This is a genomic window from Acinetobacter sp. SFD (genome assembly GCF_001647575.1).
Classification (GTDB): Bacteria; Pseudomonadota; Gammaproteobacteria; order Pseudomonadales; family Moraxellaceae; genus Acinetobacter; species Acinetobacter pecorum.
Genome location: NZ_LSZJ01000011.1, coordinates 230,686 through 346,028, shown reverse-complemented (window position 1 = coordinate 346,028; position 115,343 = coordinate 230,686). Strand labels below are relative to the sequence as shown.

The 115,343-nt window shown below is 42.2% G+C and carries 93 protein-coding genes, 2 tRNA genes and 2 pseudogenes (2 of these 97 only partly in view); 57 read left to right on the top strand and 40 right to left on the bottom strand.

Annotated features, from left to right (window positions below):
• From AY605_RS07030 to AY605_RS07010, 5 genes are all read left to right on the top strand, one after another.
• Positions 1–298, top strand: the end of a protein-coding gene (locus AY605_RS07030) for a hypothetical protein (RefSeq protein WP_064095722.1). It extends 677 nt beyond the left edge of the window; the window shows 298 of its 975 coding nt (coding positions 678–975); its start codon lies beyond the left edge, outside the window; its stop codon occupies positions 296–298.
• A 433-nt stretch (positions 299–731) separates the two neighbouring features.
• Positions 732–2,771: a M13 family metallopeptidase gene (locus AY605_RS07025; protein WP_064095721.1), complete on the top strand. Its 2,040-nt coding sequence runs from the start codon at positions 732–734 to the stop codon at positions 2,769–2,771.
• A gap of 190 nt (positions 2,772–2,961) precedes the next feature.
• Positions 2,962–5,013 (top strand): M13 family metallopeptidase, encoded by a 2,052-nt coding sequence (locus AY605_RS07020; protein WP_064095720.1) that lies wholly within the window; start codon positions 2,962–2,964, stop codon positions 5,011–5,013.
• Between the two features lie 164 nt (positions 5,014–5,177).
• Entirely contained in the window at positions 5,178–5,666 is a 489-nt protein-coding gene (locus tag AY605_RS07015; RefSeq protein ID WP_064095719.1) for a hypothetical protein, read from the top strand.
• A gap of 308 nt (positions 5,667–5,974) precedes the next feature.
• Positions 5,975–7,771 (top strand): NACHT domain-containing protein, encoded by a 1,797-nt coding sequence (locus tag AY605_RS07010; RefSeq protein ID WP_064095718.1) that lies wholly within the window; start codon positions 5,975–5,977, stop codon positions 7,769–7,771.
• Positions 7,772–7,817: 46 nt separating this feature from the next.
• Here AY605_RS07010 and gatB read toward each other — a convergent pair whose 3' ends face one another.
• Genes gatB through gatC form a run of 3 tightly spaced genes read right to left on the bottom strand, consistent with a single transcriptional unit; the run spans position 7,818 to position 11,144 of the window.
• Positions 7,818–9,299: an Asp-tRNA(Asn)/Glu-tRNA(Gln) amidotransferase subunit GatB gene (gatB, locus tag AY605_RS07005; RefSeq protein WP_064095717.1), complete on the bottom strand. Its 1,482-nt coding sequence runs from the start codon at positions 9,297–9,299 to the stop codon at positions 7,818–7,820.
• The gene (gene gatA / locus AY605_RS07000) at positions 9,299–10,777 is read right to left on the bottom strand and encodes an Asp-tRNA(Asn)/Glu-tRNA(Gln) amidotransferase subunit GatA (RefSeq protein WP_064095716.1); all 1,479 of its coding nucleotides are present in this window, start codon (positions 10,775–10,777) and stop codon (positions 9,299–9,301) included. Before gatA ends, gatB begins: the two co-directional genes overlap by 1 nt.
• A 52-nt stretch (positions 10,778–10,829) precedes the next feature.
• The gene (gene gatC / locus AY605_RS06995) at positions 10,830–11,144 is read right to left on the bottom strand and encodes an Asp-tRNA(Asn)/Glu-tRNA(Gln) amidotransferase subunit GatC (protein ID WP_064095715.1); all 315 of its coding nucleotides are present in this window, start codon (positions 11,142–11,144) and stop codon (positions 10,830–10,832) included.
• A 132-nt stretch (positions 11,145–11,276) separates the two neighbouring features.
• Between gatC and AY605_RS06990 the strand changes: the two genes are divergently transcribed.
• The 6 genes from AY605_RS06990 (at position 11,277) to AY605_RS15070 (ending at position 16,029) form a co-directional block, all read left to right on the top strand.
• Positions 11,277–12,323, top strand: coding sequence for a rod shape-determining protein (locus AY605_RS06990; protein WP_064095714.1), 1,047 nt, complete (start codon positions 11,277–11,279; stop codon positions 12,321–12,323).
• A gap of 16 nt (positions 12,324–12,339) precedes the next feature.
• A complete protein-coding gene (gene mreC, locus AY605_RS06985) occupies positions 12,340–13,197 on the top strand; it encodes a rod shape-determining protein MreC (protein ID WP_064095713.1) in 858 nt (285 codons plus the stop codon).
• Positions 13,184–13,675, top strand: a complete 492-nt coding sequence (gene mreD / locus AY605_RS06980) for a rod shape-determining protein MreD (RefSeq protein ID WP_064095712.1) — start codon at positions 13,184–13,186, stop codon at positions 13,673–13,675. Before mreC ends, mreD begins: the two co-directional genes overlap by 14 nt.
• Positions 13,663–14,229 carry a Maf-like protein gene (locus AY605_RS06975; RefSeq protein WP_064095711.1) on the top strand — a complete coding sequence of 189 codons (567 nt, stop codon included), beginning with the start codon at positions 13,663–13,665 and terminating at the stop codon, positions 14,227–14,229. The genes mreD and AY605_RS06975 overlap by 13 nt, the downstream gene beginning before the upstream one ends.
• 39 nt (positions 14,230–14,268) lie before the next feature.
• On the top strand, positions 14,269–15,723 hold the full coding sequence (gene rng / locus AY605_RS06970; protein ID WP_064095710.1) for a ribonuclease G: 1,455 nt from the start codon (positions 14,269–14,271) through the stop codon (positions 15,721–15,723).
• Positions 15,724–15,855: 132 nt separating this feature from the next.
• A complete protein-coding gene (locus AY605_RS15070) occupies positions 15,856–16,029 on the top strand; it encodes a PA1571 family protein (RefSeq protein WP_005096185.1) in 174 nt (57 codons plus the stop codon).
• 208 nt (positions 16,030–16,237) lie between these two features.
• Here AY605_RS15070 and AY605_RS06965 read toward each other — a convergent pair whose 3' ends face one another.
• Both AY605_RS06965 and AY605_RS06960 read right to left on the bottom strand, forming a co-directional pair.
• Positions 16,238–17,620 (bottom strand): WS/DGAT/MGAT family O-acyltransferase, encoded by a 1,383-nt coding sequence (locus tag AY605_RS06965; protein WP_064095709.1) that lies wholly within the window; start codon positions 17,618–17,620, stop codon positions 16,238–16,240.
• Between the two features lie 172 nt (positions 17,621–17,792).
• Positions 17,793–18,527, bottom strand: a complete 735-nt coding sequence (locus AY605_RS06960) for a phosphoadenylyl-sulfate reductase (protein WP_064095708.1) — start codon at positions 18,525–18,527, stop codon at positions 17,793–17,795.
• A 203-nt stretch (positions 18,528–18,730) separates the two neighbouring features.
• On the opposite strand from AY605_RS06960, the gene thrH reads away from it, so the two are divergent.
• Entirely contained in the window at positions 18,731–19,348 is a 618-nt protein-coding gene (thrH, locus tag AY605_RS06955) for a bifunctional phosphoserine phosphatase/homoserine phosphotransferase ThrH (RefSeq protein ID WP_004646225.1), read from the top strand.
• Between the two features lie 60 nt (positions 19,349–19,408).
• Here thrH and AY605_RS06950 read toward each other — a convergent pair whose 3' ends face one another.
• Positions 19,409–20,605 (bottom strand): OmpP1/FadL family transporter, encoded by a 1,197-nt coding sequence (locus AY605_RS06950; RefSeq protein WP_064095707.1) that lies wholly within the window; start codon positions 20,603–20,605, stop codon positions 19,409–19,411.
• Positions 20,606–20,919: 314 nt separating this feature from the next.
• Positions 20,920–22,209, bottom strand: coding sequence for an OmpP1/FadL family transporter (locus AY605_RS06945; RefSeq protein WP_064095706.1), 1,290 nt, complete (start codon positions 22,207–22,209; stop codon positions 20,920–20,922).
• A gap of 1,010 nt (positions 22,210–23,219) precedes the next feature.
• Here AY605_RS06945 and AY605_RS06940 point away from each other — a divergent pair.
• From AY605_RS06940 to AY605_RS06925, 4 genes are all read left to right on the top strand, one after another.
• A complete protein-coding gene (locus tag AY605_RS06940; RefSeq protein ID WP_322843206.1) occupies positions 23,220–24,641 on the top strand; it encodes an efflux transporter outer membrane subunit in 1,422 nt (473 codons plus the stop codon).
• 123 nt (positions 24,642–24,764) lie between these two features.
• The gene (locus AY605_RS06935; protein WP_064095705.1) at positions 24,765–25,826 is read left to right on the top strand and encodes an HlyD family secretion protein; all 1,062 of its coding nucleotides are present in this window, start codon (positions 24,765–24,767) and stop codon (positions 25,824–25,826) included.
• Complete coding sequence (gene rbbA / locus AY605_RS06930) at positions 25,823–28,579, top strand: ribosome-associated ATPase/putative transporter RbbA (RefSeq protein WP_064095704.1); 2,757 nt, start codon at positions 25,823–25,825, stop codon at positions 28,577–28,579. Before AY605_RS06935 ends, rbbA begins: the two co-directional genes overlap by 4 nt.
• A 1-nt stretch (position 28,580) precedes the next feature.
• Complete coding sequence (locus AY605_RS06925; RefSeq protein ID WP_064095703.1) at positions 28,581–29,708, top strand: ABC transporter permease; 1,128 nt, start codon at positions 28,581–28,583, stop codon at positions 29,706–29,708.
• Between the two features lie 205 nt (positions 29,709–29,913).
• Here AY605_RS06925 and AY605_RS06920 read toward each other — a convergent pair.
• Both AY605_RS06920 and AY605_RS06915 read right to left on the bottom strand, forming a co-directional pair.
• Positions 29,914–29,989: transfer RNA gene (locus AY605_RS06920), tRNA-Arg, on the bottom strand.
• Between the two features lie 91 nt (positions 29,990–30,080).
• A complete protein-coding gene (locus AY605_RS06915; RefSeq protein ID WP_064095702.1) occupies positions 30,081–31,433 on the bottom strand; it encodes an amino acid permease in 1,353 nt (450 codons plus the stop codon).
• Positions 31,434–31,765: 332 nt separating this feature from the next.
• On the opposite strand from AY605_RS06915, the gene prpF reads away from it, so the two are divergent.
• Both prpF and AY605_RS06905 read left to right on the top strand, forming a co-directional pair.
• Positions 31,766–32,956, top strand: a complete 1,191-nt coding sequence (gene prpF / locus AY605_RS06910; protein ID WP_064095701.1) for a 2-methylaconitate cis-trans isomerase PrpF — start codon at positions 31,766–31,768, stop codon at positions 32,954–32,956.
• A gap of 224 nt (positions 32,957–33,180) precedes the next feature.
• The gene (locus AY605_RS06905) at positions 33,181–34,089 is read left to right on the top strand and encodes a polyprenyl synthetase family protein (protein ID WP_064095700.1); all 909 of its coding nucleotides are present in this window, start codon (positions 33,181–33,183) and stop codon (positions 34,087–34,089) included.
• A gap of 77 nt (positions 34,090–34,166) precedes the next feature.
• Here AY605_RS06905 and putP read toward each other — a convergent pair whose 3' ends face one another.
• The 5 genes from putP to AY605_RS06880 all read right to left on the bottom strand — a co-directional run bounded on the left by putP (position 34,167) and on the right by AY605_RS06880 (position 38,923).
• Positions 34,167–35,657, bottom strand: a complete 1,491-nt coding sequence (gene putP, locus AY605_RS06900) for a sodium/proline symporter PutP (protein ID WP_064095699.1) — start codon at positions 35,655–35,657, stop codon at positions 34,167–34,169.
• 213 nt (positions 35,658–35,870) lie between these two features.
• Positions 35,871–36,725 (bottom strand): SPFH domain-containing protein, encoded by an 855-nt coding sequence (locus AY605_RS06895; RefSeq protein ID WP_004279377.1) that lies wholly within the window; start codon positions 36,723–36,725, stop codon positions 35,871–35,873.
• A 12-nt stretch (positions 36,726–36,737) separates the two neighbouring features.
• The gene (locus tag AY605_RS06890) at positions 36,738–37,211 is read right to left on the bottom strand and encodes an NfeD family protein (protein ID WP_064095698.1); all 474 of its coding nucleotides are present in this window, start codon (positions 37,209–37,211) and stop codon (positions 36,738–36,740) included.
• 102 nt (positions 37,212–37,313) lie between these two features.
• Complete coding sequence (locus AY605_RS06885) at positions 37,314–38,231, bottom strand: patatin-like phospholipase family protein (protein WP_064095697.1); 918 nt, start codon at positions 38,229–38,231, stop codon at positions 37,314–37,316.
• 62 nt (positions 38,232–38,293) lie between these two features.
• Positions 38,294–38,923: a 1-acyl-sn-glycerol-3-phosphate acyltransferase gene (locus tag AY605_RS06880; protein WP_064095696.1), complete on the bottom strand. Its 630-nt coding sequence runs from the start codon at positions 38,921–38,923 to the stop codon at positions 38,294–38,296.
• 137 nt (positions 38,924–39,060) lie between these two features.
• On the opposite strand from AY605_RS06880, the gene AY605_RS06875 reads away from it, so the two are divergent.
• The 3 genes from AY605_RS06875 to AY605_RS06865 all read left to right on the top strand — a co-directional run bounded on the left by AY605_RS06875 (position 39,061) and on the right by AY605_RS06865 (position 42,941).
• Positions 39,061–40,299 (top strand): MFS transporter, encoded by a 1,239-nt coding sequence (locus tag AY605_RS06875; protein WP_064095695.1) that lies wholly within the window; start codon positions 39,061–39,063, stop codon positions 40,297–40,299.
• Positions 40,300–40,658: 359 nt separating this feature from the next.
• The gene (locus tag AY605_RS06870) at positions 40,659–41,963 is read left to right on the top strand and encodes a DcaP family trimeric outer membrane transporter (RefSeq protein ID WP_064095694.1); all 1,305 of its coding nucleotides are present in this window, start codon (positions 40,659–40,661) and stop codon (positions 41,961–41,963) included.
• Between the two features lie 276 nt (positions 41,964–42,239).
• Positions 42,240–42,941: an HAD family hydrolase gene (locus AY605_RS06865; protein ID WP_064095693.1), complete on the top strand. Its 702-nt coding sequence runs from the start codon at positions 42,240–42,242 to the stop codon at positions 42,939–42,941.
• Here the strand turns inward: AY605_RS06865 and AY605_RS06860 are convergent.
• Positions 42,938–43,615, bottom strand: a complete 678-nt coding sequence (locus AY605_RS06860) for a DUF421 domain-containing protein (RefSeq protein ID WP_064095692.1) — start codon at positions 43,613–43,615, stop codon at positions 42,938–42,940. The two genes, AY605_RS06865 and AY605_RS06860, sit on opposite strands and share 4 nt — an antisense overlap.
• Before the next feature lie 482 nt (positions 43,616–44,097).
• Between AY605_RS06860 and AY605_RS06855 the strand changes: the two genes are divergently transcribed.
• From AY605_RS06855 to AY605_RS15220, 5 genes are all read left to right on the top strand, one after another.
• A complete protein-coding gene (locus AY605_RS06855; protein WP_064095691.1) occupies positions 44,098–44,784 on the top strand; it encodes a carbonic anhydrase in 687 nt (228 codons plus the stop codon).
• Positions 44,785–44,927: 143 nt separating this feature from the next.
• A complete protein-coding gene (locus AY605_RS06850) occupies positions 44,928–45,971 on the top strand; it encodes a hypothetical protein (protein ID WP_064095690.1) in 1,044 nt (347 codons plus the stop codon).
• A 229-nt stretch (positions 45,972–46,200) separates the two neighbouring features.
• On the top strand, positions 46,201–46,575 hold the full coding sequence (locus AY605_RS06845) for an endonuclease domain-containing protein (protein WP_064095689.1): 375 nt from the start codon (positions 46,201–46,203) through the stop codon (positions 46,573–46,575).
• Between the two features lie 199 nt (positions 46,576–46,774).
• A complete protein-coding gene (locus AY605_RS15225) occupies positions 46,775–47,362 on the top strand; it encodes a hypothetical protein (protein ID WP_225215795.1) in 588 nt (195 codons plus the stop codon).
• Positions 47,363–47,398: 36 nt separating this feature from the next.
• Complete coding sequence (locus AY605_RS15220) at positions 47,399–47,947, top strand: hypothetical protein (protein ID WP_225215794.1); 549 nt, start codon at positions 47,399–47,401, stop codon at positions 47,945–47,947.
• A 56-nt stretch (positions 47,948–48,003) separates the two neighbouring features.
• Here AY605_RS15220 and AY605_RS06835 read toward each other — a convergent pair whose 3' ends face one another.
• Positions 48,004–50,898, bottom strand: coding sequence for a valine--tRNA ligase (locus AY605_RS06835; RefSeq protein ID WP_064095688.1), 2,895 nt, complete (start codon positions 50,896–50,898; stop codon positions 48,004–48,006).
• A 176-nt stretch (positions 50,899–51,074) separates the two neighbouring features.
• Here AY605_RS06835 and AY605_RS06830 point away from each other — a divergent pair, with 176 nt between their 5' ends.
• From AY605_RS06830 to AY605_RS06820, 3 genes are all read left to right on the top strand, one after another.
• Complete coding sequence (locus AY605_RS06830; protein WP_064095687.1) at positions 51,075–51,746, top strand: hypothetical protein; 672 nt, start codon at positions 51,075–51,077, stop codon at positions 51,744–51,746.
• A gap of 20 nt (positions 51,747–51,766) precedes the next feature.
• Positions 51,767–52,573, top strand: coding sequence for an SDR family oxidoreductase (locus AY605_RS06825; protein WP_064095686.1), 807 nt, complete (start codon positions 51,767–51,769; stop codon positions 52,571–52,573).
• Between the two features lie 224 nt (positions 52,574–52,797).
• Positions 52,798–54,072 carry a glutaminase gene (locus tag AY605_RS06820; protein ID WP_064095685.1) on the top strand — a complete coding sequence of 425 codons (1,275 nt, stop codon included), beginning with the start codon at positions 52,798–52,800 and terminating at the stop codon, positions 54,070–54,072.
• A gap of 126 nt (positions 54,073–54,198) precedes the next feature.
• On the opposite strand, the gene dhaK is transcribed toward AY605_RS06820, so the two are convergent.
• Complete coding sequence (dhaK, locus tag AY605_RS06815) at positions 54,199–55,929, bottom strand: dihydroxyacetone kinase subunit DhaK (RefSeq protein WP_064095684.1); 1,731 nt, start codon at positions 55,927–55,929, stop codon at positions 54,199–54,201.
• 259 nt (positions 55,930–56,188) lie between these two features.
• On the opposite strand from dhaK, the gene AY605_RS06810 reads away from it, so the two are divergent.
• Positions 56,189–56,590: an endonuclease domain-containing protein gene (locus AY605_RS06810; protein ID WP_064095683.1), complete on the top strand. Its 402-nt coding sequence runs from the start codon at positions 56,189–56,191 to the stop codon at positions 56,588–56,590.
• A gap of 56 nt (positions 56,591–56,646) precedes the next feature.
• Here the strand turns inward: AY605_RS06810 and AY605_RS06805 are convergent, their stop codons facing one another.
• Complete coding sequence (locus AY605_RS06805; protein WP_064095812.1) at positions 56,647–58,467, bottom strand: ATP-dependent nuclease; 1,821 nt, start codon at positions 58,465–58,467, stop codon at positions 56,647–56,649.
• Between the two features lie 265 nt (positions 58,468–58,732).
• Positions 58,733–62,419, bottom strand: a complete 3,687-nt coding sequence (gene metH / locus AY605_RS06800; protein WP_064095682.1) for a methionine synthase — start codon at positions 62,417–62,419, stop codon at positions 58,733–58,735.
• Positions 62,420–62,949: 530 nt separating this feature from the next.
• Here metH and AY605_RS06795 point away from each other — a divergent pair.
• Positions 62,950–64,569 carry an inorganic phosphate transporter gene (locus AY605_RS06795; RefSeq protein ID WP_064095681.1) on the top strand — a complete coding sequence of 540 codons (1,620 nt, stop codon included), beginning with the start codon at positions 62,950–62,952 and terminating at the stop codon, positions 64,567–64,569.
• 152 nt (positions 64,570–64,721) lie between these two features.
• On the opposite strand, the gene AY605_RS06790 is transcribed toward AY605_RS06795, so the two are convergent.
• Positions 64,722–66,263, bottom strand: coding sequence for a hypothetical protein (locus AY605_RS06790; protein WP_064095680.1), 1,542 nt, complete (start codon positions 66,261–66,263; stop codon positions 64,722–64,724).
• A 219-nt stretch (positions 66,264–66,482) separates the two neighbouring features.
• Positions 66,483–67,100 carry a rhomboid family intramembrane serine protease gene (locus tag AY605_RS06785; protein WP_064095679.1) on the bottom strand — a complete coding sequence of 206 codons (618 nt, stop codon included), beginning with the start codon at positions 67,098–67,100 and terminating at the stop codon, positions 66,483–66,485.
• Between the two features lie 158 nt (positions 67,101–67,258).
• Between AY605_RS06785 and nfuA the strand changes: the two genes are divergently transcribed.
• Positions 67,259–67,897: a Fe-S biogenesis protein NfuA gene (gene nfuA, locus AY605_RS06780; protein WP_044111637.1), complete on the top strand. Its 639-nt coding sequence runs from the start codon at positions 67,259–67,261 to the stop codon at positions 67,895–67,897.
• A gap of 193 nt (positions 67,898–68,090) precedes the next feature.
• Positions 68,091–70,154, top strand: a complete 2,064-nt coding sequence (locus tag AY605_RS06775) for a TonB-dependent receptor domain-containing protein (RefSeq protein WP_064095678.1) — start codon at positions 68,091–68,093, stop codon at positions 70,152–70,154.
• Between the two features lie 44 nt (positions 70,155–70,198).
• On the opposite strand, the gene AY605_RS06770 is transcribed toward AY605_RS06775, so the two are convergent.
• Positions 70,199–71,200, bottom strand: coding sequence for a hypothetical protein (locus AY605_RS06770; protein ID WP_064095677.1), 1,002 nt, complete (start codon positions 71,198–71,200; stop codon positions 70,199–70,201).
• 14 nt (positions 71,201–71,214) lie between these two features.
• A complete protein-coding gene (locus tag AY605_RS06765) occupies positions 71,215–72,252 on the bottom strand; it encodes an alpha/beta fold hydrolase (RefSeq protein WP_064095676.1) in 1,038 nt (345 codons plus the stop codon).
• Positions 72,253–72,564: 312 nt separating this feature from the next.
• Here AY605_RS06765 and AY605_RS06760 point away from each other — a divergent pair, with 312 nt between their 5' ends.
• The gene (locus AY605_RS06760; RefSeq protein ID WP_064095675.1) at positions 72,565–73,179 is read left to right on the top strand and encodes a carbonic anhydrase; all 615 of its coding nucleotides are present in this window, start codon (positions 72,565–72,567) and stop codon (positions 73,177–73,179) included.
• Positions 73,180–73,214: 35 nt separating this feature from the next.
• On the opposite strand, the gene AY605_RS06755 is transcribed toward AY605_RS06760, so the two are convergent.
• A complete protein-coding gene (locus tag AY605_RS06755) occupies positions 73,215–73,844 on the bottom strand; it encodes an arylesterase (RefSeq protein ID WP_064095811.1) in 630 nt (209 codons plus the stop codon).
• Between the two features lie 11 nt (positions 73,845–73,855).
• Between AY605_RS06755 and AY605_RS06750 the strand changes: the two genes are divergently transcribed.
• Together AY605_RS06750 and AY605_RS06745 are read left to right on the top strand one after the other, a co-directional pair.
• Complete coding sequence (locus AY605_RS06750; protein ID WP_064095674.1) at positions 73,856–74,581, top strand: ABC transporter ATP-binding protein; 726 nt, start codon at positions 73,856–73,858, stop codon at positions 74,579–74,581.
• 1 nt (position 74,582) lies between these two features.
• Entirely contained in the window at positions 74,583–77,072 is a 2,490-nt protein-coding gene (locus tag AY605_RS06745) for an ABC transporter permease (protein ID WP_064095673.1), read from the top strand.
• Between the two features lie 34 nt (positions 77,073–77,106).
• On the opposite strand, the gene AY605_RS06740 is transcribed toward AY605_RS06745, so the two are convergent.
• Entirely contained in the window at positions 77,107–77,925 is an 819-nt protein-coding gene (locus tag AY605_RS06740) for a rhomboid family intramembrane serine protease (RefSeq protein WP_064095672.1), read from the bottom strand.
• Positions 77,926–78,002: 77 nt separating this feature from the next.
• On the opposite strand from AY605_RS06740, the gene mtgA reads away from it, so the two are divergent.
• Positions 78,003–78,677 carry a monofunctional biosynthetic peptidoglycan transglycosylase gene (gene mtgA, locus AY605_RS06735; RefSeq protein ID WP_064095671.1) on the top strand — a complete coding sequence of 225 codons (675 nt, stop codon included), beginning with the start codon at positions 78,003–78,005 and terminating at the stop codon, positions 78,675–78,677.
• A gap of 111 nt (positions 78,678–78,788) precedes the next feature.
• Positions 78,789–80,870, top strand: coding sequence for a polyphosphate kinase 1 (gene ppk1 / locus AY605_RS06730; RefSeq protein ID WP_064095670.1), 2,082 nt, complete (start codon positions 78,789–78,791; stop codon positions 80,868–80,870).
• Positions 80,871–81,129: 259 nt separating this feature from the next.
• On the opposite strand, the gene oxyR is transcribed toward ppk1, so the two are convergent.
• From oxyR to rubA, 4 genes are all read right to left on the bottom strand, one after another.
• On the bottom strand, positions 81,130–82,038 hold the full coding sequence (gene oxyR / locus AY605_RS06725) for a LysR family transcriptional regulator OxyR (RefSeq protein ID WP_064095669.1): 909 nt from the start codon (positions 82,036–82,038) through the stop codon (positions 81,130–81,132).
• Between the two features lie 13 nt (positions 82,039–82,051).
• Positions 82,052–82,990, bottom strand: coding sequence for an esterase EstB (gene estB, locus AY605_RS06720; protein ID WP_064095668.1), 939 nt, complete (start codon positions 82,988–82,990; stop codon positions 82,052–82,054).
• A gap of 57 nt (positions 82,991–83,047) precedes the next feature.
• Positions 83,048–84,226, bottom strand: coding sequence for a rubredoxin reductase RubB (rubB, locus tag AY605_RS06715; RefSeq protein WP_064095667.1), 1,179 nt, complete (start codon positions 84,224–84,226; stop codon positions 83,048–83,050).
• Between the two features lie 91 nt (positions 84,227–84,317).
• Positions 84,318–84,482 carry a rubredoxin RubA gene (rubA, locus tag AY605_RS06710; protein WP_004279415.1) on the bottom strand — a complete coding sequence of 55 codons (165 nt, stop codon included), beginning with the start codon at positions 84,480–84,482 and terminating at the stop codon, positions 84,318–84,320.
• Between the two features lie 487 nt (positions 84,483–84,969).
• On the opposite strand from rubA, the gene AY605_RS06705 reads away from it, so the two are divergent.
• Positions 84,970–85,512: an adenine phosphoribosyltransferase gene (locus AY605_RS06705; protein WP_064095666.1), complete on the top strand. Its 543-nt coding sequence runs from the start codon at positions 84,970–84,972 to the stop codon at positions 85,510–85,512.
• 40 nt (positions 85,513–85,552) lie between these two features.
• Here the strand turns inward: AY605_RS06705 and AY605_RS06700 are convergent, their stop codons facing one another.
• A complete protein-coding gene (locus AY605_RS06700; RefSeq protein ID WP_064095665.1) occupies positions 85,553–86,047 on the bottom strand; it encodes a YqiA/YcfP family alpha/beta fold hydrolase in 495 nt (164 codons plus the stop codon).
• Positions 86,048–86,435: 388 nt separating this feature from the next.
• Between AY605_RS06700 and lysS the strand changes: the two genes are divergently transcribed.
• Together lysS and AY605_RS06690 are read left to right on the top strand one after the other, a co-directional pair.
• Complete coding sequence (gene lysS, locus AY605_RS06695) at positions 86,436–87,965, top strand: lysine--tRNA ligase (RefSeq protein ID WP_064095664.1); 1,530 nt, start codon at positions 86,436–86,438, stop codon at positions 87,963–87,965.
• A 173-nt stretch (positions 87,966–88,138) separates the two neighbouring features.
• Positions 88,139–89,561 (top strand): annotated as a pseudogene (locus AY605_RS06690) (capsule assembly Wzi family protein).
• Between the two features lie 345 nt (positions 89,562–89,906).
• Here the strand turns inward: AY605_RS06690 and trpS are convergent.
• Positions 89,907–90,920: a tryptophan--tRNA ligase gene (trpS, locus tag AY605_RS06685; protein ID WP_064095663.1), complete on the bottom strand. Its 1,014-nt coding sequence runs from the start codon at positions 90,918–90,920 to the stop codon at positions 89,907–89,909.
• A gap of 191 nt (positions 90,921–91,111) precedes the next feature.
• On the opposite strand from trpS, the gene AY605_RS06680 reads away from it, so the two are divergent.
• Together AY605_RS06680 and AY605_RS06675 are read left to right on the top strand one after the other, a co-directional pair.
• The gene (locus tag AY605_RS06680; protein WP_064095662.1) at positions 91,112–92,038 is read left to right on the top strand and encodes a DUF808 domain-containing protein; all 927 of its coding nucleotides are present in this window, start codon (positions 91,112–91,114) and stop codon (positions 92,036–92,038) included.
• Between the two features lie 48 nt (positions 92,039–92,086).
• Complete coding sequence (locus AY605_RS06675; RefSeq protein ID WP_064095661.1) at positions 92,087–92,992, top strand: neutral zinc metallopeptidase; 906 nt, start codon at positions 92,087–92,089, stop codon at positions 92,990–92,992.
• Positions 92,993–93,030: 38 nt separating this feature from the next.
• Here AY605_RS06675 and AY605_RS06670 read toward each other — a convergent pair whose 3' ends face one another.
• The gene (locus AY605_RS06670; RefSeq protein ID WP_064095660.1) at positions 93,031–93,585 is read right to left on the bottom strand and encodes a hypothetical protein; all 555 of its coding nucleotides are present in this window, start codon (positions 93,583–93,585) and stop codon (positions 93,031–93,033) included.
• Between the two features lie 216 nt (positions 93,586–93,801).
• Between AY605_RS06670 and AY605_RS06665 the strand changes: the two genes are divergently transcribed.
• Both AY605_RS06665 and AY605_RS06660 read left to right on the top strand, forming a co-directional pair.
• Entirely contained in the window at positions 93,802–95,301 is a 1,500-nt protein-coding gene (locus tag AY605_RS06665; protein ID WP_064095659.1) for a cation:proton antiporter, read from the top strand.
• A 182-nt stretch (positions 95,302–95,483) separates the two neighbouring features.
• Positions 95,484–95,786, top strand: coding sequence for an MGMT family protein (locus AY605_RS06660; RefSeq protein WP_064095810.1), 303 nt, complete (start codon positions 95,484–95,486; stop codon positions 95,784–95,786).
• 55 nt (positions 95,787–95,841) lie between these two features.
• On the opposite strand, the gene AY605_RS06655 is transcribed toward AY605_RS06660, so the two are convergent.
• Together AY605_RS06655 and AY605_RS06650 are read right to left on the bottom strand one after the other, a co-directional pair.
• Complete coding sequence (locus tag AY605_RS06655; RefSeq protein WP_064095658.1) at positions 95,842–96,282, bottom strand: universal stress protein; 441 nt, start codon at positions 96,280–96,282, stop codon at positions 95,842–95,844.
• 240 nt (positions 96,283–96,522) lie between these two features.
• Complete coding sequence (locus tag AY605_RS06650; RefSeq protein ID WP_064095657.1) at positions 96,523–96,927, bottom strand: hypothetical protein; 405 nt, start codon at positions 96,925–96,927, stop codon at positions 96,523–96,525.
• A 174-nt stretch (positions 96,928–97,101) separates the two neighbouring features.
• Between AY605_RS06650 and AY605_RS06645 the strand changes: the two genes are divergently transcribed.
• Positions 97,102–97,178, top strand: a tRNA-Met gene (locus tag AY605_RS06645).
• A gap of 228 nt (positions 97,179–97,406) precedes the next feature.
• Here AY605_RS06645 and AY605_RS06640 read toward each other — a convergent pair.
• The gene (locus AY605_RS06640) at positions 97,407–99,032 is read right to left on the bottom strand and encodes an NAD+ synthase (RefSeq protein ID WP_064095656.1); all 1,626 of its coding nucleotides are present in this window, start codon (positions 99,030–99,032) and stop codon (positions 97,407–97,409) included.
• 383 nt (positions 99,033–99,415) lie between these two features.
• Positions 99,416–99,640, bottom strand: a pseudogene (locus AY605_RS15215) (hypothetical protein); the annotation flags it as partial.
• A 449-nt stretch (positions 99,641–100,089) separates the two neighbouring features.
• Here AY605_RS15215 and AY605_RS06635 point away from each other — a divergent pair.
• The 9 genes from AY605_RS06635 (at position 100,090) to AY605_RS06595 (ending at position 110,801) form a co-directional block, all read left to right on the top strand.
• Entirely contained in the window at positions 100,090–100,380 is a 291-nt protein-coding gene (locus AY605_RS06635; RefSeq protein WP_064095655.1) for a hypothetical protein, read from the top strand.
• Between the two features lie 46 nt (positions 100,381–100,426).
• Positions 100,427–101,047 carry a restriction endonuclease subunit S gene (locus AY605_RS06630; RefSeq protein WP_064095654.1) on the top strand — a complete coding sequence of 207 codons (621 nt, stop codon included), beginning with the start codon at positions 100,427–100,429 and terminating at the stop codon, positions 101,045–101,047.
• Positions 101,047–102,570 (top strand): type I restriction-modification system subunit M, encoded by a 1,524-nt coding sequence (locus tag AY605_RS06625; protein WP_064095653.1) that lies wholly within the window; start codon positions 101,047–101,049, stop codon positions 102,568–102,570. The genes AY605_RS06630 and AY605_RS06625 overlap by 1 nt, the downstream gene beginning before the upstream one ends.
• The gene (locus AY605_RS06620) at positions 102,560–103,789 is read left to right on the top strand and encodes a restriction endonuclease subunit S (protein WP_064095652.1); all 1,230 of its coding nucleotides are present in this window, start codon (positions 102,560–102,562) and stop codon (positions 103,787–103,789) included. The genes AY605_RS06625 and AY605_RS06620 overlap by 11 nt, the downstream gene beginning before the upstream one ends.
• Complete coding sequence (locus AY605_RS06615; RefSeq protein ID WP_064095651.1) at positions 103,789–104,727, top strand: endonuclease NucS domain-containing protein; 939 nt, start codon at positions 103,789–103,791, stop codon at positions 104,725–104,727. Before AY605_RS06620 ends, AY605_RS06615 begins: the two co-directional genes overlap by 1 nt.
• A 116-nt stretch (positions 104,728–104,843) precedes the next feature.
• Complete coding sequence (locus AY605_RS06610; protein ID WP_064095650.1) at positions 104,844–106,151, top strand: SMODS domain-containing nucleotidyltransferase; 1,308 nt, start codon at positions 104,844–104,846, stop codon at positions 106,149–106,151.
• 2 nt (positions 106,152–106,153) lie between these two features.
• Positions 106,154–106,762 carry an SLATT domain-containing protein gene (locus AY605_RS06605; protein WP_064095649.1) on the top strand — a complete coding sequence of 203 codons (609 nt, stop codon included), beginning with the start codon at positions 106,154–106,156 and terminating at the stop codon, positions 106,760–106,762.
• Positions 106,763–106,777: 15 nt separating this feature from the next.
• Entirely contained in the window at positions 106,778–110,059 is a 3,282-nt protein-coding gene (locus tag AY605_RS06600) for a type I restriction endonuclease subunit R (RefSeq protein ID WP_064095648.1), read from the top strand.
• Position 110,060: 1 nt separating this feature from the next.
• Positions 110,061–110,801, top strand: a complete 741-nt coding sequence (locus AY605_RS06595; protein WP_081406342.1) for a M48 family metallopeptidase — start codon at positions 110,061–110,063, stop codon at positions 110,799–110,801.
• Positions 110,802–110,875: 74 nt separating this feature from the next.
• Here AY605_RS06595 and AY605_RS06590 read toward each other — a convergent pair whose 3' ends face one another.
• Positions 110,876–111,373 (bottom strand): hypothetical protein, encoded by a 498-nt coding sequence (locus AY605_RS06590; RefSeq protein ID WP_064095646.1) that lies wholly within the window; start codon positions 111,371–111,373, stop codon positions 110,876–110,878.
• A 94-nt stretch (positions 111,374–111,467) separates the two neighbouring features.
• On the opposite strand from AY605_RS06590, the gene AY605_RS14860 reads away from it, so the two are divergent.
• Positions 111,468–111,674 carry a helix-turn-helix domain-containing protein gene (locus tag AY605_RS14860; RefSeq protein ID WP_081406341.1) on the top strand — a complete coding sequence of 69 codons (207 nt, stop codon included), beginning with the start codon at positions 111,468–111,470 and terminating at the stop codon, positions 111,672–111,674.
• 57 nt (positions 111,675–111,731) lie between these two features.
• Positions 111,732–112,244: a hypothetical protein gene (locus AY605_RS06585; protein ID WP_064095645.1), complete on the top strand. Its 513-nt coding sequence runs from the start codon at positions 111,732–111,734 to the stop codon at positions 112,242–112,244.
• Here AY605_RS06585 and AY605_RS06580 read toward each other — a convergent pair whose 3' ends face one another.
• The 3 genes in view from AY605_RS06580 to AY605_RS06570 are tightly spaced (at most 1 nt apart) and all read right to left on the bottom strand, a layout consistent with a single transcriptional unit that may run on beyond the window.
• Positions 112,245–112,631 carry a hypothetical protein gene (locus AY605_RS06580; protein ID WP_064095644.1) on the bottom strand — a complete coding sequence of 129 codons (387 nt, stop codon included), beginning with the start codon at positions 112,629–112,631 and terminating at the stop codon, positions 112,245–112,247.
• 1 nt (position 112,632) lies between these two features.
• A complete protein-coding gene (locus AY605_RS06575; protein ID WP_064095643.1) occupies positions 112,633–114,603 on the bottom strand; it encodes a hypothetical protein in 1,971 nt (656 codons plus the stop codon).
• On the bottom strand, positions 114,600–115,343 hold the 3' end of the coding sequence (locus tag AY605_RS06570; RefSeq protein ID WP_064095642.1) for a hypothetical protein. 1,173 nt of this gene lie beyond the right edge of the window; 744 of the gene's 1,917 nt are visible here — the last part of the coding sequence; the start codon falls outside the window, past its right edge — the gene reads right to left on this strand; the stop codon is at positions 114,600–114,602. The genes AY605_RS06575 and AY605_RS06570 overlap by 4 nt, the downstream gene beginning before the upstream one ends.

The window sequence follows — 115,343 nt, the reverse complement described above, 5'->3', positions numbered from 1 at the left end:
TCAGCAACAACAGATGAAAAGTTATGTGTCGGCACGTCGTGATATTAACAGCGGCAAGAATCTTAACAATGCCTGTAACAACGCACAGCGTGCCTATAATTATGGGAAATTGCAGGGCACAGAAGGGACCCGTGTCTATACTGAATCAGGGATGCTGGTCGCGCGCTGCCTGAACAGTATTCCGGTCTATGCCAGCCGTTTCCCGAATGCTAAAGCTCAATCCAAGCGAATTCTGCAAAATTTAGCCAATAACTTTAATCATAGTGGTGCAAAAAATATGTTAAGACAGATCAAGTAACTTTAAGATCTTTTCGTGAAAATTTTAGCGCCTGAAAAAAGAGAGCGTGCATCTTTTTTTTCAGGCGATCGAAATGAAAAATAATTTGATTTATGCTTATAAGCATCGAGATAGAGAATATTTAAAATAGCTCTAAAACTGATAAAAGATTTTGCTTTTATGGAGTTAGAAAAATGAATAATGACTGGTATGGTGATATTAAAAAAATTTAGCAGGTCAGAAGTAAAAAGAAGCTTTCATATCAGGTAGTAGTCATTATCTGGAATTTATTTATTATTTCTGTCGATTAAATTTAAGATTATTCAACCATATATAATAAGTTATATTGGTACATCCTTTGCTTAAAACTATTCAGTTTTGAATATAGAGGACAATGCGTTAAAAAATAAAAAACCAATTGATTTCAACCATATAAAATAATGAGATTTATCGCTTGAGAAAACATATTTTAAGTCACTTGATTTTTATGGGTGCGTTTCTAGCTTCACCAATGAATCATGCAGTGACTACGACTTACTTAAAGTCCGCAATTGATCTTAGCTCTATTGATAGGACAGTAGACCCAAAGCAGGATTTTTATCAGTTCGTGAATGGAAACTGGCTGAAAACTGCAAAAATTCCTGAAGATCAGGCCCTATCAGGTGCATTTGCCGAATTGAGTATGAAGTCAAGTCATCAGTTATTTACCATTTTTAATGAACTGGCTAAAAAGCAGCATCCGCAAGGCAGCAATGAACAAAAAGTCGCAGATTTATACGCCAGTTATATGGATAGCAAACGTCTGGAACACATTGGGTTAGCAGGATTACAACAAGACTTGCAGCGGATTGAAAATATCAGGACTAAAAAAGATCTGGCAGAATTCTTTGCCTATGCAGAAAAAATTGACCTGAACTTGCCATTTTCTACCGATTTTCATCAGGACCGAAAAGCGTCTTCAAAGGCTATGATGTTTGTGGGGCAGGGTGAATTGGGCATGCCTGACCGTGATTTTTATTTGAGCGAGCAACCACGCCATCAGGAACTTCGGAATACTTATCTGCTGTATGTTGCCAATACCTTAAATTTTGCCGGTCAGCCCAAGCCGATTGAAGATGCACGCACCATCCTGGCTTTGGAAAAGGCATTGGCAAAAATTAGCTGGTCAGCCACGGAGTTACGCCATGATGAGGTGAAAGCCTATGTCTTTGCACCTAAAAATGTTATTACCTTCATGCCTTCTTTTGACTGGATGAGTTATTTTTCAGAACTAGGCCTAAAAGGTATGGGAAAAGAGGTTGCTATCTCTCAGGTTGATTATTTACGACAACTGGACGAATTATGGAAGGTCATTCCGATCGAAACCTGGCAAACCTATTTGAAATTTAATTTGATCAACAGTTATTCACCATATTTAACTGAAGTTTTTCAGAAACATTATTTTGATTTTTATGATACTGCTTTGAATGGAATCCAAACGCGTTCTCCACGTGATGAATCTGCTCTTGAACTGACCAACGGCATTTTAGGGAATGTTCTTGGCAAGCTTTATGTAGAAAAGTATTTTGATGAAACACAACGCCCGGCCATGCTGGAAATGGTGGAAAATATCCGTAAAGCATTTCATCTAAAACTTGATCAGGCCAGCTGGATGGGAGCGGATACCAAAAGAGAAGTGCGACATAAACTGGATAGTATTAATGTCAAAGTTGGCTATCCAAAAACATGGCGCGACTATTCAGCCTTGGATATTCGTAAAGATGATCTGATCGGAAACATCCAGCGTACCCTAATGTTAAATTTTCAACGTGAACTGGACAAGGTAGGACAGGCCATTGATCCGGAAACCTGGTACATGTTGCCGCAATCGGTAAATGCCTACTATAACGCCCAACTCAATGAAATCGTGTTACCAGCGGCAATCTGGCAGCCTCCATTTTATTATGATACAAGCCATGATCCTGCGGTCAATTATGGGGCCATAGGCGCTGTGATTGCACATGAGATTAGTCATGGTTTTGATGATAAGGGCAGTCATTTTGATGCAAAAGGTAAGGGTGGAGAAAAGTGGAACGAGCATGACCGTAAAAAATTTAATGAACGTACCAAAGCCTTGGTCGAGCAATATAAACAGTATGAAGCATTACCCGGATACAAGGTAAATGCTGAATTAAATACAAGTGAAAATATTGCAGATAACCTGGGGCTAGGGGTCGCACATATGGCTTATAGATTATCCCTTAAAAGTCAGCCAGCACCTGTCATTGATGGCTTTAGTGGGGATCAGCGCTTTTATATGGGCTGGGCACAGGTATGGCGCAGCAAGAGTAATCCTGAATATCTGTTGAATAGTCTGAATCTTGCCCCCCATGCCCCGGAACCCGTGCGTGGAAATGGCGCTGTACGTAATCAACAGAGTTTCTATGAGGCTTTCGAAATTAAAGAAGGTGACAAGATGTATTTGCCACCAGAAAAACGGATATCCATCTGGTAGCGGTTAAAAAGCGGGGCCGTGAGTCTGAAAACAGCCCTGTTTTTCTGTAAAAGAGTATTATATAGAGCCAAACGTTTTTTTAGAGATTGGCATATATGCTGCTTATCGTATAAGGACTTAAGTGTCTGATCATAAAATCAACATACATATTTAAATTAAACTGCGCAGTGAAGCGCAAGGATAGTCAGCTTTGAAAATTTTTCTAAAAACAACACTAGTTAGTGCTTTATTATTGGTTTCAACTGCAAATTATGCTTCAGATCAAACTGTTGTGGCGCAACAATTAAGCTCAGGTGTAAACCAGCAATACTTTGATAAAAAAATCGCTCCACAACAGGACTTCTATCAACATGTGAACGGGCACTGGTTAGAACACGAAGATATTCCATCTGACATGCCAAACTGGGGTGCATTTACCCAGTTACGTGAAAATTCGACTCAGCAGTTGCATGCCATTGTCGAAGACCTGGCCAAAACAAAATCCGCTTATGGAACCAATGAACAAAAAGTCGGTAGCCTATATGCCAGCTTTATGGACACTAAGACTTTAGATACTAAAGGCTTAATGCCACTTAAAGCAGATTTAGCCAGAATTGCAGCTATGAAAACCTCAAAAGACTTTACGTTGTTGGTCGCGGAATTTGCGAAAACTCGGGTTACCACACCTTTTGATTTTGGTGTGATGCAAGACTTGAAAAAGTCCGATCAAATGGCGGTAATGATGGAACAAAGCGGTTTAGGCTTACCTGATCGTGATTACTATTTAAAAGACGATGAAAAATTAAAAATAGCACGTGAAGCATATGTGAGATATATCGAAAAACTGCTTATGCTTTCTGGTGAAACAGAAGCTGAAGCAAGCACACATGCGCAGACAATTTTGCAGTTAGAAACCGACATTGCCAAAGTGCAATGGGACAGCGTGCAAAATCGCGATATAGAAAAAATGTACAATGTCTATGTACTCAAAGATGTAAAAACTTTAGTGCCGGCATTTGATTGGAAAACCTATTTTAAAGTCACAGGCTTAGATAAAAAAACCAAAACCGTGATTATGGCGCAAAAAAGCTATTTTGAAGATCTCAATCAAATTTTAGAAAAAACACCGATTAATTCATGGCAGACCTATTTTAAATTTCACCTGATTAATGGTAATGCAGCATATTTAAGCCAACCTTATGCCGATGCAAACTTTGACATGTATAGCAAAACCTTACGTGGAGTGACTGAGCAACGTGCGCGTTGGAAACGCGGTGTCGATTTGACCAATGCGATTCTGGGTGAAAGTCTGGCACAAGTGTATGTGGCAAAACATTTCCAGCCTGAACAAAAACAGCGTATGGAGAAATTGGTCGACAATTTATTGCTGGCATTTGAGCAAAATCTCAATAAATTAGACTGGATGAGCGATGCCACCAAAGTTCAGGCACATCGTAAACTGAAAAGTTTCAGTGTGAAAATTGGCTATCCAAACAAATGGCGTGATTACAGCAAGTTAGATATTAAAGATAGCGACTTAATCGGTAATATTCAGCGTACCAACAGTTTTATTTATGACATCGAAATGAACAAGCTGGGCAAGCCAGTTGACCGCGAAGAATGGCATATGCTGCCACAAACCGTAAACGCCTATTACAATCCGTTGTCGAATGAAATTGTTTTCCCTGCTGCCATTTTGCAGCCACCATTCTTTGACATGAAAGCCGATGATGCGGTCAATTATGGTGCGATTGGTGCCGTGATTGGGCATGAAATTAGCCATGGTTTTGATGATAAGGGGAGTCGTTTTGATGCTGAAGGCAATATGAAAAACTGGTGGACGGAAGAAGATAATAAAAAGTTCAAAGCCAAAACCAAAGCCTTGGTGGAACAATACAGCGCCTATGAGGCCTTGCCGGGCTATAAGGTGAACGGTGAATTAACCTTAGGTGAAAATATTGCCGACAATTCCGGTTTAGCGGTGGCATACGAAGCATATAAATTGTCTTTAAATGGACATCCTGCACCTGAGATCGACGGTTTTAGTGGCGATCAGCGTTTCTATTTGGGTTGGGCACAAGCGTGGCGTGCGAAAATGCGTCCTGAAATGGCATTACAGCTGGTTAAAACTGATCCACATTCACCATCAGCTATTCGGGGGCGTGCAACCTTACTGAACCAAGACCCATTCTATGAAGCCTTTGGGGTGAAGCAGGGCGATGGCATGTATTTACCGGAAGAAAAACGCATCAAAATTTGGTAATCATGTTATTGAATCAATAGATTCTGAAAAAATCCTGACTGATGTCGGGATTTTTTTGTTCATGATTTTAGGTTACAGAGTCATAACAGGCTTGCCTGCCTTTTACATGATACAAAGAAGCTGTTTTGTTTAAGCAGCTTGAGCTGATGAAAAGGGAAATGGATATGAATTTGAAAGGTTCATCTTGTCTTCGTGCAGTATTCTTGGCAACGACTTTGCTTGGGGCGACTCAGGTTGCAATAGCTGGCCCAACGGTGGATCAGCTCAGTGACTGTTTGATGAAATCCACCACAGCCACCGATAAAACGACAGTGTTGCAATGGACCTTTGTGGCATTGGGCAATCATCCCGACTTAAAGGCTTTTAGCAATGTGACCGCTACTCAAAAGGAAGCATTAGACAAGAATCTGGCGACAGTATTGCAACGCATTTTAGTGGAGCAATGTTCAGCACAGACCAAAGCGGTGATTCAGGCTGAAGGTTTGCCGGCGGTAGGCGATAGTTTCCAGGCATTAGGTAGAGCTACAGGCGATGAAATTTTAAAGAATCCTGAAATCAATAACCAGCTCAAAGGTGTGCTGCGTTATATCGATTTAAATCGTGTGGTACAGACTTTTTTGACACCGGATTTGCTGAATAAGGTGGGACTATGAACTGGGATTCTTAATCACCTCTCCCTAACCCTTTCCTAAGAGGAGAGGGAACTTTCAATACTAAATTTATAACGGCAAATAATTTGTAATGAAAGCTCCTTCTCCCTGAACGAGCTTAAAGCACTGCTTTAAGCGAAGTGCAAGAGAAGGCGGGGGATGAGGGTACTAGTCACGTATAAAAAACGACTTTGAGGGATTGATACACTTAAGAGTTTTGAAATTAATCTTTAGAAAATTCATGGCTTTAATGTGTTTTATAAATAAGTTATTATTTGGTCAATAATTAATATTTCAAAATGAGTTTTTGTATGGTAGATCCTTCATTGTCAGCTCTATTTAAAGTGATAAATAAGCCACTTAATGATCTTTATGATTTTGTAAAAAAAGAAACCAAATTTCATCTTGAAAAACAAAAGTTGAATGATATTTCTGGGAAGTTAGAAAGTAAAATAGAGAATATAAAGAAGGTAAAAACAATCTATAAAGGAGATGAAGCTATTGATTTAAATTTATTTTATTATCCACCCTATATTAATAGCGATAAGGGGTATATAAAAGCTGAAACTATAGAAGATATTTCATTAAAAAATTTCGTAATTGAGGGTGTTGCAGGTCAAGGCAAGTCAATTTTATTAAGATATTTGACTTATAGGGAATATCAAGGGGAAAAAAGAATCCCAATTTTTATTGAATTAAGAAAATTAAATGAAAAAGCTGAGATTTTAAGTCATATAAAAGAAGCAATTAGTTCATGGGTTTTTTCAGTTAGTGATGAATTATTAAATTGGGTGTTAAAATCTGGAAAAATTGTTTTATTGCTTGATGGTTTTGATGAGTTAAAAGAAAAAGATGTATCAAATGTAATTAAAGATCTTGAGAGTATTAGTCAACAATATCCACAAACTCAAATCGTAATAACTTCACGACCAGATAATGCCATTCAATCGAGTAATTTTTTTAAGGTACTAAGTATAAGACCTTATGATGATGATGAAATAATAGGTTTAATTAGAAAACTTGTAGATGATGATGACTCATTCGACAATCTTGTAAATGCTTTGCAAGAAAGCCCATTAAAAGTTGATGAGTTATTAAAAACTCCTTTAATGGTTACTCTTTTTGTAATGACTTATAGAGCAAAATTAATTATTCCTGACAGTCTTTCCAAATTTTATGAAGAGTTATTTAGTGTTTTAATTTATAAGCATGATCGAACTAAGCCAGGATACCAGAGAGAATTTAAAAGTAATTTAAATGAAAGTGAGCTACAAGAGTGGTTTGAAATTTTGTGCTTTATTTCTAAAAATGAAAATAAATTAATTTTTAATAGTAGACAGGATCTTTTGGAATGTATTAAAAAATCAATAACTAAGAAATTCCCAAAAGAAGATCCTTCAGCTTTATTGGAAGATATTAGTAAAAATTTATGTTTAATTATTCGTGATGGTAATAACTACAGTTTTATTCATCGCTCTATTCAGGAATTTTTTGTGGCTTCTTTTTTTAAGAAAAGGCCTCAAGACTTAGCTGAACAGACTTATAAACTATTAGATGAAAAAGGAAAAAAATATAAATCTGAGATTAGATTTTTATCAGAAATTGATAGTTATAGATATAAAAAGTATTTATTAAAACCATCATTAGAGTGTTTTTTTGAAATTTATCCTAACCTTGAATCTTTTAAAAATAGCTTAAATGTTTCTTTAGAGGAGGGGTATGATGTTTATCATTTGGAAGCAGATTTAGATAATTCACATGAAACTGTGAACTATGTAGAAGCAACAATTTCGATGGTAGATATTACTCAAACCTTAGATGATAAGCATGGTAATTATTTATATCATTTATTGTATGATCACTTAATTTCGTGTCGGGAAGCATCAAGTGCAATTTTTATTAATCTTAATAATTATGGTGTAAATAGATTTATGCAAACTATGCCAATTTTAGATCATGAAATCAAAATAAATAAAGTGTCAAAATTTTTTCGTAATGAAAATAGTAACTTAATTGATAATATTTATAAAAAATTTGAAAAACAGCTGCAAGAATGTAAAGTTGAAATTGATAATCAGGAAGATCAAAGTTTCCTAGATTTAATATGAAAAAAACCCGCTCTAAAGCGGGTTTTCTTTTTAAAGAAAGATCAGATTAACCAATCAATTTCTTCATCAACTCATTCACTTGCGCAGGGTTTGCTTTACCTTTCGCGGCTTTCATCACTTGACCAACAAGACCGTTGAAAGCTTTCTCTTTACCAGATTTAAACTCTTCAACCATCTTCTCGTTGGCAGCAAGTACTTCTTTAATGATTGCTTCGATCGCGCCTGTATCAGTTTCCTGCTTCAAGCCTTTTTCCGCAATAATTTCGTCCGCAGATTTGCCTTCATCCCACATAAAGCCGAATACTTGCTTCGCGATCTTGCCGTTAATGGTGTTATCCACAATACGTGCGATCATGCCACCCAATTTTTCAGCAGATACAGGAGAGTCAGCAAGGTCTAAACCTGCTTTATTGAGCGCACCCGAGAATTCACCCATGACCCAGTTTGCAGAAACTTTGCCTTGCGCAGCGCCACCAGCAGCCTTGACGACTTCCTCGTAGAACTCTGACATTTCACGAGTTAGGGTTAATACGTGAGCATCGTACTCAGTCACACCAAAGTCCGCCACAAAACGCGCACGACGTGCAGCAGGCAACTCAGGCATGGTCGCTTTAATTGCTTCGATTTGCTCATCAGCAATTACCACAGGCAACAAGTCTGGGTCGGGGAAGTAGCGGTAATCGTTGGCTTCTTCTTTAGAACGCATTGAACGGGTTTCCATCTTCACAGGATCGAATAAACGTGTTTCCTGATCAATGGTGCCATCCCAGTCCAGAATTTCCATTTGACGTTCAATTTCAACATTGATCGCCTGTTCAATGAAACGGAATGAGTTGAGGTTTTTCAATTCACAACGTGTACCAAACGGTTGACCCGGACGACGTAAAGACACGTTACAGTCACAGCGGAACGAACCCTCCGCCATGTTACCGTCGGAAATACCTAACCAGCGCACTAGCGTGTGAATCGCTTTAATGTATGCAACCGCTTCTTCAACTGAACGCATATCCGGTTCAGAGACGATTTCAAGCAGCGGCGTACCGGCACGGTTTAAGTCGATACCAGACATACCTTCAAACTGGTCATGGATCGATTTACCAGCATCTTCCTCAAGGTGCGCACGGGTTACACCAATGCGCTTCACTGTGCCATCTTCAAGCTGGATGTCGATATGACCCAAGCCCACAATCGGGTTGTCCATTTGGCTAATTTGGTAGCCTTTAGGCGAGTCAGGGTAGAAATAGTTTTTACGTGCAAATACAGAGGCTTGGTCGATATACGCATCGATGCCCAAACCAAAGCGAATCGCAAGATCAACCACTTCTTTGTTCAATACCGGCAATACGCCCGGCATAGCTAAATCAACCAGGCTAGCTTGGGTATTTGGATCATTACCGAAAACAGTCGATGAACCTGAGAAAATTTTGGTATTGGTGGCAAGCTGAGTGTGAATCTCGATACCAATAACGACTTCCCAACCATCGATCAGGTTGGATTTCGGTTTAGCCGATTTTTGAGCTTGAGCCATTATGCGTTCTCCTCAGCAATTGCAGCGCGTTTTGTATGCCAATCTGTTGCTTGCTGGTACTGGTATACCACAGACAACAATTGAGATTCTGACCAGTAATTCCCAATCAGCTGTAAGCCAACTGGCAAGTTGTTCTGGTCAAAACCGACAGGCGCGTTAATCGCAGGAAGACCTGCCAGGTTTACCGCAAGCGTATAAATATCGCCCAGATACATTTCAACCGGCGTTAAATCCGCACCAATTTTATAGGCAGTCGTTGGCGCAGAAGGTGCAGCGATGACATCAACAGATTCAAATGCTTTGAGGAAATCTTGCTGGATCAGACGGCGTACTTTCTGTGCTTTTACATAGTAAGCATCGTAATAACCTGCAGATAGGGCATAGGTACCAATCAGGATACGGCGTTGCACTTCTGCACCAAAACCTTCTGAACGTGAACGTTTGTACAGGTCCATCAGGTCCACCGGGTTTTCTGCGCGGTAGCCATAACGCACGCCGTCATAACGTGACAGATTCGAAGAAGCTTCAGCAGGCGCGATCAGATAGTAAGTCGGCACATAGCTTTCAGTCATATCGAGATCAATCTCAACCAAAGACGCGCCCATCTCTTCCAGTTTTTTTAAGGATTCTTCAACCCGTGCTTTTACGTCTGCATCCAGACCTTCCACATTGAAGTATTGCTTTGGAATACCGATGCGCAAACCTTTTACCGATGTAGCGTTCAGATTTGCCACATAGTCATCAACGTCTTTGTCCATTGAGGTTGAATCTTTTGTATCATGGCCGGCCATGACATTCATTAGGTAAGCACAGTCTTCAGCCGAACGCGCCATTGGGCCGCCTTGATCCAGTGATGATGCATAGGCAATCATACCGAAACGCGATACACGGCCATAGGTCGGTTTAAGGCCGGTGAGGCCACAGAATGACGCAGGTTGGCGAATAGAACCACCAGTATCAGTACCGGTTGCAAATGGTGCTAAATCCGCTGCCACAGCTGCTGCAGAGCCACCAGAAGAACCGCCAGGGACATGACCCAAGTTCCAGGGGTTAGCCGTTGCGCCGTAATATGAGTTCTCAGAGGTCGAACCCATCGCGAATTCGTCCATGTTCACTTTACCTAAAGTGACCAGGCCCGCAGCTTTGCCTTTCGCTACTACGGTTGCATCGTAAGGAGAGATAAAATTGTCCAGCATTTTAGAACCGGCAGTGGTCTTGATGCCCTGGGTACAGAAAATGTCTTTGTGGGCAACTGGCACACCAGTCAGGGCAGAGGCATTGCCAGCTTTGATTGCAGCATCGGCAGCATCAGCTTCAGCCAACGCCTGTTCAGCAGTTACTGTCACATAAGCCTTGACCTGTGCATCAATTTTTGCAATGCGCTTTAAGTAGTGTTCAGTCAATTCGCGAGATGAAAACTGGGCATTTGCCAGACCTTCACTAAGTTCACGAATGGATAAGCGATGTAAATCTGTCATGAGAAATAATTCTTTACGTTTAATTTAATAAAAAGAATGAACTGGGTAGTAATTACTCAATCACGCGCGGTACGAGGTACAAGCCATCCTGAACAGCTGGTGCAACTGCTTGGTATTGTTCACGATGATTGGTTTCGGTAACCACATCATCACGTAGCGGCTGAGGGTGGTCGAAAGGGCTTTTCAGGGGTTCAACACCATCGGTATTGATGCCTTTCAGGGTTTCCATCATGCCTAAAATTTTATTTAAACTTTGAGCATATTCAGCAGATTGCGTATCATTGAGAGATAACCGTGCAAGGTTGGCAATAGCTGAAACTGTTTCTGCACTTAAATCTGCAGAATGCTGTGCATCCGATGTAGACATAATATTACCTAATCAGTATTAAAAAAATTCAAATTATCATGCGTTATGATAAGCGATTGACTTGTCCAAATCATCACATTTAGTTAAAGTGGCCACCTTGCGTCCATATAAAGTTTAACTGAGAACGTCCCCGTGATTCTAAAACGACTAATAGGCTTGTTTTCGCCCGATCTTGCCATTGATTTAGGTACAGCAAATACACTTATTTATGCGCCAGGACGAGGCATTATATTAAATGAACCGACGGTTGTAGCCATCCGTCATAGTGGTTCACATAAAATTGTTGCGGCAGTCGGTCTTGAAGCGAAGCAAATGCTAGGTCGTACCCCAGCCAATATCTCAGCGATCCGTCCGATGAAAGACGGTGTGATTGCGGATTTTGAAGTCACTGAGACCATGCTGAATCAGTTTATTCGCAAAGTACATGAAAACCGTTTATTTACTCCGGCACCGCGTGTCGTGGTCTGTGTGCCATGTAAATCGACCCTGGTTGAGCGCCGTGCCATTCGTGAAGCCGTGTTTAATGCGGGCGCACGTGATGTGCGTTTAATCGAAGAGCCAATGGCAGCAGCGATTGGTGCAGGGATGCCAGTCGAGCAGGCTTGTGGTTCGATGGTGGTGGATGTGGGCGGTGGTACCACTGAAATTGCGATTATCTCGCTGCAGGGTTGTGTTTATGCCGATTCTTTGCGTATTGGTGGTGATGTATTTGATGAGCAGATCATTAACTATGTGCGTAAAGCGCATGGCTGTGTGATCGGCGAAACCACGGCTGAAGTAATCAAAAAAGAAGTGGGTATGGCGTTGCCAGATGAAGGCGCTAAACCGCTTGAAATTGAAGTTCGTGGCCGTAACCTCGCAGAAGGTGTGCCTCGCGCAATCGTGGTTAATTCTGACGAAGTCACCCAAGCCATTTCTGACCCATTGCAAAACATCGTTGCTGCGGTGAAATCGGCACTAGAACACACACCTCCTGAGCTTTCTTCGGACATCGCTGAACGCGGTATCGTGTTAACCGGTGGTGGCGCATTGCTGCGTAATCTGGACAAGCTGCTGGCCAAAGAAACAGGCCTGCCAGTCGTGGTGGCAGAAGATCCACTGTCTTGTGTGACACGTGGTGGCGGCAAGGTCCTCGAATTTTTCGACAACCCAAATCATGACATGTTATTCGTAGGCTAAGAAAAGGATCCGGCGGGTGCAAGCACATCTGTTTTCTCGACAACCGCCATCTTTTCGCTCTTTTATCATTGCATTGGTGACATGCCTGGTGGTGCTTTTCTTTGATTGGCGCATGCCGCATGTTGTTCAACCTGCAAGGGATGTCCTGTACGCTGCTTATAATCCTATTTATGCGGTGGCCAGTTATCCGGTATTGTCGCGAGAGTGGTTAAATCAACAAACCAAGTCTGAAGCTCAGTTGCGCCGGGAAAATACCGCGATGCAGGCCGAGCTGTTACAGGCACAGGTTCGCTTACAAAAAATCTCTGAACTATCTGCTGAAAATACCCGTTTGCGCGGCCTATTGGACACACCGTTAATCATTGATGGACGTATCGAAATTGCGGAAGTAATTGGCACCGATGCCGATCCATTGCGGCATATTATCGTGATCAACCGGGGTGCTAAAAACCAGCTAAAAGTCGGGCAAACGGTACTGGACGACAAGGGTATCATGGGACAGATTATCAATGTCTATCCGCATAGTAGCCGGGTCATGCTACTGTCTGATAAAGAGCATTCACTGTCAGTGCGTCTGGAGCGTACGGGCATGCGTGCCATTGTCTCGGGCACAGGTGATCTGGGACGTTTGAAAATGGAATATGTACCGACCAGTGCCAATATCAAGGTTGGTGAAAAAGTCTATAGTTCGGGCTTGGGACAACATTTTCCGGCAGGTTATCTGGTGGGGCAGGTGTCTAAAGTACAACGGCATAATTCCGGAGAGTTTGCCCAGATTGATGTCACGCCTGCCGCCCAGCTGGCCGGTGGACATCATGTGGTGGTGTTATTTTCCGATTCATTAGCGATGGAGCAACCGCATGTCAATCGCTAGGATGAAGTCTAGAAAGCATCGTGATCCTTTAATGGCTATTGTCATTTCGGTGATTGTAGCTTCCATTTTAATGGTCTATCCACTTTCCTATACTCTCTCGGGCTGGCGTCCGCTGTTCATGCTGATGATCATGCTATTCTGGGTGCTGTGCCAGCCAACCTGGTGCGGAATCTGGTTTGCCTTCGGCACCGGTATTTTTATGGATTTGCTGCTAGATGCCCCCTTGGGTCTGAATGCAATCAGCTTTATCATTATCGCCTTTTTAGCCCGCTTTCTGACCCGCGAACGTCGTATCCTGACCTTCAATAATCTCTGGGTGATTATGGGGCTGGCGATTGTGGCATATTTGCTGATAATCTTTTTTGCCCAGATTATTGCCGGAATGCAATTTTCTTTTGCACGACACTGGATTCCAATGCTCACCAGTATTCTGGTCTGGCCAGTAATTTATTATATGCTGAAAAAATGGCGCATATAGTTCTAGCTTCCAGCTCACCACGGCGCCGCGAGTTGTTACAGCAACTCGGGCTACAATTTGATATTTATAGTCCAGAAATCGACGAATCTGTACAAGCAGGCGAGACAGTCGCTGCTTATGTCGAGCGTCTGGCACGAGCCAAAGCGGATGCCGTGGCCGAACGCTATCCGGATGCCATCATTATTGCTGCAGATACCAGTTTAGGGGTCGATCAGGAGATTTTGGGCAAACCTGAATCTAAAGAACATGCGATTGAAATATGGACAAAAATCTCTGGTCGATGGCATGATGTGTATAGTGGCGTCTGTGTTCGTACAAAGTGTGAAAAATACAGTATAGTGGTACGTACACAGGTCGAATTTCAAATCCTGAGCGCCGCAGATATGGAAAGTTACTGGGCGACAGGTGAGCCCTTGGGTAAAGCCGGGGCTTATGCAATTCAAGGAATTGCTGCACGTTATATTCCAAAAATACAGGGCAGTTATTCCAATGTGGTGGGCTTGCCCTTATATGAAACAGTACAGTTATTACAGACGGTTAAGGCACTAAATTAACTGCTGAAAAAGAATTCTTATAATGTTTTGAGTGTATTTATGTCTGACGAGTTGTTGATTAACGTCACGCCGATGGAATGTCGGGTCGCGTTAATTGAAAACGGCACGGTCAATGAACTGTTTGTCGAGCGTACCGCCAAGCGTGGTCTGGTAGGAAATGTCTATAAAGGAAAAGTGGTGCGGGTTTTACCCGGCATGCAGGCCGCTTTCGTAGATATAGGACTCTCGCGTACTGCATTTTTGCATATCAATGATATGGTCTGGCCACGCAATCAGCCAACCCCGAATGTTTTTGAGCTACTGCAACCGGGACAGACCCTCACTGTTCAGGTCATGAAGGATATGCTCGGTACCAAGGGTGCGCGACTATCTACTGACCTGTCTATTCCTTCACGCTATTTGGTCTTGATGCCATATGGCAATCATATTGGGGTATCGCAACGGATTGAATCCGAAGAAGAGCGTAATCGTTTGCGTTCTATCATTGAGCGGATTCAGGTGGAACACAAGCTTCCGGGTTCAGTGATTGTGCGTACTGCGGCAGAAGGGATTGAAGAAGAAGCCATCGCACAGGATATGGCTTATCTGGCCAAACTCTGGGAATACATCCAGCGCAAACAAAAGATTATTGCGGTACCTTCTTTGATTTTTGAAGAATTGCCTTTACCGCAACGCGTCATTCGGGATCTGGCTAATGAAGAAACGGCCAAAATTTATGTAGATTCACGGGAGATTCATGCCAAACTGCAGGAATTTGTCGAAGAATTCGTTCCGAACATGAAAGACCGTTTGCTGCATTATCCGGGGGAGCGGCCTATTTTTGACTTGTATAATGTCGAAGAAGATCTGCAGAAGGCATTGCAAACTCGTGTCGCATTGAAGTCTGGCGGTTATCTGATGATTGACCAGACTGAAGCCATGGCTACGATTGATGTCAATACCGGCTCTTATGTTGGTGGCCGTTCGCTGGAAGACACTGTCTTTAAAACTAATATGGAAGCGACGCAGGTTATCGCACGTCAGTTACGTCTGCGTAATCTCGGTGGCATTATCATCATTGATTTTATTGACATGCAGGAAGCGCAGCATCGTGAAGAAGTGATGAAACAGTTTGAACGTATGCTGGAACGTGATCATGCCAAAACCAAGATTACTCAGGTGTCAGAACTGGGCTTGGTGGAAATGACCCGGAAACGGACCCGTGAATCGCTGGAGCATCTGCTGTGTGAGTCTTGTCCGACCTGTCAGGGGCGGGGTTATGTCAAAACAGCCGAGTCAGTATGTTACGAAATATTCAGGGAAATTCTACGCTATGCCCGTGCTTATGAGTCACAGAGTGGCTTTACTGTTGTCGCGCATCCAGCTGTTATTGATCGCTTGTTAACAGTGGAAGCGCCGGCTGTCGCTGATCTGGAGCATTTTATTAATCGCGTGATTAAGTTCCAGGTGGAAAATCTCTATACGCAAGAGCAATACGATATCATTCTCAGCTGAAATTGTAACAGAATATCGTTAAACACTTGTTACATCTGAAATTTTACAACGGGGTCTTTATTTACAATACTAGATGCATGAATTAGCCAAAGCCGTTTCTCCCAGTTTCAGGCTTAGCAAAAGGAGTATGTGATGAATATGAGTAAAGCAGTAATCAATAAAGGCCTAAAACACGTATTAGAACCAAAGACTGTACATGCAGGCTATATCGTAGATGAACGCGGTAATGAAGTTCAGATTACCGCGAGTATGATTCGTAATGCCTGTCATCAATTACTGCAACAGTGCCGTACCATTAAAAGCTGATGACCTTGGTTTCGGGTTTCTAAGCGGGCAAAAATCATTTGAAGAGATTTTCTTCTACCTAGGAAAATCCTCCAAAAATTCTAAAAAAATCAAAAAGATTTAAAAAATAAAGAAAAGGGACCAATCTGGTCCCTTTATTCTTTGGCAAGGACTGGCAAAAATTATCATTCCCTTTGTCAGCCTGGCTATTTTATTTATTCATCTGCGGTTAGCTCACCGCCTGTAACTTTGGGGCGGGTTCGCCCTGTATAATGAATTCAAATCGTTGAATTTCTTCTTCAAGATGCGTCAGCAAATTCTGCATTTTCGGCAAGGCATTCCGACATGCGGTCAAGCCAACTTCCAGTTTGTCTAAATAGCTGGTCATGGTGATATTGAGAGCTTGGCCATCGAGCACAATGGAGGCAGGATACAGCGCTTCAAGGCGTGCACCATTCCAGTAAAGTGGTTCTTGCGGTCCTGGCACATTGGAAATAATCACGTTAAAAGCCTGACGTGTCGGCATTAAACCGGATGCAATATTCAGACCTGCTGCACCATAAACAAAGGCACTATAGTTTAGAATCTGATTGGCATTCATACGTTTAAAGCGCTCTTTGGCACTGAGTACACTGCGACGTACGATCTTGAGCCGTTCCAGCGGGTCTTCTTTATGGGTACCCAGATTGGCCAGAATCATGGTAATACGGTTGGATATATCGGAATCATCACTGCGCAGCGAAGCCGGAACCATAGCAATTAACGGTTTTTTCGGCAGGGCATCTTGTGATAATAAATATTCACGTAATGCCCCAGAGCAAATGGCGAGGACAATGTCATTAATGGTCACGCCTAATGTCTTGGAAATATGGCGTAAACGTGAAAACTCAAAAGACTGGGCGGCAAAACGACGAGAAGCACTGACGCGTTGATTCAGAATACAGCTTGGCGCCTGAAAGCTGGACACATAATCTGGATTACGCCCCATATCTTTCATGACGGTTTGCGACAGCTCATAAGCGACTCGCGGCACGCATTCCAATTGTCCTTTAATGGCTTGCAAGACATTTTTAAAGCCATTCACTTTGGGTGCTTTCAGGCGTTTGGCACGTGGCCCTTCTACACACCACGGCGGTACAATACTCTTGGCATGGGGGTCAAATGAAAGTGATTTTTCTACCAGACGCATGCCGGCAATTCCATCCACCATGGCATGATGGATCTTGAAATACATGGCAAAACGGTTACCTTCAATACCTTCAATGATATGGCAGGTCCATAAAGGTTTGGCGCGATCAATCAGGGCACTATGTTCTTGTGAAATATAGGTGAGCAGTTCACGGATACGGCCCGGTTTTGGCAGCGCAATATGACGAAAATGATGATCTAAATCAAACTCTTGGTCTTCATCCCAAAATAATCCGTTTAAATAGTTGTTAAAAGGTGGAATAGGGGTAGATTTTGAATTTTGAATATCCCTCACCAGATTCTGAATAAAAGAAGTGGGTGCATTATCGGGAATCTGGAATAAAAATAGCCCACCTACATGCATAGGCTGCTGTCGTTTTTCTAAAGTCAAGAAAATAAGATCAATCGGGTGTAATGGACGCATAGCGTAAATTGCCTCACTGCAGTTTCTTCAGCTGCTCTGATCCGAACAACCTTGTTAGAATTATTAATATAGACATTACAAAGTATAGCGGTTTTGTCGTGGAAAGGTACTGATTTTTCTGTAGATGTTTCGTTTACAAAAAAACCACCGATGAGTCGGTGGTTATGCTAGATCACTTTTTCAAGTTGCCGGCATGCAGCCCGCATTCTTTGTGGGTGGCCTCTTCCCACCACCAGCGACCTTCACGTTCATGCTGATTTGGCAGGACAGGGCGGGTACAGGGTTCACAGCCAATTGAAACGAAACCTTTTTCATGCAGGGCATTATAAGGCACTTCCATCATGCGGATATAACTCCAGACATCAGCACTGGACCAGTTTGCCAGAGGATTGTATTTGATTAGCTGCTTTCCGGGACCGGAAAAACCTGGATCTGCCTGAACTACAGGAATTTCATTGCGTGTTCCCGGACTTTGGTCCTTACGCTGACCGGTAATCCATCCATCCAGCATGGCCAGCTTTTTACGTAATGGCTGCACCTTGCGGATTCCACAACATTCCTGGTGGCCATCCCGGTAAAAACTGAACAGGCCTTTTTCAGTAGTCAGTTGCTGGATAGCCTCAGTTTCCGGGAAACAGATCTCAATATCAATATTATAATGCTGACGAACCTTTTCAATAAACTGATAGGTTTCTGCATGTAAACGGCCAGTATCCAGACTGAATACCCGGAACGGTTTACCCAGATGAGAGGCCATATCAATCAATACCACATCTTCGGCACCAGAAAATGAAATCGCGATTTCACCTTGCTGGCTCAGGGCAAGTGCCAAAATTTCATTAGGTGATTTGTCTGCATATTCGGAAGCAAGTGCATCGATACGATCAATAGTAGGAATAATGGTCATGAGAGTCCTGGCGATATAGGCTTGGAAAAGACATGGCCTATATAAATTAATTTCACCTCTATTTTAGTAGAATTGATTAACCAGACTTATCACTAAAAAATAAATAGTTATGAAAAAAATAGATTTAAAAAAGTACGGTGCAAAATCTGTTTCTTCAGCTATCATAATGCAAATTTTTTCAATACAACTCAGAGGGGATGTTCATGGAAGTCGTATGTCTAGATTTAGAAGGCGTGTTGGTTCCAGAAATCTGGATTAACTTTGCAAAAAAAACCGGTATTAAAGAGCTTGAAGCGACGACTCGTGACATTCCTGACTATGATGTACTGATGACTCAACGTCTGAATATTTTAAAACAGCACGGTTTAGGCTTGAACGATATTCAGGAAGTGATTGCAGAAATGGGTCCTTTTCCAGGAGCAAAAGAATTTGTGAAATGGGTGAGCACACATTTTCAATTGATTATTCTTTCAGATACCTTCTATGAATTTGCACATCCACTGATGAAACAACTGGATTGGCCAACTATTTTCTGCCATAAACTGGAAACAGATGAAGCAGGAATGATCTCTGCTTATAAACTTCGTCAGCCGGACCAAAAACGTCAAGCCGTAAAAGCATTACATGGCCTGAACTTCCGTGTGATTGCAGCAGGCGATTCTTATAACGATACCACGATGCTAGGTGAAGCAGATCATGGTTTCTTATTTGATGCACCTGAAAACGTTATTGCCGAATTCCCGCAATTCCCGCCAATTCGTGGTTATGATGCCTTGAAAGAAGCGATTCGTAATGCATCTGTGCGTGATATTCCAGCTTAATGAATCAACTGTTAATAAAAAAGGCATCTAAGAGATGCCTTTTTTATGGGATTCGTTCAATTAGAAACGGTAACCAATTTTCATTGCATAAGCCATAGCAGTGTTATCTTTAAACTCGGCTACAATATTGTTAGCTGTTTGCGCATGTGCATCGCCTAACCACATATAGCGTACACCACCTTGTATAAAGGTTTGTGCGGTTGGGCTATATTGCGCGCCAACACCCAGACCCCAGTAACCTTTAGTTGGTCCAAGAGTCGTGACCGGGTTACCTGCGCCAGTGTCATAGTTCACCATCGCCGTACCTGACCATTTTTCACTAAACTTACGGCCAACACCGACATTTGCCGACCATTGGTCATCGCTATAGCTGATCAAGTCTTGACCTAATTCGCCTAACATTTCTGGACTCACTGTAAATTGATCCCAGTGAACCCAACGGACATTAGCAAATGCTACGGTATTGGCTGCGATACCTGTTTGTAAGTCTAAATTTACAGATTGAGGGGTTGTTGCATTAACCGTGCTTTGTCTAAAGCCTTTAGTTGCATATATTGCTTTACGTGGATCTGTATCAGACATAAATGATGCATATATTGGCAGATTAGATGTTTCAGTCGATTTCGCATCATGTGAAATTTCAGAGCGATAGGTAATCGCTGCTTTTAATGCAATTTCTGGAATTTGATAGGCAAAACCCGCTAACCAGCCATAGGCTTCTTTGGTATCAACGTTAATGTTATAGCCTGTATTTTTATAGGCTGTACCACGCAATTTAATATCCGCTTCTACCGTTTGCCATACTGGGCCTGCGTAGAAATTCCAGTTTTGATTTGGCTGGTAACCAAATAAAGCAGTTAAATTCTCAGTTCTAACTTCAACACTGGTGCCTTCAGTTACTTTAAGCAATGGATGGGTTTCAGAAAAACTTGTGGTTTCTGTATTGTAAGTTGCATCTGCACCAAAAGGTTGGTCATAAATTAGACCTAAAGAAAGATGATCTGTTGCTTGTACTTTTAATGCAGCAGAAGGGAAATAGTAATCATCGCCCATATCGGAAATTTTTTGACCGCCCAATTGTGCGATCGCTTGACCTCGAACAGTTGGATCAATGACAGTAATGCCTGCTTCTGCATAATTACCAGGCTGTAAAAAAGCATGAATTGACTGACCAGAACGGTCTAGGCCAGCTGCTTGAACTGCTGAGAGGGAGAAAGTGCTAAGTAAAATAGCTGAAGAAATTTTAGTGAGCTTCATGGTACGGTCCCTGATGCCATCTGTAACAAAAATGTGCAGGAAAAGTAACATAAATTTAAAAAGAGTAAATACTCAGGTTCGCATGAGAAATGAACTGGAACGGTTAAATATAGGGATTGCTTAGAGTATTTATACTAGAATTTTAAGATTAAATAGATGAAAAATAACAAAATAAAAAAGATAAAAATTTCTATAGAAATGAAAGTGAGTAAAATATTGATTGGCGGTAAAATAAACAAATGCTATGCAAATGTATAAAATTAGGATTCAAACATAAAAAACCACCCGAAAGTGGTTTTTTATTTTATGAGAACTTAGAAGCGGTAACCCATTTTCAAGCCATAAGCAATTGCGTCATTGTCTTTAAAGCTACCTACATTTGGATTTGCTACAGTCAGAGCATCAGCATCGCCCAGCCAGAAATATTTCATTCCGCCTGCAATGAAATAGTTTGGAGCAGGAGAGAACTGAACCCCTACACCCACATTCCAGTAACCTTCTGTTGGACCAAGCGTTGTAACAGGATTACCTGCACCAGAGTCCCAGCCTACAGAGACATTACCTGCCCATTTTGCATTGAATTTACGGCCTACACCCGCTGTAGCAGACCATTGATCTTCATTATATTCAACAAGATTCCCACCCTCTAACGAGGTCAAGAGAGCTTTAGTTGGAGCTAATGCTGGTAAAGCAGGAAGAGCATTTCCCGCAGCAGCAAGTTGATCTAAAGCTTGGCCGAATTGAGTTGGTCGAATTGCGAATCCATCCCAATTTACCCATCGAACATTTAAGAAGGCAACCGTGTCAGCCATGATCCCTGATTGTAGGTCTAGGTTAACAGATTGAGGAGTAGTAACATCAGTTTTGCCAGGAGCATAAGCAAATAATTGAGTAGGTAATACTCCAGGAATGCCGAAGCCTGGTACTACTGTATTAACATTCTCTCTTGAAGCAAGTTGGTGTTCGATTTCTGAACGGTAAGTCAAAGATGCTTTCAAGGCAATTTCAGGAATTTGGTAAGCCAGACCTGCTAACCAGCCTGTACCACCATCTTTTTTCATGGTGGCATCATATCCAGTTAATAATCCATAAGCGGTACCACGTAAAGATACATTACCTTTAGCTTCTTGATAAACTGGGCCTGCATAAATATTCCAGTTTTCAGTTGGCTGGAAACCAAACACGAAACTTAAATTTTCTGTCGTCACTTCAGCCCGGGTGCCATCATTACCTGTAGGATTAAAGGCAACAGAGCGGTCTTTATAGTCTGCTTCAGCACCAAATGGCTGATCAAAAATAAGACCAAAAGAAAAGTTGTCTGTTAACTGGAGCTTCAACGCAGCTGATACAGAATGATAATCACCCGCCATATCACCTGTTGCCTGATTGGTACCTACACCTAGTGTAGGTGAGTTTAGGGATGGTGCGTTAGAAGTGGTACCAGATACAGAAGGATCTAATACAGTAATACCCGCTTCAAAGTAATTACCTGGCTGTAAAAACGCTGCGATAGATTGCCCCGAACGATCCATTGCAGCAGCAAATGCACCTGTCATAGGTACAGTCGCGAGAATCATTGCAGTAGTTAATGTCTTTAATTTCATTTACGTCTTTCCTTGAGGTACAAATTTATATCTAGCGTTGTTGTTTGCACTTAAATTTAATTCTTTGGAGAGTTTGGTTACTAAACCGCAATCATTTGTTACTCCATGTGCCAAAAATACCACAAATAAAATAAGAGTAAATGCTCTAGTTTGAATAGACAGTTTAAAAAAACATCAAAATAGAGTAAAAATACTAATTAGTGGCTTTAATTTAAAATTTAAGTGATTGAAATTATTATTTTTAATTACAGATAAATTGATTCTTAAAAAAATTAAATTTAATGAAAGATTGCACAACTAATTTGTTAATTAATTCGCATATTTCTACCCTTGTGTTCCGCTCAGTTTGAGCGAGAACGACAAAATTCTGTTACATGAGCGTTACATATACCCACCTCCAAAATGTATGAAGAAGAGTGTTTGAGACAGATAAAGTAGCTCATTGGGGGGATATTTTTATAATATATCTATTAGAATCAAAGGAATACTTGGACTAATTAATTGATTTTTTCAGGGGTAACAGTGCGATAGGGTACCTTAAATCTTCTACCATGAAAGCCAGTTTCAATTTGTTACTACATTAGATGCGTGAATACAGAGAGGGATATGTGCAGCTTAGACTGAACCGTGTATTGTGTAGAAATACACGATTGCAATAGGCAAACACACGTTGCAGATTGCAGAAAGTCTTGCCCATATAATGATGGTTAGAAGTTAGATATTTAATCCTTGAAATAAGGAGACGAAATGGCCTGATTCAGAAGTCAGGTTTTAAGCCTGTAATAGGTTAAAAGAATAATATAAAAACTAAATAAAATAAATACTTAGTGTATTATATCGGATAAGTCCTGATATCAGGTCATGATGCTGACTAGAAATTCAAAAGAATTAAAAGCAATGTGACCGGGTAAGCGAACGATATCGCCACCTTTTTCTGATGACTTAAGCAGATATTTATCTCAGACAGTCATGCATATTTTTAGAAAAGGCTCAGCTGACAGGAGGGTCAATTGTTGAAACTGAATATTTTTTGCAGATTTTATCTACATAGCAGTCTGGCGATACTTCCCATTTTAGCTCTATTGACAGGCTGTCAGAATACAGCCCCTTTGATCAAACCAGAGCCTGTCTTGCCAGCACACTATCCATTTCAGCAGGGCGGTACATATCATGCTTTGCCGTGGTCTGATTATGTCGGTGATCCTACTTTAGTGAGAATTGCCCGTCTTGCCCTGACCTATAATTATGACCTGAAAATTGCAGCACTCCGGATTCGTGAAGCCCAGGCTGCCTACGGTATTCAGCGTTCAGAATTGTGGCCGAGTATATTGGGAAGCAGTAGTTATGAACGCAGCAGGGTACCAGCAGATTTATCTCCTGTGGGCCGTGCTGTAACCACAGAACAGTATACGGTAGGTGTGGGAATAAGCCAGTGGGAACTGGATTTGTGGGGACGTATACGCAGCCTGAATGAAGCAGCATTACAGCAGTTTTTTGCTTCTGAATATAATCAGCTGGCGGTACGAAACAGTATTATACAGCAGTCGATTCAGACCTATCTGACCCTGGCTGAACTAGAAAAACGGATTTATTATGCCGAAGGTTCTGTGCAAAATTATGAAAAATCTGTACGTATCTTTAAACGGCGTTACGAGGTTGGGGCTGGTTCAAAAGTAGAATATATGCAGGCACAAACCTTGCTCAGTAATGGCCGGGCGTTACTAACCCAGCTGCAAAATGTCCAGGATATGACAGCCAATTATTTGATCCAGTTGATAGGCCAGCCTGTAGAAGTCCCGAGATTAGGCCTGGATCAGCTGAATTTTAAGCCAGTCGTATTACAGACTGGACTTCCGTCGGAGTTACTGCTGAACCGGCCAGATATTCGGGCTGCTGAAGCTTTACTGTATTCCCAGCATGCCAATATCCAGGCTGCCCGTGCTGCATTTTTTCCGCGTATTGCGCTCACTGGGAGTTTTGGAACAGCCAGTACAGAACTGGAGGGTCTGTTTAAATCCGGTAGTTCAGTATGGTCGATTGCTCCCAGTATCACTTTGCCCATATTTACCGCAGGTCAGTTAAAAAATAATGTCATCTTGGCGGAGGTGAGACAGGATATTGCTGTGGCTGACTATGAAAAAACTGTACAGAATGCCTTCCGGGAAGTGGCTGATGCTTTGGTTGATCAGCGCTATTTAAGCCAGCAACTGCAAATACAGGATCAGGGACTGGCTGCTTTTCGGGAAACCGCACGACTGGCACAGTTACGCTATGATAATGGTGCTGTGGGTTATCTCGATGTGCTAGATGCACAGCGAAGTTTGCTGACGGCAGAACAGCAGTGGATTGAAACCCAAAGTGCCTTAATGCAGTCTTATATTTCCCTGTATTTTGCACTGGGCGGTGATAGCAGACTGGTACAGCCAGGCTAAATTTATTTGTTGAATACACTTATTATAAATTGAACAAAATAAAAGAATTAATGTTTTGATTTTACTAAAAATTATAAAAAGGGTGAGTGATAGCCCGATTGAATATGTTGAGTAATCAGATCCATGAATATAAAAAAAATATCCATTGTGGGAGCAGTCGTTGTCGCCATCTTGGTGGGCTACCTGATCTGGAAAAACATGAATCAGCCTGATACCGATGGGCTGGTCAGTGGGAATGGACGGATTGAGGCGACTGAAGTCAATATTTCCAGTAAGTTCGCTGGCCAGTTAGAAGAAATTCTGGTGCGGGAAGGAGATTTTGTCGAGCCGGGGCAGATTCTGGCGCGAATAAAAGTTTCTACCCTTGAAGCTCAACTGCGCGAAATTCAAGCCCAACAGCGTCAGGCTGAAGATGGTATTGCGACCGCTGAAGCGCAACTGGCAATGCGTAAAAGTGAAAAATCAGCCGCCGAAGCGATGGTGCTGCAACGTGAAACAGAACTTATTGCAGCAAAAAACCGTCTGGTACGGACGGAAATTCTAGCCAAGGAAGGCGCATCTTCTAGGCAGCAGCTGGATGATGAGAGGGCAGATGCCAAGCGTGTAGCAGCAGTACTCAGCGCAGCCCAGGCGCAAGTGGACAGCGCTGAAGGAGCTATCGTGGCCGCACGCAGCCAGGTTTCGAGCGCACAATCTCAGGTCGATGCTATCAAAGCAACCATTGACCGGATCAATTTCGATATTGAGGATGCCCAGCTTAAGGCACCCTTGAAGGCACGGGTGCAGTTCCTGGTCGCACAACCAGGCGAAATGATTGCTGCGGGGGGGCGGGTCATGAACCTGATTGATCTGTCCGATGTCTATATGACGTTTTTCCTGCCGGAAACCGTGGCTGGCCGTATCGCAATCGGTACTGAAGTCCGGATTGTGCTGGATGTGGCTAAAAATCTGGTAATTCCTGCTCGGGTGTCTTTTGTTGCCGACACGGCCCAGTTCACTCCAAAAACCGTGGAGACTGAAAGTGAACGCCAGAAATTAATGTTCCGTGTCAAGGCGAAAATTGATCCTGAATTGCTGAGAAAACATATCCAGCAAGTCAAAACCGGTCTTCCGGGCGTGGCCTATATCAAACTTGATTCCAATCTGCCCTGGCCGGCGTTCTTAAGAAATCAGGTTAAATCATGATGCCGCAATTTGTTGCCGGAGCGGCAGTTGCCGAAATCCAGCAGGTCAGCCTGAAATATGGCAAGACCCAGGCTTTACAGGACATTTCCCTGTCGCTTCCTGCGGGCTGCATGATTGGACTGATCGGACCGGATGGCGTGGGGAAATCCAGTTTGCTGGCCTTACTGGCCGGTGCCAAGGTCGTTCAGGCGGGCCGCCTGATCGTGCTTGGTGGAGATATTGCTGACCCGAAACATCGCAGAAAAGTTTGTCCGCATATTGCCTACATGCCTCAAGGTCTGGGCAGCAACCTGTCCAAAAACCTATCTGTTGAGGAAAACCTGCAGTTTGTTGCCCGATTGTTTGGGCATAGTCGTACAGAAAGCCGTAAACGCATTGATGATCTGACTAAAAGTACAGGACTATTTGAATTTCTCGATCGGCCGGCAGGAAAATTGTCCGGAGGCATGAAACAGAAACTCGGATTGTGCTGCTCCCTGATTCATGATCCGGATTTTCTGATTCTGGATGAGCCCACCACGGGAGTCGATCCCTTGGCACGGGCACAGTTCTGGGAGCTGATTAACCGTATCCGCCAGGTTCGTCCCCAGATGAGTGTGATTGTCGCTACTGCCTACATGGATGAAGCCCAAGGTTTCGACTGGCTGGCGATGATGGATGAAGGCAAAATCCTGAAAACCGGAACTCCGCAAGAACTGTTGACGCAGACGGAGAGTAACAGTCTGGAAGATGCTTATATCAAGCTATTACCGGAAGAAAAGAAACAGGGCTATACCCCTGTAGTGATTCCACCTTTACCAGATTACGATTCGGATGGCTATGCGCTGGAAGCGAAGGATCTGACAGTCAGGTTTGGTGATTTTACCGCAGTAGATCATGTCAATTTCCAGATTCGGCAGGGTGAAATTTTTGGTTTTCTGGGATCGAATGGCTGTGGTAAAACCACCACCATGAAAGTACTGACCGGATTGCTCGAAGCTTCAGAAGGGCAGGCCTGGTTATTTGGCCAGCCAGTGGAAGGCAGTAATATTGAGACCCGCCGCCGTGTTGGCTATATGTCACAGTCTTTCTCTCTCTATAGTGAACTGACCATTACCCAGAACCTGGTACTTCACGCAAAATTGTTTCATGTGCCGGCTGAACAGATTGACACGCGTGTACAGCAGATGCTGCAGCGTTTTGACTTGGCCGAAGTGAAAAACAAGCTGCCTGATGACTTGCCGCTGGGTATCCGTCAGCGTCTGTCTCTTGCTGTGGCACTGGTACATAACCCGGAAATCCTGATTCTGGATGAACCGACTTCGGGGGTAGACCCGATTGCTCGTGACAATTTCTGGCGTTTTTTAATCTCCTTGTCTCGCAAGGACGGGGTCACCATCTTTATTTCAACGCATTTCATGAATGAAGCACAGCGCTGTGACCGGATTTCCCTGATGCATGCCGGCCGGGTTCTGGACAGTGCTGCACCCGCACAGTTGATCAAAAATAGGCAGGCTGCCACTCTGGAAGAAGCATTTATTGGCTACCTAATGGATGCTGGAGCAGCCAGCCAGACGCCACCTGAACAGGAGCTAGAAGGCAGTATTTCCAATGACCAGACAGTGAAAGAAGAAACCAGGATATCCAGCCGATTTAGCCTGCAACGGATGCTTAGCTATGCTTGGCGTGAATCGCTGGAGCTGGCACGTGATCCGATACGTGCCACCATGGCGCTGGTCGGGTCGATTATCCTGCTGTTTGTGATGGGGTATGGAATCACCATGGACGTAGATAATCTGACCTTTGCAGTACTGGATCGTGACCAGAGTGGTCTTAGCCAGAATTACAGCATGAGCATTGCGGGTTCACGTTATTTTGTTGAAAAGCCACCGCTGCAAAATTATGAGGATCTGGATCAACGCATGCGAAGTGGCGATATCTCTTTGGCCATTGAAATTCCACCTGATTTTGCCCGGGATGTTAACCGGGGAGAGGAGGTTAAGATTGGCGCCTGGATTGATGGTGCCATGCCACAGCGTGCTGAAACAGTGAAGGGCTATGTACAGGGAATTCATACTCACTGGTTGATGCAGCAGGAACTAGAGCGAAGTGGATATAAAACCTCGAGTACCATAAATATAGAAACCCGATTCCGCTACAATCCCGACATCAAGAGCCTGCCTGCAATCGCGCCCGCTGTATTTCCCATATTGATTTTATTGATTCCTGCCATGCTGACAGCACTGTCTGTGGTGCGGGAAAAAGAGCTCGGTTCAATTGTGAACCTGTATGTAACTCCGGTGACCCGCAGTGAATTTCTGATTGGCAAGCAAATCCCTTATGTGGTGCTGGCCATGCTGAACTATTTCCTGATGTGCCTGATCATTGTGGCGATATTCGATGTGCCGATCAAGGGAAGTTTCATAACGCTGACCCTGGCATCCTTCCTGTTTATTATTTTTTCTACTGGCTTGGGACTGCTGGCATCTTCATTGACCAAAAGCCAGATTGCCTCGATGTTTCTGGTGTTGATCGGTACGCTTATACCTGCGGTGCAGTTCGCCGGTATTATCAATCCTGTTTCCTCTCTGGAAGGTTTTGGTCGCTGGTTTGGTGAAATCTATCCTACTACGCATATGGTGAATATCAGCCGCGGGGTATTTAACAAGGCATTGAGCTTTAATGCACTGCATCAGGATTTTTGGGTGATTCTGCTGTCAGTCCCTGTGATTATGGGTGCAGCAATTCTTGCCCTGAAAAAACAGGAGTCCTAGCATGGTCAGCCAGAAAATAAAGAATATCTATCTGCTCGGTTGCAAGGAGCTTTGGAGTCTATGGCGTGATCCGGTCATGCTGATTCTGATTGTCTATACTTTTACCGTCGCCGTCTATACAGCTGCAACCGCTATGCCTGACAGTCTGAATATGGCACCCATCGCGATTGTGGATGAAGATCATTCAACCTTGTCGGAGCGGATAAGCTCGGCTTTTTATCCTCCCTACTTTCTGCCCCAGACGACTGAACTGAATCATATGGATGCCGGAATGGATGCCGGAGAATTTACCTTCGCCCTGAATATTCCGGTCAATTTTCAGGAAGATATACTGGCAGGGAGAGAGGCAACGATTCAGGTCAATGTTGATGCCACGCGGATGACTCAGGCCATGGTCGGGGCGGGTTATATTCAGCAGATTATACTGTCCGAAGTCAATGAATACGTTCTGCGTCACCGTGAAATAAGCACCCTGCCAGTAGAACTGGAAATGCGGGCACGTTTTAACCCTGTACTTGACCAGAAATGGTTTGGGAGTGTGATGCAAATCATCAATAACGTGGCAATGCTGTCCATTATTCTAACTGGTGCGGCTTTAATCCGTGAACGTGAACACGGTACGATAGAACATCTGATGGTCATGCCGGTCACCGTATTTGAAATTATGATGTCCAAAGTCTGGTCGATGAGCCTGGTGGTTTTGCTTGCAGCATTTTTAGGTTTGAAACTGGTGGTACAGATCATCTTGAAGGTACCGATAGAGGGGAATCTGTGGCTGTTCTTTTTCGGAGCATTATTGACCTTATTCGCGACTACTTCGATGGGCATTTATTTGGCGACCATGTCCAAGTCAATGCCGCAATTTGGCCTTTTGATGATGTTGACTCTGATCCCGATGCAAATGCTGTCTGGTGGAATGACGCCACGTGAAAGTATGCCTGAAGTACTGCAAAATGTGATGCTGATTGCTCCGACCACACACTTTGTCGAACTTGCTCAGGCCATTTTGTATAGAAATGCCGGGCTGAGTGTGGTCTGGCCGGCATTTCTCTGGCTCATTGGCATTGGCACGGTATTTTTCTATGTAGCATGGAAACGCTTTAAGGACACTATTCATACCATGGCTTAGCCATACATCGAATATGTCATATGTTGAAAAAGTATCTGGGGGTATGGGCAAGCGGATATTTTACAGGAAGGGCAGACCAGTGGACTTGTCTTGCTAAATTATACTCTAAACCAATAGCACTGACTCTGGGAGTACTTGATAGAGCAGTGTCGGGGAAGGCCATTCTATAAAGAATAACGGACCAATCTAAAAAAATGAAAATAAATGGTACGCCCTGCGGGACTCGAACCCACGTCGGTCGCTTAGGAGGCAACTGCTCTATCCAGTTAAGCTAAGGGCGCAAAAGAAGGCTAATGTACTGCAAAAAACACAAAAAAAAAAGTTATTGCCGAAGCAATAACTTTAAAAATCAGGAATAAGAAGATTTTTCCGTTATTTTTTTGAATGCAGCAGTTTGAATACGATATACATCACCACGATCCAGACAGGAATCATATAGACAGATTCCTGAAAACCTTGTGTCCACATGATGTACAGGATGGTGGCGATAAAGGCCAATACCAGTATATTGCTTGCAGGGGACCAGAGCGCCGGGAATTTGGTTACGATGCCCTGTTTCTTCATAGTCTGGATAAACTTGAGATGGGTCAGACTGATCATGGCCCAGTTGAGTACAAGTGCACCGACTACAATATAAATCAGGTGGCTTAAGGCATCTTCAGGTACGAAGTAATTAAGCAGTACACAGCCAAAAATCAGTACAGCAGAGAATAATACGGCAGGAATCGGCGTACCTTGTTTATTCACTTTCATGAATACTTTAGGTGCGTTTCCTTGCTGAGCCAGACCATACAACATACGGCTGTTGGCATACATACCACTGTTATACACAGACAGCGCTGCAGTCAGGATAATAAAGTTAAGCAGATGTGCCGCCCAGTCGATACCCAGCTGGCTGAAAATCATCACGAACGGGCTTTTGTCCAGACCACCGAGCTCCAGCTGGTTCCAAGGCACCAAAGACAACAGAATGGTCAGTGCACCGACATAGAAAATCAGAATACGGAACACGACCTGATTAATGGCTTTCGGAATGGTTTTTTCCGGATTTTCAGCTTCTGCTGCAGCCATACCGATCAGTTCAATACCACCAAAAGCAAACATCAGAAAGGCCAGCATATAGAACAGACCTTCAAAACCATTCGGGAAGAAACCACCCGCGGTCCAGAGGTTGCTAAAAGAGGCACCTGAAGAAGCATCAGCTGTCAGGATCAGATACAAGCCAAAGACAATCATCGAAATAACCGCAGTTACTTTAATGATAGATAGCCAGAATTCCGATTCACCGTAGAATTTCACATTGCCGAGGTTGACCAGTGTAATCACGATAAAGAAAAACAGTACCGATGCCCAGGCTGGAATATGAGGCCACCAGTAGTTGATGTATTTCGCAACAGCAGTGAGTTCGGTCATGGCCACCAGGATATACAAAATCCAGTAGTTCCAGCCCGCAAGGAAACCGGGGAATTTGCCCCAGTATTTATAAGCAAAATGGCTGAATGAACCTGCGACAGGTTCATGAACAATCATCTCACCCAATTGACGCATGATTAAAAATGCAATCAAGCCACCAATGGCATAGCCCAAAATAATGGAAGGACCCGCAGATTGGATCACCTGTGCGGAACCTAAGAATAAGCCTGTGCCAATTGCACCGCCCATGGCGATCAACTGAATATGACGGTTCTTTAAGCCACGCTGAAGTTGTGAAGACTCGTTATTCAAAGTGTTCAGCCCGACAATGGAAAATAAGTATGAAGATTGTAAAGGATGGAAGTTAAGAAACCTAGTACAAGCATTTGAATGAAATATTATTATGGTGTTTATAATAAAAAATTATAAAAAACGAATTCGAGAAACCATATATGAATCAATATATTAATTTTATTTTAATTATAACTGATGAGTTTTCTGTTTTTTTGCCCCGATACAAATGCCGGTTTTTTATACTTAGGTCGGAACACTGCACTCACTTGGCCTGAAACTGATTATACTCTTGGTACAAATATTCAATAAGCACTACCACAACAAAGACAATTCAAAGGATGAAATAAGTCATGAGTTCTGCAGTCCAAATCAAGATTCCTGCGACCTATATGCGTGGAGGAACCAGCAAAGGTATTTTCTTTAAGCTGGATGATCTGCCTGCACAAGCACAACAGGCTGGCCGGATTCGTGATCAGCTTTTGCTACGTGTGATTGGTAGCCCAGACCCTTATGGGAAGCAGATCGATGGCATGGGGGGCGCCAGTTCCAGTACCAGTAAAACGGTCATCCTGTCGAAAAGCCAGCAAGCCGATCATGATGTCGATTATTTATTTGGTCAGGTTTCAATTGAGCGTCCTTATATCGACTGGAGCGGCAACTGTGGCAATCTGACTGCGGCAGTTGGGGCATTCGCCATTTCCAACGGGCTGGTCGATGCCGAACGTATTCCTGAAAACGGGTTGTGTAAGGTACGCATCTGGCAGGCCAATATTCAGAAAACCATTATTGCGCATGTGCCGATACAGAGTGGACAGGTACAGGAATTGGGTGATTTCGAATTGGATGGCGTCACCTTTCCTGCAGCCGAAGTGCAGATCGAGTTTCTGGACCCTGCCGATGATGATGCAGAAGGCGGTTCCATGTTTCCGACAGGCAATCTGGTCGATACATTGGAAGTCCCCAATATTGGCAGTTTCGAAGTGACGATGATTAATGCCGGTATTCCAACCGTATTTTTGAATGCTGGAGATCTCGGCTATAAGGGCACCGAACTTCAGGATCAGATTAATAATGATGTAGCAGCCCTGGCAAAATTTGAAACGATTCGTGCCTATGCTGCGAAGAAAATGGGGCTGATTCAGGATATTGCAGAAGCAGTTACCCGACAACATACCCCGAAAATTGCATTTATTGCCCCATCTAAAACTTATACTTCGTCCAGTGGCAAGACGGTCACCGAATCTGATACCGATATTCTGGTTCGTGCCTTGTCTATGGGCAAACTCCATCATGCCATGATGGGCACGGCTGCTGTGGCCATTGGTACGGCAGCTGCTATTCCGGGAACATTGGTAAACCGGGTAGCAGGCGGAGTAGAGCGTGAAGCGGTGCATTTCGGTCATCCTTCCGGGACGTTGAGAGTGGGTGCACAAGCAAGTTTTGAAAATGGTGAGTGGAAAGTGAAGAAAGCGATTATGAGCCGCAGTGCCCGTGTATTGATGGAAGGCTGGGTGCGCGTACCAGAAGATGTTCTCGTTTAAAAGCGGTGCATACTTTTAGCCTGAATAAAACCACCGGTTCTGCGGTGGTTTTTTATGGTTTAAAATCTCTGACTTGCTTATTTGATGTTGAATAGCAAATTTCAGCAGAACAATTCGATTTATGGCTGAAAATTCAAGGCATTTCTAGGTACAATGCCTGATCAGCGTACAGGCATTTATTCGCTTGTCATTTTATTCTTCTGGACTACGTATTCGAGGCGAATGTGTCATCTATCACTGACGTATCAACCCATGCACTCACACAAGCACAACACCGCATTCAACAGGATTTATTGACCGCTCTGGAAGCCTTTGCCATTCCGGAACCGTTAAGGTCGGCAGTCCATCATGCTGTGATGCTGGGTGGCAAGCGGGTACGTCCAGCGCTATGCTATGCCACCGCTGCATTAAAACCCAACCAGAATAGTGCTGCAGTGCGTCGTGCAGCGGTTGCGATCGAGTTTATTCACTGCTATTCACTGGCCCATGATGATCTGCCGTGTATGGACAATGATTTGTTGCGCCGTGGCCAGCCAACCTGTCATGTGGCTTATGGAGAAGATACAGCACTTTTGGCAGGTGATATCCTGCAGTCTATGGCTTTCGAAATCTTGGGTAGCCGTCTGTTTGATCAGGGGCCAGCGGTAGAAGCTTCCATTGTACTGAAACAGATGCAGATTCTGGCAACCGCTTCTTCGAAAATGGTGAATGGTCAGGTTTTAGATTTACAGTCTGAAGGCAAAAAAATCGATCAGCAGGCACTGGAAACCATCCATCGCAATAAAACTGGTGCTTTGATTAGTGCCGCGATCATGATGGCGGCGGTGACAATCTTTGAAGGTACCGATCTGGCCATTCCTAAATTACGTGAGTTTGGACAGGCGATTGGTCTGGCCTTCCAGGTACAGGATGATATTCTGGATATTATTTCCGATACCGAAGTCTTGGGGAAAACTGCAGGTAAAGATGAACAGGTTGAAAAATCAACCTATCCGGCATTGATGGGTCTGGAGCAGGCCAAAGCCTATGCCCAGCAATTACACGATCAGGCAATCAATGCCTTGAACCATTTTGAAGATCAGGCGGAAGAGTTGATGCAAATTACCCGGTTCCTGCTCACGCGCAAAAGCTGATTGGAACATTCTTCTGAGGTATAAGAGCATTCCATAAAAAAGAGGACTTCAAGTCCTCTTTTTTAGTTGCTACAGAATTATTTGCTTTCGTTGTAAAGGCGTTCCGCTTCTTCAAAACGGTCAGTCACTTCTGCTGTTGGCGCTTTACCCATCAGGCTCACCACCACAATCGCCAGCATTGAACAGATAAAGCCAGGAACGATTTCATACAGTCCAGTGTCAGCAAACAGGTTCTTCCAGAAAATAACCACGACTGCACCTATGATCATCCCTGCCAAAGCACCATTCAAGGTCATGCGTTTCCAGAACAGTGACAGGATAATCAGCGGACCAAAGGCGGCACCAAAACCTGCCCAGGCATACGCCACCAGCCCCAGTACTTTGGATTCAGGATTACCCGCCATCCAGATCGCCAGCAAGGCAATCAGCAGTACCATCAAACGGCCAACCCAGACCAGTTCTTTTTGCGAAGCATTTTTACGCAGGAAAGATTTATAGAAGTCTTCCGTCAGGGTACTTGAGCAGACCAGTAACTGACAGCTTAAAGTACTCATTACTGCGGCAAGAATGGCAGCCAGTACCACACCTGCAATCCATGGGTTAAACAGGATTTTGGTCAGTTCCATAAATACCGTTTCAGGATTGGCATTCACTGCAGCTGCCAATTCTGGATGCTGCTGGAAATAGGCGATCCCGAAGAAGCCGGCGGCTACTGCACCACCCAGACATAGAATCATCCAGGTCATGCCAATACGGCGTGCATTTGGAATCGACTTGACCGAATCTGCTGCCATGAAGCGCACCAGAATATGCGGCTGGCCAAAGTAACCCAGACCCCAGGCCAGCAGGGAAATAATCGCAACAAAGCTCAGATCACCCAGAATATTCATTGCTTGAGGACGAGCAGCTTCCAGTGCCAAAGTCACTTGGGACATATCTGAAAATGCCATCAACGTCACGATTGGCGTCAGCAACAGGGCGAAGATCATCAGCCCCGCCTGAATCGTATCGGTCCAGCTCACGGCCAGGAAGCCACCAATAAACACATAGCTGATGGTGGCAATGGCACTGATCCAGAGTGCGGTGCTATAAGACATGCCAAACATGCTTTCGAACAGACGTGCGCCTGCAACCATGCCGGAAGCACAGTAAATCGCAAAGAAAATCAGAATCACGAAAGCCGAAACAATACGCAGGATTTTCTTCTGGTCATTGAAGCGATTCGAGAAATAATCCGGCAGGGTCAGGGCATTGTGCTGGACTTCGGTATGTACGCGTAAACGGCCAGCGACCAGCAGCCAGTTGAGCCAGGCACCAATAATCAGACCGATGGCAATCCACATTTCAGACAGGCCGGAAAGATAAATTGCACCGGGCAGACCCATCAGTAGCCAGCCACTCATGTCGGAAGCCCCTGCAGAAAGTGCAGTTACGAAACTCCCTAAACGTCGGCCCCCTAAGATGTAATCGGAAAAGTTGCTTGTCGCACGATAAGCGATCAGGCCAATCACCACCATGGCGACAATATAAAAAAGAAAGGTAATTAAGGTTGGATTTAGGGAGCTCATACGGTATCCATTTTTAAGTTGGACAGTAGATCGAAATAAGGATTGTGACAGATGCGAGAAACTTTAATCCGAAAGTCAGGCAACATCGAATCCAGGAGATTTCAAAAATAAACGCGAAATTTAACCATAAATTCACAATCTTTGCTGAGATTTTCTTATTTTCAAGAGAAATAGGCAACCAATTGGCTGCCTATTATGAAGTATTTATTAAATCTAGTTAGGACGTCCCATCACACCACGAATGGTATTCAGCACATCAGCAGGCAGTACCACAGTCTTGGCATTTGGCGATTTGGCCATATCTTGCATGGCTTTAATATACTGTTCACCGAGTAAATAGGCGACCGGAATTTCATTATCACCAATGGCGGAAGTCACCATGTCAATTGCACGTTGTGAAGATTCAGCCAGTACCACTTGCGCTTCAGCATCACGACGAGAGGCTTCCAGACGGCCGTCCGCTTCCAGAATCGCGGCCTGTTTTTCACCGTCAGCTTTGGTGACTGTCGCACGACGCTGACGTTCCGCAGCTGCCTGTTCTTCCATCGCAGTCTGCATGGTGATAGAAGGTTTAATATCCTGAATTTCCACAGTCTTTAGGGTAATACCCCAGTCCGAGATATCATCGGAAATACTGGATTTTAAGCGTGCCTTGATATGGTCACGTGAAGACAAGGCATCATCCAGATCCATTTCCCCGACAATCGAACGCAGTGAAGTCTGTACCAGGTTCTGAATTGCCCATGAGTAGTTTTCAATCCCGTACACGGCTTTTTCCGGTGTGGTCAGGTTGATATAGGCCACGGCATTCATCAGCAGGACAGCGTTATCACGGGTAATCACTTCTTGTGAAGGAATATCCAGAACGATATCTTTGGTTGTGACTTTATAGGCAACTTCATCTACATAGGGAATAACAAAATTCAGGCCAGGATTTAGCGTGGTATGGTATTTCCCCAGACGCTGTACAATCCATTTGTAGCCTTGCGGTACAATCCGCACCCCTTTAAAAATGGTAATTGCCACAAAGGCCAGAAACGCGATAACAATGATAGAACCACCAGACATAGCTTATTCACCTTATTGATTTTGATAATGTGTGCTGTGAGGTTGTACGACCAGGTCGTTTCCAAGAATATCCACGACGCGAACACGGTCACCGACCTGAACTGGGTCCAGAGTTCGGCATTCCCATTCATCAGAGCCTAAAACTGGCATGGGAAAGCGTACCCGGATTTGCCCATGATCCAGATTGATCTGAATCACCATACCAATCTGGCCAATCGTTGCCTCACGCGACAGACCCGCTTTAGTCTTGTCGGTGGAAAGCGGTTTGATAAACTTGAACCAGAGCAGCGTACACAGTACAGAAAGTATGATCCAGGTCAGGATCTGGGTGGTCAGTCCCATCATCGGGAACATCCAGTACAGGACACCAACCATGACGGCACCAATCCCGAACCAAAGGGCAGCAAATGCGGGCAGCAGTAATTCTGACAGGATCAGAAGGATGCCTAATACAAACCAGTGCCAAGGTTCAAGAACTAATTCCATATCGTGACCTATATCGCTAAGTATTTAATTAATCATCATCTTTATATGATTGATCTTCAATGTAGCAGATGCGGCCGCAGATGAATATAAAAAAATCGTGCATCAAAATTTAGCCTGACGCGGCGGTTTAAGTGCTGCAGGAGACTGCTTGAAATCAGTAATTGCTTTTTCAATGGCACGAATTTTCAGCTGGGCTGCTTTTTCACCTTCCAGAATGGTCGCATTACTGGATTTCAGGTCTAAAGTACCGATATGGCCGACTTTGGGCTGGATCACCACATTGGCCTGACTCAGTTCCTCATGAATGCTTTGCTGTCCCATAATATTCAGGGTCTGATCTAGGACACCCCACATGTTCAGGGCTTTATTGCCATCTGGGCGTGCCGAAATATCCACGGCAATGACAATATCAGCTCCCATATCTTTGGCGGTCTTGACCGGAATCGGACTGACCAGGCCGCCGTCAACATATTTGGTGCCGCCAATCACGGCAGGCACAAACACATTCGGAATACTGCAGGACGCGCGAACTGCCTGGCCGGCATTGCCTTTAATAAAATCTGCCTTGCGGCCATTGTCCAGACGAGTGGCAACAGCAGCAAAGCGAATCGGGAACTGCTCAATCGGTTTGTTCGCTACATTCTTGTTGACGAAATCCTGCAATTTTTGTCCGGCAATAATCCCTTGCCGGTTCAAGGTTAAATCGCGGATATCCGACTCTTTAAAATTTAGGGCAATCTGCTGTAACTGATAAGGGGATTTGCCGCTGGCATACAGACTGCCGACAAAACTGCCGGCACTGGTACCGGTGACGATTTTCGGTTTAATGCCATGTGATTCGAGTACTTTAATCACACCAATATGGGCAAAACCTTTGGCACCGCCACCACCGAGAGCAAGTGCGACGACGGGTTCGCGGGCTTTGATAGGCGTGGTAGTGGTGGGTGTTTTAGTGGCTTTGTCACAGGCTGCAAGACTTAAACCAAGACAGCCAATCAAGGCATAATGGGCTAACTTCATTATAAAACTGGTGATTAAATCAACAAAATTTAGGCTATCACATCAAAAAAAGCCGTATTTGCCTAGTCTTTTTTCAAAAGCTTTTGTAACGGCTTGGCTACCCACTCTGGATTTTTGGCCGAGAATTTTCCTTCATAATACTGATAAATCTTTTCCAGATCATATTCATAGTCACCGGTCAGATGGTATATACCCAAGATGTGAATGGTCTTGATGTCATAGTCAAAGGAAAACATCACAATCGGCAAATGCGCCGCTTTGGCAATATGATAAAAACCACTGCGGATTTTTTCAGGACCCTTGCGTGAGCCTTCTGGTGCCATACCGACCCAGATTTGAGGTGATTTTTCAATAATCTCGACAATCTGTCGGGTATGACCTTGTGGACTATCCCGCACGACTGGAACGACCCCAATCCATTCCAGAACCGGCTTGAGGGGAGTGCGAAATAGGCTATCTTTACCAAAAATCGTAATCTGAATACCGAGACCGAGCAGGGCGTTAAAACCGAGCCAGGCATCAATATTTGAAGTATGCGGAGAAATAATGGCCACAGCTTTGGGCAAATCGGGAAATTCTCCTTCCAGACGCCAGCCCTGAGCCAAGAAAAGTTGCCTGAAAAAAGTCCGGCTCAGTTTGCTGCCACGAGCCGGGACATGCGGCGGTAACCGGGGGAAACGTGTCTGGGTCATTACTTCTGTCTCTTCCTGAAACTAATTTTTCTTTATTTTTGATTATATTAGACTGTTGTAAAATCCGGATCATTGGCAAAATGTATGGCATCTTAAATGCCGTTAATGCATTTTCACCCTAAGGACTTGGCCTGCATATGCGGAATATCTATATCTTACTGTTTTCGCTGTATTGGGCACAGGGGCTTCCGGTCGGATTTATGACGCATGCCTTGCCGGTCATTCTGCGGGCTGAAGGGGTATCACTGGCGCATATCGGGGGCTTTGGCCTGCTGATGATACCGTGGTCGATCAAAATATTCTGGGCGCCTTTAGTTGATCGGCATGGATCGAGTGCCAAAGGTCATTACCGTAGCTGGATTATTCCCTTGCAATGGCTGTCAGTTACTGTCTTGATTGGACTTTCTTTTCTACCCATTCAGGCTTTGAACCAGCCGCTATATTTACTGCTGTTTTTTATCATGCTTTTGCTGATGAATGGTATTGGCGCCACGCAGGATATTGCGACCGATGCACTGGCAGTCAATATTCTGAAAAATGAGCAGCAACACTGGGGCAATACCTTTCAGGTGATTGGTTCGCGTCTGGGATTCATTGTCGGAGGCGGGGCCATATTATGGCTGCTCGATTTGCTGCAATGGCAAAGTACTTTTCTGTTGCTGGCTGCGCTGGTTTTTGTTAATACTTTACCGATTTTACTTTTTAGAGAACCTCAGCATTCAAAAATTATCACGCCAGCTGATAAAGGACCTGCACTCAGCAATATAAAAACCTATTTTCAATACTTTTGGTCAGATTTAACCTTGGCGAGGTGGCTTCTGGTTTTACTGACCTTTAAAATCGCCGATGGTTTATCCGGGCCTTTATTAAAACCGTTAATGGTAGATCTCGGGCTGAGCTTTAGCCAGATTGGCCTTTATGTCACCATGTTAGGTGCATTTGCGGCACTGATTGGGGCCGGATTGGCTGGCTGGTGTCTGAAATACTGGTCACGTAGCCGGAGTTTACTGATTTTCTCTGTTCTGAAAGTCATGACTTTAATGGCTTATGCCTGGCTGGCTGCCCAGTATGAAATCCAAAATAAAGTAGAAAACTGGATCATTTATCTGATTAATGCCGCCGAAGATATGATCTCTGCCATGCTCTTGGTGGTCATGCTGACCTTGGTCATGCAATACAGTCGCAAGCATCTGGCCGGTACTGATTTTACCTTTCAGGTGGCGCTGATGGCCACAGTGAGTGGTGGGTTATATAGTCTGAGTGGGATATTCGGGGATTATTGGGGGTATGCACAGTATTTAACATATATTGTATGGATCAGTGTGTTTTTATTATGGCCTATCGTATTTTGGGGTAGAACACAGCAAGACTCCTGATCATTGCAACGCATCAATTAAAGCCGTATTAAAAACAATCAAATTATTTTAAAAGTGTCGTTAATACATATTTTAGCTAAAAGTATGAGATAAAAATGATTTCAAACTGAGTCTAAAATTGTTAAATTTCTGATGTTTTTATACGGCTTATTATGTAGGTATAGTAAAAAATCATAAATCCAGTAAAATCATGTAACATGATAAGGATGGTTTTTAACTATGCATATTGTTCGTGAGTGATCTCGCGAGATAATAAAATAAGTCAATTTATAATTATAGATATTCCCCACGCTTTAGATTTTAGTGGGAATCAGTGAGCTTTCAAAGCCAATGAACGTTTGTTCAATATGGAGAATTTAATGAATCAAGTTTTAACACGAAAGTTTTTAGTTAAGGGATTAGCAGTCGCAGTAACAACCTTGATGATGGGGACGGTTGCACATGCTGAAACACAAGAGCAAAAAGAAATTAAGCAGCTGCGTCAAGAAGTTGAAGCACTAAAAGCATTAGTAACACAGCAGCAACAAGTTCAGCAAAATCAAGCCGTGCAGATTGAACAAGTTAAAGCAGCACCACAACCATCAGCAGCTGCACCGAAAGCACTAAGTACAAAATCAGATACTGAAGTGAAGCTATATGGTTTCGTTCGTGGTGATGCAAACTATATCATTGAAGGTTCAGCAGGAGACTTCTCTGACGTTGCTAAAACCAATGGTCAAACCAGAGACAAGTTAGTCGCAACCGCAAAAACAACACGATTGGGTTTAGATTTTAAAACCAGTGTTAACGGTGCAGAGGTTGGCGGTAAACTTGAAAGTGATTTTGCAGGTACTAACGATTCATTCCGTATACGTCAAGCATATTTAACCTATGAAAATTGGTTGATTGGTCAAACCCAATCTAACTTCTTGTCAAATCATGCACCGTTTATGATTGATTTCAGCACCAACGTCGGTGGTGGTACTACCCGTCTACCAATGGTTCGTTATGGTTTTGATTTGACACCAGCAACGCAATTGTTCTTGGCGGCAGAAAAACCAAACTCAAGTGCTGCACAGACTGAATTCAATGCCCAAGGCCAAAGAGTAAGTGTTGAACACATCAAATCAAGCGTACCAACATTGACTGCTAAATTGGCACACAACTTTGATGACAAAAAAGGTAATGCGTCTGCGCGTGCTTTAGTTGAAGTTTATAAAGATGAAGACACTAATAAGCGTAAAGCAGGTTGGGGTCTAGCAGCAGGTACAACCTATCAAGTAATTGATCCTTTAAAAGCGACGCTGGATGTCAGCTATACCAAAGGTGTAAACGGTATTTTGTATGGTACCAATGCCAATGCTGCATTCGTAGATGATGAAGGTAACCGTAATATTGAGCAAAATGAAATTTGGGCGGTACAAACGGGCTTAACGTACAGTATTTTACCTAACTTAAAAACCTCACTTGGTTATGGTGCATTGTTTGCTGATAAAGACTCAGACTATGCAGACCTCAATGAGGCTGCAAACAAAGAGGTACAACAAGCATGGTTAAACTTGGTGTATTCACCAGTTAAACCGCTTGAGTTTGGTGTTGAGTATGTCAACGGTGAGCGTAAAACCTTTAATAATGAAAAATTCAAAGATAACCGTATTGGTTTAATGAGTAAATATAGCTTCTAATTGATGATGTGAAGCTAAATATAAAAAATCCCACCACTTGGTGGGATTTTTTATATCAATACCTTGGGAGAAGGTTATTTTGAATAAAGCATAGGGATTTTTGTACAGGCTTAGAATACAAATTCTAATCGAGAGTTTTATTTTCCTATCAAAAAGCGGTGCTTCAGCATCAATTTTTTATGCTTAAAACAACAAAACTTAGCAATTTTAGGTCTAATCTACCCAGTTTCGGGCTGTTACCATGACTGAAAGTTTCAACATTTTGATTTGAACATTATGACGATCCAAGCCGTTTTATTTGACCTTGACAATACCTTGACCCACCGTGATCTGACTACACAGGCCTATAGCCGTTATCTGGCAGAATATTATGCTCCAGCATTGGCACAGGTCGATTCAGATAAAATTATCGAGATTGTAAGACGTATTGATAATGGCGGTTATCCTAAAAAGGAACTGCTGACGCATGGCAGTATTGGCGCTTCGGCTGCTTATGCCTTATTGCAGGAATTGTCTTGGTTAAATCCTCCGAGCATAGAGGAACTGGCCCAGTTCTGGTTTCGCCAGTTTGGTCGTTTCGCTGTAGAAATGCCACAAGCAATACAAGTATTAAAACAGCTGAAAGATCAGGGTTATCAGCTAGCCATTGTTTCCAATGGCGGACATGATACCCGTTTGAATACGATTCGGGGTTTGGGTATTGAAACTTATTTTGATGAAATTATCAGTTCAGGACTGGTAGGCTTTAACAAACCACAGCCGGAAATATTCCAGATCACCGCAGAGCGTTTAGGCGTGCAATCTGCACAGTGCCTGTATATTGGAGATCATCCAGTCAATGATGTACAGGGAGCAAAAAATGCCGGCATGAATGCCTTATGGATGCAGGGCTTTCATGCCGATGCCGAACATATTCAGCATAAAATTCAGCATCTGCCGGAAATTTTTGCCCATTTGCAGTTATTAAATCGCGCTTAAGTTACTCTTAAACAGTCAAGTGTTTCGGACCACTGCGTAGAATCGCAGCGCGGGCATTGCTGGTCGGCACTCGAAAGAGTTTGTACCTGTCCACAGTAAATACAGGCATATAGCTCATTGGCCTTGACCTGTTTGACAATAGAACAGCTTTTAGGAAAAAGAGGAAGACCGGGCTTTACTTCATCATCGCTAAATAATAACACACTGAATTTACCGTCAGTTTCCAGTAAACCTGTACGGACCTGACCGAGATGCTCAACACCTTGCTGTCGCATTTCGGCAAAGAATTCATCATGCGACATTTTACCTTTTTTAATCTCTTCAACGACCAACAGTCCATCTTCTACAATATAAATGGGTTTACCTTCCAGTAAGTCTTCAAACCACTGATATTTCATCATGAGCCAGGTGGTCAGACGATACATGATAATAATGACCGACATCACCAGAACCGCCTGAATCAGAGGAATATCTTCGGTAAACATCGGATCGCCAGCAATCGAACCCAAGCTCAAAATGATAGCGACTTCGAAGATGGAAAGTTGCCGTACCCCGCGTTTTCCGGTCAGGCGCAGAAACAGGATAATCATCGTGTACATCAGGGCACAACGCAGCAAAATTTCTGCGGTAAACGCCCAGGTGGTGTCATGTATAAATATCGTGGCCCAGTCCATTTAGATTCTTGATCCTCATTTTGCTCTTTGGCTCGAGTCTAGCAATATCAGTATTTTATTTGCTGCTGTGATTGTGTAAGTTTATGAATAGAAATAGATTCTATTTAAACAAGAAGATTGAGCTAAAAAATCCAGCTATTTAATTTATTCAAAATAAGATATATATTTCATGTAAAAAATGCATAAAAAATCAGCAGATTAACTTTGAAGAAGATCACATTCTTTATGGCCTATTATCAAGTCAAAATTAATTCTATCTATTTGAAATTTAAAAATATTAATGTAACTTAATTTTTCTGAAATTGTTGAAAGTGTTTGGAAATTTGTAAGAAAATCACTTCATTTCTATAAACATCTGTAGTTTGTGGCCTGAAAAATAGAGTGATTACACTACTTTAATAAACTGTTTTTAAATTAGAAATTTGATTTTGATTTCCACCAAGGGATGTATTGTGAAAAAAATATTCACGCTTTTAACGGTTATGGGTTTAAGTACAGCAGTCTGGGCAGATGCACAGTGGGATTATACTCAGCCTGAACAATGGTCAACTTTGAGCCAGAAATATTCGGCCTGTAACGGTCTGAACCAGTCACCAATCAATATTGAGCGAACAGTGAAAGCAGAACTGGAACCGCTCAAATTCAGCTATAACACCATGATTCATGCGATCGAAAATAAAGGTCATACTGTTCAGGTGGATTTTGCGCAAGGTGGCGAATTGCAACTGGATGGCGATACCTTTGTGCTAAAACAGTTTCATTTGCACAGCCCGAGCGAAAACCTGATTAAAGGCAAAAGCTATCCACTGGAAATCCACTTTGTCCATGCCAATGCCAAAGGTGAGCTGGCTGTCGTGGGGATGATGTTTGAACAGGGACAGGAAAGCAAAATGCTCAAACATATGTGGAACCGTTTACCGAAAAAGCAGGGCGAGAAAGTGGTTTTAAAAACGCCACAAGCGGTGAATCAGATGTTGCCTAAAAATCTGGATTATTATCGTTTTAGCGGCTCGCTGACCACACCGCCGTGTTCTGAAGGCGTACGCTGGCTGATCCTGAAAGATATTCAGCAGGCTTCTGCCAAGCAGATTTCGGAATTTGCCAAACTGATGGGACACCCAAATAACCGTCCGGTGCAGTCCTTGAATGGCCGTGTAGTGTTGGAATAATCAATAGGAGAGCGAAAAAGCAGACTTTGGTCTGCTTTTTTTAATTCTGATACAAATTTCGAAAGGGCACACTGAAAAGGACTTTGTGACCAAAGCTGAAAGATTTAATATGGATATTATTTCTTCTTTGACCTTCTCCTGCCATGCTCTTTGACTTGAAAACCATGATTCAGCCGTTCACAGCGCTTTCGCCACAGCAGAAGAAGCTGGATCATCTGATTGATAAAATCGAGCAACAGAAACAGGAATTACAACAATGGCAACAGGCTGAAGAAGATCTGCAGCAATATACCCATAAAACATTTATGCCGGTCTACCATGAATTGCATGGCGTACTGTTCAAGCAGCTGGAACAGCTTTGGAAGCACCTGCAGGAAACCACATTTTCAAAGGCAGAACTGGTGGTACTGGATGAAAAGATTCAGTACCTTGCAAATTATCTAAAAGACTCTCAGGCCATGTCGGTGCAACAAGCCCATAAAGTGAATGAAATCTTCACTTACTATCAGCAACGTGCCGAACATGCCCAATTTAGAAAAAGCCAAAAGAAAATAAATGAACTGGAAACATTCTTTAAGAATGAGAATCCCTCAGATCTTGCAGATGTAGAAGTATTTGAAGAATGGGAATCAGATCATTTTCAGCAGGCACGTGAGCAAGCCAGGTTAAAACGCCAGCAGGAAAAACAGGCACAGGTTACAGCGATGGCAGAGCAGTCATTGAAAACCGTATATTTAAAAATTGCTGCCATCATTCACCCTGACCGTGAAGTGAATGATGTCAAAAAAATCAAGAAAACTGAATTATTGCAACGTGCCAATGAGGCTTATGCAGAGCAGGATCTGTTTACGTTACTGAAAATGCAACTGCAGATTGAACAAGATCAGGAAGTTTCACAAAAAGGTTTAAGCGCAGAGCAACTCAAGTTTTATCAACTGGCTTTGGATGCACAGAGCCAGAAATTACAAGAGCAGATTGATGCCTTGATTCATAGATTGGTCTGGTCATCGAAAACCAGAATTGCGGTGAAAAAGGGGAAAGGGAAAGTTCAAATTGCTGATCTGTATAAGCAGATTGACGAAGATACTTCAGCCATCAAACAGCAGATTAAAGTAGAAAAAGAACGCCTGATGTATATCAAAAAGGTGAGTGGCTTGGAGATGTTTTTAAGGCATGGGATGCTTTAACTTAATTAGAATTGCCTCTCCCTTGCGCAGCAGTGCTGCTCATCACTTGCGCTTCGTTTTAAAGCAGTGCTTTAAAACTTGCTCAGGAGAGGGGAAATCCATTACAGAATAACTTTAAGCTAGAATTTCAATATTGGAATTAAATAACAATAATTAAAGTCACAATGAAAGTTTCTTCTCCCTTTGGGATGAGAAGCACTGCTTCGCAAGGGGGAGAGGGAAAATAACAATGAAAATAGATCCTCAATTATTAGAATTCGCCAAATCAATGCGCCACACCGCCACCGATGCAGAACACTTCATGTGGCAACTGCTACGTGCCAAGCGTTTTATGAATCTTAAATTCCGTCGTCAGCATGTGATCAAACCCTATATCGTAGATTTCTACTGTCATGAAATTGGTTTAGTGATTGAGCTGGATGGTAGTCAGCATGGAACAGATGAGACAAAAGAATATGATGCTGAACGCACCAAGTTTTTAGAGGCTTTGGGTTTAACCGTTGTGCGGTATTGGAATCATGATGTGTTGAGAAGGATGGATGTCGTGTTGGAGGATTTGTGGCAGAGATGTTTTGAATTAAAAAGCAAAATCACCTCTCCCTAACCCTCTCCTGAGAGGAGAGGGAACTCCATTCTGGATTTCACATAGGCATGAAATCAGGTGACGGCTCCCTCTCCCTATGGGAGAGGGCTGGGGTGAGGGTTTCAACTATGAAAAAATTATCTTTAAGTGATGGTCTAGCATTTTGAAAAATAATAGAAAAATGTATTATCACAAGGAGTTATGTTATTGGGATAATTAAATGGAAAATTTTTTCTTGGAATTACAAGAATTTAATCCTTTAGACATTTTAGAATTATTAGATAAAAGAAAATTAAATGATAGTTCAAAAAAAGGAGAAATTTGGGAAATCACAAATGAGATCAAACCAATTGATTTATTTTGCTATTTATCAGCAAAATATGGTGATCCCAATGGAATTTTAACAATATTAAAAAATGATCATTCAGATAATTTAATTCATTGGGATTGGATGTTAGATTCCCCTAAAGGACTAGTTCATATTCAAGGACATAATTTCAGAACAGAAATACATGTTAGTGGTGAAGTTATCGAGTCAGGACTAAATAAGTTCGATTTCATTAGCCAAATCAAAGCAGATTTTAAAAATTATGGACAAGGTATATCCATAACTAAAAAGTCATTGGAAAAATGGACTGAATTTATTAATCCGTATTATCGTATTAAGTCTACGATTGAACAAAGTTTTATAAAGTTAAATGAGCTGAATTTAAACTTAGAGCAAGATCGTATAGATTTAAAGATCACTCAAAATCAATTGGAGTTTGAGGAAGTTCAAGAAAGATGGACACAAACACTTCAAAAATAAGATTTTGCAGTTGGGCAAGTTTTCGGTTTAAGAGCTATGTTGCCTGTTATGGCAGAATCTTTTGTAAATTTCTTATTATTTATATTAGCTAAGCCTGAAATTAAATCAAATGACAGACTCTATCAAACTACTCTTAGACAGCCTATAGATATCAGAGTTCAATCATTGCATTTAAATTGTAATGGATTTTCATCTAATGTTGATTATACAACAGAGGAGTGTAAAAAGTTTCATACTTTGATGAATGAAAGAAATGATCTGCTTCATGGTAATGTAAATATCAATAAGCAGGCATTTGGAAATGTATATTTTGATAAACAAATGCCTATTTTTGATCAATATGAAGATTTTTGGGAAAAAAGTATAGGTGTATCTATTCGGACTATGAATATTCAATCAATTTATGGCGAATATGAAGTTGTGAAAAATTTTATAAATTATATTTTAAGTAAATTAAATGAGAAAATTAAAGAGCAAATAGAACATCTTTTAGAAACATCTAGATTAGGCTTTAATGAGGAAACCAAAAGGGTAGGTATTTTATTTCCACCTTATCTTGTTGATATGAGAGGATTTACCAAATAAAAAAAGGGCTGAATAATCAGCCCTTTATACACAAATTAGATCAAACTAACAACACATTAAAGCGCCGCAATCTGTTCCATATTCGCTTTAATCTTCGCTAACTGGTCAGCAAACTCAGCAAGCTTCACTTTCTCGCCTTCAACCACAGCAGCAGGAGCTTTTGCCACAAAACCTTCGTTAGAAAGTTTGGTCGCAATCTGGTCATGTTGCTTTTGAACCTTGTCCAAGTCTTTTTGTAGACGACCCAATTCCGCTTTAGGGTCAATTAAGCCCTTCATTGGAACGTATACCGATACGTGACCAACGACAGATGATGAAGACAATGGTGGTTGTTCGCCATCAGCCAAGAAGGTAATGCTTTCAACTTTCGCCAATGCTTTGAACAACGGTTCAATACGTGCAATCTGTGCTTTTTCAGCATCAGTGGTATTTTGTAGCAGAACAGGCAATAAGCGCGCATTCCCTAGCCCCATTTCACCACGGATGTTACGCACCGCACCAATCAAACCTTGCAGCCATTGCATATCTGCTTCAGCCTGATCATTAATCAATGCTTGCTCAGCAACAGGGTACGGCGCCAACATAATAGTTTCGCCAGTGATACCGAGTTTCGGCGCAAGTGTTTGCCAGATTTCTTCAGTCAAGTATGGCATTAACGGATGCGCAAGACGTAAAGATGCTTCCATCACCGAAAGAAGAACACGACGTACTTCAGCTTTACGCTCTTCAGATACATTTTCATCGTTTAGAACTGGTTTGGTTAACTCAACATACCAGTCACAGTATTCATTCCAGATGAACTCGTAAATCGCTTGAGCAGCCAGATCTAAACGGTAGGTTGCAAATGCGGTTTGCACCGCTTGTTCCGCTTTTTGCAGACGGCTTACGATCCATTGTTCAGGCAATTCCCAAAGGTCTTGACGTGCTTCTGAACCAATGGTTTGACCTTCGACATTCATCATCACGAAACGCGTTGCGTTCCAGATCTTGTTGGCAAAGTTACGGTAACCTTCAACACGCTTCATGTCGAACTTGATGTCACGACCGGTGTTGGCAAGTGCACAGAAGGTGAAACGAACTGCGTCAGTACCGTAAGACTGAATCCCTTCAGGGAATTCTTTACGGGTCGATTTTTCAATCTTCGCTGCCTGTTTCGGGTTCATGAGTCCTGTAGTACGTTTTTGTACTAATGTTTCAAGATCCACACCGTCAATCAGGTCTAATGGGTCAAGTACGTTACCCTTAGATTTAGACATCTTCTGACCTTCGCCATCACGTACCAGACCGTGAACATACACAGTCTTGAACGGAACTTGAGGCGTACCATCTTCATTTTTCATGAAGTGCATGGTCAGCATGATCATGCGGGCAACCCAGAAGAAGATGATGTCAAAACCTGTCACCAGTACATCTGTCGGGTGGAAGGTATTCAAGAAGTAGTTTGCTTTGTCTTTTGCTTCGTCGCCAGTCCAGCCTAAAGTCGAGAATGTCCAGAGACCTGAAGAGAACCAGGTATCCAGTACGTCTTCATCTTGGTTAAGCTGAACATCGGCAGGAATATTGTTTTTCGTACGAACTTCTGCCTCGTTACGACCTACGTAAACATTGCCTTCTGCATCATACCAGGCTGGAATACGGTGACCCCACCATAATTGACGCGAGATACACCAGTCCTGGATATTGTTCATCCATGCCATGTACATGTTGCTGTACTGCTCAGGCACGAACTTGATACGGCCATCCTGAACCGCTTCAATGGCAGGCTTCGCAAGCGGTGCAATTTTTACATACCATTGGTCAGTCAGTAATGGTTCAACAATCACACCTGAACGGTCACCGCGAGGTGGTTTTAATGTATAAGGTTGAATCTGGTCTAACCAGCCTTCAGCTTCAGCCTGTTCAACGATCTTCTTACGTGCTTCAAAGCGTTCTAAACCAATGTAATCTGCAGGCGCAGGAATGGTTTTAGAAATCTGTTCACCCGCTTTCGCGATGTATTCAAACTCAGCCAGTACTTCAGCATTTTTGTTGAAGATATTGATCAGTGGCAGGCCACAGCGTTTACCCACTTCATAGTCATTAAAGTCATGCGCAGGCGTGATTTTTACACAACCGGTACCGAATTCTTTATCGACGTATTCATCTTTAACGATTGGAACCGCACGACCAGTAATTGGCAGGATGATGTTTTTACCCACCAGATCCGTATAACGCTCATCATCAAGGGCAACCGCAACTGCAGTATCGCCTAACAATGTTTCAGGGCGTGTTGTTGCTACAACGATATAATCTTTACCATCGTGTGTACGCACTGACTTGTCTTCAAAGAAATACTTGAAGTGCCATAACGAACTTTGTTCTTCTTTATCTGACTCTACTTCCAGATCAGAAAGGGCAGTTTGTAATTTTGGATCCCAGTTCACCAGACGCTTGCCGCGGTAGATCAGGCCTTCTTCATGCAGTTTGACAAATACTTCTTTTACCGCATTTGATAAGCCGTCATCCATCGTGAAGCGTTCACGTGACCAGTCTACAGAAGAACCTAAACGACGGATTTGACGGGTAATGTTACCGCCAGACTGTTCCTTCCATTCCCAGACTTTTTCGATGAATTTTTCACGACCCAAGTCATGACGGCTGATACCTTCAGCACCCAACTGACGCTCAACTACCATTTGCGTTGCGATACCGGCATGGTCCGTACCTGGCTGCCAAAGCGTATTTTTACCAGACATACGGTTATAACGGGTCAGCGCATCCATGATGGCATTGTTGAAACCATGACCCATGTGCAGGCTGCCAGTGACGTTTGGCGGCGGAATCATGATACAGAAAGATTCGCCTTTTTGAGACGGCTTGAAGTAACCGCGCTCTTCCCAGGTTTGGTACCATTTTTTCTCGATCTCGGTCGGATCGTAGGTTGTCGCGATATTTTGCGCTGAGTCAGTCATAGTCTAAACAGATCAAAAGTGAATGAAAAATTGCATCTATTGTAGCAAAAAAAATAGTACATGCGGCAGCTTAACCAAACGCAAACTTTAGCCAATTGGCATGTATAGCAACTCAACGTATGATAGAACCATAAAAAACGCGACTCATCGCAACATATCAAAAAAAGGATAATAAGATGAGCTATAACATTTCCCTCAAGCTTCGGCCCGAAACCCATCAGCGCTTTAAAGAGATCCATTCCAGATTAAATGCCGGCGAACAAAATAGTCTGGCCAGACCCTTAGGTGAAAATCTGGCCGATATGGCCTGTGAAATTATTGACCAGATTTTTGGTGAGATTGTACAACTTGCCAATTCGCCGAACAGTGAGTCTGAAAAAGTGATTCAGCAGATCATTCATACCACCCGTAAATATATGCCCTGGTCGGTCTCCTTATTTGACAATGAACGGCTCATGCCGATGGTGAATTACCTGCATCAAATGACGTATGAGCAGGCCGGTGATGCTTTTGTCCGTTATCCGGTGGAAAAGATGCTGGTGATGGAGCTGCTCGGCTGTGTAGACCAGATGAAAAATGGTAATCACCAGTATGTAACACCGGCCTTAAAAGCCTTTACCCAGGTCATTGATCAGGGCGTGACATACTTAATCCGTGAACCGAAAAAAATGTTGAAATTTAATGTGGTCGTCGATAAAACCTTGAATGGGGTGATTCATTTAACCACCCAGTTAGGCTATAAACGTTTTGATAAACTCAGTCACATCTATGATGCTGATACCATGAGTTATTATTTTGAACATTTACTGGCATTTCTGGAAGACGAAATGCCTCAGCGCATCCATTAAAACAAGGGAAACAGGATTTCATGGCGAAAGTTGAAGACTTAAAGGGAAAAGTGGTCTGGATTACCGGAGCATCTTCAGGGATTGGCAAGGCGATTGCACAACAATGTGCTGCACTGGGCGCACAGGTGGTATTGACTGCACGCCGGCATGAAGAGCTGGAAAAGGTACGTCAGCTTTTAAACAATCCTGAACAGCATATTTCTATCACGGCTGATATCACGGATGAAAGCCAGGTTCGTCATGCCTATGATCAGGTTTTGCAGCAAAAAGGCCGGATTGACTGGCTGATTAACAATGCCGGACTCAGCCAGCGTGCCCTGATTCAGGACACCACCATGCAGACTGAACGTGCCATTATGGAAGTGGATTATTTCTCACAGGTATTTTTGACTAAAACCGTACTGCCCACTTTTCTGGAACAAAAATCCGGACGTATTATCTTTATTTCCAGTGTGGCAGGTTTGCTTGGTACCCAGTATCGTGCATCCTATTCGGCGGCAAAAGCTGCAATTCACATGTGGGCCAACAGCTTGCGTGCGGAAGTCGCTGCGCAGGGCGTGCAGGTTTCGGTGGTTTTCCCGGGCTTTGTCAAAACCAATGTATCCCTGAACGCCTTAAACGGTGAAGGAAAACCGCAAGGACATCCAGATGAAGCGATTGAAAATGGTCTGTCCGCAGAAGATTTTGCGGCTCAGACTGTACAGGCTTTGCAGAACGGCGAAGAATATATCGTGATTGGCGGCAAGAAAGAAAAACTGGGCGTACTGGTTTCACGTATTTCACCAAAAGTTCTGTACAAGATGATCCGTAAAACCAAAGTAAAATAAATCATCCAGAGTAAAAAAGGGCAGGAGCGCCCTTTTTTATGTCTCTTAAAACCTCAATAAAAATAACAATACTTAAAAATGCAATTCATTTCTGGAGGGATTGCACGTACAGGGAAAGCAGCCGATAACATGGATATGCAGAAAATTACCTTTTCACTCTGGTACTTAAGCCAAAAGCCGGTATGTTAATTAAAAATAATAGTGAATTGGAATAAGCTCATTTGATGAAAACACCGGTGCCAGACTACCTCAAGCATGTTTTAACTTCCTGCCGTGACAATGATAAAGGTGCCCTGGCAGATTATATTCCTGAGCTGGCAGCAGTAGACCCGGATAAGTTTGCTTTGGCACTCTCGACCGTAGATGGCACGATCTATTCAACCGGTGATGACGAGGTTGAGTTTACCATGCAGTCCATGTCCAAGCCCTTTGCCTATGCTCTGGCTTTGCAGAAAGTCGGCTTGACCAAGGTCATGGAAAAAGTAGGCGTGGAGCCTTCGGGCGAGGCCTTTAACCAGATTTCACTGGAGAAGGATTCCAATATTCCGAAAAATCCGATGATCAATTCGGGTGCAATTACCACCCATTCCCTGATTCCCTATAAACGAACAGTATCCCGTGCGGAACAGTTACGCCGTTTTTTAAGTGGTCTGGCGGGGCGTGAGCTGAGTTTTGATACCGAAGTATATACCTCTGAACTGAAAACAGCATTTCGTAACAGATCCTTGGGTTATATGCTACGTACAGTGGGGGTACTGGAAGAAGATCCAGAAGCGATTGTAAATGGTTATATCAAACAGTGTTCAATTAAGGTGACGGTCAAAGACCTGGCGATGATCACCGCGGTACTTGCCAATGGCGGGATTCAGCCACAAACCGGTAAAAAATTGCTGGACCGTTCTGTGGTGCGGCAAGTCCTGAGTGTGATGCTCACTTGCGGGATGTATGATGCTGCCGGTGACTGGCTGACCACGGTGGGTATTCCGGCTAAAAGTGGGGTCGCAGGCGGTATTATCGGCGTGTTGCCGGGACAGGTGGGTATAGCTGTATTTTCTCCGCGCATTGATGAGCATGGACATAGTGCGCGCGGCGTCGAAATTTTTGAACGTATGTCCCGGGAAATGGGACTGCATTTGATGGAAGGAACGCCCTCGGCACAAACCATTTTGCAAAGCCGTTATCTCACTGGTAAGAGGGACCATGTGGTGGTGTACGAACTGCGTGGCGTATTACAGTTTACCGAATCGGAAATGCTGCTACGTATATTGCAAGATGAACCGGAAGGCAAAAAACGGATTGTACTAGATCTGACCAATTTGACCTTAATTCATAATGTCGGTGCCCGGATGTTATTTGAAGGCGTGGCCCGTTTGAAGAAGGATGGCCATCCAGTCGTGGTGGTTGACTCGGAAGGAATTTTGAGTGAAGCACAGATGAAGGGCAATAAAAGGGTGGTGGTCAGAGAAAAACTGGACAAGTATCTAGAAAAGTTTCAATAAATATTTTTCTATCATCTTGTTTGAAAGCAAGGTTTATCCTGCTCGCCTTGATTGAAAGCAAGGTTTATCATCCACGCCAGGAAATTAAAAAGCCCCGAGAATTCGAGGCTTTTTATTGGGTGTTATTTACTTAATATGCTCTGCAATATCGCTAAAGATAACACCTAAACCATATGCCCCGGCATCCGGATAGCCCAAGCTACGGTCACCCACAGTTCCGGCACGTCCCATACGTGCCACGATATCTTTGGTCGATTCCGCACCTTTTACCGCAGCCGCTGCACCCAACACAAAGTTTTCCTTAAATGTTTTATCGGTATTCGCAGCCCATGAATCTGCACAAGGAACCAAAGCATCAATCAGGGTTTTGTCACCCACTACCGCGCCACGACCAAATGAGCGTTCACCTGTGATTTGAATACCTCTTACCGCAGCTTGAAGCATCTCGGCAAAATCTGCCACAGTTAATGTGGTTTTGCCTTGAATGGCTTTACTCGCTGCACGAAACGCTGAACCCCAGATTGGACCCGACGCACCGCCACAGTGCTCCATGATAATCATTGAACTGTTCAGCAAAAAATCATCCATGTGCTGCGCTTGAATCAGGCTTTGCCATTCGCGTTTCAGTTGTTTGAAACCTTTAGCTACACTCATGCCAAAGTCACCATCGCCTGCATGGGCATCCAGCTCGCAGAATGGCACTTCGTTTTTGATAATACAGGCAGCCATTACGTCAACGACATAACGCATATTTTCTATCGTGAACTGTTCATTTTGAATTTCAGCATGTTCTGGCTGAGTTTCGACTTCCGTATTTATTACATCTTCTGCTGCGGCATTTTTTGTTGAGAAGATTAAAGGCTGTGCTGCTGAGCCATCCATTTTAAGAGCAGGCGTGTTGGCTTCCGCATCTAAGTAGCTTTTTAGCTCATCATCGACTGCCAGAAGAGACACCGATGCACCATTCATGTCGATACTGGTCATGTAGTTACCAACAAAAGTACGGTAAATCTTGATGCCTTTGCGCGCCAGATGTTCGCACACATCGTTATTAAAGACATACAGCTCTTGCATTGGTGTTGAACCAAAGCCGTTGACTAGAACAGCAACTTCAGTCAGATCAGGGCGGTCCAGAAATAGGTCATCGATAATTCGTTGTGCCAGTTCTTTGGATGGTAGAATTTTTTCACGGCGGATACCCGGTTCGCCGTGGATGCCGACGCCGTATTCCATTTCATCATTCGCCAAGGTGAAGGTGGGTGTGCCTTTGGCAGGAACGGTACATGAGGTATAGGCGAAACCAAGACTAATCACGTTATCTGCTGCTTTTTGAGCCACAGCTTTGACTTTCGCAAGCTCTAAACCTTTAGTGGCTGCTGCACCTGCAATTTTGTGCACGAAGATGGTACCAGCAACACCACGACGACCCACGGTATAAAGGCTGTCTTTAACGGCAATATCATCCGCCACTTTGACATAATCGACTTTAATGCCATCTTCCGCAGCCAATGCTGCGCCATTCTGGAAATTCATCATATCACCAGAATAGTTTTTGATGATCATCAACACGCCTTCGTCTGTTGCGACATGCTGTAGGGCTTTATATACCTGAATTTGAGATGGCGATGCAAAAACGTCACCGCATACAGCCGCGTCTAACATGCCTGTACCGACAAAGCCTGCATGTGCAGGCTCATGACCAGAACCACCGCCACTGATCAGTGCCACGTTATTATGTTTTTCTTTTCGTGAAATTATTTTGTGCGATTCGGTAAATTGCAGTTCTGGATGGGCAAGTACAAAGCCTTTGCACATTTCGACAACCAGGTTTTCAGGGTTGTTGATGAGTTTTTTCATTGTTGCACCAATGGGTTAAATGGGAGAGGTAAATTTTTGTTAAGTATGCGGAATTGTAGCGGGTTTGTCTGACTAAAATATGTAAAAACGGGTGGGGTTGGGATGCTGTAGCAAAGAAGTTTAAATTTAATCCCTCCCAACCTCCCTTTAAAAAGGGAGGAGTTGTCACGTAATATATTTGATACGTGAAATTCCCCTCTTTCCCCTTGCGCCATATGGCTCAGAGTTAGGGGAGATTCCAAAAAAAAAGAGAATAATAATGAAACCCTACAATAAAAATTTAAAACAAGCTTCACGGGATTTACGCAATAACATGACCGATGCTGAAAAGCTGTTATGGTCACGGCTGCGGAACAAGCAAATTTTAGCTTTGCAATTTTATCGGCAAAAGCCGATTTTGAATTACATCGTGGATTTATACTGTCCTGCAGCTAATTTGGTGATTGAGTGTGATGGCAGTCAGCACTTTATAGATGAAGGCTTAGATGCAGATCGGATTCGCGATGAAACATTGGCTCAACTTGGTTTAAAGGTGCTTAGATTTGATAATAGTCAGGTGATGGGGCGGATTGATGATGTAGTGGAAGTGATTTATCAATTTATTCAACAAGAATCCCCCCTAACTCCCCCTTTTGCAAAGGGGGACTTGCCACGAATTTAATCGCGGTTTTGGATTCGTGCTGTTCCTCCCTTTTCTAAAGGGAGGTTAGGAGGGATTTATGCAGGTTCAGCTTCTTCTAGTAAGGTTACTTCAGGAATTAAAGCTTCCAGCTCCGAAATATCACTCCAATGCACGGCTCCTTCAGGAAGAACAGCTTCATTGAGATCAAGTAAAGCATCTAAAAGTTGTTTGATTAGATCATATTTTTCAGGAGCTGATTTGATCTTTGATATACAGTGTTCAGGCTTATTTGTGCTTATAATTTCTGAGAAATAAGCATGCTCAAAATTAATAATAGAACTTATCACCTTACAATTATCTCCCATTTGATCACTAATCTTAATATTATTAGTCCAGGCAGGATTTGTTATTTCTATAATCTCATAAACTTTATTTTTAAGAGTGGATTGTTCCTTGTTTAGTCGACGACTTTTACAGGTAGGAGTATCTGAATCGTGCAAGACATAGTAAGTGTTTTTAAAATGATTTAATACTTTCATCATTGAGGCAACAGTTACTTTTCCTCTAGCTCTAATAATATTTAAATCATCATAAACTTGATTTCCATTCTTACTTTCATTATCACGAATATAGTTAAATGCAGCGTACTCAGTATCGCCCTCAACAATTAAAATTTTTCCACCGAAAAAAGCATGTGAAATATGTGAATCAAATAAATTGATCAGTTTTAAATTTTCTTTGTCAATAGCGTCTAATTGAGTTTGCTCAGGTGAAAATAATGTTGTAGTTTCGATTTCATTACACGAGCTTTTTTCGACTCGCATAACAGTGGTATTGTCTTTAGTTAAATCAATAAAATTAGGAGAGTGAGTGGCGATCATTATTTGCCAATTATCGCTATCTGGTAACTCATAAAGTACATCACGAGCATTTGCTATAGCCAGTGGATGTAGACTTACCTCGGGTTCATCGAGTAATAGAATATGTGATGTATTTGCACCTAATTCTTCGTGTTGAGCTTTGTTGCCTTTTTTGGCTTTAATTCCCTTATCCGCAAGTAATTTTAAAATAGTCCAAAGAGCCGTTCGGCGACTACCACTACCTTGCTTCTCTAATGGAAATTTTTCACCACTAATTGAGCCCATTTGTACATCGAATTCGTCACCTAAAATTGAAATTGAGTCTGGTATTTCAGAATCTGCAGTTGTTATTTTTAATTCGTGGTATGGAAATATTTTACCAATAATTGCATTTGCTTCTGTTTCTAAGGATGCTATATCATTTTGTTGCTGAGATTTTGTAGAATCTTTTAGGCTAACTAGAGAATTAATGATTTTCTCATAATCAGTTTCATTATCTTCAGCATTAGTTTTAAAAGACTTGATAGCAGTGTCGAGTAAGCTTTTAAGAAGAGATTTTATAGCTCTAGCTTGAATTTCAGGTTCATCAAAGGTACTTACACGATGTGGCTTAGGACGTTTGGACTTGGCGACATTGTTTATACCCCATGGCATTTTTTCTGCATCAGAACCTATAGCAAATCTTCCTTCATTAACATTGAAACCTACTCTTTCAGGCGGTTTTTTAGTAGCTTTCCATGTCCATTTTTCTTTAACTAGATAAGTGTCGGTTGATATTGACTGACACCATTCATCGCCAGGCTTGGTATCAATTGTTGCTATTGAATGTACTTCAATTTCAGGAAAATTTTCAGGATCAACTTGATTATTATGAAAATCACTTTCTTCCAATTCTAGACAGTCTGTTACAGCTTCGATTGCTTTAAGAATTGTACTTTTACCTGCATTGTTTGCTCCAACCAATATAACAATTTTATCAATATCAATAGAAACAGGGTTATTACCAATACATCCAAAATTTTTGATTATTAGTTTTTTGATTTTCGGAATAGACATTCTTATATGCTCTTTTGTTAATTTTTGTATATTGTTTAAGCATTGCATGCTGTTCGTGAAATGTCAAAAATCCCTCCCAACCTCCCTTTAAAAAGGGAGGAGCTTTCACGTAATCAATTTGATCCGTGAAATCCCCCTCTTTTTCAAAGAGGGGTTAGGGGAGATTCAAAATAAAAAATCCCCTCATTCGAGGGGATTTTTTATATTCGATACGAATGGATTCCTCCCCCCTTTATCAAAGGGGGTTAGGGGGATTCAGTGATTTTTAAACCACAGAATCATCCAAATTCGGCGCTAACCAACGTTTCGCTTCATCCAAGGTCCAACCTTTACGCTTCGCATAATCTTCCAACTGATCGCCAGAGATTTTACCCACATTAAAGTATTCAGTTTCAGGGTTTGCATAATAGAAACCGCTCACTGATGAAGGTGGCCACATTGCAAAGCTCGAAGTCAGGTAAGTACCCATCTTCTCTGTCGTACCTAACCAGTCAAACAATGGCGCTTTTTCAGAATGTTCAGGACAAGCAGGGTAGCCCGGTGCAGGACGAATACCCACATACTTCTCTTTAATTAACTCATCATTTGAAAGCTGTTCATCTGCCTGGTAGCCCCAGAACTCTTTACGAATACGTTGATGCAAATGCTCAGCAAATGCTTCAGCAAAACGGTCACCCAAGGCTTGAACCATAATCGCGTTATAGTCATCGCCTTTGGCTTTGTATTCTTGCGAAAGTTCTTCCGCACCAAAGATCGAAACGGTGAAGCCACCCAAGTAATCCTGAGCCACATCTTTTGGCGCAATAAAGTCAGCCAGAGAGTAGTTCGCTTTACCGGTGACTTTGTCAGACTGCTGACGAAGGTGCTCGAAGCTATGTGTCACATTGCCATTTTCATCAGCAACTGCAACCGTATCTGCCGCCACACGGTTCGCAGGGTAAATGCTAAACGTCGCACGGGCATCGAAACGTTTATTCTCGATGATGTCTTTCAGCATTGCTTGTGCTTGTTCATACAAATCCCGTGCAGCTTCACCCACCACTTCATCTTCAAGGATTTTCGGGAATTTACCCGCCAAACTCCAAGAAATAAAGAATGGCGTCCAGTCAAAATATTCCACCAAGGTTTCTAAAGGATAGTTGGTGAATGTTTGTGAGCCAATGAAATTTGGTTTAACTGGTGCATTCTTGGCAAAGTCGATTTTGAAACCGTTTTCAACTGACTCAGCATAAGAAAGCTTCGCAGCTTTCGGCTGCTTATTGGCAAGACGGATACGGATTTTTTCATAATCCGCAGCATAGTCTGCTGCCAGTTTTGGTTTCATCTCGGCAGAAAGCAATTGCGTTGCCACACCCACCGCACGAGAAGCATCAGCCGTGTAGTACACGCCATCATTATGATACTGCGGTGAGATTTTCACAGCGGTGTGCGCTTTAGAGGTCGTTGCACCACCAATCATCAGTGGAATATTAAAGCCTTTACGCTGCATTTCTTTAGCTACAAAGACCATTTCATCCAATGACGGCGTGATCAGACCAGACAAACCGATGATATCGACTTTTTCATCAATAGCAGTTTGTAGAATTTTCTCACATGGCACCATCACGCCAAGGTCAACGATGTCATAGCCATTACAGCCCAATACCACGCCCACGATGTTCTTACCGATATCGTGTACATCGCCTTTTACCGTAGCCAAGAGGATTTTACCTTTGGCTTCAGCCTGGGTTTTTTCAGCTTCAATGAACGGGTTTAACCATGCGACGGCCTGTTTCATCACACGTGCCGATTTCACCACTTGTGGCAGGAACATTTTGCCGGCACCGAACAGGTCACCGACTACGTTCATACCTGCCATGAGTGGACCTTCAATCACATCCAGTGGACGCGTCGATTTTAAACGGGCTTCTTCCGTATCCTGATCGATGTAAGTGGTGATGCCTTTTACCAGTGCATACTCAAGACGTTTTTCAACGGATTCGGCTCGCCATTCAAGGTTTTCTTCAGCTTTTTGCTGACCGCCTTGACCACGGTATTTTTCTGCAATGGTCAATAATTTTTCAGTTGCTTCCTGACCGCTTTCGCCCTGGTTGCGGTTCAAGACTACATCTTCAACGGCATCTTTAAGCTCTTTGTCGATGTCATCATAAATCGCCAACTGGCCGGCATTCACGATCCCCATGGTCAAGCCTTTCTGGATCGCGTGATACAGGAACACTGCATGGATCGCTTCACGTACAGGCTCGTTACCACGGAAGGAGAATGATACGTTTGAAATACCGCCTGAAATCATCGCATTTGGCAGATTTTCTTTAATCCAGCCGGTTGCTTCAATGAAGTCCACGCCATAGTTATTGTGTTCTTCAATACCCGTTGCCACTGCAAATACGTTCGGGTCAAAGATAATATCTTCAGAAGGGAAGCCCACTTCGTTCACAAGTACATCGTATGAACGCTTACAGATTGCTTTTTTTCGTTCTGCTGTATCGGCCTGACCATTTTCATCAAATGCCATCACGATAACCGCAGCACCGTACTGACGGCAAAGGCGGGCACGTTCGACAAACTCGTCATAACCTTCTTTTAAGGAAATCGAGTTCACAACCGCTTTACCTTGAACGCATTTCAAACCTGCTTCAATGATCTCCCATTTAGAAGAATCGAGCATGATTGGCACACGTGAAATATCAGGTTCAGATGCGATCAGATTCAGGAAGTGCACCATCGCACCTTGTGAATCCAGCATGCCTTCATCCATGTTGATGTCGATGATCTGCGCACCCGCTTCAACTTGTTGACGGGCAACGTCCAACGCTTCTGTGAAGTTTTCTTCTTTAATTAAACGAAGGAATTTTTTAGAACCCGTGACGTTAGTACGTTCACCGACGTTCACGAATAATGAATCTTTGGTAATGTTAAATGGTTCTAAACCACTTAAACGACATGCAGGCTCAATTTCAGGAATCTGGCGAGGAGCAATACCTTCAACCGCCTGCGCAATCGCGCGGATATGATCTGGCGTAGTACCACAGCAACCACCGGTGATATTGATCAAGCCGCTTTCAGCAAATTCTTTAATGAATGCTGCCGTTTCTTCAGGGGTTTCATCATAACCACCAAACGCATTTGGCAAGCCTGCGTTAGGATGTGCAGAAACGAAGGTGTCGGCAACGTCAGACACGGTTTTTACGTGTGGACGCATCGCATCTGCACCAAGTGCACAGTTAAAGCCGATTGAAATCGGTTCTGCATGACGCATTGAGTTCCAGAATGCTTCTGCGGTTTGACCTGTCAATGTGCGACCTGAGGCATCGGTAATCGTGCCTGAGATCATGATTGGCAATTCATAACCCAGTTCCTTGAACACTTCTTTTACTGCAAAGATGGCAGCTTTAGCATTGAGCGTATCGAATACAGTTTCGATCAGGATGATGTCAACACCACCTTCAATTAAGGCTTTGGTCGACTCGATATAATCAACTTTCAGGGCATCAAAGGTGATGTTACGGAACGCAGGATCATTCACATTCGGTGAAATAGATGTTGTACGTGATGTTGGCCCGATGACTCCGGCTACAAAACGCGGTTTTTCCGGCGTTGAATATTTGGCACAGGCTTCTTTCGCTAAACGTGCAGCTTCACGGTTAATTTCTGGAACCAGATCTTGCATATGATAGTCAGACATTGAAACGCGGGTGCCGTTAAAGGTATTGGTTTCAATAATGTCTGCGCCGGCTTCAAGGTATGCTTCGTGAATGCCTTGGATAATCTGCGGTTGGGTCAGGACTAAAAGGTCATTGTTGCCTTTGAGGTCATGGGCCCAATCGGCAAAACGTTCACCACGATAATCGGCTTCTTCCAGTTTATGGCGTTGGATCATGGTACCCATCGCACCATCGATAATTAAAATTCTTTTGGCAAGAAGTTCTTTTAAGGTGGTTAATGTCGACATTCAAACGTTCTCAGCAGTCTTTTAAAACGGCTGTAATCTTAGCAGATTAGTGAACCGATTTCTGCTGACATTGCTCAGAATGATGGATAAGTATGATATGAAAATTTGATAAGTCAGTAGATAAACAGGAAATTATGAAATCTGGACCACAAAACATAGTGAACCTGGCTCTGATTTGACCGGTTTGGGGCAGGGGCAGAAACACAGAATTGAACTGAGGCATCTATTCATAAAAATGTCATATTCATTCCTTATGCTATGCAACTGAAACTTTATTTAGCCTGCTGACAGAAAGGGCTTTGATGGTTTTGGTAGCAAAATGTGTGTGCTTTTTGAGCAGAAACAAGCTGGAATGCTATCTCAAGTAAATGATTTATAAAATCAAAATTTAGTTTTTTAGTCGGAATTAAACAGGACGAATGACAGCAAGAAAATCCAAATAATTGCATCATATGACAACAGTTTGTCATATAATTGTCACAATTTAACTGAACAATATGAGGATCCTTGAATCCTCTATTCCTGCTTGCATGAATCCTAATCCAACTCCCGTAGATTCAGCACACAAGTCGGCTTCGAAAAAGTCGACCAATGTTCATGTGCCAACACCGAAATTTTTTATGCCGGTGTTCTTGACTCTTATTATCACTACGCTGATTTATATCGGCTTCCAATTGTCTTCAGATTTAGCACATGTACCGGCCTTGAGCCTGTATTCAGTTATTTTGTTAGCAACTGCACTTTTCATCGCATTGAGCTTTGAATTCGTCAATGGCTTCCACGATACAGCCAATGCGGTTGCTACCGTTATTTATACCAATGCACTCTCAGCTCCCGTCGCAGTGATGTGGGCCGGCTTCTGTAATTTCCTTGGGGTTATGGTGGCCAGTGGCGCGGTTGCTTACGGTATTATTGCGTTATTGCCGGTTGAGCTGATTATGAATGTCGGCTCTGGTGCAGGCTTTGCCATGGTCTTTGCCATGCTGATTGCGGCCATTCTCTGGAACCTTGGAACCTGGTTCCTTGGTATTCCTGCATCCAGTTCGCATACCCTGATCGGTTCGATTCTGGGTGTTGGCATCATGAATTACATTCTGAATGCCGGCAGTGGCGCTTCAGGTATAGACATGGAGCAGGTGATTAAAGTTGGTAAGGCGCTATTATTTTCGCCTCTCATCGGCTTTGCATTTGCAGCGGTACTGTTCCTGCTGGTAAAAAAAATCTTCAAGCGTCAGATGGAGCTGTTCCAGCCACCTGAAGGCAACAAGCCACCACCTCCATTGATTCGTGCCATGCTGATTTTTACCTGTACAGGTGTGAGTTTTGCACACGGTTCAAATGACGGTCAAAAAGGCATGGGTCTGATCATGCTGATTCTGATTGGGTGTGTACCTCTGGCGTACTCGTTGAACAAGAATCTGGATGCCCAGCATATTCAGTCTTTTGGCCAGTTGTCGGCACAAACAGCCGATGTGATCTATCCAAATCATCAGGATATTCCGGATGAGCAAGCCCGTGCTGTCATCACCAAGTATATCCAGACCAAGGAAATTACCCCTGAAATCATTCCGGCACTGGCAAGTTTGACCGATCATCTGGGTGAGAAAGTAGCTAGCTACAGCAACATTAAAGATGTGCCTGAAGCTCAAGTTTCTGAATTCCGTAACGACATGTACCTGAGCACAACCGCTTTTAAACGTCTGGATAAAGCAGAAGCTTTACCTGCGATGTCTGCTGCGCAAGAAAAAACGGTGGATAAATACCGTGATAATCTTGACTCATTCCTACAATATATTCCAACCTGGGTGAAAGTTGCAGTTGCGCTTGCACTGGGTCTAGGTACCATGGTGGGCTGGAAGCGTATTGTTGTGACCGTGGGTGAGCGTATTGGTAAAGAACATATGACCTATGGTCAGGGCATGTCTGCCGAGCTTGTTGCGATGTCAACCATTGCTGCGGCAGATGGCTTCGGTATGCCAGTATCCACTACCCATGTACTGAACTCTGCAGTAGCCGGTACCATGGTGGCAAACAAGTCAGGACTGAATTTCCAGATGGTGAAAACCATTCTGTCTGCCTGGGTATTTACCTTGCCAGCAACGATCTGTCTGTCAGGTGGTTTGTATTGGATATTGTTAAAAGTGTTTTAAGTTATTTAGACATAAAAAAAGCTGCTCTAGAGCAGCTTTTTTTATGGAGTTTTTTAAAATCCTCTCCCTTTGGAAGAGGGTTGGGGAGAGGGGCAGAATTTTAAATAAAAAGAGTATCGACCCTAGGAGAAGGGTAAGGTGAAGGAAATAAATTACTTCTTCAACTTACTCAATAATCCTTTTGGCAACTTCTCCGTCGCAAAACCATACAGCGCAGCAAAAGGCAGTGCGGTACGCGCCAGATAAGCGACTCGCCACAAACCACCATGATTCGCACCATGCATCATTAACTCAAGCGGATGGTTCAGCTCCACTTCAGGATTGGCCACCGATTCCGGATTGCGAAGGTCATGAATCCATAATGCTGCCATCAATGCATTGGTAGTTTCAGGTGCGAAAGCTTCCACATCAAACAGGCTGGCGCCATTGAATGCGGCTTTTAATAGCGGATTTTTGGTAACAGAATGAGTGGTCGTAGAGGGTGCAATATTAATGCTGACCCGTTGACCTTGAGCACGCGCCAAGGTTGCACGCCATTGCTGAATACGTTTTGCCAGCGCATAGTTTGGGCCTTGTTCAACCACCAGACAGTCACAAATGCCATATGCCTGATCGCCAGACTGAATCAGCTCATGACTATTTTTCTGGAAAAAGTGTTTACGGCTTAAAGTCGCAACACTTTTAGAAATCAGGGTCTGTGCCTTGGAGCGTTCTGCATATTTTTCTTTTGAGGCTTCGATCACTTCAGCTGGAACGGCATATACATCAGTCGGTGTACACATATACATCAGGCTGGTATTGGCTTTTTGCTGGCTAACATAGTGCATGATGGCATCCATCGCCATGGAAACGCGGACATGCTTTTCACCATCCAGATAGGCAATTGCAGCCAGATCCAGATCCTGCTCGAACTGTAATAACCATTTGGCAATTTCAGGAATCTGGGTGAGCAAATTCGCGCCCAGTTTTTCTTTCAAAATGTTCGGTGAAGTATCGGCAGGCAGGTCTTCAGTACAAGGTGCATACAGGGTGGCATTGCCTTGGCTGACGGTATCGATAATCTTGCCCCAAACCCGGCTATTCGGTAAATCAATCGCCACAATATTGGCTTTCCATTTTGCCAGCCAGGTCAGAGGTCCTGCTTCAGATGCAGCACCAAACAGCACAGTGGTTCGATCTGACAGGTCAAACCATTCCGGATGCACGGCACATTCACGCAGGGCATTGGCATGACTGGTTTCCATGATGCCTTGAGTTTCCCAGCGTTCAATCTGCTCCAGTAAGGCATCACCTTGCAGCTTTTGCCCCTGGTAGGGCACATACCATTCTGGTGCTGATTTGCTATGACCTGTCAGTTTGAAGGTATGCAACTGACCTGCGGGCAGGGAGAAGACCTCCTGCAGTAAATGCTTTTGACCGTCACGATAAAACTCAAACGTCTGATGAGCCTGTGCCAATCCATCCTCTGCAATTTTTAGGCTGGCTTCAGGAGAGCTCAGACCCTGCTCGACCAGCTGCTTAAAATGTACGGTGTAGAGTTTGCGCCAGTTTTTTTCTGATTGTGCCTGTGCAGAACTGTGAGGGGCGACATTGGCTAGCGCTGCCGCGATAATTGCGCGCCCTGCTTTTGAGCTACTGGGTTTTTGTTGTAGAGACTGAAGAGGAAATTGGAGACCGTCTGGTGTAGTGGACATGCAAAATATCTCGATAATGACAGTAATTAATATACAGATGTATACATTATCGCTGCAAAATTCACTTCAAGATTGGCATTAAGTGACATCCTGTCTTTCTAATATATTACGAGATGTTTCAACTGACTAAGAGAGCCGCAGCTCTCTTGTCGATTTTTAGTGAAAAACTCAGGCCCAACTTACAGGTAGTCCAGTTGTCTCAGGATTTAAAAATCCGCGTTAAAACGGAATCTGCATCAGTTTATTCAGGAAGTGCGGAATCAGGCGTGGCTCCAGAATAATCGTCATGATCACACCATAGGCTGCTCCCCATAAGTGCGCACTGTGATTAATATTGCTATTGCCTTTTTTGCCTGACCAGATGCTATAGGCCACATACAGCACAGCAAAAATAATTGCAGGAACTGGAATGAAGAATACAAAAATCAGTTTCCATGGTTCAAACAGAATATAGGCAAATAACACAGCCGACACTGCACCGGAAGCGCCTAGACTGGCCCAGCGTGCATCATTTTTATGCTTCAGGTAACTTGGCAGAATCGCAGCAACCAGAGCACCCAGATAGAACAGGATAAAACCCAGGTCGTACAGATATTGACGATAAAAGCTTTCAATTACACTGCCAAAAAAGAACAGGGTAATCATATTGAACAGCAGATGGGTTCCATCCGCATGAATAAACCCATGCGTAATAAAACGGTCATATTGTCCACGTTGCAGTGCCGGAGGCCAGAAAATCAACCGGTTCATTACCGTCTCTTTGGAGAAAGCAATAAATGACACAATACAGGTGATCAGAATAATGGTAACAGTATGATTAAAAGGTAAATCAAGCATATAAATGATTCTAATGGTGCCTATTTGCTAATTATCATGCCATTAAAATTGAGCTAAAGTTGTACTTTTATAATAAATCCGACAATTTTAGTTGATTTTTAAAAATTACCCCGCATCTTCAGTTAAAATGGTCACTTGAGCTTGAGGAAATTATTGTTATGTCGACTGAGAACAGCAGCACTCCAGTTGTTGGTGAAATTCCCAACTTATTGATTACACCAACAGCACAAGAGTATTTAAAGGATTTACTGGATAAACAGAACACCCCGGGTATTGGTGTGCGTGTTTTTGTAGAGCATCCGGGTACTCCTCGCGCTGAATGTTGCATGGCCTATAGTGCACCTGATGAAGTTGTACCGACAGATTATAAGCAGGAATATCCTGATTTCCCTGCTTTTATCGACTCGCCATCTATTCCGTATTTACTTGATGCCGTAATTGACTACAACAAAGACCGTTTTGGTGGTCAGTTGACCTTCCGTGCGCCGAACTCTAAAGTGCCACGCGTGGGGCCAGATGCATCAGTAGAAGAGCGCATTACCTATGTCTTGCAGTCTGAAATTAACCCGGGTCTGGCAGGCCATGGCGGTAACTGTGCACTGGTTGAAGTCAAAGAAGATCCTGAAAAAGGTTTAACCGCTGTACTTAAATTTGGTGGTGGTTGCCAGGGTTGTTCAGCGATTGATATCACCTTGAAACAAGGCGTAGAAACAACCCTAAAACAGCATATTCCTGAATTGATGAATGTCGTTGATGAAACGGATCATAGTCAATCTGAAGGTGCGTATATGAAATAAGCTGTTGTATATAACAGTTCATTTATAGTATTTAAAAAAACCTCGAAAGTTCGAGGTTTTTTTATATCTGGCTTAAAATATAGTGAATATTAATGATAATTATTATCAATAGCAATTGCATTTAAATGGAAAGCTGTTACACTTCGCAACCGAATAAACATGATCTCTTCATAAATATTGGGGCGCGCAAGGTATGAATAAGCCATTCTTAAAAACCACTTTGGCATTTGCTGTAACTTCAGTCATGACGGGTAATGCATTTGCAGTCGAAGCTGTTGTTCCACAGGCGGAAGCGACTAAACTGCAAACGATTGTGGTGACCGCAACAGGTTATGAGCAAGATTTGGCTAAAGCACCTGCTTCCATTACCGTGATTGATCGTGAAGAATTGGATAAACGTGAATATAACGACATTACTGATGTGCTGCGTAATACGCCTGGCGTAGTGGTTTCGGGTTCAGGTTCTGCACAGACCATCAGTATTCGAGGCATGAGTTCAAACTATACCTTGTTTCTGGTCGATGGTAAGCGTCAATATGGCAAGGATGTGAACCCGAATGGGGATGATGGCGGTTTTGAGAAAAATATTCTGCCACCGCTTGCCGCTATCGAACGTATTGAAATTATTCGTGGTCCAGCTTCTACACTGTATGGTACGGATGCCATGGGCGGGGTAGTCAATATCATTACCAAAAAAGTCTCGGATGAATGGTCTGGTCATGTCGAATTAGGAACCACGCTTCAGGACAGTAGTCGTTCAGGTGATATTAAAAATGCTTCTGCATATCTTACCGGTCCTTTAATTGCAGACAAGCTGGGCTTGCAGCTAGCAGTCAATAAGCAGGAACGTAATGAAGACCGTTATGTTGGCGGTTTTCGTGGCACAGAACGTGAAAGCTTAAATTCACGTCTGAGCTATGCCATTAATGATGATCATGATGTGCAGGTTGAAGCCAATTTTGTGCAGCAGGAATCCACGACTTCAGTCGGTAAGACGGTAGCAGCCGTTCAAGGCGCTGCAGATTCATTCTCGCGTAATTACCGTAACGTTTATTCAGTAACCCATAATGGCCGTTATAGCGATAACTTGGACAGTTCATCTTATATCCAGTATGAAAATTCAAAAAATCCGGATCGTGGAAATACGGAACTCGGCACCAAAGGGATTACCCTGGATACCTGGACAGCAAACAGTCAATGGAACTGGGCCTTAGGTGATCACATGCTGTCATTCGGTGGGTATCTTAAAGATGAAAAACTGGTCGATAAAGCCACTAACCGGAATCCCACTGCACCTGAATTTAGTGAGTTAACACGATGGTCTGCTGCTGCATTCCTTGAAGATACCTGGAGCATGACAGATCGTTTCGATTTAACCGCTGGCCTGCGTTATGACCATGATGAAAACTATAGTGGCCATTTATCGCCACGACTGTATGGGGTGTACGCGGTAAATGATAACTTTGTAGTAAAAGGTGGTGTAGCCACAGGTTATAAACAGCCTGATATTCGTGCAGCCACAGAAGGGTTCTATAGCGTCACGGGTGGTGGCGGTTCACCCTTGCCAACAGGCCGTGGCATTATTCGTGCCAATCCGGACTTGAAACCTGAATCAAGTGTATCGACTGAATTAGGTTTCAACTGGAAAAATGATTATATCAATACATCGTTAACTGGCTTTATCACTAAATATAAAGACCGGATTACGGAAGTTCGTGCCTGCGAAACCGATACTGATGGCACAACAACAAACCGTAATAACTGGCAGAATTGGAAATGTTTCGAAGGAGATATTCCATTCTACTTTATTAGTGAACGGATTAATGTAGATGAAGCGGAAATTCGTGGTGTAGAAGCAACGATAGAAGCCAGTCTGAATGATTACACGACCTTGACTGCAAACTATACCTATACCGATTCAGAGTTTAAATCGGGTGCTTTTAAAGGCCAGCCACTGAACCAGATGCCAGAACACATGTTTAATATTGGTGTCGATTATGAGCTAAATGATGCATTAAATGTATGGAGCCGCTTGCACCACCGTTCTGAAACCTCTGCATACTTGAGCCGTACTTCTATGGCTCAGCCAAATCCAGGCTACCAATTTGTAGATGTCGGCTTTAACTATAAATTCAGTCCGAATTTGACCGGTAAATTTGGCGTCTATAACCTACTGGATGAAAAAGCTGAAGATATTGATGGGGATCAATTATTGGATGGCCGCCGTTACGGTATTAGCCTGAATGCAAAATTCTAAGCACACAATAAAATAAAAAAGCCGCTATAAAGCGGCTTTTTTATTTAAATTTTAAGGATTTTTAAAGTATCTTCATGATAATAAAATTGTTCCAGATATTTGCGCGCGCGTTCACGTAAATGGCCTTGAGAAACCATCTGCTGGATTACCGGGCTGAGCAGTTGCTGCAATTCATTCTGAATGAGAGCTTCATCAATATTCAGATCACGTAATAACTGATCAAAAGTATGTTCCTGATTGCGGACATACCAGGTATGAATTCCGTCATGTAACTGCTGCTGCAGATAGTCGGTCTGGCGTATGTGATCCCAGATGTCATGACCTAAGCCGACCGTCTGATTCAGATCCTGTAGCTCAATATACTTCTTCAAGACAGATACAGGCATGACCTTGATTTTATGCCAGAGATTAGCCTGAAAATGATAGAGTTTTTCATCGTCAAAATGCTGGTTCAGCACATGCTCACTCATCTGGCTGAGCTTCAGAATGTTCTTTTGCAGATAACGCGCAATGGTGCTATCGAGGTTGGTATCGGTGACATTTTCCAGAACGGATTTGCCCATTTTCATAAAACGGGAAACCCCGGGCACACTTCTGGCAATCATGGAGTTATCCAGATAATCCTGAATGGAGTGCTGGATCAATTGGGTAATCATGGCTGAAAATGCCGGATTATTGACTACGGTTTTAATCAGACGCTGCCGATGGTCACTTTTGCTGGCCACATACTGGGCAATCTTGTCTATGGTCAGTACTGGAATCAGATCGGCAATCGTGGTGGTGTCATTGGCCGGATGCACCAGTGCAAAACGGATATGCTCGGCAATCTGTTCAATCAGAAAGCTACTGGTAGCTGTATCCAGAATCTGTTTCTGTAAAAGCTGATTGATTGCTTCACAGCTCCACAGCTCTTTTAGTGTCTGTTTACGCAACCACAAATAAAATGCATGAAACTCGGTTTGAATCGTTTCAGATTGAGAAAATGCCTGATCGAGAAAATCAAGTTGAGCATCGATCAACTGCTCAATCATCGGGTGTTTCTGCATAGCATCTCTGAAACTTAATATAAAGGAATGAGTTTATCAGCAAGCGGGTTTTTTAGGGTCTGTGTCTTGGCCAGAAAAGGCAAATAATGTTGTGCGACCTGTTTTTCTGCTTCCAGAATCGGCATATGCCCGACATTGTTCAAAATCACCGGTTTTTCGGCACGTTTCAGCAGGGCATGCAGTTCCTTGACCACTTCAACATTAATGATCCGATCCTGTCTGCCCCATAAAATCAAGGTGGGTGCTTCAACTGTACGGGTCAGACGGGCAAAGGTTTCCGGTGTATAAATCCGGTTTAGCATCACCACCTGATCAATCGATTTGCTGGTTTGTTCAGCGCGTGAAATCAGCAGTTTTTCCTGTGCATGGCGCAACTGATAAGGAATTACTGGCGGGTTCTGCATCAGCTCTTTGGATACATCCTGCAGATCGCCGGGTTTGCTGACGATCAGATCTTTTAAGGCTTGTGGGTCTTTGGTGTAGGGAGTATTCCCCATTTTGTAAAGACCAGCACTATTAATAAGAAATAGACTCTGAGTATCGAAAGGATATTGTGAAGCATACACCGTAGCAATCGATCCACCCAGAGAGTGGCCGGCAATGTGTAAATTTTCGTCCACATTTAAGGTTTCAAGGAACAACCGCAGTTGAGAGGTAACATTGGGCACAGAAACATCAAAATCGTCTGGCACTTTGGTATCGCCATTGCTCGGCAAGTCAGGAATGATGACATGATAATAAGGTGTCAGAAACTGAGCCACCCGATTCCAGTTGTCACGGGTGCCGGCCAGGCCATGAATCAGTAGAATTGACGGTTTGTTCTTGGACCCGCCTTCGCTATAGCTCCAGGTCACCTCTCCAATTTTGAGGGTCTTGGACTTGAGTCCGGCAAGGCTACGTTCCTGCAATAGATGTTGCTGCAATACTTGGGCAGACTTTTCACTTTTCTGGCCAAACAGATTTTGACCATGGGTCAGGCCTGGTAATGCCATGCTTAAGGCAACCAGGGTTGAACAGATCATTTTCGAGCGCAATCTTATTATTTTCTTCATTGGCTATTCCCCAAAATAAACCCACCAAGCAAAATGCTCAAAATACTTCCGTGTTATCGATTTGCAATTTATAGATGAATCAAATCGTAATCTTTCAACTTATTTTAAAACATTCCTTAATATTGTACATCTGTTAATGAATAGTCCGGGCAGAAAAATCCTGAATGAAATGTGATGAATTTCACAGAAAAACACACAGAACAAGAAATCATCAAAAGCTAAAAAATTTAAACGGGTAATTTTTTTTGCAAGTGACATTCAAAAAATCTAGCAGTAAGATATTCCCACTAAAAACATCGATGGTAAAAAAGAATGCTCACAGCTCAGGAAGCTATAGATCGTCTTAAAAAGGGTAACCAGCGCTTTGTCAATGGTGAAACGCAGCATTTAAAATTATTATCGCATCAGCAACGCGCTGAAATGGCAGAAAGTCAGGAACCATTTGCTATTGTTTTAGGATGTTCGGATTCGCGTGTCCCGGCAGAAATGGTATTTGATCAGGGGCTGGGTGATCTATTTGTGATTCGGGTAGCAGGCAATATTGTGGCACCCTCTCAAGTCGGCAGTGTTGAGTTCGCTGCAGACAGCTTTGGCTGTCCAGTGGTTATTGTATTAGGCCATACGCATTGTGGCGCAATTCATTCTACAATTGAAGCCTTGACCAATCCGGCAACACCGCCATCTGCAAATTTGATGTCGATTGTGAACCGGGTACGTCCATCAGTCGAAATTCTGATGCAAACTGAATTAAAAGATGATTTGGACAAACTGTCCATACATGCTATTCGATCGAATGTATTTGCTTCAGTGAACCAGCTTCGTCATGGTTCAGCCGTACTGGAAAATTTGATTGCCAAAGGTAAATTACTGGTCGTGGGAGCAGAATATTCACTTGAAACAGGTGAAGTTACATTCTTTGATTTCTAAGTCAGATTTTAAGATTTGAATCCATTAAAGGCGCTTTATAAAGCGCCTTTAATGGATGGATAAGCATTGTTTAACAGGATGGTTTGCGCTTTGGCATTCGGATGAACCAAATCTTTTTGCATCAGGGTTTTGTTGCCGGCCACACCCTCCAGGAAGAAAGGCAATAATTTCACCTTATATTGCTGACTGACCACTTTATAATTATTTTCAAAGGTCTTGCTATATGCCTGACCGTAGTTAGGCGGCATTTTCATACCAAATACAATAACTTTGGCTTTGGCTTTCTGGCTCTGCTGAATCAGGCTGGCTAAATTTTTTTGAATCATTTGTGGCGGTTGTCCACGCAAGCCATCATTGCCACCTAACTCAATCACCACAAGGTCTGGACGATGCGTTTGTAGCAATTTTGGTAGTCTGGCCAGCGCTCCGCTGGTGGTTTCGCCACTGACACTTGCATTGACCACTTTATGCTGTTTCGGATACTGTTGCTCTAAACGCTTTTGTAACAAATTTACCCAGCCTTGCTGAGGCTGGATACCATATCCTGCACTTAAACTATCACCTAAAATCATAATTGTCTTTGCTGAAACCCCAAGAGGAAACAGGCACAGACTGAGCAAAAACAAGTAAGGCAATAGCCGGGTTTTCTGATTAAGATCTTTCATATAGGACACGTATGATTCAAAGCAGCAACGATTCGACCATCATGCCACAGGCTATTATTTCTGCCCAGAAATTGACACAAAAGATACAACTTTCACAAAAACAGCTCACCATTTTTGAGAATCTTGACCTGGAAATTCGGGCTGGGGAACAGGTAGCGATTACGGGTCGTTCCGGTTCCGGAAAATCCACATTACTGGGTATTCTGGCAACACTGGATCAGGCCAGTTCAGGTCAGCTTATGGTCTGTGGTGAATTGGTGTCAAGTCTGGATGAAGAACAGCGTGCACTGGTGCGTTTGAAAAATATCGGCTTTGTATTTCAGTCTTTTCAGCTGTTGCCACATCTGACTGCACTTGAAAATGTGATGCTGCCCCTGCGCCTGAAACCCGATTTTAAATATGCAGAAGCCGAGCAAAAAGCCTTGGCACTACTGCATAAAGTAGGGCTGGATCGACAGGCGCAGCAAACCCCGAAAGTGCTGTCGGGGGGAGAGCAGCAGCGTGTGGCGATCGCCCGGGCACTGGTCAGTGAACCAAAAATCATTTTTGCCGATGAACCCACGGGTAACCTCGATGGCGAAACTGCCAAAGAAATTGAACAACTGCTATTTCAACTAAATCGGGAACTGGGAACGACCTTGGTGCTGGTGACGCATGACCGAAAACTGGCACAGCAGTGCCAGCGGCATTTTGAGCTGTTGAATGGCGAGCTGATTGAACATCCGAGTGGGGGATGAAATGAATCCATTATTTCGTCCTTTACTGACACAAAGCTTTAAAACGACCGGGATTTATCTGCTGATTATTGCCTTAACACTGGCGATCAGTGCGACCACTGCGCTTAAATTTAGCAATGAGCAGATTCAAAATGCAGTCGCCTTGCAGGCAGCAGAAATGCTGGCTGCTGATCTGGTGCTTTCAGACAATGAACCTTTGCCTGAGCAGTGGCGTGATCAGGCCAGACAGCTGGACCTAAAGCAGTCAGAAGTTATTGTGTTTAGCAGCATGGCCTATACTGATGCAGAGTTTGTCATGGTCAATGTCAAAGCGATTGATCAGGCTTTTCCTTTGCGTGGTGAGCTGCGGGTGCAACCGGCCAAACGCTCGATTCAATCTGGTGAAATCTGGCTCAGTCAACGGGCCATGGATCTACTCAAGGTCAAACTGGGCGATCAGCTCCATATTGCCGATGCTGCGTTTAAAGTTACTGCAAAGATTGAACAGGACTCCAATCAGGAGCTTGGATTTTCCGGCTTTTCGCCAACGGTGATTATTTCCCAGGCAGATGTAGCAAGAACCAATGCCATTCAGGTGGGGAGCCGAATCGAATATCGCCTTCTCATGGCGGGCCGTCCGAATGATACCCAACAATTTGAAGCCTTATTCAAGCAGCACAAGTCAGCAAACGACACCTCAGAAACGCCAGCAGAAGTACAGGGGCAGGAGTTTGAGGAGCAAAGCAGTCTCAAGTTGCGCAATGCCAGTGAGGGTAATACCCGTTTGATGAAGCCAATCGCCAATCTGGATACTTTTCTGCAACTGGCGAATATTCTGACCATTTTATTATGCGGGATTGCCATAGCCTTAACCGCACAGCGTTATGTGCAGCAGAATCAGGATCATATTGCCTTGATGCGTTGTATCGGTGCCACCAAGCAGCAGATTCTGTCAGCTTATCTGGCTTTACTCGGGATGGTGCTGCTGATTGCCATGCTGATCGGTACTGTGCTCGGGATCGGTCTGGGTTATGGATTGTTACAGTTAATGTTGCAGCTGATTCCAAATTTGCAGATTGAATTTTCTGCCATTGCAATGTTGCTTGGACCATTGCCGGTCGCGATGCTGACCAGTGCGGTGGTGCTGCTCGGTTTTGTGATGCCTAGCTTATTGCAACTGCTAAATACGCCGCCGATTCGGGTGATTCGCCAGCAGGAAAAATCAGTACAGTCCATGCTGTGGATGCTGCTGACCGGAACGCTCAGCCTGATTATTTTCAGTGTGATTTTGACTGAAAACTTGCTGCTGACCGCCTGGGTGATTGGCGCGATTATTGTGTTATGTGTGGTGCTGTATGTGACGGTCTGGATGGTGTTAAAGCTGCTGCGGAATATGAAGCTAAATCTATCATCGTATGTCAGAACACCTTCACATACCGCCTTGCAGATTACGGCGTTAGCTTTGGGTCTGAGCCTGATTACGGTACTGGCAGTATTACGTACTGATCTGCTAGATCGTTGGCAGCAACAGTTACCAGAAGGTACGCCGAACCAGTTTGTTTATGGTTTACCACCTTTTGAGATGCCAGCCCTGAAAGCCCAACTGGAGCAGAATGGCTGGAAAAGCACACCACTCTATCCGAATATTCGCGGGCGTCTGGTCGCCAAAAATGATCAGCCTTTTGCTGATGAACTGGTCAAAAGCAGCAATACCTTAAAGCGTGAGCTGAATCTGACCCAGTCAAACCGCTATCCTCAGGATAATGTCATTGTTCAGGGTAAGGCAGAATTAAAACAGCCGGGTGAGGTTTCAGTCGAGGCCAATACGGCCGAAGAATTAGGCATTAAGATAGGAGATAAACTCAGTTTCAGTCTGCCTGAAGGCATACTGGAAGCTAAAGTCGTTAATCTAAGAACCGTCGAGTGGGAAAGTTTTAGTCCGAACTTTTTCTTTATTTTTGCCCCGAATAGCATGGATGCCAATGCAGGCAGTTATCTGGGCAGTTTTTATGTGCCGGAGACAGATAAAGGCAAACTGGTGTCGGTAATCCAGCAATTTTCCAACACGGTTTTTATTGATGTCAGCCTGATTCTGGAAGAGATCAAACGCCTTGTGAATGTGCTGGTGCAAATCGTGACGATTCTGGCGGTACTGGTCAGTATTTCCGGTTTTCTGGTGCTGATGGCCTGTTTGAACCTGTTAATGGATGAACGCAAACGTGAAGTGGCTTTGCTACGTTCATTTGGTAGTTCCAAGCAGAAACTGAAGACCATGATGAGTCTGGAAATTGGTTTTATCGGGCTGTTTGCCGGAATTGTTTCCTGCCTGTTTGCCGAAGTCATCAGTGCAATTGCCAGCTATAAAATGGATTTGATGATTCAGCCGCATTGGGAAATCTGGATTATCCTGCCGATCTTTATGACCGTTTTATGTATGTTAATTGGCCGTTATCGTCTGAGTTATCTGTCGGATATTCCGCCTTTACAAAGCTTGCGCGAGATGAATCAGTAAGATTCATCTCTTGGGCTTTTAAACCGGTTCTGATTTAAAGTTGTAACTGCTGCTGCATGAGTTCCAGCATTTCTTGCCAGAGTGGACGAATGGGTTCAAGCAAGACTAGGTTATATTGATAAAGCAGGACACACAGCCCAAAACCGATACACAAGGCTATCAGATTGAACAGGCGGCTACGCTGCATTTTTTGACCCATATACCATAACAGGGTGAGCAAAGCACCCATCAGCATGCCGCCTATATGGGCGGCATTGTTGATTCCGCTGATCATAAAGCCCAATGCCAGGTTTAGACCCAGAACCATTACCAGGGTTTTTTTATCCAGAATAAAGCGTTGCTGGGGTAGCATCGGCAATAAGGCCAGCACTGTCAGTGAAGCCCCGAGTCCCATCACAGCACCAGATGCCCCGGCACTGACTGCAGGTAATAGATCTGGATTGGCGACACCACCTTCAATCAGGTTATAGCTGTTTTGAATATTTATATAACCACTGAGCAGACTACCCATCAGACCGGCGCAGAGATATAAGCCGATAAAATACATCCGGCCAAAAAGTTGTTCGGCCACACTACCAAAAATATACAAGGCCCACATATTCAACATCAGATGAATCAGGCCAAAATGAAAAAACATGCTGCTAAACAAGCGCATGGGTTCCGCTATATAAGTTAAAGGTGCATAATCTGCACCCCAGAGAATAGCATCTCGGGTACTCGGTTGGGTCACGTCCATGCCATGCATGACTTGCCAGACAAATAATCCCACATTGATGCCGATTAAAATGGCGGTAATCCACCAGAGATGCATATCAAGTTTGCGATGTGCGACAGGGGGAGAGTATTCAGACATGCTATTTTTTTGCTGTGATTGTATATTTCGAATAAGCTTAACACGAAAAATTAAATTTTCAGGAGTAACGCACTGACATGAAAGCCTTTCTGATCCGCACGATGCTCGTCATCGTCAGTGTGATCCTGCTGGTTCAATTGTGGATCTTTGCCAGTCTGGCCTGGTGGCGCACCCATCCGGTAAACACCACCATGATGATGCGGATCGATTACTGGTCAGAACCTTCCAAACCGATTCAGCATCAGTGGCGGCCCTACGACGAGATCAGCCTGAATCTGAAACGTGCAATTGTCACTGCGGAAGATGGAAAATTTATTCATCACCATGGTTTTGACTGGGAGGGCATTCAACAGGCGCTGAATAAAAACCGGGATCAAGGCCGAGTCGTCGCAGGAGGTTCCACCATTTCCCAGCAACTGGCGAAAAACCTGTTCCTCGTCAATAAGCGTTCATTTGTACGTAAAGGACAAGAAGCTGTCGCCACCTGGATGATGGAACGCATGTGGTCCAAACAGAGAATTCTGGAAGTGTATATGAACTCGATCGAGTTCGGGGACAACATCTATGGAGTGGAAGCCGCGGCCAAACATTATTTTGGTAAAACCGCGCAAAGCCTGACCCAGGATCAGGCTATCTTTCTGGCTGCCATTCTCACCAATCCGAAATATTTTCAGGATCATCGTAACTCGTCTGCTTTAAATGCACGTAAGCGGATGATTAAGCGTTATATGCGTTATGCAGAATTACCTTAAGATATTATTTAGAGAGAAAGCCCAATTATTTGGGCTTTTTTTATGAAATTGTCATAAAATTGAAGCATACTTGGAACGATAAGCACAATTTTAAATCCACGTAGGTTTGATATGAATACGGCAGCCAGCAGCACTTCAGTACAGCCCGAATATACGTATAATGATCGTTATATCAATCGTGAACTGTCTATCCTGGACTTTCATTTACGCGTTCTGGAACAGGCTGTCGATCCTTTACATCCATTGCTCGAACGCATGAATTTCCTGTTGATTTTCTCGCGTAATCTGGACGAGTTTTTTGAAATTCGCGTTGCAGGTGTTTTAGAGCAGCTTGATCTGGGAAATGAAAGCCGCAGCCCGGATGGTCTCACACCCAAGCAGGTCATGGAGCAGATTTCTAAAACTGCGCATGCCGCGATTGAGCGTCAGTACCGTATTTTGAATGAAGAAATTTTGCCAAAACTGCGTGAGGAAGATATTTGTTTCCTGCGCCGTGGTGAGCTGACTCCAGCACAATCTGCCTGGGTTAAAAAATATTTTCAGGAGCAGGTGGCGCCGGTTCTCACGCCGATCAGCCTAGACCCAGCGCATCCATTCCCGCGGCTGGTGAATAAATCACTGAACTTTATTGTGACGCTGGAAGGTAAAGACGCCTTTGGTCGTCAGATTGATCTGGCCGTAGTGCCTGCACCGCGGTCATTGCCACGCGTGGTACGTTTGCCCGATGAACTGACCGATGGCAAAGAACATCATGTGATGCTGTCTGCCATTATTCACGAGCATGTCTCCGATCTGTTTCCGGGTATGACGGCGACCGGCTGTTATCAGTTCCGTGTTACCCGTAATGCCGATCTGGCCTTGAATGAAGATGTGGAAGATCTGGCCAAGGCACTCAAAGGTGAACTCAGTTCACGCCGGTTTGGTCGAGCGGTACGTCTGGAAGTCACAGAAAACTGTCCACAGCATATTTATGAATATCTGCTGAATGAATTTGATCTGGATGAGGATCAGCTTTATAAAGTTGCTGGCCCGGTCAATCTGGCACGTTTGCTGTCTAACTTTAAGCGTCCACATTTACGCTATGACTCGCATACGCCGGTTATTCCCAAAGTACTAAAAAAATCTGAAAATATTTTTAGTGCAATGCAGAAACAGGATATCTTGCTGCATCATCCGTTTGAATCTTTTGCACCGGTCATTTCATTATTACGTGAAGCGGCACGTGATCCACAAGTCTTGGCGATCAAACAGACCTTATATCGTAGCGGACCGGATTCTGAAATTGTGCAGGTACTGGCTGAAGCTGCCCGTAATGGCAAAGAAGTCACGGCAGTGATTGAATTGCGCGCGCGTTTCGATGAGGAATCCAATATTGAAGTCGCCAATGTACTGCAGGAAGCGGGTGCGGTGGTGGTGTATGGCATTGTGGGCTACAAGACCCATGCCAAGATGATTCTGGTGGTACGCCGGGAAAATAATAAACTGGTGCGCTATGTGCATCTGGGTACCGGTAACTATCATGCCGGCAATGCGCGAATCTATACCGACTATGGGCTGTTAACTACGGACAAAGACCTGTGTGAAGATGTGCATCGGATTTTCCAGGAACTGACCGGTATGGGGAAAATGGCCAAGCTGAAAAAGCTGCTACATGCGCCGTTTACCTTGCATGCCCAGTTACTGAACTATATCGATAATGAAATTGCCTTTGCCCAGGCAGGTAAGCCGGCGCAGATCATCGTCAAAGTCAATGCCCTGACCGAAATGCAATTGATTAATAAACTTTATGAGGCCTCTCAGGCCGGGGTGCAGATTGACCTGATTATCCGTTCGATTTGCAGTTTGCGTCCGGGATTACCGGGCCTGTCTGAAAATATTCGGGTACGTTCAATTGTCGGGCGTTTCCTGGAGCATACCCGTGTGTATTATTTCAGCAATAATGGCAATGCACGGATTTACTGTTCAAGTGCCGACTGGATGGATCGTAACCTGTTTAACCGGGTCGAAGCCTGTTTCCCGATAGAAGATGAAGGCTTGAAAAAACGTATCTATCAGCAGGGTCTTTTTAATTACCTGAAAGATAACCAGCAAGCCTGGTTATTGCAAGGTGATGGAACCTGGGTGCGAGCACATCCGCAAGAAGGTGAAAAGCCGCATAATGCACAACGTGTTTTGCTAGAGCTGTTTAAATAGGTTTAGGTATTTCCAGAGGCTGAATCTTCAGCCTCTTTTTCATTCTGAAAAGAGGATTTAACTGTGCTGCAGAATAGGTGCAGGTGCAGGTGCAGTAAATGAAATGATCTGATATTTATTTTAGACTGCTTATCTTCTATCTCGGAATATTTTTACTCATGTTCAACCTGAGGCCTTGCTGGCTTTATTTGAGTTGGAGTATGAGTTTTAGGATATAAAAAAAGGAGCACACTTGTTGCTCCTTTTTATCATACTGGGATTAAGCGCCGTCGTGACGGGTAATCTTCTGGAAAATCTGTAACAACACATCAAACTCGCTTTGTAGCGGAGTGCTTTTACGGGTTACCAATGCCAGGGTACGACTTGGGGCTGACTCGATGGCTTTTACCTGAATCTCAGGATTAGCTTTTACCATATTGGTATGGATCGCAATTTCAGGCAACAGGGTAAAACCAAGATTGGCTGAAACCATTTCGATTAAAGTCGGCAGTGAGCTGGCTTTTAGCCGATGATCATTTTTACGCTCACCAATCGGGCAGGCACTTAAAGCATGATCACGCAGGCAATGACCTTCTTCAAGTAACATCAGGCGAGACAGGTCCAGATCTGCCAGAGAATTGGCTTGTGCCGCATGCTGATCAGATTTTTGATAAACCAGATACAGATTCTCTTTGGCAATTTCAGCGACTTTCAGACCACGGGTGTCGAAAGGCAATGCCAGGGCGACCATATCCAGATTACCGTGTTCTAGCTTTTCTACAATCTTTTCACTTTGTGCTTCATGTAGATGTAACTGAATTTTTGGTAACTGTTTATGCACTTCGTCTAGCAGCTGGGACAACAGGAAAGGAGCGATCGTTGGAATGATTCCGAGATGTAAATCACCAGTTAAGGGTTCACTCATCTCACGACTTAAACGCATTAGATCCTGAGCATCGGCCAGTAGAACACGTGCGCGAGCAACCACTTGTTCACCAAGAGGCGTTAAACGAACATTCTGACGGTCGCGTTCAACAAGTACGCCACCGAGTAAACGCTCCAGCTCCATGATGCCGCCAGACAAGGTAGACTGGGTGACAAACGAGCGGCGAGCAGCTTCTGTAAAATGCAGCGTCTCTGACAGTGTTACGAGGTATGACAGCTGTCTTAGGGATGGTAATGCAGCCATAGTGTCCTAATGTTTATGATTTAAAATGATCAGCAAATAATTCGCTAAGATATGGAATAAAATGCGGTGGGATATCATGCCCCATTCCATCAATTAATTCAAATTTAGCCCCTGAAATTGCTTTCGCAACGGCTTTGCCATGGCTAGGAGGTAGCAATCGATCTCGAGAACCATGGACTACCAGGGTATCTTGTTTGATTTGCTTGTCCAGTTGCAGCAATGAGCCTGTACATAATATTGCTAAAAACTGCTGAAGTATACCGGCAGGATAGTAACTTCGCTTATATAATTTGCGTGCGGTCTGCACTGCCTCCAGATGATTGACATAACCTGGTGAGCCAATGATCTTAAACAGTTTCAAGCTATGGTCGACAATACCATCTTCATCTGTTGAAGATGGTTTGTCAATTAAACTAAAGAGCTGCTTGGGAAAGGGTGGTGGTAACAGAGGCTGGTTATTGCTGGTAAATAATAACCCCAGTTTTTTAACTTTGTCCGGATAGCGGGCTGCCAGAATCTGCGCAATCATACCGCCCATTGAGGCACCCAGCACATAGACCTGCCCCAACTGCATTTTTTCAATCAGCAGACTGACATCTTCCGCCATATCATACAGATCATAAGGTGCACCCTGATTGCCCAGACCTAGCACAAAACGGCTCATCATTTTCAGGGTGTTCAGGCGTGGGCCTTTATGATGGATTTTTGAAGACAGCCCAATATCACGATTATCAAAACGTACAATATGATAACCTTTATCAATCAGGGATTTACAAAAAAAATCCGGCCAGTATAGCATTTGCCCACCCAGACCCATAATCAGCAAAATGGTAGGATGTTCCGGATTGCCGCCAACCTCGACATGTAGCTGGATCCCATTACCAAGATCGACCTTAGTTTCATGCATGAACGGGGTATAAGGGGAAAGATTAAGCTGTTCTAAGCTGTACATGGTCGCTGTCCTGATAAAAGGATATTTTGTTTAAAAAATATCCTTGCTATTAAACCTCTAAACTGCCGCAGGAATCAAGTCAGGAACCTGCTTGGTCAAGGCCAGACGCTGTTTGGCTGCAGTGGCACCCAAAAGCACGAAACCGCGTAAGGTTCCATGGGTATCAATTGCTTTAGCCAGCATGCCATCGTCAAACTCTTCAGTTTCCCAGATGACATCAACATCGACGGGTGCAGGCAATACTGTTAAAGGTGCAGCAGGTGTTTTAACTGCTACTGGCATAGCCGGATAATGTACGGCAGTGTGTTCACCGTTCAAGGTTTTTGCCAGAGCGCGAGCTTGTTGCATGATTGGCATGACATAAGGCAGTAAGATTCCATTGACTTCTGCACAGTCACCTACAGCATAAATATCGGCCTGACTGGTTTCCAGTTGTGCTGTGGTTAAAACTCCGCGACTGGTATGGATGTCTGCCTGTTTCGCCAAAGAAATATTTGGCTGCAAGCCTACCGCAGATAACACCACATCTGCGACCAGAGACTGGCCATTGGCCAGCGTGACCAGATAATCACCGTTATTGGCTCGAGAAACTTTTTCGACCGTGGTGCCCAAGACAAAGTGGATGCCTGTTTCTTCAAGATTTTTCTGGAATGCTGTGGCAACATATTCCGGCAATAAACGGCCAAGCGGCTGCGGTGCCAAATCAATGACGGTAACTTGGTGATCGGTATTTTGCAGGTCGTTGGCAAATTCACAGCCAATCAGACCGGCACCTAAAATCACCACACGCTTATCTTCACGTGCTGCCAGATTATTACGGAAAGCTTTATAGTCATTTAAATTGTTGACGACATGAATATCATCGCTAGCGTCCCCGGCAATGGCCAGACGTACCGGATTGGCACCGACTGCCAAGACCAGTTTGCTATAAGGTTGCGTGCTTTCCTGACCATCTTTTTCAAGAATCAGCTGATGATCTTCCGGATGAATCGCTTTGACCCAGGTGTGCTGTTCAATGTGCATATTCAGCTGTGCTGACATTTTAGCTGCATCGCCCAGTGGAATCTGTTCAGGTGCTTTATTGCCGGCCAGAGCATTGGAAAGCGTCGGTTTAGCATAATTGACTGCATCATCGGCACAAATCATTAGCAGTTCATGCTCTGGATTCAGCTTGCGAAATTCACGTGCTACGGCATAACCCGCCATACCTGAACCAATAATGACGATAGGATGCATAGTTGTTTCCATATGGTAGAGCTCCATGCTGTATAAATGATAGAAAGGCATAAAAAAAGACCATATAGATATGGCCTTTAACTGGGCGTCATTAGACTTCGATCATTTCGAAATCGACTTTAGACACGCCACAATCTGGACAGGTCCAGTCATCCGGAATATCTTCCCACTTGGTTCCCGCTACGATTCCGTCTTGAGGCCAGCCTTCTGCCTCATCATAAATCCATCCGCATACGATGCATTGAAACTTTCTCATGTAACTCTCCAAAACTAAGCAATTCTAGGCGTCAGCTTAAAATCCATAAAATAGCAAGACTCTAAAAGAATATAACTTTTTAACAGTGAACATATTTGGCTAAATTTTTACGCAGTTCTGTTCAGAAAGTAAAGTGAATAAAAGCTTAATCAGCGAAATTAGCAGCAGAATAGAGCTCGCATTCCTTATTTATCAGAAAACTACTTTCATCTGCTTTACTGCTGTAGGCGGTTGAAGACACCAATCTGATTATGAATAAAAATTACAGTTTTCTGGTGTGACCGACCAAAGTCTTGCAGTAAAAATTCTCCTTTTCAGGTAATTTAAAATAGCTAAAGTCTGGATTAAATATTTTTTAAAATAAATGAATTAAATAAAATCAAATAGTTGTTATTAAGTAACGGGTTTTTATTATACAGCTTGGCTTGTCCACGTACCTCAAATAAGTTTAAAATTCTTATATTCCTTTTCTTTTTTAAGATCTCCCATGAGCAATTTGTCTACTTCTTTGTGGTCTCACATTCGTACGGTCCAAGATTTTCCAAAACCTGGAATTTGCTTCTATGATTTGACACCACTTTTCATGAGCAATATTGGTCCATTGACTGATGCCTTGATTGCTAGCATTCCTGCTGACAAATTGGCAGAAGTAGAAAGCTTTATTGCGGTTGAAGCACGTGGTTTTGTCTTGGCAAGTTTGTTAGCGCAACGTACAGGTAAAGGCTTATTGCTGGTTCGTAAAGCAGGGAAATTACCACCTCCAGTGGTCGGTGTTGGTTATAGCCTGGAATATGGTCTGGATCGTTTAGAAATGTCTGCGGAAGTTCAATCCCAAAAAGTAATTATTGTGGATGACGTTCTGGCAACTGGTGGAACTCTAAAAGCGGTTCATGAACTGGCTCAAAAATGCCAGCATGAAGTTCTAGGTGCAAGTATCTTCCTTGATCTTCCTGACCTGCATATGGAATTAGGCATGGAGATCTGGTCAGTACTGGATGATAAATCCCAGCCTGAAGCTGCAGTAGCCTAAGCTTAAAGCATATAAAGAAGCCCCGGACATTGGGGCTTTTTTATTGTCGGATAAAATGATATTCGATTTCCTGAATCAGCTCGTTCACCTGTTCCGGGTGCTCCAGACGATGATGTCCGCCATCAATAGCATGAATCTGCATATAATCTTCCAGCTGAGCTTGTACAGCATGCATATCCAGAATTTCATCGCCTAATTCCAGATAAGCCATTTGCGGAATATCGTGCTGCAAATCACTGTCGCAAATTGCAGGATAGTCATCACGAAAATTGGGTTGCAGACTGGGATTTGCAATGACGCATGGAATCTGATGGGCATGGGACATTTTCAATGCCCAATAGCCGCCCAGACTGTGTCCGACCAGAATATCCGGTTTGATGGTTTCAATCGTCTCGTGATAAAACTCGGCAACCGAACTATAGCTCAGATTTCGGTAATCGACATCGATACAGTATTTAGGGGCTATATCGATGGCATGGAACTTGGTGGATTCTTTCGAGGAATCTAAGCCATGTAAAAACAAAATCTTAGACATAGTTTATTACTCATTTTTATGAGACATGCCATATTGCTTATTTGTGGATGGGCATGCCTTCTTCAATCTGAACATCATTGTAGAACGTCTAGCTGTACAAGACAGTTAGCTATTGGTCTAAGCCGCCGTTTCACATTCCAATAATTTTATGTAAAACCTCTTTGCTTTGGACTTTAATCGTAGTTGAGAGCAGCCGAATGCTGCAAAAAATTGGGCAAAAGAAATTTAACAGGGTGGCAGATGGACGCAACTGAATTGCAAAAAGAAGGGGATAGTAGATATTTCCAAAGAAAAGCCGGTTCGTGGAAGGGTTTGCGCTACGATTTGGGAACGATTTCTGCTATTCTATGCAACTTCTATTTTTTAACTAATCTTATTCGAGGCAGAGATGACGCAAACTAACGCTCAATCGACTTCTGAACAAATCATTTCCGAAAACGATTTAATTGCACAGCGTCATGCCAAGTTAAAGCAAATCGAAGCTCAGGCACAAGAAACAGGTAAGAGCCCATGGCCGAATACCTTTAAGCGTGAGCATTATGCCCAGGATTTACAAGACCAGTTCGCTGATAAATCTAAAGAAGAAATTGAAGCAGGCGAAAAGGTCTACGTTAAAGTTGCCGGTCGTGTGATGTTGAACCGTGGTTCATTTATCGTGATCCAGGACATGACAGGTCGTATCCAGCTTTATGTTGCGCGTAAAGAACTCCCAGAAGATGTACTTGCTACCATTAAAGGTCTGGACCTAGGCGATATCATCGCAGTGGAAGGTTATATCGGTCGTTCGGGTAAAGGCGATCTGTATGTACATATCGAGCATTTTGAATTATTGACCAAATCATTGCGTCCGCTTCCAGACAAGTTCCATGGCCTGAACGATACTGAAGTGAAATATCGTAAACGCTACCTTGATCTAATCGTCAATGAAGAAACGCGTAAGACTTTTGAAATTCGTGCCAAAGTTGTGGCAGGTATCCGTGCCTTCCTGACTGAAAAACGCTATATGGAAGTTGAAACGCCAATGATGCATGTGATTCCAGGCGGTGCATCTGCACGTCCTTTCGAAACACATCATAATGCATTAGATATGCCATTGTTCTTGCGTATTGCGCCAGAGCTTTATTTAAAACGTTTGGTAGTTGGTGGTTTTGAACGTGTGTTTGAAATTAACCGTAACTTCCGTAACGAAGGTGTTTCTACCCGTCATAACCCTGAATTCACCATGATTGAATTCTATCAGGCTTATGCAGATTACAAAGACTTGATGGAATTGACCGAGCAAATGCTGGAGCGTCTGGCGATTGATATCTTGGGCACCACTGACGTGCCTTATGGTGATGAAGTGTATAGCTTCAAAGGTCCATTCAAGAAAATTTCAATGTTCGATGCGATTCTTGAAAATAACCCACAATTTACTCCTGAAAATGTCAATGACCGTGAGTTCCTGGCAAAATTCCTTCAGGAAGAATTGAAAGAGCAGGTGAAGCCAGGTTTTGGTCTGGGCAAACTGCAAACGATGGTATTTGAAGAAACCGTAGAAACCAAATTGCGTCAGCCAACGTTCATTACAGAATATCCAGCGGAAACCTCTCCATTGGCGCGCCGTAATGATCATAATCCGCACATTACTGACCGTTTTGAATTCTTCATCGGTGGCCGTGAGTTGGCCAATGGCTTCTCGGAATTGAATGATCCAATCGATCAGGCTGAACGTTTCCAGGCACAGGTTGCTGAAAAAGATGCTGGTGATGATGAAGCCATGCATTACGATGCAGACTTTGTCGAAGCACTGGAATACGGTCTTCCTCCAACAGCAGGTGAGGGCATCGGTATTGACCGTCTGGTGATGATTTTTGCCAATGCAGCAAGTATCCGTGATGTAATCCTGTTCCCGCATATGCGTCATAAAAATGCTTAAGTGCTGAATACAAAATAACCCACCATCGTGTGGGTTATTTTTTTATAGAAATATTTGAAAAATGATTAAAAAAGAAACAATTTAATTATTGAAAATTAATATGAACATGACTAGGGTAGAATAAAAATAATAATGAAAAATTAGTTTATGTTATTTAAAAAAAATTATTAAAAATATTGCTGAGTACATTTACTTTTCCTGCTTTTGCTCAGGGTCTGGTTCTAAATGATGCAAATTTGCGTACTGACCTGAACTGGTTAAACCAGCAAGGGGTTATTCAAATCAGTACCTCAACCTGGCCGCTGAGTGGGGATGAAATTCAACGAGCCTTATCAAATGCGCAGATCAGCAATACTGTGCAGCAGCGTGTGATCGATTCAGTTCTGGCTAAACTAAAGGCAGATAATCAACAACTAAAATTGGGTTTATTTGCAGAAACTGATCAAAAAGATATTCCACAGGCTTTCGGGGATCAGCAAAAAGCACAATATCAGGCAGCTTTAGAGTTTAATGCGGGCAATGCGAATTGGGATGCCAAAATCAGGGTGAATGCTGAAAAAGATCCACAAATTGATAATGATCAGAATATAAATCTTGAAGGTTCTTATCTGGCGGGTAAACTTTGGAATCAATGGCTGATTGGTGGGCAGATTCCAACTTACTGGGGGCTAGGCCATGATGGCAGCTTGATTCGTGGTGATGCTAGCCGGCCGGTCTATGGCTTTACAGTTCAACGTGCAGAACAGACAGCATTTGAAAATAAATGGTTATCTTGGATTGGGTCGTGGCAGTATCAGGCTTTTGTAGGTCAACTCGATGACTATAACGCAGTTCCAGACGCTAAATTGATTGGTTTGCGTGTTACAGCACAGCCTTTACCTTATTTAGAGCTCGGTGCCTCGCGTGCGATTCAGTGGGGGGGGAGGGTCGACCTGAAAGTTTAAGTTCGCTATGGGATGCTTTTGTAGGCAGTAAAGATAATGGGGGTACAGGTGAACCTGACCCGTCTAACCAGATTGCCGGCTTCGATGCGCGGTTAAATTTATTTTCTCTTACCCAAATTCCGGTAGGTCTATATGCTCAATATGTGGGAGAGGACGAGGCTGGCCGCTTACCTGCAAAAAAAATGTATTTGGCTGGAATCGACTATTCTGCTAGTTTGAAAAATATACCATACCAAGTTTATGCAGAATGGGCAGATACGCGGACTAATGGCAAGGTTCAAGGGATTTCTTATAATCATACGAATTATACAGATAGTTTTTATCAGCATGGTTATCCTCTGGCACATGCTTTGGGGGGGATGCGCAGATGATCTCTGTGGGTGGGAACGTTCGTATTGACTTTATGAACCGCTTATCAGGTCGCATACTTTTTGCTGAGGTGAATCAATCAGAACGTGCTGCTGTTAATAATGCTGCTTTTGCTTTTAATGATGAGATTAAAGCATTGGATTTGAACTGGTCGCATTATATCCGTCCCAACATGCCACTAAACTTCAATGTCTGGGTGAGTCATTCCGATGTGAATGGCCAAGATGGGGGAGCCTCACTTGGAATCGAAATTCCTTTAGAGAAAGGGTTGTTTAAATACTAATTTTAGATACTGAAAAATCCTGCGACTGAGTAGGCTTTTTTATTTTTATAGGTTTACTAAATTCAAGACAAAAAAAACGCAATGATTGGGGTTGTCATTGCGTAGAAAAAGGAACGTCTTTCAAACTACTTCATTAACTGTGGAGAGAGTTAAATCTGATTCCTTACTGAATATGATCATAATAGGATGCATTCTCATATGACTCATCAGTATTCATGTTAATACATGTTAAATAAGGTTAAAACTATGGAGATTATGTGGGGATATTTGCATTATTACTGCGCATTTTCAGCTTAAATAAAAAAGCTCTTCATCAGAAGAGCTTTTAAAAGCAATTTTTTATATTTAAAAATGGAATACGCCGAGGCCAGATTTAACTTCATCCAGTGTTGCCTGGGTAATATCGCGACATTTATCAGTTCCGGTTTTCAGAATGTCCATGATGTAGTCTGGATCTTTAGCCAGTTCAATACGACGCTCACGAATTGGACCAATCAATTCTTTAAGAATGCCTTCCAGACGTTTTTTTACCGTACCATCACCTAAACCGCCACGACGATAATGGGCTTTGAGTTCTTCCAGCTCTTCTTTATTTGGATCAAAAGCATCTAGATAAGTAAATACTACATTGCCTTCTACCTGCCCTGGATCTTCAATGCGCAGATGATTCGGATCGGTATACATTGCGTTTACCGCTTTCTTGATATCTTTATCTGTCGCATCCAGCACAATGGTATTGCCCAAAGATTTCGACATTTTCGCTTTACCATCAAAACCAGGTAGGCGCCCAACATTGGAAAGAAGTGCCTTACATTCTGGTAACAGGTCATGACCAATTTGACGGTTTAAACGACGTACAATTTCGTTGGTCTGTTCGATCATTGGAATCTGATCTTCACCCACAGGAACCACAGTGGCCTTGAAGGCTGTGATGTCAGCAGCCTGAGCCACCGGATAGCACAAGAAGCCAGCTGGAATATCACGTTCGAAACCACGCATCTGAATTTCAGACTTGATGGTCGGGTTACGCTCAAGACGTGAAACCGTCACGAAGTTGAGGTAAAGCATGGTCAATTCATTCAGTGCAGGAAGGCAAGACTGAACACAAATTGTGGTTTTAGTCGGGTCAATACCCACAGCCAGATAATCCGTTGCCACTTCAATAATGTTACGGCGTACCTTTTCAAAATTGTCCGCGTTATCGGTTAAGGCTTGAGCATCCGCAAGTAACAAGTGTTGATGATGGGAATCTTGCAGACCTACACGAGAACGTAATGAACCCACAAAGTGGCCGAGGTGGAGTTGTCCGGTAGGACGGTCGCCCGTCAAGATCACTGGACGATTATCTTGATTACTCATTATCTATTCCAAAGGGTAGTCAGTACTACAGCTGTATTTTAACGAATGGCAACATTGTACGGCATTCTGTTTTTGATTGTCAGCCAGAAAAAAAGCTGTAGTAAAAAAAATCTTATAAATTAAACAAGTGAATACAATATTTTTAAGAATTTTGATTAAAATAAGCTGAAATACGATAAGGATAATTAAGTATGGCGAGCAGTTTATTACTATTATTAGATGATATTGCTACTGTTCTGGATGATGTCGCTGTCATGAGCAAAATGGCAGCAAAAAAAACAGCAGGCGTCCTCGGTGATGATCTGGCATTGAATGCCCAGCAAGTCAGTGGTGTACGCTCCGAACGTGAACTGCCTGTCGTGTGGGGAGTTGCCAAAGGGTCTTTTGTTAATAAGCTGATTCTTGTTCCTCTAGCTTTACTGATTAGTGTCGTCGCTCCATGGCTTATCAATCCTCTGCTGATGATTGGTGGGTTGTTTTTGTGTTATGAGGGTGTGGAAAAAGTACTGCATAGCCTGAAGCATAAAAAAGTTAAAACTGAAGAAGCAGCTGAAATCGAATTCAATACAATCGAAACCGATTTAGCTCAATTTGAAAAAGAAAAAATTAAAGGTGCAATCCGGACCGATTTTATTCTGTCGGCTGAAATTGTGGTGATTTCATTAGGCACAGTAGCAACAGCAGCTTTTGGTACTAAAGTCATGGTACTTTCACTGATTGCTATTGTAATGACCGTTGGTGTGTATGGATTTGTAGCCATGATTGTCAAAATTGATGATCTGGGACTGTATCTTACTGAGCAGACATCGAGTTTCAAGCAGAGCATTGGACGTGGCTTGCTGGCTTTCGCTCCAAAATTAATGAAAACACTGACCATTGTGGGAACACTTGCCATGTTTTTGGTGGGCGGTGGGATTATTGCTCATACTATTCCGTGGTTTCATCATTTAACTGAAGATTCTGTTGATCATATACAGCATATTCCCAATGTTGGAAATATTATTGGTGCGGTTACTCCCACTTTAATTAATCTGGTCATTGGTTTTGTTGCGGGCCTCGTGGTATTGCTTGTAGTCGCAATGATCCAAAAGATTTGGCCTAAATCATCAAAAGCTTAAGATGCAGAAATATCTGAAAATTGAGCAGATTAAAAGAAGGAAAAGGCTATGCGTTGGAAAGGTCGTCGTGTCAGTAGCAATGTAGAAGACCGTCGCGGTGGCGGTGCCAAAGCTGGCGGAATCAGTATTATCGGATTAATTGTTGCCTTTGTGGCCTGGAAGTTTTTTGGCGTTGATCCACAACAAACCTATCAAACTACCAAACAGGTAACTCAGGGCATCTCGGGTGCAACAGAAACCCGTGGACTGGAAAATCCCACCCCGGAACAGCAGGAATCGATTGAGTTTGTCGGAACCGTATTGGCGGATACTGAAGATACCTGGAATCAGGTTTTCCAGCAGCAGTTAAACCAGCAGTATGTTCCTCCGAAACTGGTGCTGTTTAATGGCATCGTGAATTCGGGTTGTGGTACGGCTCAGGCGGCGATGGGCCCTTTCTACTGTCCGGCAGACCAGAAAGTCTATATTGATACTGCATTCTTTAAAGATATGCGTACCCAGATGGGCATTAGCGGAGAACAGAATGCCACCGAACTCTCGCGCAATGATCAGGCTGGAGACTTTGCCTTGGCCTATGTTGTGGCCCATGAAGTGGGTCATCATATCCAGACGATTTTAGGTATTTCTTCCCAGGTACAACAGGCACGCCAGCAGGCAAGCGAAGTGCAGAGTAATCAGCTTTCAGTGCGTCAGGAATTACAGGCAGACTGTCTGGCCGGAGTCTGGGCCTACCATAATCAGCAGCGGACCCAGTTTCTGGAACAGGGTGATGTGCAGGAAGCCATGGATGCTGCACATAAAATTGGTGATGACTATTTACAGAAACGTGCCCGCGGACAGGTAGTACCGGACAGCTTTACTCATGGCAGTAGCGCACAGCGAGTACATTGGTTTAATACAGGCTTGCAATCCGGTCAGATTGCGAATTGCGATACCTTTAATCAAAATATTTAGCTCATTTGCTTATAAAAAAGGAGCTTTAGGCTCCTTTTTTATTTATACAGAAAACGTCGGAAATTTCTTAATATTTTGATACTGACAAATAATGCAGCCAAAGCAAACAGGGTAATTGCAAAGACCGTATATTTCAGGTTGCTGATGTCATTCTGATAAAACTGCTGAATATCCTGTTTGGAATATTTAAGAGTAGTTTCTTGACCGGTGCGGCTGTCTCTAAACTGGATTTTTTCAATATAAAACAGGTTTCCTGCTTTAATGAGGTCAATGCTCTGGATTTGGCGGGTATGTGATTGATTATAATCATCGCTGCATAAAGTGCTGTAATGCTCGCAGTTGATTTTAGCCACATACCCATTTCCTGCTATCAGAATGAAAATAGCATTGTCCGGTCGCTGGTTATTAGATACCAGAACATACTGTTCGCTAGCGGTACTTTTCAGGGGAATGCTGGTTGCCTGCTGATAATGCTGTTCAGCTTGCAGAATTTCCTGAATTTTAGCGAAGCTGGTAAAACATAAGGACAAGGTGACCAGAAAAATCACACTTGCAAAACAGAGGCGGAAAATGGTTTTGACAGTTTGATGCATGGGAGAGAAATTCAAAATAGAAAGGGGAGGAAAGCAAAAGCCAAGTGCTGATCTGTATGTTAAATCATCATTCGGAAATACTGAAAAGAAACTTAACTCAATTCGATAAAAAGAGGATTAAACTTGTTTTGTCAGAATACGCTGCTATTCAAACCTCTATTTTAACAATGCCGCTCTGCGCATAGTGCTCCATCTCGCCCGATTTTAGGAAACCGAATGGGAAATTTCTTTTTTCTTCAGCTACTCACAGTCGTCTTTGCCTTGTCCATTGCCACAACCATGTTTAATAAGCGTGTTTTAGGCTTTCCACAAGCGATCGGCGTTCCGATTGTCTCGGCAATTTTTGTTTTTATTTTGCAGTGGGGTGCCAGTTTACTGCATGGCAATCCATTCTTTAGCATCAATATTGACAATATCGAGCAGGCTGTTCGTCATGTGGATTTTTATGATTTTCTGATCAATGGCGTGATCTGCTTTATTCTGACCTCATCTGCACTGAAGTTTAAGGTCTCGGATTTGCGTAACCACTGGCGGCCCATCAGTATTCTGGCTGGACTGGCTTTGGTGTTTTGTGCGGTATTCTTTGGTGTGGCCTTATATGGTTATCAATTCCTGATTGGTAAGCATGTCGACCTGCTGGTTTTACTGTTGCTCGGTGCGGCTTTGGGTGCCACAGACCCGATCGGTATTAAAGGGGTATTGAGTTCGGTTCGCGCACCGCATCATCTGATTGTCAAGCTGGAAGGCGAATCACTATTTAATGATGCGATGTGTATTGCCCTATTTATGACTTTGCTCAATGTTCTGCAAGGTGAAAACTTTACGGTCTTGGGGGTACTGCAAACCCTGCTTTATGAGATTGTGGTGGCAGTGCTGATCGGTCTGGGATTTGGTTTTGCGATCTTGCGAATTCTGCGCGGCAAGCATGAAATGGAGTCGCTTATTCTGACCACAGCCTTGCTGGCCTGCGGTTCATATCTGGTGGCATTACTGGCCCATGCTTCAGCGCCAATTGCTTGTGTAATTGGTGGCTTGATTGTCGGTAATAAATGGAAAGAAATCCTGGCTGATGCTGAAATTGGTGATGTTAATCATTTCTGGCATACTGTTGAAGGAATTATTAATTCATTCCTGTTTACCCTGATTGGTCTGGAATTGTTTATTCTGGACTTGAGTACCAGCCTGGTTCTGGGCGGAATGGTGGCCTTTGTAATTCTGCATTTGGCCCGTTTTGCAGCTAACTATCTGGCCTTTGCTATGTTTCCAAAAGTCAGCAAGAAAAGCTATAACGGCAGTTTAACCATTCTGTCTTGGGGCGGAGTACGGGGCGGGATTTCCCTGGCACTCATTTTAGCTGTAGCCAATGTTCCACAACTGGAAGCCTATAGCAGTATTCTGGTGGGCTATACCTTTATTGTGGTGCTATTGTCTGGTGTGGTATGTGGCTTGGGCTTACCTGCAGTGATGAATGCCTTTTACTATAATCCCAATGAAGAAACTGAGGGCTTCAAAGGCTGGTATCAACGCATGTGCCACAAGCTGAACCGTAAGGGCTTTCGCTATATTGTCGGGGAAGATACCAAAGGAAATGAAACCATCACCGTCTTTCAGCCTGATATCATGATTGATCAAAAAGATGAAGATGGCGTCGCTACGGTGCATCATCCAGACAAGGTTCAGGAAGTCAAACGATTGGAAAACCCGGATAACTTCTAAATATAATATCAAAATATTATGGGATTTTCTGTTGAGGCAAAGAATCGAACAAGCCTAAATGTATAAGCAGGCTTGATTATTCTCAGAGAGTTTTTTAAGGAGACAGGTATATTTTCATTTAAACGGGTTATTAAAACATGCCAGTGATCAAAATAGCTTCAGCCAGTCAGGAAATGGCAGAGATGATTTTGGCTGTGGTGAATCAGATTCCGTATGCCAAAGTCGCTACTTATGGACAGATTGCCAGACTGGCAGGTTTGCCTAAACATGCACGCTTGGTCGGACGAGTATTAAGCCATTTAGAACCTGATAGCGATATTCCCTGGTATCGGGTCATCAATGCTCAGGCGAAAATCAGTCTGAAGCAACAGGATCAATACGGCCAAAATATCCAGCAGCAAAAACTCATGCGGGAAGGAGTTGTTCTAAGAGGTGAGCGTGTGGATTTAAAATGCTATCAATGGAATGGTCAGGTTGAAATATAAAACCCCCACTTTTTAAGAAGTGGAGGTTTGTATAAATGGAAATTTTAAAGATTATTTACTTGCGAATCACCATGACTGGAATGTCCGCCTGTCCAAGAATACTTTGCGCTACGCTACCAAGGAACAGTTTTTTGAAGCCAGTACGGCCATGGGAACCGATTACAATCAGATCAGCATTTAAATCTTTTGCGGCTGCCAGAATCTCACTGTGAATCACTTGACCTTCAAGCAGCTGTGTATTCACTTCAATACCTGACGCAGAGAATTTTGCTTTGGCTTCATCCAGGGTTTTTAAGATTGAAGTGCGGGCACGTTCAATTAGGTCATTGGTCTGTGCCGCAGAGATATATTCTGCAGCGATATAAGGATCCAGTGCCAGCACCTGAACGACTGTTACTTTACTGTTGAATGCTTTGGCAATTTCTACTGCTTTATCTACTGCAGCATAAGATGTTTCTGAACCGTCGATGGGTACTAAAATATGTTCAAAAGGCATTAGAATTCTCCTGAGAAGAAGTAAGAGTTATAAATTGTGACGCGTTGAACTGGAATACGAATAATTGTTTATACTTTGATCATAGCCTGTATTTTATAAAAATAAAACCAAGTAAATACATAGGTATAAGATCTAATAGATTGAAGAGTAAAGCATCTGCTAACAGTGCTTTAATCGGATTGTTGATGGAATCTAAGTGAATAATTTATATGTAAAAAATCAGCTTACCCAAAATTACGGTCAGTCACATTGAATAGAGGCGGGGTCTAGTTTTATTTGCGGTGACAGCTGTTCATAGCGATTTAAAATGGTTTGGGTTTCATCTGCATAAATTTTCTGTTGCAGCTGCCGGATTTTATGTTCTGTCACATGCAAACGTGCACAATGTAAGGCGATCTGATTTTCTCGGGTTACTTCCAGTCGTTGATTTTGCTCATATTCTGGATAACGTTTGATTTTCTGCTGCGCTTTGCTGAGTTGTGCCAAAGAGCGTTTCTGCTGCATGCTCATCAGTTGTTGCTGGTTAATCCACTGTGCGACATCGCGTCTGACGCCATTGTAATCTACAAAAATCGGGGAAATGATCTGGCAGGCACTGAGACATGAAAGTCCAGTTGCTAAAATAAGTATTTTGATTTTATGCATTTGATGAATCCTATAAGCAATAGATAGTATTATGAATACGTGAATTACCTATTAAAAAAGCTTTATTGTTTATATTTTAAAAGTTTATTGGGTATTTGCATAAAGTCTGAACATTTGTGTTCTAAAATGCTTGACGATACACGCTTAAATTACGATAATGCGCACACAGTTTACGGCTATGTAGCTCAGTTGGTTAGAGCACCGCACTCATAATGCGGGGGTCACAAGTTCAAGTCTCGTCATAGCCACCATTTTTAAAGACCAAGCTCTCAGCTTGGTCTCTTTTTTTGTCGATAGAAAAGCCTGCAGAGAAAATCATAAATAATATTTGAAGTATCTACTAATTTTGCACATGTTCTCAACATACCAGTTTTATTTGATGTGAGATATGAATGATCTTTAATCTTTAGTACAACATAAAAAAAAATCGTCCCAGCACTCGCTGGAACGATTCTAATTTATATCATTGAAAACTGGATTTAGTTTCCTGCTTTCCAGCCATTGACGAGTGGGTAACGGCGTTCACGACCAAAAGACCGTGAGCTGATACGAGGACCTATTGCTCCTTGGCGGCGCTTGTATTCATTGGTATCAACCAGACGAATCACTTTCTTCACCACTTCAGCATCAAAGCCTTTGGCAATAATGTCATCCTGACTCATATCTTCTTCAATATAAGAATACAAGATCGCATCCAGAATGTCATAGGCAGGTAAAGAGTCTTGGTCGACCTGATCTGGGCGCAATTCTGCTGAAGGCGGACGTGTAATGACACGTTCTGGAATTACTGGCGTTTCTGAAATGCTGTTACGGTATTTCGCCAGTTCGAACACAATAGTTTTATACACGTCTTTCAGAACAGCATAACCACCCACCATGTCGCCATACAGGGTGCAATAACCTACAGAAATTTCGGATTTATTGCCAGTTGCCAGCACCAGGTTACCAAATTTGTTGGACAGAGCCATCAATAAAGTACCACGCGAGCGTGCTTGCAGGTTTTCCTCGGTCGCATCGACTGGAGCATTACCAAAGAATGGGAACAGCACCTGCATAAAGCCGTTTACCACTGGATTGATTTCGGCAATACCGAAAGTCACGCCCATATTTTTGGCCTGAGCAGCTGCATCTTCCACACTGATTTGTGCGGTATAAGTATAAGGCATCATCACAGCCTGAACTTTATCTGCACCAAGTGCATCTACGGCAATTGCCAGAGTCAGGGCAGAGTCAATACCGCCAGACAGCCCTAGAATTACACCAGGAAAGCCGGAGCGCTGTACATAATCACGTGTTGCCATGACCAGGCTTTGATAAATCTCAGCCATGGTGTCTAAGGCAGGAGTGATGCTACCTGTCTTGAATTGAAGCTTTTCAGCATCATACTCGGCAATCGCCAGTTTTTCCTGAAAGCTTGGGGCCTGTAAAGCCACCTCACCAGATTTGTTCAGCACAAAGCTGGTACCGTCAAAGATCAAATCATCCTGTCCACAAACTTGATTACAGTACACCAGGTTGATATTCAGCTGCTTGACTAAGGCCGCCATGGTTTCAATACGATGTTGGGGCTTACCTACTTCATATGGAGAGGCATTGAGTACCAAAGCGGTTTCAACATTCAATTTAGCCAGTTGCTGAACGGTCGCTAAAGACCAGACATCTTCACAGATCAGTATGCCAAATTTGTGTCCGAGATACTCAAAAACCAGGTGCTGATGACCTTCGCCAAAATAGCGCTTTTCATCAAATACCCCATAATTTGGCAGCACTTGCTTGTTATAGATCCCCAGCACGTCGCCATCTTTCATTACAGCAGCTGAGTTATAACGCTGACAATCTTCGGTTTGATTGACGAAACCAAAGACCATGACAATATCTTTTACTTCAGTCAGTTTTTCAAAAGCTGCCTTGGTACGTTTCACCAGACTTGGGCGAATTAATAAATCTTCTGCAGGGTAGCCCAGTGTTGAAAGCTCAGGAAAGATGATCAGATCCGCTTTATCTTCTTTGGCCTGACTGGCCAACTCAATCATTCTTTGCGCATTTGCATCCAGATTGCCGACATGTGGAGAGAATTGAGCAATTGCAATTTTAAAACTTTTCATCCAATTAAATCCTATTCCTATAGGTTAATACACTAAATTACTGATTTTTATTATTCTAATTATCCAGTTAAGTGCACTTCGATATTCATAAAATGCCAAATGGCTAAAATAAAAAACTTTTTATCGCATGATTACTGAATCTTAATGTGCGAAGTAAAATAATCATACTGGCTTATTTTATCGAAATTTTATCGATAAGCTAGACTTGACTTAGCAAGAAGAGACATCGAATGGGAAAGTAATGATATAAAATTACAAAATATGCTGATGTTTTATACATGTATACATATGCAGAAGTAAAGACTTAAGCGGGAATAAGGGATTTTAAAATATGTGCTTTTGATTTTTCTTAAAATTAAAGTAATTAAATATCATCTGCTTATTCAGGGATTCAAAATTATATTCGGGATTCTTTTTAAGAAAATATCTCGTGCAATATCACCTTGTTGTTCAATATTGTAGTGTGAAAATGATTTGTTGGGATTAAATTGATATTTGTAAGGATTATATTTTCTCAAGCTTAAAAAATAAGCACTTTGCAGGAGTGCGCCTTTTAAAACCACATTAATCTTCTGTTGGTATTGATAAATATGCGCCATTTCACTTATAAGTTATAAAAAATGGACATAGAGATATTAAGGGGTTATGGAAATTATTTTCTAAATATAGTCCATTGTTTTCCTTCAAAAAATGGACAACTAATTTTTAGTCGTGTTGCATTTTGTTACAAATCAAGGCTCACAAATATAGAGAGTCATAAAGGGAATATCTTTCAGACAGTATTAAGAACGTCACTGTATGACGCTTTGTGTTTTTCCTAGCTAGTAACGCTATAAATGAGAAGAGTATTCTAAATCTCACTAAGATAGTGCAATCAATATTTCGTAGATGATCTACTGCATAAAAATAATTCTTGACATTAAGTTAAAAGCACTCCAATATTTAAGTTATGTGGAATGCATAGTTGTTCTACTGTGTAATTTTAGTGATGACAGGTGGCCGCCTGTCATCGAATTCAAAACTATTAACGCGACTAAACATTAGGAGTTAAGAACACATGAAAGTATATCAGATCAACTATGACCTGCGTAAACAACGTAACTATGACGAGCTTTATAAAAAAATTATGTCTCTAGATAATTGGTGCCATCCTTTGGAGTCATGTTGGTTAATTGCCTCTGAAAAAACAGCATCACAAATTGCAGAAGATTTATTCAAAGTCATGGATGGTGATGACGGATTATTAGTGACTCGCTTACAAAATGAGGCTGCTTGGTACAACCTTGATTCAAAAGGAACTAAAGACATCAGTAATTGGCTTCAAGAAAACTTAAGCAAAGCATCATAAATGGATTGAGCCTAGGACGGCTCTATCCCTTTCAGAGTAAATATTTATGTCAAAGTTAAAGAGATTTATGAAGCTGAGCGACCTTGCAGAGATCCGAACAGGTTTTACATTCCGTGAAAAGGTTGAAGAAGTCGAGTCAGGCAATGCCCATGTATTGCAGATCAAAGATATTCGTAGCATTGCAACGGATACATGTGGCTATACACTTTTTGCTGATGCTTTACCGCAAATTAATTGGCAGGGTAAAAATAATGCAATCGTATCGCCTGAGTCTGTGTTGTTGCCCTGTCGTGGAGAGTATCTCAAGGCACATTATTTTGTAGGTTTTCAAGATCAATCAAAAGCACTACCACTTATTGTGAGTAGTCAATTTTTGATTTTGATGCCAAATCAAAATGTATTGCCTGAATACTTATGTTGGTACTTGAATCAACCTCATGTGCAATATGAGTTACGCAAAGAGAGTCAGGGCTCTAAGATGCCGATGCTCAGTGTATCCACAGTCAGCCAGTTTGAGCTTGAACTCCCTAGCTTGGATATTCAGCAACGCATAATCGAATTAAACCACATTTGGGAGCAAGAGCAGATCTTGACCCAACAATTACTTAAAAATCGTGAACAAATGATGATGGGCATGTTTAAACAACTGCTCCAAGGAAACAAATAATGGTTACTCAAATCAATCAAGATACCGTCAATAAAGCCCTGTGGTCGGCATGTGATGTATTCCGTGGCACGGTGAGTGCAGATACCTATAAAGACTATATTTTGACAATGCTGTTCTTAAAGTACATCTCTGATGTATGGCAAGACCACTACGATAATTATAAAAACGAATATGGTGATGAACCTGAACTGATTGAAGAAATGATGAAAAACGAGCGTTTTGTACTGCCTCGTGAATCTAATTTCTACACCTTGCTTGAGCGTCGTTTTGAGCCCGGCAATGGTGAACGTATTGATATGGCTTTACATGCACTTGAAGAAGCCAATGGTACAAAGCTGAAAGATGTAGGCAAAAGTGTTTTCCAAGACATCTCGTTTAATACAGATAAATTGGGCGAAGAAAAGCAAAAAAATACGATTCTAAAAGATCTTTTAGAAGTGTTTTCTGTGCCTGAGTTGGATCTCAAACCAAGCCGTGTAGGTTCACTTGATGTGATTGGTAACGGTTATGAGTTTTTGATTAAAAACTTTGCTGCAAGTGGTGGTCAAAAGGCGGGTGAATTCTATACACCACCTGAAGTATCGGACTTAATTGCTGAGTTACTTGATCCACAAAAAGGCGACAGCATTTGTGACCCTGCCTGTGGTTCTGGTTCACTGTTGATGAAGTGTGGTCGTAAAGTTGTAGCGAATCACGATAGCAAAGAATATGCACTTTATGGGCAAGAAGCGATTGGTTCAACGTGGTCATTAGCCAAGATGAATATGTTCTTGCATGGTGAAGACAACCACAAAATTGAGTGGGGCGATACCATTCGTAATCCAAAATTATTGGATAAGAATGGCGATTTAATGCTGTTTGATATTGTGACCGCTAACCCACCATTCTCATTAGACAAATGGGGTCATGAGCAAGCTGAAAATGATAAGTTTGATCGTTTCCGTCGTGGTTTACCACCAAAGAGCAAAGGTGATTATGCGTTTATCTCACACATGATTGAGACGCTCAAACCTGTTACGGGTCGTATGGGGGTTGTAGTTCCGCATGGTGTGTTATTCCGTGGCTCGTCTGAAGGGAAGATTCGTGAGAAGCTGATTAACGAAAACTTATTAGATGCGGTGATTGGTTTACCTGAAAAGCTGTTCTACGGTACGGGTATTCCTGCAGCGATTTTAATTTTCAAAAAGCAAAAGTCTGATGATTCGGTTTTGTTTATTGATGCAAGCCGTGAGTTTAAGTCAGGTAAAAATCAAAACAATTTAACTGAAGACAATATTGCCAAGATTATTGCAACCTATCGTGCTCGTGAAAGTGTTGATAAGTATGCGTATTTAGCGACTTTGCAGGAAGTGAAAGACAACGATTACAACCTGAATATTCCTCGTTATGTGGATACCTTTGAAGAAGAAACAGAGATTGATTTAGTTGCTGTACGTGCTGAGCGTGAGCAGTTAAAGACTCAACTTGCTGAGCTTGAAGTTCAAATGGCGAAGTATTTAGAGGAGTTGGGTTATGGAGAGTAATACTATTCTTTATAAACCACTAGGTGATGTCATTGAGTTTCTAACGGATTATCATGCTAATGGTGCTTATGAAAAGCTAAAAGAAAATGTGACATTATTGGATAAAGAGAGTCATGCTGTCATGATTCGAACTACCAATTTTGAAGCAAATGATTTTACAAATAATCTCATCTACATAGATGAGCATGCTTATGAATACTTAAAAAAATCAAAAGTTTATGCTTCTGATTTAATCATGAACAAAATTGCTAATCCTGGCACAGTTTACTTTATGCCTGAAATTAGCAAGCCTGTATCATTAGGAATGAATCTATTTTTAATACGGATTAATACCAAAAAGGCTAATCCGTATTTTATCTACGCCTATTTAAGAAAAAATGAGCATTACGTTAAATCTTTTGCTAGTGGTTCGACAACCAAGACTATTACAAAAGATGATGTGAGACGTTTAAAAATTTACACCCCACCTTTAGCAGAGCAGAATAAAATCGCCCAAATCCTTTCAACTTGGGATCAAGCGATTTCAGCGACTGAAAAGCTGCTTGAAAATAGCCAACAGCAGAAAAAAGCATTGATGCAGCAATTGTTGACGGGTAAGAAGCGTCTGCTCGATGAGACAGGGTTAAAATTTAATATTCCTTGGGAAAAATATCGTCTAGGTGCTTTGTTAAAAGAAGAGAAACAGCGTAATAAAGATAATTCATTATCTCGTGTTTTAAGTGTGACAAATCACAGTGGTTTCGTTTTGCCTGAAAATCAGTTTTCAAAGCGTATTGCGAGTGATGAAGTTTCAAATTACAAGGTAGTGATAAAAGGTCAGTTTGGTTATAACCCTTCACGTATTAATGTGGGCTCTTTTGCAAGACTAGATCAATTTGACAATGGCTTATTGAGTCCAATGTACGTTGTTTTTAGTATTACATCTGAAAAATTAGATAGTGATTTTTTCCTTTATTGGATGAAGTCTAATGAAGCTAAACAGAGAATCAATAACAGCACTCAGGGGTCTGTTAGGGATTCTGTTGGATTTGATGCTATTAGCAGCTTTGTTCTTAAATTACCTGAGATACAAGAACAACAAAAAATTGCTAAAGTCCTTTCTCTAGCCGATCAAGAACTTGAAACTTTGCAGAAAAAACTTGATTGCTTAAAGCAAGAGAAAAAAGCACTCATGCAACAACTTTTGACAGGTAAAAAACGTGTCAAGGTGGCTGCCTAATGATGCAAATGATGCCTAGCTATTACCGCATTATGGCGGGTGCGAAGTCTGTATTTGCTCAAGAGTTTCTAGAGGGCGGCTTTATTGCCGCCAACTGGAACATTGACCAAGACTTAACACATGACTTACCTGATGATTGGCGTGAGTTTAATCACCGTTTTATTCCTGTCTATCTTGAAGCCTTACCTGATAAAACCAAAATTTCAGCAGGCTTAGCCTGTGGCATGTTACACACCATCTGCAAAGGCATTAAACAGGGTGACATTATCCTTACACCTCGTGGGGATGGTCATTACTTAGTTGGTAAAGTCATTTCAGACTATTACTACGTGCCTTCTGGTGAATTAAGCCATCGCAGAAAAGTTGAATGGTTTGAACAGACTTTACCTAGAGAAATGATGTCTCAAGAGCTAAAAAACTCATCGGGATCAGTGGGTACAGTTTGTAATCTGACCAAGTATGCCGAAGAGCTTAAAACACTTATTGATGGCAAAGAAACAGTTGAATATCTTGAGCCTGATGAAGTAGTCGAAGACCCAACAGCTTTTGCTTTAGAAAAGCATTTAGAGCATTTCTTGGTAGAGAACTGGTCTAAAACTGATTTGGGTTCAACATACGATATTTATACTGAAGAAGGTCAATTAGTCGGTCAGCAGTACCCTTCTGATACAGGACCTATCGATATTTTGGCAATCAGTAAGGATAAAAAGACATTGCTTGTTGTTGAGTTAAAGCGTGGTCGTGCAAGTGATCGTGTGGTGGGGCAAATCCAGCGCTATATGGGCTATGTCAAAGATGAATTGGCTGAGGCAGATCAGCAAGTGAAAGGTGTCATCATTGCGCTAGAAGATGACTTAAGAATTCGTCGTGCTTTAAGTGTGGCTCAGAATATTGAGTTTTATCGTTATCAGTTGAGTTTTAAGCTGAATAAAAGCTAATGCAAACTGAAATTTGACTCTTAAAGATTATATTTGGCGTCACTAAATATCAAATGGATCGTTAGAAACAAGGACGTTTTTAATACTTTATCAACAATTAAAACTTGAGGGCTGTAATGTCAATTTCCCAAATGTTTCAAGACTTTTTAAGCAATATTAAAGTTGCAAATGAAGAACAAATCACGTCACGTTATCAAGAGATAACATGTGCATTGAACAAAAAATTTCGTGATACCGAATCAAAAACATCAAACCAATTACAAGTTGGTTCGTACGGCAGATGGACTGCGATTAAAGGTATTTCAGATTTAGACATGTTGTACATCATGCCACCCTCAAAATGGGATGATTATAAAAATGGCGGTCAATCAAAGTTATTAAAGGATACAAAAGATGCAATTCTTGCACGTTATCCTCGAACTACAGTTTTTGTAGATCGATTAGTTGTATGTATCCAATACACAAATTTTCATGTCGAGGTACAGCCTGTTTTTGAGCAAGAGGATGGTTCGTATAAGTATCCAGATACAAAGAATGGTGGCAGTTGGAAAATTACTAAGCCTCAAGCCGAAATTGATGAAATGAAAAGCATGAATGAGGCAAAAAATAAAAACTTGCGTCGTTTATGTAAGATGGCTAGAGCTTGGAAAAATAAGCATGGAGTGGGCATAGGAGGCCTATTAATAGACACACTGGCCTACAATTTTATGAAATCGACTACGAATTATGATGACAAGAGTTATAGTTCATATGATTGTTTAAGTAGAGACTTTTTTAAGTATTTATCCGAACAACCCGATCAAGATCACTATCAAGCTTTAGGTAGTAATCAGGATGTCAAAGTTAAAAGTAAATTTCAAAGAAAAGCTAAAAAAGCATATGAGAATTCGCTTAAAGCTATTGAAAATGCAGGAAAGAGTTCGGCTAATGATTATTGGCGAAAAGTATATGGAAACTCTTTCCCTAAAGCAGCAACTACTATCGTTAAATCAATGACATTAGGTGAGTTACGCTATAGAGATACTGAAGAGTTTATTGAGAATAAATACCCAATAGATATACGTTATCCGTTAAAAATAGAATGTGAAATTACTAAACATGGTGCATTCATAGATTTCTTAAGACATTTTAAAAGAAATCGTAAAAAATTAAATAGTGGAAGAAGTCTTAGATTCTATATCGATAAAAATGGGACGCCCTCCAGTTTGCCAGAGCAAAAATATTCTGTTTTATGGAAAGTTTTGAATCGTGGAGAGGCTGCAAAAAGTCGAGATTGTATTAGAGGGAAAATTGTTGCGGATCTAGGGCAGAATCAAAAAACTGAAACCGCTGATTTTAATGGTGAACATATAGTGGAATGTTACATCGTTCAAAACGGTGTAGTTGTAGCTCGTGATCGCATTTATGTACCAATTGAGGAATAAATATGAAACGAGATGATTTACTTAAATGTATTGCTGATACGGGATACAACGTTGGATTCGGAGCAAAGAAGCATTTTGCTACTTATGATCTTGTTGAAAAATCACCAGGGTGGATTAGTTTCCTATCAATCGCCTTTGGTATTTATTCTCTAGCTTTTAAGGAGCTATCAACAAGTTTTCTCTCCGCTTCATTCACAATACTCGGTGTAGTTAGTCTCTATGTCAGTATGTATGATGCAAAAAAAAGTGAATATGAGAAAGCAGGTATTAAGCTGACGAAAATCTATAATCAACTCAGAGTTTTGTATTATTCAGCTAAAGGAAAAAATGATTCAGATGATTTAACCCAATTGATTAACAAGTATCGTCAATTAGAGAGTCAATATTGTTCAGTTGGTTTAAGTAAGCAGATATTGTTTAGTGATTGGTATGCACACTATAAATTCTTTTGGCAGCATCAAATTGAATGGGTTGATGAGCAGAAAGAATTTAATTTTTTTCGAGATAAAGTACCTCTGAGCTTTTATGTATTCTTGGTTGCAGTAATCGTTGTGGCTATTTGCTTTATTTATAAAGCAAAACTTAGTGCATGTTTCGCAGTTTTATTTTAAAAATTTTGGTTAGTTATGAACGGTCTATCAATTAAGTTTCAAGAAGAATACAGTGCTAAGATCCCCGCATTAACATTGTTAATGAATTTGGGGTGGTCATTCTTATCCCCATCACAGGCTCTCACTGCCCGTGATGGAAAACAAGACCAAGTGGTATTACGCCAAATTTTACGTAAAGAGCTCTCTAAACGTACTTTTCCATTCGCGGGCAAAGAATATTCACTATCGCCAAAATCAGTTGATAACTTAATTGCCGAAATCTGTAGCCCTGCTTTGAATGAAGGGTTACTGACTGCTAATGAAAAAATGTATGACCATTTATTCTATGGCATCCCTGTCACTGAATTTGTGAATGGAAAAAAGGTTAGTCCAACGATTCCACTGATTGATTGGTATAACATCCATAATAATGACTTTTCATATACTGAAGAATTTCCTGTTACACGCTCAGGCGGTGTAGATACACGTAGACCCGATATCATTTGCTTTGTAAATGGTATCCCTTTAGTTGTGATTGAAGCAAAACGCCCCGATAGTCAGGCAAAGAAAGGTCCAACGATCAATGAAGGCATTTCTCAGACGCTTCGTAATCAGCGACCTGATGAAATTCCACATCTGTTTGCATATAGCCAACTGCTACTCTCACTAAACGGACATGAAGGGCGTTACGGCACATGTAATACCCCTGCTAAGTTTTGGGCAGCGTGGCGAGAAGAAGATATTTCTGATGCAGAGATGTATGCGCTTAAAAATAAGAAATTAACTGTTTCACAAAAACAGAGCCTATTTTCTTATCGTCCAGTTGATGACTTAACTTGGTATGAAAATTTAATTTCAGGTGGAGACTTAGCTGTTACAGGTCAAGATCAACTGCTGATCAGTCTATTAAAGCCTGAACGCCTACTTGAAATGGTTCGCCTATATACGCTTTTCGACAAGAAAGCTGGAAAAATTGTTGCTCGATATCAGCAAATTTTTGGTATTAAACGACTCATTGAGCGTATTAGTACGAAAAACAGTAAAGGTGGCCGTGAAGGTGGTGTCATTTGGCATACAACGGGCTCAGGTAAATCTTTTACGATGGTATTTCTCAGTAAAGCCTTAATCTTGCATGAGGCTTTAAAACAATGCCGTATCTTGGTTGTCACTGACCGTGTCGATTTAGAAGATCAACTGAGTAAAACCTTTGTATCAGGTGGTGAATTAGCAGGAAAAAGAGACAAGCAAAATGCCATGGCGACTTCAGGCAAACGCTTGGCTGAACAAATTGGTAAGGGTACAGAGCGAATCATGTTCTCTTTGATTCAGAAATTTAACTCTGCAACAAAACTTCCTGAATGTGTTAACACAAGTTCTGACTTCATTGTCCTGATTGATGAAGGGCATCGAAGCCAAGGTGGTGAAAACCATGTGCGTATGAAACTCGCACTGCCAAATGCTGCATTCGTCGCATTTACAGGTACGCCATTACTTAAAGATGAAAAGACAGTGAACAAGTTTGGTCCTATTGTCCATGCCTATACCATGCAGAGAGCAGTAGAAGACAAAACCGTAACACCGTTGCTCTATGAAGAGCGAATCCCTGATTTAGATGTGAATGAACGAGCTATTGATACGTGGTTTGAACGGATTACAGAAGGTTTAAACGATCAGCAAAAAGCAGACTTAAAACGTAAATTTGCGAGAAAAGGTGAGATTTATACTGCGGATGATCGTATTCGTCTGATTGCGTTAGATATTGCTAATCACTTTGTGAAAAATATTGATGATGGTTTAAAAGGACAGCTTGCTTGCGATAGCAAGGCTTCAGCGATTAAGTATAAAAAGTACTTGGATGAAGCAGGCTTGTTTGAGTCTGCTGTGGTGATGAGCCCACCTGATAGTCGTGAAGGGAATACTGATGTTGATGAATCGGCTACCCCAGAAGTGAATCAATGGTGGAAGGAGAATGTCGGTACTCAGGATGAGCAAGCCTATACTAAACAAGTGATTGAGCGTTTTGAAAAAGATGATTCTCTTAAATTGCTGATAGTGGTGGATAAGCTTTTAACAGGTTTTGATGAACCTAAAAATACTGTTCTTTATATTGATAAAAATTTAAAACAGCACAATCTGATTCAAGCAATTGCGCGTGTAAACCGACTTCATCCGATGAAAAAGTTTGGTTTATTGATTGACTATCGAGGTATTTTAAAAGAATTAGATGCCACAATTCTTGATTACCAAGATCTCGCTGCTCGTACCCAAGGTGGCTATGATATCAATGATCTTACAGGCTTATATACGCAAATGAGCTCTGAATACAAACGTTTACCTCGTTTGTATAAAGCACTTTGGGCAATTTTTGCTGATGTTAAAAATAAAAATGATCCAGAGCAGTTACGCCAAGTTTTAGTCCCTCGTATTGAAGAACGTGAGGGTGAGTTAGTCGATATTCACTTAAAAGTTCGTGATGATTTTTATGAAGCACTCACAGAATTCGCAAGTTGTTTAAAAGTTGCGTTGCAGTCAGCAACCTTCTTTGAAGATAAAAGCTTTTCTGATGCAGATCGTCAGCACTACAAAGAAACAGTCAAATTATTTACAAGCTTGCGTCAGATTGTGAAACGAGATGCTGGAGAGACAGTAGACTACGATCAGTATGCAGAGCAAGTCAAAAAACTGATTGATAAGCATGTTGTGGGCATTGAAGTTAAGGACCCTGATGGTGTTTATGAAGTCGGCAAGATGGGTAAAATAGCTCAGCCTGAAGATTGGAGTGAAGAGAAAACACGTAATGAAACGGATATCATCAAAACTCGTGTAACGAAGATGATTGAGCAGCAACTGCGTGATGATCCCTATGCTCAGGAGGCTTTCTCTAAGCTGTTACGTCAAGTTATTGAAGAGGCTGAGAAAGAGTTTGATCACCCATTGAAGCAACACATGCTGTTTAGAGAGTTCGAAGAACAAGTTGAAGCTCGTCGTTTAGATGAAATTCCTGATGTGTTCAGTGGTAATAAGCATGCTCAAGCTTATTATGGTGTCTTCAAGAAACTATTACCTGAAGCATTCTCGATAACAGATCAACAGAATCAAGATAAGTGGATTGAGCTTGCTTTCGAGGTTGATCGTTCTGTCATGAGCTCTGTAGCTGAAAACTCAATTAATCCACAAAATATTGAAGCGGATATCCGTAAAAAACTATTACCTCAGATGTTCCGTGAATGTAAATCCATTGGGAGTGGTATGGATCAAGCCAAAAAAATTGTGGAAATGATCGTACAAATTACTCGGGTCGGTTTGAATGGGCTCTAGGATGAATACGCTGCCAGAGAAAAAGTTAAGCATTGTATATGGTGATGAAGTTATCGATTTTGAGGTGCTTGAAAGTTCTAGTCGTTCTCAAAAAATACTGATTAAAGTCTATGCTGATTGTCGGGTAGTTGTATCAACACCGTTAAATACAGATGATAAAACAATCATTGAAGCGGTAAAGCAACGTAGTCGTTGGATCTATAAGCAATTACGAGAGTTTCGTGAACAAAGCAAATTTATCACGCCTCGCCAATATAAAAGTGGTGAAAGCCACTTTTATTTGGGTAAACAGTATCAATTGAAAGTGATTCAAGATGATACCAAGCCAAATGGTGTAAAACTTCTGAGGGGAAGATTGGAGCTAAATACCTTAGATACGGATATTGAAAGTATTAAATCTCATTTAAATGAATGGTACAGATCTCGAGCAAAAGTCATATTTGAAGTACGATTGAGGCAGATTCTTGAAAAAGCCTTATGGGTTGAAGCTAAGCCTGATATTCGACTCATGACAATGCGCACACAGTGGGGGAACTGTTCACCATCAGGTCTTCTTACACTGAACCCGCATCTAGTTAAAGCGCCCGCAATTTGCATTGATTATGTGATTTTGCATGAACTTTGTCATTTGGTTGAACATAATCATAGCGAGCGTTTCTATCAACTTCTAAGTCAAGTTATGCCTGATTGGGAGATAGTGAAAGTACGATTAGATAATATGGCAGCTAGGCTATTTAGTTAATGTATATAATGAAATGTACTAGCTCAGAACTGATCTGACAGTTACCCGTTTTTCAAAGATACTTCGTCATGTTATTAAATTTCTTCATTGATACTGAAACGGCTCATGAGGCTTTTAATAACATTTTGTTGTGTTGTTAAGTTATTCAAGCTATCAATATGTTCTTGCTCAATAATATCTAGTTGGCTCGCTATTTTGGGGTACTCATCTTTTAGCCCATTTATAAAATCCACCTCAAAGTTTTTTTTCACGATACTTTCTTGTACAAAATCCATTTTTTCACTTAAAGCTTTCGCTATATTTTCTTGTTTTTTGGCACTTCGATAATCACTCAGTCTTTCTGCTTCTGAATAAAGGTATGTATTCTTTTTCCGAGGGTTTATAACTTTTTTTAAATATCCACAATTAACAAGCACATTGATACCTTGATAGATCCGTTGCTTATTTTGTGTTGTGCGAAGGTGCTCATCTAAAACGTTTAAAATGAAATCTTTTGCTTCCCATTTCTCAATAGTGTGTTTTTCAAAAGTATTAAAAAATTTTGAATAGAATGGTAAAAGGCGATTTGACATTAGAAAACCCTAAATTGAAGCAATGAGGATTATAAGCCGTGGACTTATAAACATCAAAATTTGATAGTTCTATTTTTTGAACTATCGATTATTTATGAATGATTTAGCGGTATCAATTGGTCAATTAATACGCTTTACTCGGGAATCAAAAAAAATAAGTCAAGAAAACTTGGCATTACAATGTGGTATAGATCGAAGCTATTTAGGAAGAATTGAAAGAGGGGAAGTAAATATAACGATTAAAAAACTGTATGAAATTGCTTCAGCTCTAGATACTGATCCCAAAATTTTTTTACCTTGAAATACTATTCAGTAAATATGTATTCTTCCCTTAACTATTTAAATTTAAACTAATATCATGAAGAATCTTTTTAAAGAAAATATCTATAAATTGTGGTTTTTTTTATATAAGATTTTGAAAATACAGGATTTTGAATATAGAGGGCTTACTGATGGCGAAGTGGAAATTGCAAAAAAAGTATTTAATGACCTCATCAATTATAATGAAGTAAAAATTTTTAATATTCCTTATTTACCTTGGCAACCTAAAGACATATTGATGGCTCCAAATGGCAGGTTATTTGTAAGCCAGCAGGTTTTCGCTAAAGACTATTCAAAATGTTCAATTGTTATGCAAGGTGTATTTATTCATGAGCTCACCCATGTACTTCAATATCAAAAGCATACGAATGTAGTAGTTAAAGGCTTTATTTTACAGAGTGCTTATTATCTTAGTTTTAAGATGTATGATCCATATAAATACAAATTGATCAATGGAAAACGGTTTGAGCAATATAATATTGAGCAACAAGGTGATATTGCGCGCGACATTTTTTTTGAAAAAATCCCTAATATTATCATTCGAAGCTAATTAATCATGATCGGATTGACGGATTGGTATGATATTGCTTCCATTTAAGGCGTTGAGTTGTTTTTTGAGTTGATAATTTTCATAAAGTAACGAAATTTCTCTTCCCAATGCTTTTTCTAAGTCTTCACGGACAGTTTTCAATTCTTCTTGTATTTTTAAAAGCTTACGTTGATCAAGAGGCGTTATATTTTGTTCTTTTGCCGCACTGTCAATTGCTACAATTAGATCTGCAAATATTAATCTTGATTTCTTGATTGCTCCTTTACTACGACCAGCTTCTAAAGCTACAGAATCGTTAGAAATTTTCGTTCCAATATCTATACGAATAGGCTTATTTACTTTCAGTCGTTCAAGTGCTTCAAAATATTCAATAAGAGCTTCTGACATTCTATTCTGCACCCTTAAGTTCAATAATTTTATGCTTTGTTTCTTTAAGTATTTGTAAATGTGATACTTCAGTTCGATATTCTAGCGAGGTTATATCTAAAAAGTTAATCATTTTTTCTTGTGCTGTAATGACTTTTTCTAGCTTAGGTAGGCTGACAATTAAGTGTCTACAATTATCTTTTAAGCAATTAATTTGAAGCCAATTAGTCGCTGTAAAATTACAAGCTCCAACTTTGGTACAGCCGCCCATGATTGTTTCTTTATAGGAAATGTCGCCTTTTCTGAAACGTTGTAATGTTTGCTTGCGGTCAAATATTATCATTCCTTCTTCATTTTTAAGCGTATTTTCCATCCAATGTATATGACCACCATATAAAGGGGTATTAGACATTAAAACGTTAAAAATATACCCCAATGAGTTAGATTCTAATTGGGTCTGTTGCCATTCATTTGCAAAATGGCTTTTATCGTCATTTATTAGATTTTTTGCAGATGTAGAACCTTTAGCATAATAACTGGTCATTTCATTGGTGATATGTTGTAACTGCCTTCGTAGAGAGGGTAAAGATACAAGACCTGATCTTTGAGCATAAAGTGCTAATGAACGACGTAATTGATGAGTAGTAAAAGGCCAATATTGCCCAATAAGAAAAATCTCTTCTGATCTCCATGCTCTGTGAGGATCAATTTGTTCAAGTTCTTCAACATCAGCCAATCTTATTTGGGGTATCAGTTTATCAACTACTTGTTTACTGTATAGAGTTCCAATGCGATATTGTTTAATTGTTGACTCAATCGGTTTACTTGAAAATCCAAAGTAACTCGCTGAAATAAACAGGGGATACTGAAAAATATCTGTGCTTTTTTGAATTCCTTGTTCATCAAGAATTTGGTAAATATGATCAGCAATTTTTTGAGCAATTCTGACGGCTTTTAAACCCTCAATACTTGTTATCCATTGGGTGGTCTTGGCATTTCCCTGGTTTAACTTAGTTGTTCTACCAATTATCAAATAATGTTTTTGTGAGTTCGAGATCACCTCTTTAATACATTGATAAGGGATAGTTTGTGCCTCTTCGTCTCGCATACCAGAAAAAGCTTGAATTACAAGTTTACAAATACACTGCGTTGCTGTAACTAAGCTAGAGATTTGCTTTATTGTGAATTGTCCAGTATGTTCATTAACGAAGTTTTTTAATGGTTCAGATACATTATCCAAAATTGAATGAAAATAAGCTCTTTTAGCTGAACAACTTAGTTTATATTCATAACATTCCAAAATTAATTGCATTAATTCATTTGATACTTTTTCCCACTCCTCTAAATAACATGTCCAATTTTTTAAAATTTCAGAATAGATTCTGGTAGGAATAGGGGCATGTTGATTTAAAGATGCTCTGTACTGTTTGTTCTGTTTTTGCAGTTGTCTTATTATTTCTGGTTCAATTATCTTGATTGCAAGATTTTGATAACTACTAGCAATTAGTAATAATAAAAGCGATGAAAGTGTTTCTATAAACCATCCTGAGTTCTGAGATCGAACGAATTCTAAAAATAATTTATTATTGCCGATGACTTCTTTTAACGTGGTGTGTTTACGTTCTGCAAATTTTGCAATATCACGAGTAATAGTTAGATAATTTCTTAATGTCCCAAAACTTAACGGGCTTTTATCTCTTAGCCAAATTAATATAAAGAAAATATGTTTAATTTCTTTGATTAATTCCTGTCTATTAGGGGTTAATTCACCTTGATCCCAATAGCTGAATAATAACGGACTTGGCTTGCCATCGGGGTGGTAAATGGTGAAGTCCCAAACAATGTCTCCATATAATGAAATTATAGCTCCTGTGGGTGATCTACTTACAACAAAATCATCCGATGGTAAACTATCATTCAATATATTGAAGGAATCAGGTGGAATATGATGTGAAGGAAATGTTAATTTTGCATCTAGATTTAAAATAGTCATATTATCCAATCTAACTCCATAAACATTACAAGTTTTCTTGCCCAATAAATGTCAAGTTCCCCTTCTTCAACTTCAGACATAATTTTGTTTACAAGCGGTTCATTGTTCTTTTTAACATGGGTTATAATTAAATTAATTCTTTCAAAAATTGGTTTTGTTATTAAATCTTGTTCTTCCAAGTTTCCTATTAAATGTGCTGTTTTTTCAATACAATACCTACAACTTAATAATTTTCGAATATCAGTTTCATCTACGTGTATTCTATAATTCTGACAAAATAAGCAACCTTCGGGATTAATACAATTAGGTGTGTTTATTGAGTCGTTTTCCTGTGGAATTACAGGGTTTCCAAAGGAGGAGCATTTACCAATAGCACTCTGTAATAAGTGCTTTTGATCGTGATTAGGCGAAAGAATAACTTTAGATATGTTATGTAGAAAGTTTGATATCTCTTCCCAATGTGCACTTTCAGAACCTGCAATATAAGAAGATAAAACTGTTTTTTCTGTATTTTGTAAAATTAGTGCTGTTGTTGAAATGTCAGTATTTCGCACAAGCCAATCACTTTTTGCTGCACGCCATTCTCTTGATTGAATTGTGGGTAACAGAGGATCAATTCGCTTAATTGCTGAGTAAATACCATGCAAAGTAAATGATTTAACTTGTTTCGGGGTGCCTAAACCTCGTTCACCAGCAGTAAAAAACAAATATTCAAACTTTTGATTATTTAAAAGATAATT

Excerpts from the sequence above, each read along its gene's own strand:
- AY605_RS07015 (WP_064095719.1), top strand. The coding sequence starts at position 5,178 with ATGAATTTGAAAGGTTCATCTTGTCTTCGTGCAGTATTCTTGGCAACG.
- AY605_RS07010 (WP_064095718.1), top strand. The coding sequence starts at position 5,975 with ATGGTAGATCCTTCATTGTCAGCTCTATTTAAAGTGATAAATAAGCCA.
- gatB (WP_064095717.1), bottom strand. The coding sequence starts at position 9,299 with ATGGCTCAAGCTCAAAAATCGGCTAAACCGAAATCCAACCTGATCGAT.
- gatA (WP_064095716.1), bottom strand. The coding sequence starts at position 10,777 with ATGACAGATTTACATCGCTTATCCATTCGTGAACTTAGTGAAGGTCTG.
- gatC (WP_064095715.1), bottom strand. The coding sequence starts at position 11,144 with ATGTCTACATCGGATGCACAGCATTCTGCAGATTTAAGTGCAGAAACA.
- mreD (WP_064095712.1), top strand. The coding sequence starts at position 13,184 with ATGTCAATCGCTAGGATGAAGTCTAGAAAGCATCGTGATCCTTTAATG.
- AY605_RS06975 (WP_064095711.1), top strand. The coding sequence starts at position 13,663 with ATGGCGCATATAGTTCTAGCTTCCAGCTCACCACGGCGCCGCGAGTTG.
- rng (WP_064095710.1), top strand. The coding sequence starts at position 14,269 with ATGTCTGACGAGTTGTTGATTAACGTCACGCCGATGGAATGTCGGGTC.
- AY605_RS15070 (WP_005096185.1), top strand. The coding sequence starts at position 15,856 with ATGAATATGAGTAAAGCAGTAATCAATAAAGGCCTAAAACACGTATTA.
- AY605_RS06965 (WP_064095709.1), bottom strand. The coding sequence starts at position 17,620 with ATGCGTCCATTACACCCGATTGATCTTATTTTCTTGACTTTAGAAAAA.
- AY605_RS06960 (WP_064095708.1), bottom strand. The coding sequence starts at position 18,527 with ATGACCATTATTCCTACTATTGATCGTATCGATGCACTTGCTTCCGAA.
- thrH (WP_004646225.1), top strand. The coding sequence starts at position 18,731 with ATGGAAGTCGTATGTCTAGATTTAGAAGGCGTGTTGGTTCCAGAAATC.
- AY605_RS06950 (WP_064095707.1), bottom strand. The coding sequence starts at position 20,605 with ATGAAGCTCACTAAAATTTCTTCAGCTATTTTACTTAGCACTTTCTCC.
- AY605_RS06945 (WP_064095706.1), bottom strand. The coding sequence starts at position 22,209 with ATGAAATTAAAGACATTAACTACTGCAATGATTCTCGCGACTGTACCT.
- AY605_RS06935 (WP_064095705.1), top strand. The coding sequence starts at position 24,765 with ATGAATATAAAAAAAATATCCATTGTGGGAGCAGTCGTTGTCGCCATC.
- rbbA (WP_064095704.1), top strand. The coding sequence starts at position 25,823 with ATGATGCCGCAATTTGTTGCCGGAGCGGCAGTTGCCGAAATCCAGCAG.
- AY605_RS06925 (WP_064095703.1), top strand. The coding sequence starts at position 28,581 with ATGGTCAGCCAGAAAATAAAGAATATCTATCTGCTCGGTTGCAAGGAG.
- prpF (WP_064095701.1), top strand. The coding sequence starts at position 31,766 with ATGAGTTCTGCAGTCCAAATCAAGATTCCTGCGACCTATATGCGTGGA.
- putP (WP_064095699.1), bottom strand. The coding sequence starts at position 35,657 with ATGAGCTCCCTAAATCCAACCTTAATTACCTTTCTTTTTTATATTGTC.
- AY605_RS06895 (WP_004279377.1), bottom strand. The coding sequence starts at position 36,725 with ATGTCTGGTGGTTCTATCATTGTTATCGCGTTTCTGGCCTTTGTGGCA.
- AY605_RS06890 (WP_064095698.1), bottom strand. The coding sequence starts at position 37,211 with ATGGAATTAGTTCTTGAACCTTGGCACTGGTTTGTATTAGGCATCCTT.
- AY605_RS06885 (WP_064095697.1), bottom strand. The coding sequence starts at position 38,231 with ATGAAGTTAGCCCATTATGCCTTGATTGGCTGTCTTGGTTTAAGTCTT.
- AY605_RS06880 (WP_064095696.1), bottom strand. The coding sequence starts at position 38,923 with ATGACCCAGACACGTTTCCCCCGGTTACCGCCGCATGTCCCGGCTCGT.
- AY605_RS06875 (WP_064095695.1), top strand. The coding sequence starts at position 39,061 with ATGCGGAATATCTATATCTTACTGTTTTCGCTGTATTGGGCACAGGGG.
- AY605_RS06870 (WP_064095694.1), top strand. The coding sequence starts at position 40,659 with ATGAATCAAGTTTTAACACGAAAGTTTTTAGTTAAGGGATTAGCAGTC.
- AY605_RS06865 (WP_064095693.1), top strand. The coding sequence starts at position 42,240 with ATGACGATCCAAGCCGTTTTATTTGACCTTGACAATACCTTGACCCAC.
- AY605_RS06860 (WP_064095692.1), bottom strand. The coding sequence starts at position 43,615 with ATGGACTGGGCCACGATATTTATACATGACACCACCTGGGCGTTTACC.
- AY605_RS06855 (WP_064095691.1), top strand. The coding sequence starts at position 44,098 with ATGGGTTTAAGTACAGCAGTCTGGGCAGATGCACAGTGGGATTATACT.
- AY605_RS06850 (WP_064095690.1), top strand. The coding sequence starts at position 44,928 with ATGCTCTTTGACTTGAAAACCATGATTCAGCCGTTCACAGCGCTTTCG.
- AY605_RS06845 (WP_064095689.1), top strand. The coding sequence starts at position 46,201 with ATGAAAATAGATCCTCAATTATTAGAATTCGCCAAATCAATGCGCCAC.
- AY605_RS15225 (WP_225215795.1), top strand. The coding sequence starts at position 46,775 with ATGGAAAATTTTTTCTTGGAATTACAAGAATTTAATCCTTTAGACATT.
- AY605_RS15220 (WP_225215794.1), top strand. The coding sequence starts at position 47,399 with ATGTTGCCTGTTATGGCAGAATCTTTTGTAAATTTCTTATTATTTATA.
- AY605_RS06835 (WP_064095688.1), bottom strand. The coding sequence starts at position 50,898 with ATGACTGACTCAGCGCAAAATATCGCGACAACCTACGATCCGACCGAG.
- AY605_RS06830 (WP_064095687.1), top strand. The coding sequence starts at position 51,075 with ATGAGCTATAACATTTCCCTCAAGCTTCGGCCCGAAACCCATCAGCGC.
- AY605_RS06825 (WP_064095686.1), top strand. The coding sequence starts at position 51,767 with ATGGCGAAAGTTGAAGACTTAAAGGGAAAAGTGGTCTGGATTACCGGA.
- AY605_RS06820 (WP_064095685.1), top strand. The coding sequence starts at position 52,798 with ATGAAAACACCGGTGCCAGACTACCTCAAGCATGTTTTAACTTCCTGC.
- dhaK (WP_064095684.1), bottom strand. The coding sequence starts at position 55,929 with ATGAAAAAACTCATCAACAACCCTGAAAACCTGGTTGTCGAAATGTGC.
- AY605_RS06810 (WP_064095683.1), top strand. The coding sequence starts at position 56,189 with ATGAAACCCTACAATAAAAATTTAAAACAAGCTTCACGGGATTTACGC.
- AY605_RS06805 (WP_064095812.1), bottom strand. The coding sequence starts at position 58,467 with ATGTCTATTCCGAAAATCAAAAAACTAATAATCAAAAATTTTGGATGT.
- metH (WP_064095682.1), bottom strand. The coding sequence starts at position 62,419 with ATGTCGACATTAACCACCTTAAAAGAACTTCTTGCCAAAAGAATTTTA.
- AY605_RS06795 (WP_064095681.1), top strand. The coding sequence starts at position 62,950 with ATGAATCCTAATCCAACTCCCGTAGATTCAGCACACAAGTCGGCTTCG.
- AY605_RS06790 (WP_064095680.1), bottom strand. The coding sequence starts at position 66,263 with ATGTCCACTACACCAGACGGTCTCCAATTTCCTCTTCAGTCTCTACAA.
- AY605_RS06785 (WP_064095679.1), bottom strand. The coding sequence starts at position 67,100 with ATGCTTGATTTACCTTTTAATCATACTGTTACCATTATTCTGATCACC.
- nfuA (WP_044111637.1), top strand. The coding sequence starts at position 67,259 with ATGTCGACTGAGAACAGCAGCACTCCAGTTGTTGGTGAAATTCCCAAC.
- AY605_RS06775 (WP_064095678.1), top strand. The coding sequence starts at position 68,091 with ATGAATAAGCCATTCTTAAAAACCACTTTGGCATTTGCTGTAACTTCA.
- AY605_RS06770 (WP_064095677.1), bottom strand. The coding sequence starts at position 71,200 with ATGCAGAAACACCCGATGATTGAGCAGTTGATCGATGCTCAACTTGAT.
- AY605_RS06765 (WP_064095676.1), bottom strand. The coding sequence starts at position 72,252 with ATGAAGAAAATAATAAGATTGCGCTCGAAAATGATCTGTTCAACCCTG.
- AY605_RS06760 (WP_064095675.1), top strand. The coding sequence starts at position 72,565 with ATGCTCACAGCTCAGGAAGCTATAGATCGTCTTAAAAAGGGTAACCAG.
- AY605_RS06755 (WP_064095811.1), bottom strand. The coding sequence starts at position 73,844 with ATGAAAGATCTTAATCAGAAAACCCGGCTATTGCCTTACTTGTTTTTG.
- AY605_RS06750 (WP_064095674.1), top strand. The coding sequence starts at position 73,856 with ATGATTCAAAGCAGCAACGATTCGACCATCATGCCACAGGCTATTATT.
- AY605_RS06745 (WP_064095673.1), top strand. The coding sequence starts at position 74,583 with ATGAATCCATTATTTCGTCCTTTACTGACACAAAGCTTTAAAACGACC.
- AY605_RS06740 (WP_064095672.1), bottom strand. The coding sequence starts at position 77,925 with ATGTCTGAATACTCTCCCCCTGTCGCACATCGCAAACTTGATATGCAT.
- mtgA (WP_064095671.1), top strand. The coding sequence starts at position 78,003 with ATGAAAGCCTTTCTGATCCGCACGATGCTCGTCATCGTCAGTGTGATC.
- ppk1 (WP_064095670.1), top strand. The coding sequence starts at position 78,789 with ATGAATACGGCAGCCAGCAGCACTTCAGTACAGCCCGAATATACGTAT.
- oxyR (WP_064095669.1), bottom strand. The coding sequence starts at position 82,038 with ATGGCTGCATTACCATCCCTAAGACAGCTGTCATACCTCGTAACACTG.
- estB (WP_064095668.1), bottom strand. The coding sequence starts at position 82,990 with ATGTACAGCTTAGAACAGCTTAATCTTTCCCCTTATACCCCGTTCATG.
- rubB (WP_064095667.1), bottom strand. The coding sequence starts at position 84,226 with ATGCATCCTATCGTCATTATTGGTTCAGGTATGGCGGGTTATGCCGTA.
- rubA (WP_004279415.1), bottom strand. The coding sequence starts at position 84,482 with ATGAGAAAGTTTCAATGCATCGTATGCGGATGGATTTATGATGAGGCA.
- AY605_RS06705 (WP_064095666.1), top strand. The coding sequence starts at position 84,970 with ATGAGCAATTTGTCTACTTCTTTGTGGTCTCACATTCGTACGGTCCAA.
- AY605_RS06700 (WP_064095665.1), bottom strand. The coding sequence starts at position 86,047 with ATGTCTAAGATTTTGTTTTTACATGGCTTAGATTCCTCGAAAGAATCC.
- lysS (WP_064095664.1), top strand. The coding sequence starts at position 86,436 with ATGACGCAAACTAACGCTCAATCGACTTCTGAACAAATCATTTCCGAA.
- trpS (WP_064095663.1), bottom strand. The coding sequence starts at position 90,920 with ATGAGTAATCAAGATAATCGTCCAGTGATCTTGACGGGCGACCGTCCT.
- AY605_RS06680 (WP_064095662.1), top strand. The coding sequence starts at position 91,112 with ATGGCGAGCAGTTTATTACTATTATTAGATGATATTGCTACTGTTCTG.
- AY605_RS06675 (WP_064095661.1), top strand. The coding sequence starts at position 92,087 with ATGCGTTGGAAAGGTCGTCGTGTCAGTAGCAATGTAGAAGACCGTCGC.
- AY605_RS06670 (WP_064095660.1), bottom strand. The coding sequence starts at position 93,585 with ATGCATCAAACTGTCAAAACCATTTTCCGCCTCTGTTTTGCAAGTGTG.
- AY605_RS06665 (WP_064095659.1), top strand. The coding sequence starts at position 93,802 with ATGGGAAATTTCTTTTTTCTTCAGCTACTCACAGTCGTCTTTGCCTTG.
- AY605_RS06660 (WP_064095810.1), top strand. The coding sequence starts at position 95,484 with ATGATTTTGGCTGTGGTGAATCAGATTCCGTATGCCAAAGTCGCTACT.
- AY605_RS06655 (WP_064095658.1), bottom strand. The coding sequence starts at position 96,282 with ATGCCTTTTGAACATATTTTAGTACCCATCGACGGTTCAGAAACATCT.
- AY605_RS06650 (WP_064095657.1), bottom strand. The coding sequence starts at position 96,927 with ATGCATAAAATCAAAATACTTATTTTAGCAACTGGACTTTCATGTCTC.
- AY605_RS06640 (WP_064095656.1), bottom strand. The coding sequence starts at position 99,032 with ATGAAAAGTTTTAAAATTGCAATTGCTCAATTCTCTCCACATGTCGGC.
- AY605_RS06635 (WP_064095655.1), top strand. The coding sequence starts at position 100,090 with ATGAAAGTATATCAGATCAACTATGACCTGCGTAAACAACGTAACTAT.
- AY605_RS06630 (WP_064095654.1), top strand. The coding sequence starts at position 100,427 with ATGTCAAAGTTAAAGAGATTTATGAAGCTGAGCGACCTTGCAGAGATC.
- AY605_RS06625 (WP_064095653.1), top strand. The coding sequence starts at position 101,047 with ATGGTTACTCAAATCAATCAAGATACCGTCAATAAAGCCCTGTGGTCG.
- AY605_RS06620 (WP_064095652.1), top strand. The coding sequence starts at position 102,560 with ATGGAGAGTAATACTATTCTTTATAAACCACTAGGTGATGTCATTGAG.
- AY605_RS06615 (WP_064095651.1), top strand. The coding sequence starts at position 103,789 with ATGATGCAAATGATGCCTAGCTATTACCGCATTATGGCGGGTGCGAAG.
- AY605_RS06610 (WP_064095650.1), top strand. The coding sequence starts at position 104,844 with ATGTCAATTTCCCAAATGTTTCAAGACTTTTTAAGCAATATTAAAGTT.
- AY605_RS06605 (WP_064095649.1), top strand. The coding sequence starts at position 106,154 with ATGAAACGAGATGATTTACTTAAATGTATTGCTGATACGGGATACAAC.
- AY605_RS06600 (WP_064095648.1), top strand. The coding sequence starts at position 106,778 with ATGAACGGTCTATCAATTAAGTTTCAAGAAGAATACAGTGCTAAGATC.
- AY605_RS06595 (WP_081406342.1), top strand. The coding sequence starts at position 110,061 with ATGAATACGCTGCCAGAGAAAAAGTTAAGCATTGTATATGGTGATGAA.
- AY605_RS06590 (WP_064095646.1), bottom strand. The coding sequence starts at position 111,373 with ATGTCAAATCGCCTTTTACCATTCTATTCAAAATTTTTTAATACTTTT.
- AY605_RS14860 (WP_081406341.1), top strand. The coding sequence starts at position 111,468 with ATGAATGATTTAGCGGTATCAATTGGTCAATTAATACGCTTTACTCGG.
- AY605_RS06585 (WP_064095645.1), top strand. The coding sequence starts at position 111,732 with ATGAAGAATCTTTTTAAAGAAAATATCTATAAATTGTGGTTTTTTTTA.
- AY605_RS06580 (WP_064095644.1), bottom strand. The coding sequence starts at position 112,631 with ATGTCAGAAGCTCTTATTGAATATTTTGAAGCACTTGAACGACTGAAA.
- AY605_RS06575 (WP_064095643.1), bottom strand. The coding sequence starts at position 114,603 with ATGACTATTTTAAATCTAGATGCAAAATTAACATTTCCTTCACATCAT.